This window comes from Klebsiella sp. NPDC088457 (assembly GCF_044900465.1).
In the GTDB taxonomy this organism is placed as follows: domain Bacteria; phylum Pseudomonadota; class Gammaproteobacteria; order Enterobacterales; family Enterobacteriaceae; genus Klebsiella.
This window is the reverse complement of record NZ_JBJDNH010000007.1, coordinates 1-113,525: the sequence shown is the minus strand read 5'-3', so window position 1 is coordinate 113,525 and position 113,525 is coordinate 1. Positions and strand designations below refer to the sequence as shown.

The window sequence follows — 113,525 nt, the reverse complement described above, 5'->3', positions numbered from 1 at the left end:
CACCAGGTTCTCCGGGCAGGTATCTTTCATCACCAGGGTAAAAGTATCGATATCGTAAATACCTTTGCCGACAAACGAGCCTTCGCCAAAGAGATCCTGATAGATATCGGAAGACATCATCGCGTAGGGGTTATTTCCCGCAGCCGCGCTGCAAATGGCGGCGTAGCGTCCCTGCCCGCCGGGCGGCATCTCCTCGGCAAGGCCGGGCTGAAGGATCCCGTAGCCTTTGACTACCCGCTGACGTTCGGGGTCATACAGCGGACGATTGAGCGGATGCGCCATCGTGGCAATCATCTTATGCGCCGTATCGCGCGGCAGGACCGTATCGCTGTCGAGGGTAATCACATACCGGATGGAATCTGGTCGTTCATGAGGCTCCGCCTGCGTCATGGTGGAGAACTGCAGCTCTGGCTGACGCAGCCAGCTGTTCAGCAGCGCCAGTTTACCGCGTTTACGTTCATGGCCCATCCATACCTGCTGCTGAGGATTCCATTCAGGCGTTCGATGCAGCAGATAGAAAAGGGGACGTCTGGCCGGATAGCGTCGGTTCAGGTTTTGCGTCTGTGAGACGGCCCAGGCGAGCAGGGCCTCGTTTTCCGGCGAGCTTTGGTGAGCGGCGTCAGGAAAATCGCTCAGCAGGGCAAAACAGAGGTTATCGCTCTGATTACCCAGCCAGCAAATCTCCAGGCTGGTGAGCAGCTTGTCGAGGCTTTCCCGGCCGGTGAGCAGACAGGGAATAACCACCATGGTGGCATATTCGGCCGGGATGCCCGCGGAAAAATCCATACGCGGCAGCGGCACCGGCGTGCGAAAACGGGTTGTCGCATCGCTGAGCAAATCGCTGGCGAGCTGACTGAACACGATGATCCACAGGATGGCGACCGGCAGCAAAAACCAGCTCATCCCCTGCTGGTGAGCGTCATGCACCATCAAGGCGGCCAGCGCGGTAGTCACCAGGCTCAGGCTTCCCAGCCACAGCAGCAGCGGGATACCGTTTAAATTATTTTGCAGCCGGGTAAGCCACGACATCTTCGTTGATAGCAGCAAATCGAGGCGTGGGCGACCATCGCCGACCAGAAAATAGCCAATGTGGTTGCCCGGGGCGGCGGCGGGTTCAGCCCGCGCCAGCGCCAGCACGCGGTCGGCGACTTCCGCTTCGTTGAACAGGCTGTGTCGGGCCAGGGTCTCAATAATGTGCCGGTACTGGTCCCGGGTATCGAAGTGCATCAGCGGATAGACGCCTGCGGGATCCTCACGCAATGTTTGCTCCACCACGCTCATGGCTTCAGCGAAATCGGCCCAGTTTGTTTCACTGAGCAGCCTGAGACCGGCAATGCTGTTGCTCACCGAGAGCTGGCTGGCGGCGAGCTGCTGGTTGAAGCGATGGATAAGCGCGTCGGTGGTAATGCCGTGTTCGGCAAGGCGTTGCTCCACCCAGGTCAGCGGCAGCGTCAGCATGTTGCCGCGCCCCTGCAGACGGCGGACCAGTTCGGCGACAAATGCGCTGCTCAGCGGGGGGCTGGCGCGCGCCATATCGGCGATCACCATAATTAAATCGGCGGGGGTATTTTCCGCACAGTCAAAAATGCGCGTCACCCAGAGGTCTGCCAGATTACGTTCTTCCTGCGCTTTCGCCACCTCCATACTCACCCGGCGGAGATTTTCAATCAGCGCCAGACGCAGCATGCCGGGCAGCGCCCACAGTTCGCCTAGCGTCAGCGATGTGACCTGCTGATAGGCGGTGATATAGCTGGTCATACTGGCGATGTCCCAGCGGCCGTCGCCATGGGCGATCGCCTCAGAGGCGATATCATAAATCCGCGGGCAATGATGCGGGGAGGCCAGAGGGGGAAGCCCTTTGCCAAAGTTTTTCGGCAGATGCTGACGAACGACGCGAATTTGTTCCTCAATCAGATAATAGTTATCCAGCAGCCACTCGCCGGCAGGCATGATGCTGGTTTTATTACCGCTATTGAGCATGTAGCAATTCCGGGTAATCACCGCTTCATTTTCATCAAGCCGTTTAAGCAGATAGTAGGGCAATCTGACCGGCGATAGCTTATGCGAGCGCGCCAGCTTTTGCCCATACCTCTCCATTTGCAGCGTTGAAAAGAGTTCGGTCTTGATTGTGTGGGCATTTATGGAGGGGGGGGCGACAGGATTCAGCTCAACACGATGTGCGGGATTAAACCATTTTTTAATCTGAATATTCATAGGGTTGCTCAGCCGGTGATGTTAACACGCTGAAGCAGTTGCGAAATCAGTTTATAAACATGATATCAAGAGGAAGGGATAAAATATCTAAGATTTAACAGCTGCACGAATATTAAGTATAGATGAAATTTATATATCCGTTGCGTCCGGGTTATTTGAAACAGCAATCCATAGTATCGACAAGGAAAATAGAGCCAGCGCCGCGATGGAGCCGATAATACCGAGGTAAATTAATAAGGTAATAAACATGGTGAGGACCTTTAGCGTTGCGAATGGTGGATGTTATATTTTCTTGAAATCAATCGACAAGCTCTCTTCCAGAGCATCGATTGCCAACTGTAACGGCACGTGTTTATCTGCCCAGGTTTTTTTCGCCTGCGGGCTTTTCAGGCAGCTTAATAGCGAACCGGCGCTGATCGGCACTCCGGCTCTGATGGTCTCCAGTACCGCATCCCCGATAATAGCCCTGACCGTCGGTAGCTGTGAGGGAAAGCAAAAAAAAGTGTTCGCCGCTTTCATGTTGACAACCTCAATGAAAATATCCAGAGTACAATCTCCAGTGTTCATTGACATAAAATGACATTTCCCTGGAACGAGACTCTATTGTTCGTTGCTGACCAGTTACGACAATGCGCCTTTTTATCCACTAAAGATACTCTTTAATTTTTATTCGATGAAATAACTAAAAAGGCTATTGATTTGAAGATGATAACCTCCGTGCGTGAAGGATAAACCGGCACAATGGCCGGAGTGGTTATAATTTTCCGTTTACTCTTTGATTATCCGCCAGAACATCGATCGCCGTTTGCAGAGCAATCTTATCATCGCGGCGCTTTTGGGTCCGTTGCAGTACCTGAAGATACTCACGTAACGTTCTGGCATTGATAGGGCGACCGAGCTTTCCGACTTCAAGCACGGCATTACCCAGAATTATCTTAACGGGCGGGAGCTGCGCAGGGTACCAATCAAGGGTGTCTTCCGATTTCATAGCAAAAATCTCCGGGAAAGGTAGTGTAGCATAATACAGGCCACGCGTGGGCCCCGCGGCAATGATTAAGTTATTAAATAACAGGAAAATGTGTCAGTATCAGTCAGTATATGCATAGATTTTTTTGCCAGCACCAGGGTTAAAAAAACGTGAAAAAATAAGCCTTGCCAATATATCGTTAATGTGCGTTAATGACTTTAACGGTTTGAGTCTTAAAAGTTATCTGCAACAGTTTCTGAATTTTCTCATCGCTTTTATCTTCTGATATCTCCTTTTGGGTATTTTCTCTGTGATAAATTTTCTACAGACCTGATATGCCCAAGGGCTAATAAAAAAACTAACAACATTGTAAAGGAAATCACTACCGGGAAATAATGATTAAGCAGGTGAAAAACCTCAGGTTAATCATGAAAAGAACGAACGCAGAGCGCATTTGCATCTTTGTCTTCTGTGCTACCCGGTGATTTCGACACTATCCTTGACCTTGAAAACCACAGAAAGCGTTTTCACCAGAGTATAACCTCTTGTCCCTGCGGTAGTGAATGTTGTCGCACATAAAGGCTAGCATTATGACGGAATACATTCATTTCAGGTGCCCATGTTGTCATGGGTCACAATACAGAACATCCAACTACGATGTGTCTGAAAAAAATCCATTTGGCGCAAAATGTATCTTTTGTAAAACATCCATGATTACATTTGACAATATTGCTCCTTACATCACCAGCGGCGCAGCGTCGATGGAATGTCGGAAATAACCTAAAAATGCCCCGGAGCGGGGCTTTTTTGTTTTCATTATCCAATGTGTGGCATCGCCATCATTGCTCTTGCATCCAGGCGGTCAACTCATGAAGAAAGTTATTGTTTTTTTCAATGCAGCACCAGCAGTCGTCGTGACGATAATGCTGGGCGTAACAACAATATTACGTGAGTATCCTAATGGCGAACAAACGCATCTGCAGATCATGTCCGCTGAGTTTCCTTCCTTAACCGGCGATCACCGCGTGGTACACGTCGCTTCCGATCGCGATTTAACGTCAGCCGATATTCAAAACGCGGCGGTAAAACTGTTGTAGTTGCCGGGCCAGGAACGGCCGACAGACAGCCGGGAACGCTTTTAAATCCTTATCCTTGCGGAGGATAGGGAGGCTGTGCATGTTTTAACGGATGAACCCCTGCCCGGTGCCTATAATTGAGATGAGTGTGTCCCGATTTGAGGTAAAACCATATGATTACGCACCCGGAAGTTCGACGCTGGGCATCGGTCATGCTGATGTCCGCTTTGCGTGGCGAGATGTCCCAGGAGGAGATCCTGAAGCAGGTTCATATGATTTGTGAGAACCATGGTTCGGCGTGTCTCGAGGATCTTATCGATGAAATTCTCATTGAAGCGGGCCGCATTGGGGCAGGGCATAGCGACGGCTCGTTTTATCAACATTAACGGAGAGGCTTGATGCTCTTTGCTTTTGGATAATCAGCGCTCGCCGGCTCGCTATTTGCCACTACGGCCAACTTTGTCTGGCGCCATCGCTTAGCCAGCGCTGCGGGTATTAAAACACAATCGTGAACGAACCCTTTTCATCGGAGATGGTCAGCTCTTTTCTGGCGGCTACCCACACCATTTCCTGATTTTTAGAACTAAAATAAGAGGCGTCTCTTATTTTCTCTTCACCAAAATCGAAGGTAATTTCGACAGGATGGACAGTAATGTCAATCATATAGCGACGGCCATCGACATAACCTTGTACGCTGGCGGTAATCTGTTTTCCAATCCCGATATCGGTACGACAATTTTGCGCATGGGTTGTTGATTTTTCGGTCATTTCTTTTCTCTTTTTCGTCCGTAGTCATTCGGATATGAAAGAACATTACCATATCTCATTCATCGTATTATGGCTAAATTACGACTCGTACCATTTATCTTATTTTTATCTTTTCCGTAATATTTAATATGGAAATTATATCATTATTAGTGAATGCATCCAGAAATGGCGCTTATAAACGCCTGATGCCATAGGCTTGTACCACCGCTATTTCTGTCAGCTCTGCTGATGGTTATCTGATAAGCGGGCCAGGGGCCGCGGTCACTAATGACATGAGATACCTCCTGATAGCCATAAGGAAGATGTTTGACTCCACGACGACTTTCCAGAGAGCGCGATGCCAGAGGCAGAGGGCAAAAGAGATAAGGCAACTGCTTACTTAATTATAGATGAAGATCGTGCGATCGACGGCTATATCCGCTTTGTCGGCGAACGATGACCTGAGCGACGAGCGTTTATCCGTTTTCACCTATAATGAAGGGGAAACGCGATACATTGACAGGAGGGGAATGATGACAGTTTATTTACGTAGCACCATTACCGGAAAAATCCTTACCCAGGAAGAGTGGCAGCACTCCGTAAATGAATGGGAAGATGAAGGCGGAACGCCTTCACCCGCGGATGAGTTTATCGAAGTGGTGAAGGACCGTGACGGAAACTGGGTGGAGAAAAATAACCCTAAACCGGGTTAATCTTCCTGAAAACGCCTTTCAGACTCAATTTCGCTAATGTATTCAAAGGGAAGTAAATTGATGTTTGCATTATTCATCAACCAGCCCGGCTTTTCTCTTCTGAGCACTGTGCCGGGAATAAAACAGCCGTTCGCGACGCTGCGAATCAGGGCAAATTTACCGTTGGTGAATTTAACCCGATGAATACAGACAGGATGTGACTTCTCACCGCGAAGCTGCGTTTCGATCACATACCCATCAAGAATATCTTCACTGTGTTTTTTCATGATTCGCTACTCGTCTGCAAAATAAATAATCTGGATTGATTATTTATATTTCTGACCAGCCCGCTATCCGCCGATACAAGAACAATCTGAGGGGAGAAATATCAGGCTACAATAGGCGCATTGCAATGGGTTATCTCTGCGCATATCTCTGGCTTTCTGCTCGGTGACGTGTGAACATTCCGGGCATTTAACCTCAACGGGGCGTTCTTTGAAGTGCCTAAGTCCACTGGAATATGACATGAGTCGTCTCTTCTGCAGGTGGAGGTACCACCTTACCCCATCCGCGGAACAATAGCGCTATGTTTGTGTGTTTTTTAATCAGTTGATGGTATGATAGACCACATTCATTAAGCAGGTAAAGCTTATGTCATTCTTCGACAACGCAGTGAAGCGTTTTACTTCCACCTCTGAGGCTACGGTAACCTGTCCGGAATGCGGGCATAAATCGCGGCAGCCGGTGAGAAAAATTAAAAGCGGAGCGGCGTTGCTGTGTCCGCGCTGTAAAGCATTGTTTGTCATCTCTAAATAAAGCCGACTCCCATCATCTTTCACGCTGCCCGCAGGCATCCTGAAAGATGTTGTGCTGCCGTCGTTTCGCCGCGGCGCCGGCCGGCGGCGCTGGCAATACGGGCAGGGCTGCTGCTGCGTTCAGGCATGCGAGAGCGTAGGGAACATCATCTTCCGGCCTTTAAAGATATTTTCTTTAGCCGAATAGATGAACAGAAAATCATCGCTTTCTATCTTTTCATACTCACCAGGGCGATCTTCCTTCGGCGTAAAGCCTAACATCACCTGTTGCGTATGCTCTGCCGCGAGCTCATTAACGATTTTCGTCATTGAATTCTCGCCATCACAGAAAATATCAAAGCAAATCAATGTATGATCGTTTTGCAGCGCAATCACCACGGCATTATTTTTTTCCGAATAATAGACGAAGTGCTTCATAAAGGCCGAGCAGTAAAACATCAATAAACCGAAGTTATCGTATGCCGAGAGCTGAGCAAACGGGTTAGATTTATGATAATAGTGTTTGAGCACCTCGACATCGCTCTCTTTGTCCATATTGAGCTTGCGGAAATCCCCGGGCGTCGGCATGACTGGCAGGGTATACTGGTACTCATCGGTTTGCTCAAAACCAAACTTGGGATAGAAATCGATGGTGGTGGAGTTAGCGAAGAGAAAAATGCCGTCGGCCCGATCTTGCCAGTCCACGAGGATCTGATTAATCAACTGGCTAGCCAGTCCCTTATCGCGATGATCGGTTTCGGTCATCACGGTGCCAATCTGGATATAGCGCTTACGTTGGCCCTGCCACAGCAGATCGATGATATTCGCGGAAGCATTGGCAATCACGTTATTATGATCGACAAAAGCATAAGGAATGTATGATTCAGTCCAGTAACCTTTTTTGTACCAATCCTTAAAAGAGAGGTCAAAGGTCTTAATGGCCAAATTAATGAAGCTGTTTCTTAACACATCATCATGTAAAACCTGCTTAACTAATTTGTATTTCATCGGTCTGTATTCCTTTTTATAAACTTTGCTACCCGACATCACTTCTGCCAAATTAATATTGCAAAAATATTGGCTCATTTATGCGTTGAGTATGGACTTTTCCCGATGTTTGTACAGTCTGTTGCCCGCAGTCGTGTCTCAGGACGTTGGCTCGGTCACAGTACGGCACAGTAAAGAGGGCAGGCGGCTCGGAAGCCAGAGGACTGGAAGGACGACAATGGTCAGGAATAAGCCTCCTGTCGCGCAAATTTCCCGCAGCAGGTTTCACCGGTAAAACTTATTTAAGCGGTGAATGAATGTCTATTAACTCTTACGTATGCCTGGCAATAAATGAAATGCCCTGTTGCTCATCGTTAATTCACATCTTAAACCATAAACCACGTTTAAGATGTGAAATGCATTGCCGAAGCGTTTGATGCCGGAGGCTGCTGTGCCCAACCGGCGTTTACCGCTGTGCGACCTTATGGCGCCTGCAGCCGAATATCAGCGCGCCTGTTTCACCGCTATGGCAGGGTAGTCGAGATAGCCCTCTTTACCGCCGCCGAAGAACGTCTCTTTAACCGGCTGATTAAGCGGTAGCTGATGTTGCAGGCGATAGGGCAGATCGGGGTTGGCGATAAACGGGCGGCCAAAGCCAATCAGGTCGGCCCAGCCGTTCGCCAGCGCCTCCTGCGCCCGCTCAACGGTATATTTCCCGGAGTATATCAGCGTGCCGCGGAAGATCATGCGCAGCGCTTCTTTAAACGCCGCAGGCATCACCGGCGCGTCATCCCAGTCGGCTTCAGCGATATGAATATAGGCAATACCAATCTCATTCAGCACGTTGGCAGCCGCCAGATAGGTGGCTTCCGGAGTATCATCCTTCGACCCCATCAGCGTGGTCAACGGCGCGAGACGGATCCCAACTTTTTCTTTGCCAATGGCCGCCGCGACGGCTTCTACGACTTCGCGTAAAAAACGCAGGCGATGGGATAGCGAACCGCCATATTCATCGTTGCGCTGGTTTTCGCGGGAATCAATAAACTGGTTAATGAGATACCCATTGGCGCCGTGCAGTTCCACGCCGTCAAACCCGGCTTCCATCGCATTGCGGGCCGCCTGAGCATACTGTGCAACGATGGCCGCAATCTCTTCTCTCGTCAGCGCTCTCGGCATGGAGTGCTGCACCATCTCGCCGACGCCGTTTTCCGGGCCACGGCCTTCGACATCGACAAACACCTTGACCCCTTGCGCCTGAATCGCCGATGAGGAAACCGGCGCGGCGTGGTCTGGCTGTAAAATGGTATGCGAGACGCGGCCCACATGCCACAGCTGGGCAAACATCGTCCCGCCGGCGCGATGCACCGCATCGGTCACTTTTCGCCAGCCCGCGATCTGCTGTGCGCTGTAAATGCCAGGCGTCCAGGCATAGCCCTGGCCCTGTTGGCTAATCTGCGTGCCTTCGCTGATAATCAATCCTGCGCTGGCGCGTTGTGCGTAATACTCCGCCATTTGCCCGGTGGCCACATTGCCTGCTCCGGCGCGGGAGCGGGTCATCGGGGGCATCACAATCCGGTTTTTCAGCATCACTGCCGGCAGAGAATAATGGTCAAATAACATCATGCGTCTCCATTTATAGCCTATCTGATCAGGCGTTGAACGAGGTAATGGACGCAGAATAGACCCTGGCTATCCCATAAGAAATGACACAGATGTTAATAGACTATTGCTCATTTTGTTTAGAAATAAAAACTGGTTAAGGCGTTTAAATGCAGAGCGATATAACGTGATAAAGGTAATGACCCCTATCATAAATAGGTAGGGGAAATGTGTTATCATCCCGCCCTTCCCTTTTCGTTTTGGGCTCTTTTTTATGCAACAACCTGTTGTTCGCGTGGGAGAATGGCTGGTTACACCCTCTATCAACCAAATCAGTCGGAAGGGGCGTCAGCTAACTCTTGAACCGCGTTTAATCGATCTTCTGGTTTTCTTCGCTCGCCACCCTGATGAAGTGCTCAGCAGAGACGAGCTTATCGATAATGTCTGGACGCGTAACGTGGTGACCAGCCACGTCGTGACGCAAAGCATTTCTGAGTTACGTAAGTCATTGAAAGATAGCGATGAAGGTAGCCTGGAATATATTGCGACGGTGCCAAAGCGTGGCTATAAGCTTACGGTCCCGGTGATCTGGTGTACGGAAGAGGGGGAAGAACCCGCGCCGGTTATTACGCCAGCGGCCCCTGTCGCGGAGCCCACGTCTCCGGCCTCAGCCGCTGAGGCCGCGCCGGTCCAGCCGGCGTCGGTGAAACCAGAAAAGCGCAAACGCATCGCCACGTTTTGGGTGTGGATCCTGTTCCTGCTGGCGCTCGCAAGCTGCGTGGCGCTGGTTGCGCTGTCGACGATCGAGTCGCGGCCACCGGTCAATAAGGCGCGTCTGCTGTTGAACCCGCGTGATATCGATATCCACCTGCTGAAAGGCAACTCCTGCACCAACTGGGCATCGCAGCACTCCTATGCGGTGGGGTTGGGCAGCCTGGCGACCACCTCGCTGAATACCTTCTCCACCTTTATGGTGCATGACAAAACCAACTACAACATTAATGAGCCCAGCAGTTCAGGCAAAACGCTGACGATTGAGTTCGTCAATCAGCGGCACTACCGCGCCCAGCAGTGTTTTATGTCGGTGCAGATGGTGGATAACGCCGACGGCTCAACGATGATGGACAAGCGCTATTTCATCACCAGCGATAACCAGCTGTCGATTCAAAACGATCTGCTGAGCAGCTTATCGCAGGCGCTCAAGCAGCCGTGGCCAGCGCGTATGCAGGAGATGCTGAGACAGTATCAACCCTCGCACAGTACCGCGCTTACCCACTTCTACCAGGCGCATCAGCTATTAATGAATGGTGATGTCGACTCCTTAGGCAAAGCCAGCGCGCTGCTTGATGATGTGATTAAAGACTCTCCGGACTTTACCTACGCGTATGCGGAAAAAACGCTGGTCGATGTATTACGCCATTCGCAGCAGCCGCTGGATAAAGAACAGCTCAGCGCGCTGTATGCCGAAATCACCCGGGTTGGCGATATGCCGGGGATCAAAGATATGGCGATATTTTACCAGATTAAAACGGTGGATTTATTAGGCCAGGGGAAAGTCGATGAAGCCTATACTGCGATTAATACCGGTATCGATCTGGAAATGTCGTGGATGAATTACGTCCTGTTGGGTAAAGTCTACGAAATGAAAGGGGAGAACCGCGAAGCCGCGGATGCCTATCTCACCGCATTTAATTTGCGTCCAGGAGAGAACACTTTTTACTGGATCGAAAATGCGGTATTTCAGACCTCGCTGACCCGCGTGGTCCCTTATCTCGATAACTTCCTCTCTTCAGAATAAGTAAACCCTCATCATGCTCATGGTTTTGAGTATGGTGAGGTTAAACTTATGTTTCTCATGAAGGCGCAGTTTGTTATATGTATTTGACATTTACTGGCCGCGATATAACACAATTTCAATACCGCACTCTCGCCATAACCTCATGTAAGTAAACGATGTTTATCTTTTTATGATATCAATATGTCATCCTGATATGTTAATTGAAAAAGGTCAAAATATCATTTGTCTGATGTTTTCTGTTATTTCACTTTATCTTTAGGACTTATTTTCGGTGAGTCATTAAGCTGGTTGGCAGTTGGTCGGGTCAATAAAAGGTTCACTATCATGATCTGTACCTCCAAAATAAACTTAGGAGAAAAGCAAACATGAGTTCTGCCAAGAAGATAGGGCTATTTGCCTGTACCGGCGTGGTCGCTGGTAATATGATGGGGAGCGGTATTGCATTATTACCTGCGAACCTCGCCAGCATCGGTGGTATTGCTATCTGGGGATGGGTGATTTCTATTATTGGCGCCATGTCTCTGGCTTATGTTTATGCCCGAATGGCAAAAAAGAATCCACAGCAGGGGGGGCCAATTGCCTATGCCGGGGAAATATCACCGGCGTTCGGTTTCCAGACCGGCGTGCTTTATTATCATGCCAACTGGATCGGTAACCTGGCTATCGGGATTACCGCCGTTTCTTATCTTTCTACCTTCTTCCCGATTCTGAATAACCCTATTCCGGCGGGTATCGCCTGTATTGCCATCGTCTGGATATTCACCTTCGTGAATATGCTCGGCGGGACCTGGGTAAGCCGTCTGACCACAATTGGCCTGGTACTGGTATTAATTCCGGTGGTGATGACCGCGGTCATCGGCTGGCACTGGTTTGACGCAGCGACCTATCAGGCAAACTGGAACACCTCCAGTACGCCTGACAGCCACGCGGTGATCAAAAGTATTCTGCTCTGCCTGTGGGCCTTCGTCGGCGTTGAATCCGCCGCCGTCAGCACCGGGATGGTGAAAAACCCGAAACGTACCGTTCCGCTGGCAACCATGCTGGGCACCGCGATGGCGGGCGTGGTGTATATCGCCGCGACGCAGGTTATCGCCGGGATGTACCCTGCGGCTCAGATGGCAGCCTCCGGCGCGCCGTTCGCCATCAGTGCCTCCACCATCCTTGGCGGCTGGGCCGCTCCGGTGGTTTCCGCCTTCACCGCCTTTGCCTGCCTGACTTCGTTGGGCTCGTGGATGATGCTGGTGGGCCAGGCCGGCGTCCGTGCGGCTAACGACGGCAACTTCCCGAAAGTGTATGGCGAAGTTGATAGCAACGGTATTCCGAAAAAAGGCCTGCTGCTGGCGGCGGTGAAAATGACCGCGCTGATGGTGCTGATTACTCTGATGAACTCCAGCGGGGGTAAAGCCTCCGACCTGTTCGGTGAACTGACCGGTATCGCCGTCCTGTTGACCATGCTGCCTTATTTCTACTCCTGCGTTGACCTGATTCGCTTCGAAGGCATCAACATTCGCAACCTGGTTAGCCTGATTTGTTCCGTGCTGGGCTGCGCGTTCTGCTTCATCGCCCTGATGGGGGCAAGCTCCTTCGAGCTGGCCGGCACCTTTATCGTCAGCCTGATTATCCTGATGTTCTACGGCCGCAAAATGCACCAGCTTCAGCACGAAAACGACACCACTGACAGCTCTGCCGCCAGCGCGCATTAATCCGTAACCCTTTTTCCTGGAGCTCCTTCCTGCACCTGTCACCACGTGACGGGAGGGGCTCTGCATATCTGGAGATTCGACTATGAACGTTATCGCAATCATGAATCACATGGGCGTCTACTTTAAAGAAGAGCCTATCCGTGAACTGCATCGCGCCCTTGAACGCCTGGACTTCCGTATTGTCTATCCGAACGACCGCGAAGATTTACTGAAACTTATCGAAAACAACGCTCGTCTGTGCGGGGTGATCTTCGACTGGGATAAATACAATCTCGAACTGTGCGAAGAAATCAGCAAACTGAACGAATATATGCCGCTGTACGCCTTCGCTAACACCTACTCCACGCTGGATGTGAGCCTCAACGATCTGCGGATGCAGGTCCGTTTCTTCGAATATGCGCTGGGGGCCGCCGATGATATCGCCGATAAAATCAAACAGAACACCGATGAGTACATCGACACCATTCTGCCGCCGCTGACCAAAGCGCTGTTCAAATACGTACGCGAAGGCAAATACACCTTCTGCACCCCGGGCCATATGGGCGGTACCGCCTTCCAGAAAAGCCCGGTCGGCAGCATCTTCTATGATTTCTTTGGTTCCAACACCATGAAATCAGATATCTCGATTTCGGTTTCTGAACTGGGTTCTCTGCTTGACCACAGCGGCCCGCACAAAGAAGCGGAAGAGTACATCGCCCGCGTCTTCAATGCTGAACGCAGCTACATGGTGACCAACGGTACCTCGACGGCCAACAAAATCGTCGGCATGTATTCCGCCCCGGCCGGCAGCACCGTGCTGATCGACCGTAACTGCCACAAATCGCTGACCCATCTGATGATGATGAGCGATATTACGCCGATTTACTTCCGCCCAACCCGTAACGCCTACGGGATCCTCGGCGGCATTCCGCAGAGTGAATTCCAGCGGGCGACCATCGCCAAACGGGTCAAAGAGACGCCGAATGCGACCTGGCCGGTACACGCGGTTATCACCAACTCCACCTATGATGGTCTGCTGTATAACACCGATTTCATCAAGAAAACGCTGGATGTGAAATCCATCCACTTTGACTCCGCCTGGGTGCCTTACACCAACTTCTCGCCAATCTATGCCGGTAAATGCGGGATGAGCGGCGGCCGTGTGGAAGGGAAGGTGATTTACGAAACCCAGTCCACGCACAAACTGCTGGCGGCATTCTCCCAGGCTTCGATGATCCACGTAAAAGGGGATGTCAACGAAGAGACCTTTAACGAAGCCTACATGATGCATACCACCACCTCTCCGCACTACGGCGTGGTGGCTTCCACCGAAACCGCCGCGGCGATGATGAAAGGCAACGCCGGTAAGCGTCTGATTGATGGCTCAATTGAACGTTCTATTAAGTTCCGTAAAGAGATCAAACGCCTGAAAGGTGAATCGGAAGGCTGGTTCTTCGATGTCTGGCAGCCGGAACATATCGATGGCCCGGAATGCTGGCCGCTGCGCTCCGACAGCGCATGGCACGGTTTCAAAAACATCGATAACGAACACATGTACCTCGATCCGATCAAAGTCACTCTGCTGACCCCGGGGATGAAGAAAGACGGTACCATGGATGAGTTCGGTATTCCGGCCAGCATCGTGGCGAAATACCTCGACGAACACGGCATCGTGGTCGAGAAAACCGGCCCGTACAACCTGCTGTTCCTGTTCAGCATCGGTATCGACAAAACCAAAGCGCTGAGCCTGCTGCGCGCGTTGACCGACTTTAAACGCGCTTTCGACCTGAACCTGCGCGTGAAAAACATGCTGCCGTCGCTGTACCGTGAAGATCCTGAATTCTATGAAAACATGCGCGTTCAGGAACTGGCGCAGAACATTCACAAACTGATTGAGCATCACAACCTGCCGGATCTGATGTTCCGCGCATTCGAAGTGCTGCCGACCATGATGGTGACGCCGTACGTTGCCTTCCAGAAAGAGCTGCACGGGCAAACCGAAGAGGTGTATCTCGAAGAGATGGTGGGCCGCGTCAACGCCAACATGATCCTGCCGTATCCTCCGGGAGTTCCGCTGGTGATGCCGGGTGAAATGATCACCGAAGAGAGCCGTCCGGTACTGGAGTTCCTGCAGATGCTGTGCGAAATCGGCGCCCATTACCCGGGCTTCGAAACCGATATCCACGGGGCATATCGTCAGGCCGATGGTCGTTACACCGTCAAGGTGCTGAAAGAAGAAAACAACAAGTAATTGAAGCTCCAGGGAAGTGGCTTGCCACTTCCCTTTTTCACGCTGCAAGGAGACCTCATGAAAACACCCTCACAGCCGCGCGCGATCTATTACATCGTCGCGATCCAAATCTGGGAATATTTCAGCTTTTACGGCATGCGTGCCTTACTCATTCTCTATCTCACCCATCAGCTCGGTTTTGATGACAGCCACGCCATCAGTCTGTTCAGCGCTTACGCTTCTCTGGTTTACGTTACCCCTATTCTCGGCGGCTGGCTTGCCGACCGCCTGCTTGGCAATCGCACGGCGGTGATTGCCGGCGCGCTGTTGATGACCCTCGGCCACGTAGTGCTGGGCGTTGAATCCGATGCCACCTGGAGTTTGTACCTCGCGCTGGCGATCATTATTTGCGGCTACGGTCTGTTCAAATCCAACATCAGCTGCCTGCTCGGCGAACTGTATGCCAGCGACGATCCCCGTCGCGACGGCGGCTTTTCGCTGCTTTACGCGGCGGGCAACGTCGGTTCGATCGCCGCGCCTATCGCCTGCGGCCTGGCGGCGCAGTGGTATGGCTGGCACATTGGCTTTGCGCTGGCGGGTATCGGCATGTTTATCGGGCTGCTGATCTTCCTAAGCGGTCATCGCCATTTCAGCCACACCCGCGGCGTCGACCAGCGGGCGCTGCGGACGGTGAAGTTTGTACTGCCCACCTGGGGCTGGCTGGTGGTGATGCTGGGCGTGGCGCCGGTGTTCTTCACGTTGTTGCTGGAAAATAACTGGTCTGGCTATCTGCTGGCTATCGTCTGCGTGTTTGCCGCGCAAATGGTCGCGCGAATGATGATCTCTTCCCCGCAGCACCGGCGCGCGCTGTGGCAAATCGTCCTGCTGATGCTGGCCGGTACGCTGTTCTGGGTGCTGGCGCAGCAGGGCGGGAGTTCGATCAGCCTGTTTATCGATCGCTTTGTGAACCGCCAGCTGTTCAATATCGCCGTGCCGACCGCGCTGTTTCAGTCGGTGAATGCCATTGCCGTGATGGCGGCAGGCGTGGTTCTCGCCTGGCTGCTGCGCCCGGAAGGCAACACCCGTTCCGTGGTTCACGTCTGGCTGAAATTTGCCTTTGGTCTGCTGCTGATGGGCTGCGGATTTATGCTGTTGGCCCTCAATGCCCGTCGCGGCGCCGTCGATGGTCAGGCCTCGATGGGGCTGATGGTCGGCGGTCTGGCGCTAATGGGCTTTGCCGAGCTGTTTATCGACCCGGTGGCAATGGCGCAGATTACCCGTCTGAATATGCCGGCGGTGACCGGCGTGCTGACCGGGATCTACATGCTGGCGACCGGCGCGGTCGCCAACTGGCTGGCGGGGCTGGTGGCGCAGGAAACCATCGAATCTCAGATCGGCGAAACGGCAATCAGCGCCTATCAGCACTTCTTTTCACAAATGGGCGAGTGGACGCTGGGCTGTGTGGCGGTGATGGTCATTTTGACTTTCGGGGCGGCCTGTTGCGTGGGTAAACGCCGTACTGCCACCGGCGATCTTCCCGGAGGCGGCGCGTAGCGCCTTATCCGGGCCGGTTCGAACCCGTCGTCCCGGTCAGCGCTGCGCGACCGGGGAATTTCCCGGAGCTGGCGTAAGTCTGCTCCTTGCATCGTTTAGCTGTCAGGAGGAGGATATTCTGGCGATATGGCGAGCCAGCGAATGAAAAAACTTTAGTTTTCCTGGTGCTGAGTGAGATCAGCCTGAAGTGAGGCCAGGTTAGTTAATATTCTATCGTGCGATTTTTGGCGGTGATGCCGGAGACCGACTGCGCACTGGTGTCGGGACCCGCACTCGCCAGGCCGCGCTGGATAGCTGGCCTGGTCAATTTATCGAAGCAAGTTTGTAAGCAGGGTTATGAGGAACCAACATGTCTGAACAACAAGCACAAAGTGCCGATGAGGCAATTGACCTTAATAATGAACTGAAAAGCCGTCGTGAAAAGCTGGCTGCGCTCCGCGAGCAGGGTATCCCGTTCCCGAATGATTTTCGCCGTGACCATACTTCTGACCAGTTGCACAGCGAATTCGATGACAAGGATAACGAAACGCTCACCTCCTTGAATGTTGACGTCTCTGTGGCTGGCCGCATGATGACCCGACGCATCATGGGGAAAGCCTCTTTCGTCACCTTGCAGGACGTCGGCGGCCGTATTCAGCTGTACGTTGCGCGCGACGATCTGCCGGAAGGCGTCTACAACGAGCAGTTCAAAAAATGGGACCTCGGCGACATCATTGCCGCGCGCGGTAAGCTGTTCAAAACCCAAACCGGCGAGCTGTCTATCCACTGCAGCGAACTGCGCCTGCTGACCAAAGCCCTGCGCCCGCTGCCGGACAAATTCCACGGCCTGCAGGATCAGGAAGTTCGCTATCGCCAGCGCTATCTGGATCTGATCGCCAACGACGAATCGCGCCACACCTTTAAAGTTCGCTCGCAGATCCTTGCCACGATGCGTCAGTTCATGGTGGCCCGCGGCTTTATGGAAGTGGAAACCCCGATGATGCAGGTGATCCCCGGCGGCGCGTCTGCCCGTCCGTTCATCACCCATCACAACGCGCTGGATCTGGACATGTACCTGCGTATCGCGCCGGAACTGTACCTGAAACGCCTGGTGGTGGGCGGCTTCGAACGCGTGTTCGAGATCAACCGCAACTTCCGTAACGAAGGGATCTCCGTCCGTCATAACCCCGAGTTCACCATGATGGAGCTCTACATGGCGTATGCGGACTATAAGGATCTGATCGCGCTGACTGAAGCGCTATTCCGCACCCTGGCGCAAACCGTGCTGGGTACAACACAGGTGCCGTATGGCGACCAGATTTTTGACTTCGGTAAGCCGTTTGAAAAACTGACTATGCGCGAAGCTATCAAGAAATACCGTCCGCAAACCGAGATGGCGGATCTGGATAACTTCGATGCGGCGCAAGCCATCGCTGAGTCCATCGGCATTAACGTTGAGAAGAGCTGGGGTCTGGGCCGCATCGTCACTGAAATCTTTGACGAAGTGGCGGAAGCGCATCTGATTCAGCCGACCTTTATCACCGAGTATCCGGCCGAGGTTTCACCGCTGGCGCGCCGCAATGACGTGAATCCGGAGATTACCGACCGCTTTGAGTTCTTCATTGGCGGTCGTGAAATCGGCAACGGCTTCAGCGAACTGAACGACGCCGAAGATCAGGCCCAGCGCTTCCAGGAGCAGGTCAACGCGAAAGCGGCCGGTGACGATGAAGCGATGTTCTACGACGAAGACTACGTGACGGCGCTGGAATATGGCCTGCCGCCGACGGCGGGCCTGGGTATCGGTATCGACCGTATGGTGATGCTGTTCACCAACAGCCACACCATCCGCGACGTTATTCTGTTCCCGGCAATGCGTCCGCAGAAATAGGTCTCTGTGAAAACAAAGCCCCCTTGCTCGTCAGAGCCAGGGGGCTTTTTTATCCTTACGCGCCGTATGGACGATCTCCGGATGGCGCCGGGTCGGTAGCCCCCGGGAAGCGCAGCGCGACCGGGGGAGTGTGAATCACCGCGTCTTATCGAGCGCTTCCTGGGCGCAGCTCTCATCGAGCTGGCCGCCGGGGGCGCCGCCGATACCGATAGCGCCAATCACCTTGCTGTCGACCTTAACCGGCAGGCCGCCGGCCAGCAGCAGGAAACCTGGGATATCCGACATATGCTGCGCTCCGGGATTTTTCTGCGCGCTCTCCATCACTTTGCCGCTGGCGGTTTTCGTGGATAACGCGGTCCAGGCTTTCCGGAAGCTGGCTTGCACGGTATGCGGACCAGCATTATCCATGCGCTGGGAGGCGAGGGTCACGCCGGAACGGTCAACCACGGTGACGCTCACGGGGTAGCCTCTGGCCTGGCAGGCGGCAATGGCCGCGTCGGCGAGCCTGTTGGCCTGCTCAAGAGAGAGCGTCGGCACCGTCAGTCCGGCGGCAGCGGCGCTGCCTGCCATGCAGAGGGTCAGGGCAGCCAGCAAGCGGTATTTCTTCATGTTAATCATCCTTTTTGGCAATAAAACGCGCGGCAGCAGGCGTCGGAGATTACGCGCCCACTCTACCCCAGACCATCTGGCCGTTATGGAACGTGGCGGTGCGGGGAGAAATGCGCGCCACCGCTTCGGCGGAACAGGAGGCGTCAACCAGCACAAAGCTGGCGTCGTCCTGCGCTTTCGGCCACACCCGCTCGCCTTTATCATTCAGCGGCAGCACGTCGCCGGTGGCGATCGCCAGCGAGCGGGAGAGCGTCTGTTCGTTCGGGCGAATATAGAGCTGGGCATAGAGATTGGCTTTCTCCAGCATGTCGCCGAGGCCATACGGCGACCAGTGGTCAATCACGCTGTCGGTCCCGGTCATCACAAACACCCCTTTATCGCGCAGCTGCTGCAGCGGCATATGTAAGGTGCCAATCGGCACGGTGGAGGCGATGGTAATCTGCTGGGCCGCCATGCGGCTGGCGATGGCGTCAACCTGCCGTTCGTCCAGCGTTGCCAGCGCAAAAGCGTGGCTGATGGTCAGTTTGCCTTTGAGCTCCGGGGTTTTCTCCACGGTTTCCACCATGTAGTTCAGCGCCGCAACGCCCGCCGGGCTGGTTTCATGCAGGTGGATATCGACCCCTTTGTGATAATCCACGGCTATCTGGAACATCGTATCGAGGGATTTTTCCATCGCCCCATCGACGTGAGTAGGATCGAGCCCGCCGACGTAGTGCGCGCCGGCCTGCATCGCTTCGCGTACCAGCGGTTCTGATTTTGACAGCAGTAAACCGTGCTGCGGGAAGGCGACGATTTCACAGGCGAAGCCTGCCTGGCGACGCGCCAGCACCGCCTGCAGGTTTTCGAGATTCTTCAATCCGGAGGTCGGCTCGATATTGCAGTGGCTGCGGGCGATCGTCGACCCTTTCGACTGGATCAGATCGATCAGCTTTTCGGCGTGCTGCTGGGTGTAGGGCTGCAGTTCCGGCAGCAGCTTCTGCTCAAGCTTAATCATATCCTGAATGGTGGTGCCTGCCGGGCGGTTCAGCGAACGCCACGGGCCGCCGTAAAAGGTTTTATCCAGATGAATGTGCATATCGCGCATCGCCGGGAGCATCAGCTTGCCACCGGCATCGTAGTGGGGAAGGGTGGCGTCAGGATGGCTTTTATTACTGCGCACGGCGATGATCTTACCGGCGCCGATCTCCAACGTTTGCAGCTCGGTACGGGTGTGTACGACCACGTCATGTTGATACTCAAAGCCGCTTTCCAGCAGGACGTTATCGAGATAGTAATGCTTATCCTCAGGGTTCATCATCCCTTTCGGCCCGCAGGCGGTGACGGGCGTATTACTGCTGCCGGCATAGACGGCCGGCGCCGCGGCGGCCAGCAGGGCGGCGGCAGTGACCATTTTTCCACTTTGGCTGAGAAATTCGCGACGGCTATGGTCTTTATTCATGTTTCTTCCTTTTGTCTCAGTCGTACACAATATGGGTACCGGTCTCCCCGCGCAGCGCGGCGGGTAAGCACTCCGGCGAGGTAATAATCACCCGTTTGCCGCCGTGTTTTAAAAACGCAAGGCTGGCGACAATTTTGGGCAGCATGCTTCCCGCCGGGAAATGGCCTTCCTGCATATAGCGGGTCATGTCGCGGGCGTTGACCGTGCCCAGCGCCCGTTGGTTGGGTTGAGCGAAATGGATACAGACCTGCTCAACGCCGGTGGTGATGACCAGGATGTCGGCATGGATCTCGCGGGCCAGCAGGGCGGTTGACAGGTCTTTATCAATGACCGCGTCCACGCTTTGATAATCCCCCTGCGCGTCGCGGACAACCGGGATACCGCCGCCGCCGGCGCCAATCACCACGAACCCTTGTCGGGTCAACGCTTGTATGGCCTGCGCTTCGACGATACGTTTTGGTTCCGGCGAGGCGACGACCCGGCGGTAGCCGCGCCCGGCATCTTCGACAAAGCGCCAGTCCGGGTGAGCCCGCTGTAGCTCATCCCGCTGGGCGGCGCTGAAGAAGGCGCCGATCGGTTTGCTGGGATTGGCAAAGCCGGGATCGTTGTTATCCACCTCGACCTGAGTGACCACGGTCACCGCTTTTTGCTCGCCGCGATGGGCCAGGCGGTTATTTAACGCCTGCTGAATCAGATAGCCGATGCCGCCCTGGGTGTCGGCAACGCAGTTGGCCAGCGGCGTCAACGGCAGGCCTTCATGCTCATGGGCGATTTCCGCGCGGCGTAAATCCAGCCCGACCTGCGGGCCGTTACCGTGAGTCAGGACGATATGGTAGTCCGATGCCAGCATCTCCAGCACCGTGTCCGCCACGACCTTAACCGCCTCAGACTGATGTTCAATCGACTGGCTGGCGTTATCTTTGATGATGCTGTTGCCGCCAATGGCAACGACCACGAGTTCTTTCATAGTGTTGGTATCCGCTACAGAGGGCGATGGTCTTATTGTTGTTATCGCTATGGCTCCGGTAAGCGCAGCGCGACCGGGGAAAAATCCCGGACGGCTGCTGACGCTTTATCCGGGTTATCGGCTGGGTGACACGGCGTATCGTTCACACCAGCGGAGAATCGCTTTTTCAAAACAGGCGAAGGGCGGATGGACAATCCCGGCGCCGATCATGCCGATGCCCGCGTCTTTGTGCGCGATCGCGGTGTTGATCACCGGCAGGATGCCGCTGCTGCCGACGCGGGTAATATCGATAGCGGTCGGCACACCCATAAATCCGAGCAGCGGAATGGTGACGTTCGGATTTTCACCGAGGGTGATTTCCCCCATCTGGCGGGAGAAATCAATAGCCTCTTCAACCGTGCCGCCGACCAGGGCAACGATAGCCGGCGCCGTCGCCATGGCGAAACCGCCGATGCCGTAGGTTTCGGTAATCGCGCTGTCGCCGATATCAAGACCGGAATCCTCCGGCTGATAGCCGGCAAACATCGGGCCGATAACCTGCTGCGCCGGGCCGGTGAACCACTCTCCCGGCAGGCCGCTGACCCGCAGGCCGAACTCAACGCCGTTGCGCGCCATGGTGGTGACCACGGTGCTGTATTCAATGCCGTGGGCGGCGTCCATCGCCGCTTTGCACATCGCCATCCACGTCGGGCCGGAGAAGTAGTCGCTGCTGGCGACGAATTCAAACACTTCGCGCTGCTGTTCAACCGGATAGCCGGCCTGGATGATGCCCGGCGTCAACGCCTGAATCAGCAGGGTGGTGCCGGCGTTATTGCGGTTGTGGCACTCGTCGCCCATATGCAGAGCCTGCGCCAGCATTAAGCGCAGATCGATTTCGCCGATAATTTTCATGGCGTCACGCAGCATCGGCCCCTGGACGTCGCGCATCCAGATCAGCCTGTCGATCACGCTCTGGTCGTTGGCCCCCATGCGCAGGATCTTCGCCATCTGTTCGCTCATGTTGGTAAACGCGATGTTGCCGTAGGTTTTATTCTCGACAATGTGCATGAACATCGAGGCGGAGGTGACGCCCGCCATCGAACCGACGCAGTCGTGTTCGTGGCACGGTGAGAAGGTGATCTCGCCGGAAGCGGCCAGTGCGGCGGCTTCGTCAAGATCCTGCGCCAACCCTTCAAACACCAGCGCCCCGGTGACCGCGCCCTTCATCGCCCCGCACATTTTTTCCCAGCTCACCGGCGGCCCGGCATGGAGAATGGTTTTTGCCGTCATACCGGGCACGACGTTAATCGCCTGATCAAAGCCCGTCAGCACCGGGTGCGACTGGACAATGCGCTCCAGCGCCCGTTGGTTAGCGGCGGCGATTTTCTCTGCCAGCGGCGAGTCGGCAATGCTGTCCACGGCGTTGACCACCTGCATATTGCCCTGGCCAGGAGGCGTCCAGTCGAGCTGGGTCACCGCGGTATGCTGCTTTTTCAGGTCTTCGCTGAACAGGGCGATGCCGACATTAATAACGTTCAGCGGCTGGCTAAATAGTGACTGGCTCATCAGGTATTCTCCCCTTTACGGATTAATTCGCGCGCCAGCAGGCCGGTCTCGGTACTGCTGTTTGCCAGAATTACGCCCGCGTCGCGCAGCATCTGGCGCTGTTGCTCCAGCGATGGCGTGTCGATGTCGGTTCCCAGCACATAGCCGAGGATCGGCAGATGACGCCCGTCGGCGGCGGCAATGGCTTGCGCCTCGCCGATCGCGGCGATCGTGACGCCCACCGGATCGTGATGGGATCCGAATCCGAGGACAAAATCCATCACGATCGCCGCCACTTCCGGATCGCGGGCTTCCTGCAGCAGGCGCTGGATGCGGTGAGTGGGGTCGATCATCGGGTGGGGCCTGCCGTTGGTAAAATCGTCATCGCCAAAATCGAGAAGGGTATGCTTGATACTGCGGTTGATGTCCTGCAGACGGAAGGCCGGATCGGGCTGGATATTACTGTAGACCCCGGCATGCTGTTCCAGTACCGCGAACAGGGTTTCGTCGCACAGGGTTCCGCCGCAGAACAGGCCGCGCAGGTATTTTTGCTGCGGCGTCAGGCGGGCGCGAGCGTCGGCGATCGGTGCCGGGTTGCGCGGCGGCAGATCGCGATTTTCCGGCTTGATGCCCGCGAGGAGCAGCGCTTTTCGCGCGGCTTCCAGAGTCCCTCGGGCATACTGCAGGCCGCTTTCATCCGCCGGCGGTTCAGCGCGCCCGAGGAAACAGGCGACTACCGGCTTGCGGCAGGCGCGCGCGCGCGCCAGCACGTTACGCGCCACCGCCGGAGCAGGGGGTTTGGATATCAGAGCGATGATTTCCGTTTGCGGATCCTCTTCCAGCATTCGGATGGCCTCCAGCATCATCAGACCGCCGATTTTCTCGCTCAGGTCGCGACCGCCGGTGCCGATAAGCTGTGAGATCCCGCCGCCGAATTCATGAATCCGTACGCTCAGCTCCTGGCTCCCGGTGCCGGAGGCGCCGATGATACCGATATTGCCGCGCCGTACCGCGTTAGCAAAACACAGAGCGGTACCGTTAATGATGGCGGTACCGCAGTCCGGCCCCATCATCAGCAGCCCTTTTTGCTGAGCCAGCTGTTTAAGCGCCAGCTCGTCATCGAGGGAGACGTTATCGGAAAACAGCATCACGTTGAGATCGTTTTGCAGCGCCTGACGCGCTTCGCGGGCGGCAAACAGCCCGTTGACCGAGATCACCGCCAGATTGCTGTCCGTCAGATGCTTTTTGGCGCTGGTGAGGATGGCGTAGCGGGCTTCGTACGCGCCGCCTGCGGCTTTATGGTTGAACAGAGCTTCAATGTCCGCGAGGAGCTGCCCGCCGTCGGCCCCCTCGACGCCTTTAATCACTATCATCAGATCGCCGTTTTTGGCCTCGCTGAGTTCCGGCGTCAGCAGGCCCAGATTTTTCAGCACCCCTTTGTTCATTTCGGTGGCCATCGCCACAAACGCCTGCTCAACGCCGTCGAGTTGATTGGCGCGAGTGGATATCGACATCAACGAAACAGAATCAAAATACGTATTCTTTTTAACCACTATTTTGACTGACATCATTCCCTCCATATATTTGACTCAGCGCGCAGGCATCCGCGATGCCATACAGCATGTCGCAGCCGGAACTCGAGCCAATATTTTTAATAGCGTTAATCGTCCGTCCGGGAAAACGGTCCGGGTTATTCATCAGGCCATCAATCAGTGCCGCAATATTTTCCCGATAGCGCTGATTGATGGCGGCCTCTAAGGTCATCGCGCTCAATAAGGTGGTATTTTTTCTGGCACATTGCAGCGCCGATAAAAACGCGGGTTTATATTTTTCCGCCGGGTGATGATGAATAAATAAAATAATACTGAGGCCCACCAGATAATCATCTGCCGACGGCGTCAGACCGATACCCAGCCCCACCATGCGGGCCACCGCCTCGGTAATATTGCGTCCTTGTTTTAGCGCGGCGAATAGCGCGGCGCGTCGGTGTTGTAATTGCCTGGCGATTTCCTGATAAAACGGATTATCGCCGCGGTAGAGAAATAACGTTTCATGCGCATGTAGCTGCTGATGGATAGCCTGACTCCATCGCTGCCAGGGAATGCGTTGCAAACGGTCGCCATCCAGCGCGGGTTTCGCCATCTGCCAGCGGCCGCAGGATGAGGTTGCTATCCATTTGTCATCGCCAATTGCGACTCCTGAATCCAGAAACCGCACCGTCTCACCCGGTCGAAACAGGTCATCTAAGTGTGTGAACGCTAACCGACAGCTATTGGGCGCATTATCGTAGCCCTGGCACAGCAGCGTTAGCAGACGCTGCTGTCCGGGAATCAACAGGTTTACCGCCCGGGAAAAGACCTGTTCAACCCGTCCGCTGCCGCGCTCAGAGAGAAAACTCTCATCCGCAGTTAGCGCTTGCACACACCGCCGTTGAGGGGTATCGATAGTCGCTCTCCTGTATCAGGCGCCAGCGGCGATCAGCAGCTGCGCAATCTCCTCAAAGCCTTTCTCCCGCGCCAGCTCCAGCGGGGTTCTGCCATATTTATCGGTCATCTGCGGGTTCGCGCCGTGGGCCAGCAGCAGCTTAACGATAGCCTGCTGCGTCGCCCCGCCGTCATTCAGGACGATGGCTTCCAGCAGCGGCGTCCAGCCCACAAAATTGGTGTGGTTGACGTTTATTTCGCTATCCGTCAGCAGCGCTTCCACGATCCTGAGGTGGCCTTTTTCACAGGCGGGAGTCAGGCCCACGCCGCCAAAACGGGTCAGGCGATTAAGATCGGGATTCGCCGGCAAAATTAAGCGTAATAACGTCAGATCGTTATTCAGACAGCTCAACAGAAAAGGATTTAAGCAGGTCTGATCCTGCTTATTGATATCGGCGCCCGCGGCGATAAGCTGGGTCACGCAGGAATAATGCTGAAATAAGCTGGCTAATGTAATTGCCGTTCGCCCCTGGCGATCGCTGACGTTAATATCAACGCCCTGAGCGAGGCAGGATTTTAATTCTGTTAAATGGCCGTGTTCTGCAGCGAATAGAAATTCAGCGTTCAGATTTTCCCTGGACATTATTTTCTCCTGATAGTTTGCCACGGTGATTTTGGGGCTGAATTGAGAATAGCAATGAAAAATAGATAAAAGAACCCGGTTAAAATTTATTCGCCATAAACGCCCTGATTGTTGAATAATTTTTAACAGTCGATACAGGCTGTGCGGTAGTGCAATGTTTGTTTCTTTGCCGCGATAGTCCTCAGTACAGGCGGGGTTTCTTTGTATACAGTTGCCTGACGAAATCAATATTCAGCAACGGCTAAGATGATGAGGAGGGAGAGATGAACGGACTCACCGCAACGGGGGTTACTGTCGGCATTTGTGCCGGGGTCTGGCAGCTGATCTCCTCGCTGGTTGGGCTTGATCCGAGCTGGGGTCTGCTCGGAACGATTGGCTTCGTCGCCTTTTGCAGTTTTTATGCCGCAGGCGGCGGTAAAGAAGGGTTCATCAAGAGCCTGTTTGTTAACTATTCTGGCGCGGTCTGGGCGTTTCTCGCCGCGCAGGCGGCGGCGGGGATCGCATCGGGCAGCGGGATGTCGAACTTCTGGGCGAGCGTGGTGACCACGGTACCCTTCTCCGCGGTGATTGTCTGGCAGGGACGGTTTGCGCTCACTTCTTTTATCCCCGGCGGCTTCCTCGGGATGACCTTATTTTTTGCCTCCGGGCTGAACTGGTCAGTGACCCTGGTGGGCTTTTTCGCCGGTAACTGCGTCGGACTGATTTCGGAATATAGCGGGCGTAAGCTGAGTGAAGCGACCTCTAAAAGCCAGCCCTGAGTCCTGTGCCGGCAGAGGATCTCCATTGCGCGCGTGGCGGAAAATAGTCCGTAGGGTGTTAAAAGTTATTCAAAAATGATTGCCTGACGATCGCAACGGCGCATACATTCAACGGCAGGGCCGAATGGAGGGTGGGTTAATGAGACAGGGCGCGGGCGCATGAACTCAATTTTTACTGAAGAAAATCTGCTGGCGTTTACCACGGCGGCGCGATTCGGCAGCTTTAGTAAGGCCGCGGATGAGCTGGGGCTGACGACATCGGCCATCAGCTACACCATTAAGCGCATGGAGACGGGGCTGGACGTGGTGCTGTTTACCCGCAATACCCGCAGTATTGAGTTGACCGAGTCCGGCTACTATCTTTTTCGCAAGGCCACCGATTTGCTCAATGATTTCCACGCCATTAAGCGCAGCATCGATACCATCTCCCAGGGGATTGAAGCGCGGGTACGCATCTGCATTAATCAGCTGCTGTATACCCCGCGACATACCGCACGCCTGCTGCAGGTGCTCAAAAAACAGTTTCCAACCTGCCAGATTACCGTGACGACGCAGGTGTATAACGGCGTCTGGGATGCGATAATCAACAACCAGGCCAATATTGCGATTGGCGCGCCGGATACGCTGCTTGACGGCGGCGGCATTGATTACACCGAAATTGGCGCTATCCGTTGGGTGTTTGCTATTGCCCCGGATCATCCGCTGGCCTTTATCCCGGAGCCAATATCGGAAAGCCAGCTGCGCCTCTATCCCAATATTATGGTCGAGGACACCGCCAGCACCATCAATAAGAAAGTGGGCTGGCTTTTACATGGTCAGGAGGCGATTCTGGTCCCGGACTTTAATACCAAATGCCAGTGCCAGATCCTCGGTGAAGGAATCGGCTTTTTGCCGGACTATATGGTCAATGAGGCGATGGCGGAAAACAGGCTGATTATCCGCCAGATTCATAACCCGCGTCAGGATTCGGGGATGCTGCTGGCAACCCAGCATGCGGCCACCGGGCAGGTGACCCAGTGGATCAAAAAACAGTTTCGTCCGGGCGGGATATTAAGCGCGATTTATGCTGATTTACTCCACCGCGAGGCAGAGAGTCAAAGCATCAGAGGAAAATAGTGGCAACCGGTTTCCCGGGAATATTGTCCGCATACCTGATGTGATATAACACCCTGTATTAAAACAGAAGGTGTTAATTAAATGAAAAATTTAAAGTTAATTGTTGGTGGTTTGATCTGCGCAGGTTGTTTATTCACACCGCTCTGGTCAATGGCAAATTATAAAATCAATACGCTACCGGTTCACTTCGCTAAAGGAACCGATGGGGCGACCATCAAAAACGCGGTCAGCGGTGCCGATGTGAAAGACTATACGCTGGTGGCGAAGGAGGGGCAGATGATGCACGTCAGTATGAAAAGCAAATGGCCTCATCCCTGTTTCAACGTTATCAACCCGGCAAACGAGACGATTTTTAACGGTTCGATGACCGAAGGTGCCTTTGAGCAACGTCTGGCAACCGGCGGAAAGTATACGGTGCGTGTTTACCAGATGGGGGCAGCGCGCGATGAGGGAAAAACCAGCGGCTATGAGCTGGAATTGAAAATCACCCCGTAGAATATCCTCAACTCTCTGCTTATCGCTTACCGATGAAGAACATCCCCTGCGGGCGGTGTTCTTCATCGTCAGCGTCTCCGCGCTAACCCCTGCACCCTGCTCTCATTACCCGTAATAACGGGACTAATGTTTCAAATATCCTCTTTATAACTATGGGTAATCGCTTCGCCCACAATGCCAGTGCCAGGCCGTTGGCTTGTGCGCAAACTGTCGGTGGCCTCTCATTTTTCGCTCGTTTATGCAGCAATGTTAGAGATCTGTCAAAGTTCTGTTATCGAGTGGTTTTAAAATTTTCATTTCAGTTATTTAATTATAAAAGTTTCATATGTGTTGTTAATGAAATAAAACAACTGAAATGTGACTGGCGATAAAATGCATGATTAATGAACTGCTGTTTTGATAATTCATTACAAATCAATTGAATTCAGCCGTTTTAATCCGCGTGGCTGCGTCGCTGCTGGCGGTGGAGACGACCGGTGACAGACCGCCGCTTAACGAAACGAATTTTTCATTTTATCGCAATGAACTGGCATATCACTGACCCTTAAGGATCAACTATGAACATCAAGAAAACGATTATTGCCTCTTTGTTAGTCTGTATGTTACCCGCTGCGGTCATGGCAAAAGATATTTCCATCGGGGTTTCCATGGCGCTGTTCGATGATAACTTCCTGACCATTCTGCGTACCGCCATGCAGAAAGAGATGCAAAAAGACGGTGTGAAATCGCAGGTGGAAGATGCCAAGGGGGATGTATCGCAACAGCTACAACAGGTTCAGAACTTCATCGGTCAGGGCGTCGATGCCATTATTGTCGCCCCGGTTGATACCGATGCGGTGAAACCGATTATCGATCAGGCCAGCAAAGCCGGCATCCCGTTGGTGTTTGTTAACCGCCGGCCACAGGTTCCACTGACGGACAAAATGGCCTTTGTGGGCTCAGACTCCGTGCTCGCGGGACGCCTGCAGATGGAAGCGCTGGCGAAAGCGATGAACGGCAAGGGTAACGTGGCGATTCTGCTGGGCGATCTGGCGAATGAATCCACCCGCGACCGAACTAAAGGCGTTGAAGAAGTCGTGGCGAAGTATCCGGATATTAAAATCGTCCAGAAGCAGACCGCGAAGTTTATGCGTAACGACGCCGTTGACGTGGTGAGCAACTGGATGACCAGCGGTGAAGATATCCAGGCGATTGCGTCCAACAACGATGAAATGGCTATTGGTGCCCTGCAGGCGCTGGGCAGCAACCCAAATCATATTCTGATTGCCGGTGTCGATGGCACGCCGGATGCCCTGCAGATGCTCAAAAACGGCAAGATGATCGCCACCGTTTTCCAGGATGCCAAAGGTCAGGGAGTCGGGGCGGTTGACGCCGCCATCAAACTGGCCAACGGTGAAACAGTAGCAAAAGTCATCGATGTCCCTTTCCAGCTGATTACCAAAGAGAATATGTCTGAGTTTATCAGTCGTAATCAAAAATAATCATTCCAGGACCCGCGGTACGGAGGTTGATCTATGAACGCTTTTGCACTTGAAGCCGAAGGTATCAGCAAGTTCTTTCCCGGCGTGAAGGCGCTCGATAACGTCTCATTACGCGTGCGCCCGGGAACGGTGCACGCCCTGATGGGGGAAAATGGCGCCGGCAAATCGACGCTAATGAAGTGCCTGATCGGGATTTATCGTCCCGATAAAGGTGCCATTCGGGTGAAGGGCCAACCGGTACAGTTTCAGGACACTATGGACGCGCTGCGCTCGGGGATCTCGATGATCCACCAGGAACTGAATCTGGTGCCGCACATGACGGTCGCGGAGAATATCTGGCTGGGCCGCGAGCCAATGAAGTTTGGCTTTGTCGATCATCGTCAGCTTACCCGTCAGACCCAGACGCTGCTCAATAAACTGAATATCCGTCTCTCCGCCGACCGGCTGGTGGGCGATCTGAGCATCGCCGCCCAGCAGATGGTGGAAATTGCCAAAGCGGTATCGTGGAACGCGGATATTGTGATTATGGATGAGCCCACCTCGGCGTTGACCGAAGGGGAGGTGGCGCACCTGTTCACCATCATTCGCGATTTACGCGAGCAGGGCAAAGCCATTATCTACATCAGCCACAAGATGGATGAGATTTTCACCATCACCGATGAAATCAGCGTTTTCCGCGACGGCGCCTGGGTGGGGAGTAAACAGACGACAGAGTTTACCTGTCAGTCGTTAATTACCCAGATGGTGGGCCGCGAACTCACCCAGCTATTCCCTAAATTTAATAACACCATCGGGGAGGAAGTCCTGACGGTGCGCAATCTGTCGCGGAAAGGCCATTTCGAAGACGTCAGTTTCAGCGTCCGGCGAGGGGAGATTCTCGGCGTGGCTGGATTAGTCGGGGCCGGGCGCAGCGAAGTGATGGAAACTCTGTTTGGCATGGCGCATTTCGACAGCGGTGAAGTGCTGATTGATGGCCTACCGGTCACCATCGACTCGCCCTCGGTAGCGATTGAAAAAGGGATGGCGCTGCTGACGGAGGATCGCAAAAAGTCCGGGCTGTTCCTGGTGCTGTCGGTGATGGAGAACATGAGCATCGTCAATATGCCGGAATATATTGGCAAAAGCGGGTTCGTCAAACATATGAAGATGGCGGAAGACTGCATGGAGCAGATCCGGCGCCTGAATATTAAAACGCCGACCATGGATCAGATTATTAATAACCTGAGCGGCGGTAACCAGCAAAAGGTGTTGATTGCCCGCTGGCTGTTAGCCCAGCCGAAAATATTAATTCTCGATGAACCGACCCGCGGCATCGACGTGGGAGCGAAAGCGGAAATTTATCACCTGATTAGCGAACTGGCGAACCGCGGCGTCGCGGTGATTATGGTCTCTTCCGAACTGCCGGAAATTCTTGGCATGAGCGACCGGGTGATGGTCATGCACGAAGGACGTATTACCGGCATCCTCGATAAAGACGAGGCCGATCAGGAAACCATTTTGTCGTTGGCATCCCATTGAGGCGTAGAGAATGAGCAATATGAAATTGACTGCAGCATCTGCAAATGAGCGACCTTCTTTCCTGGATAGTTTGCGACATAAGCTACCGAAAGATACCGGTATATTTATCGTTATGCTGGCGATCGCCCTGACGTTTGAAATTGCCGGCTGGTACGTCCGCGACCAGTCTTTCCTGCTGAATACCAACCGGCTGGTGCTGATTGTTCTGCAGGTCGCCATTATCGGGATTATCGCCGTTGGCGTCACCCAGGTCATTATCACCACCGGGATCGACCTTTCGTCTGGCTCGGTGATCGCCCTGGCGGCAGTGGTGGCGGCCAGTCTGGCGCAAACCTCCGATAGCCTGTCGCCGATGTTTCCGTCGCTGGTTAACCTGCCGGCGGTGATCCCGATTTTCGCCGGGATTGGCGTAGGGCTGATCTGCGGATTAACCAACGGTTTTCTGGTCACCCGTACCGGGATCCCGCCGTTTATCGCCACCCTCGGGATGATGGTCTCGGCACGCGGCCTGGCGCAGTATTACACCCAGGGCAATCCAATCAGTTTCCTGTCGGATAGTTTTACCTCTATTGGTCAGGGGGCGATGCCGGTGATCATTTTCTTCGTCATCGCCGCCCTGTTCCACGTGGCGCTCAAACATACCCGCTACGGGAAATATGTCTACGCCATCGGCGGCAATATGACCTCGGCCAAAGTGTCCGGCATCAACGTGAATAAGTATCTGGTGATCGTCTATACCATCGCCGGCGCCCTTTCTGGTCTTGCCGGGGTGGTGCTGGCGGCGCGCGTCAGCAGCGGGCAGTCCAGCATGGGGATGTCTTATGAGCTGGATGCTATCGCTGCCGCGGTTATCGGCGGCAGTAGCCTGATGGGCGGGGTGGGGCGCATCACCGGTACGCTGATCGGCGCGATGATTCTGGGCCTGATCAAAAGCGGTTTCACCTTCGTCGGCGTCGATGCTTACGTCCAGGATATTATTAAGGGCATTATTATTGTGGCGGCGGTCACTATCGATATGCGCCGCAACCGTAAAAAACACTAGGTCATATCCCAGAAATGGCCCGTCGTGTTGCCACTGCGGGCCATTTTGTTTGTCAGGCGCGCGGGATTACGGCTCTCTGGCGGCCTGCAAAACGCTGTGCAGCAGGACGTTCGCCCCTTTTGCGGCCCAGTCGGGGTGAATATTCTCCGCTTCATTATGACTAATCCCTTTCTCGCAGGGGATAAAGATCATACTGGCGGGCGCGACTTTGCTGATATAGCAGGTATCATGCCCGGCGCCGGAAACCATCCGCCTGGCGCTGTAGCCGAGCGCCCGGACGGCCTGTTCGCTGCGCGCCAGACACTGCGCGTCGAAAGCGATCGGGGCGTAGTCAAATATCCGCTCAACTTCGGCCGGGACGCCGCGCCCGGCCAGTTCGGCCGCGGCGCGATGCAACGCCTGCTCCATCGCCTCGAGGGCGCTGCTTTGCGGATGGCGGAATTCGACGCTGCATTCGACACGCCCCGGCACCACGTTGCGCGACCCCGGCGTCACCTGCACCATGCCAACGGTGGCCCGGCCGTCCGGTTGATGGGCAATGCCAATCTGTTCTACCGCCAGCGCCAGCCTGGCGAAAGCGGTCAGCGCATCGCGACGGCTGCCCATCGGCGTGGTCCCGGCGTGGGCCGCGAAGCCTTCCAGCATGATAGTGAACCAGCGCTGGCCCATGGCCGCATGCACCAGCCCGATATCAACCCCTTCTTCTTCCAGAATCGGCCCCTGTTCAATGTGGACTTCGTAGCAGGCGTGGAGCGGAAAGGCCTGCGCCGGACGTGCGCCGCGGTAGCCGATAGCCTCCAGCGCCGCGCCGACGCTGATGCCGTCGCGATCTTCACGGGCGAGAGCCCAGTCTTCGCTGAATTGCCCGGACCAGACGCCGGAGGCGAGCATCGCTGGCGCAAAACGCGCCCCTTCTTCGTTGGTCCAGTTCACCAGCACGATATCGCGCTCGGTTTCTACGCCCTGGTCGTTGAGGCTGCGCAGCGCCTCCAGCCCGGCCAGCACGCCATAAATCCCGTCATAGCGGCCGCCAAGGGGCTGCGAATCGACGTGCGAACCGGTTAAAACCGGCGCCAGCGACGGATTGCGACCCGCCCGGCGGATAAACATGTTACCCATGCTATCCACGTCGCAGCGAAAACCGGCTTCCCGCGCCCACTCGCGCAGCAGATTACGCGCCTGCCGGTCTTCTGCGCTCAGCGCCAGTCGGGTCACGCCGCCCGCCGGCGTTGCGCCGAGGAGGGCCATCTCGTTAAGCGTCGACCACAGGCGTTCGCTATTGACGGTGATCATGGTTTGTCCTTTTTTACGCGATAGCGGAAGTCGCAGCACGACCCGCCCTGCATGATGGTGGTGGTGCGGGTCAGCTCGACGTCCGGCGCGTAGCCGACGATAAATTTGTCATCGCGGGCGCACGAGAGCAGATGACCAATCTCACCCAGCCCCATTTCGTGATACATCTCGGCGTAGCGGCAGCGGTTGACGTTGTAGTTGTACTGCTGGTCGTCGGCGTCCAGTACTTTGACCTCCAGGGCGTTGTCTTTTTCCCACAGGTACTGCAGGGCGACAAAGCTGCGGATGTCCGCGCCGTTGGGCTCTTTGCTGGCAAACGCTTTTCCCGCCTCGATCGCGGCGTTCTCGATAGCTTCGCCAATCACCGCCTGCGCGCGCGCCTTGCCGATCTCGCGCACCAGGATGTCATAAATCGGCTTAATAATTTCTGCTTCAATTTTGCGGCGGGCGAGAATGCCCAGCTCATTATTATCACTCATCACATTGCCTCACTGCGTTACTGCGTTTTGGCGCCGCCGAGTATGGTTTGCGGCTGCCATTTACCTTCAACGACCTTATAAACGGTAAAGGTCGGCGACTTGAGGTTACCTTCTTTATCAAAGGCGATTGGCCCGGTGACGGCGGAATAGCTGATGGCGCGCAGCGCGGGCAGATAGTCGGCCGGATCGACGGAGTCAGCTTTTTCCATCGCCGCCACCAGAACGCGGGTGGCGTCGTAGGCAAACGGCGCGTGGAGCTCGATATGGGTGTGATAGCGATCCTGATAGGCCTGCTCGAAGGCCTTACCGCCCGGCATCTGCTCAACCGGCAGTCCCGGCTCCAGCGCCACCACGCCATCGCCCTCTTTTTGCGCCAGCTGCAGGAAGGTCTGGCTGACGAAGCCGCCGGCGCCCATCAGGGTGGCGTTCATACCCAGCTGTTTGATGCGCCGCGCCAGCGGAGCCGCCTGGCTGTCGACGCCGCCGAAGAAGATCAGATCGGCATTTTTGCTGCGGATAGCCGTCAGCACGGCGCTGAAGTCGACGGTTTTGTCATCGACATACTGACGGTCGACGATTTTTACCCCCTGGGCGGCCAGCGATTTAATGAACTCGTCGGCCAGGCCCTGGCCGAAGGCGGTACGGTCATCAATCACCGCAATGCGTTGCGCCTTGAGGGTTTGCACCGCGTACTGTCCGGCGAACTGGCCGCCGTCGTCATCGTGACCCATCACCCGGAAGCTGGTATCGAAGCCCTGTCTGGTATAGGCGTGCCCGGTGGCCACCGGCGCCACCTGGGCAATACCCGCATCATGATAGACGCGGGCGGCGGGAATACTGGTACCGGTATTCCAGTGGCCGACCACGCCGGCGACGCCGCTATCCACCAGGCGCTGGGCCACGGCTACCGCGGTGCGTGGGTCCGACTGGTCGTCTTCGGATTGCAGCTTGAAGGTCACCGCTTTGCCGCCGATCGTCGGGTGCTGCTTGTTGATATCGTCAATGGCCAGCCGCGCGCCGTTTTCCAGATCCTTGCCGATACGCGCGGAAGGGCCGGTCAGCGGGCCTGCCAGGCCGATAATGACGGTCTCGCTGGCCGCGGACCACGCGGCAGATGAGGCAAAACCACTGAGCAGAATAGCGGCGCTAAGCGCACTGATGTTTACTGTTTTCATTATTTTTCCCTGATGCTGGTTGGTGTGTTAAGCGGGCATTTCGCCCAAATAAATCTGTGCGATACGGTCGTCGGCCAGCAGCGCCTGCGATGCGCCGCGCTCAACAATGCTGCCGCTGTCCATGACCCACGCGCTGTCGGTGGCCTCAAGCGCCAGGCGCGCGTTTTGCTCAATCAGCAGCAGGGCCACGCCGCGCTGACGCAGGGTGGCGATAACGCGAAAAACGTTCTCGACCATCAGCGGCGCCAGCCCCATCGACGGTTCGTCGAGGATCAGCAGACGCGGCCGGCTGAGCAGGGCGCGGTTCAGCGCCAGCAGCTGCTGTTCGCCGCCGGAAAGCAGCCCGGCCAGCTGATGCTGACGCTCGGCAAGACGTGGAAACCGGGTGAAGATCTCGTCCATCTCCTGGCGGACCGCCGCGCGATCGCGGCGTAGCCAGGCGCCCATTTGCAGGTTTTCCAGTACGCTCATGCGGGTAAAAATGCCGCGACCTTCCGGCACCATCACCAGGCCCTCGCGCAGCAGGGATTCGGCCCGGCATTTGCGGACCGCTTTGCCGTTGAAAAGAATCTCGCCGCTGAAGGGTTCCAGCCCGGTAATGGCGCGGACGGTGGAGCTTTTCCCCGCGCCGTTGGCGCCAATCAAGGTGGCCTGTTCGCCCGCTTTAACGCTGAACGAGACATCGCGTACCGCCTGAATGCCGCCGTAGTGCACCCCGAGGCCGGTGACGGTTAACAGATCAGACATGGGCGCTTCCTCCAAGCCAGGCGGCGATCACCGCCGGATCGCGGCGTACGGTATCCGGCGTGCCGCTGGTCAGCGTTTTGCCGTAATCAAGAACCATCAGGCGATCGCAAATGCCCATCACCAGTTTGACGTCATGCTCAATCATCAGCAGGGTTTTACCGTCGTCGCGAATGCGCAACAGCAGCTCGCCAAGCGCCATCTTCTCGGCGGCGTTCATCCCGGCGGCCGGTTCATCCAGCGCCAGCAGACGCGGGTCGGTAGCCAGCGCGCGGGCAATTTCCAGCCGCCGCTGGTGGCCGTAGGCGAGGTCGCAGGCGCGGTAGTGGGCAAACTGCGCGATGCCGGTATATTCCAGCCAGTGCCACGCCAGTTCACGGGTCTGCGCCTCTTCGGCGCGCGCGCGCGGGTGGCGGCTAAGTGCGGCCCACAGTCCGTTACGGGTACGCACGTGACGGCCGACCATCACGTTTTCCAGCACCGACATCTCATTAAACAGTCGCACGTTCTGGAAGGTGCGGGCGATGCCTGCCGCGGTCACCTTCGCGATATTGTGCGGAAAATAGGGCCGACCGGCGATGGCGAACTCGCCGCTGTCCGCCGGATAAAGCCCGGTAATCAGGTTAAAGCAGGTGGTTTTCCCCGCGCCGTTGGGGCCAATCAGGCCATAAATTTCGCCTTGATTGATGCTCAGCGACACGTTATCGACCGCCGTCAGGCCGCCGAAGCGTTTCGACATATTACGTACGCTTAACAGGCTCATGCTTTCGCTCCCTGACGGCGTGCCGGCCAGATCCCCTGCGGACGCAGCAGCATCACCAGCACCAGCGCCAGGCCGTAGAACAGCTGCCGCAGAATTTCCGGGTCAATCAGCACTTCGCCAAACAGCGCCTGTTGTACCGGCGCGGCCTGACTGCGGAGCAGTTCCGGCAGCGCGGTGAGCAATACGGCGCCGAGGATCACCCCCGGGATGTGCCCCATGCCGCCGAGGACCACCATCGCCAGTACCGCAATCGACTCCTGCAGGGTAAAGGATTCCGGGGAGACGAACCCCTGGAAGGCGCCGAACAGCGCCCCGGCAACGCCGCCGAACGAGGCGCCAATGGCGAAGGCCAGTAGTTTGTAGTTACGCACGTTGATGCCCATGGCGCGGGCAACATCTTCATCTTCGCGGATGGCGTGCCAGGCGCGGCCGATACGGGAGTGCTGCAGGCGCAGGCAGACGAAAATAATCGCCACAATCACCAGCATCAGCAGGTAGTACCACAGCCACAGCGCCGGGACTTTAAAACCGAACCAGTGATAAACGCCGCTAAACTTCAGGCCGAACAGATTCAGCGTATCGACGCCAGAGATCCCTTTGGCGCCGTTGGTGATGTTGACCGGGCGGTCGAGGTTACGCATCAGGATGCGGATGATTTCACCGAAGCCGAGCGTGACAATCGCCAGATAGTCACCGCGCAGCTTCAGCGTCGGCGCGCCGAGGAGGATGCCGCAGCCCGCGGCGACCAGCGCGGCAAGCGGAATAATCAGCAGCCACGAGGTATGCAGGCCGTCGGGCAACCAGGTCTGTAGCCCCGGGAACGCCTCCAGCAGATGTGGGGAGGCGAGCAGAGCGGCGAGATAGGCCCCTACGGCGTAGAAGGCGATAAATCCCATATCCAGCAGGCCGGTGTAGCCGACCACGATATTCAGTCCCAGCGCCAGCATGATGTAGAGCAGGGCAAAATCGATAACCCGCACCCAGTAGTTGCCGCCGAGCTGGCTGGCCACTATCGGGGCGATCAGCAATGCGCAGATAAACAGGGCCATACCGGACCAGAAGCGGCGCGAGACGGCGGGAGCGTCTAATTGTATTGTGGTCATGATTGTCTCCTATGCCCGGTGCGCCACGCGCTCGCCAAGTAAACCGGCGGGACGGAAGACCAGCACCAGAATCAGCACCATAAAGGCGAAGATATCCTGATAGTTGCTGCCGAAGACGCCATGGGTCAGATCGCCGAGATAGCCGGCGCCCAGCGATTCGATAATCCCCAGCAGCAGGCCGCCGACCATCGCGCCGCGAATATTGCCGATCCCGCCGAGCACCGCGGCGGTAAAGGCTTTAATCCCGGGCAGGAAGCCCATCGAGAAACCGGCGCTGCCGTAGTTGCTGGCCATCATCACCCCGGCCAGCGCCGCGAAGATGCCGCCGATGGCAAAGGTGAGGCTGATAATGGCGTTGGGGTTGACCCCCATCAGCGTGGCGATGCGCGGGTTTTCAGCCACCGCCCGCATGCCGCGGCCCAGGCGGGTAAATTCCACCAGCAGCCACAGACCGAGCATGACCGCCAGCGCCAGCGCGACGGTAACGATACCGGTGACGGTGATAATGGCCGGCGGATGCGCCTCGCTGCCGTGAGTGATGGCGATCGGATCCATCGGCAGAATTTGCGGAAACATCAGCGGATTGCGGCTCCAGATAATCATGGCGACGGTCTGCAGCAGCACCGATACGCCGATCCCGGAGATCAGCGGGGCGAGACGAGGGGCATGACGCAGGCGACGATAGGCAAAGCGCTCTACCGCCATCGCCAGCAGCGCGCACACCGCCATGGCCAGCATCAGCGCCAGCGCCAGCTGGGCCAGCGGCGGCAGGCCGGGAAAATGGGCATGCAGCGCATTCATCCCGGAAAGGGTGGTTAATGCGCCCACCATCAGAATATCGCCGTGGGCAAAGTTAATAATGCGCAGAATGCCATACACCATGGTATAGCCGAGTGCGATCAGGGCGTAGATGCTGCCGAGCATGACCCCGTTGATAAGTTGTTGTATGAGAGTGTCCAACTGAAGTACCCGACAATGTGCTCAAATTACCGCTACCCTCTTACAAATGAATTAAATTGTAAAATACGGATATATTCTTTCTTATGATGATTGTGAATTTAACTATCATTATGATTTTTAATAATATTAAATAATGAGATGACGGGCGTTTTGCACTAAGAAAATCAACATATGAAAAAAACAGAACAATTAAGCGAGCAGGCAGCAGCTCCGCAAAGCCTGCTGAACAACGATCCGCCGCTGCGTGCGGTGCGGGCATTTGAAGCTATCGCTCGCCTGGGCAGCGTGACCCAGGCCGCACGTGAACTGGCGATCTCGCCATCGGCGGTAAGCCACCAGCTGAAGGTGCTGGAGGAGTATCTGCAAATTCCGCTGACGGAAAGAGCGGGGCGGCGGCTGACGCTCAGCCAGCAGGGGCGGGAGTACTACCGCTCGATCCGCGCGGCGTTTAATGTGCTGCGCCAGGCCACCGAGCACCTGGTCGATCAGGCCCAGACCCAGCAGGTCACCATCAGCCTGATCCCGTTGTTCGGCATGGGCTGGTTCATCCCCCGGCTGCCGTCATTTGTTCACGCTAACCCGCAGACCGAAATCAATGTGCTCTACGCCAACCACCGCAACTACCTCAGCGATGCCTCGGATATGTCTATCCGTTTTGGCGACGGGCATTGGGTGGGGTATCAGAGCGAAAAACTGATTTCCGGCAGGATGGTGCCGGTATGCAGCCGGGCGTTTCTCCGCCTGCATGGCCATATTGATACCCCGGAACAGCTACTGCAGATGCCGCTCCTGCATGATGAGGAGCGCACCACGTGGAATCAGTGGTTTGTTCAGCAAGGGGTAAAACGCCCGCCGCGCTCAACCGGGCCGCTGTTTGAAGACGGTCTGCTGACCCTTGCGGGCGTGCAGGCCGGCCTCGGCTGCGCCCTGATGCGCGAACCGTTAATCGCCCCCTATCTGAAAAGCGGCGAGCTGGTGAAAATCTTCGACGCGGCGATTGAGGATGGCCGGGATTACTACCTCTGCGTGCGTCACGACAGCGACATGACGCCCAACGGTAAGCTGCTGCAGAGCTGGCTGCGCAACGAGGCGCTAAATTAAGCGCCTTGCGCAGGTCAACGGTGGCGGATCTGCAGCGTCGCCGGCAGGTAGCGCCGCAGCGGATCCGGCGTTTTCCCGTCGATAAGCTGGCTGAGCAGGTCATAGCAGTGCCACGCCAGCTGGCGGTTGTCCTGCTGGACGGTATCGATACGCAGCGACAGCGAGTCGTAGAGATAGTGATCGTCAAAGCTCGCCAGGTGAATGTCGGAATCCAGTAAATGGTGCTGGCTCATATAGCGCAATACCCCTTCCAGCAGGCCGCAGGCGGCGGTAAACAGCGCTTTCGGCGGGCGACCGAGACGCGCGCACAGCGCGGCGAACATCTCATAGCCGGAGCTCGGATGATAGTTACCGTTAATCACCCATTCGGGACGCAGCTCGACCCCCGCGTTTGCCAGCCCCTGGGTGAAGCCCGCCAGGCGGTCGCGCGACGGCGAAAGGCGCGGCTGCCCGCCGAGGAACCAGAACTCATCGCTGTGCCCGGGGGCAATGCGCGAAATCAGATCCGCCGTCGGGCTGATGGCGTCGGTCATCACCAGCGGCAGGGGGCTTTCGCTGGGGCAGCGGTCAAACAGCACCACCGGCAGCTGTTCGCTAAGTTTGCGATAATCGGCGTCGTTGTGCAGGCAGGAGGCGACAATCAGACCGTCAACCTGACGGGCAATCATATTATTGACCACCACGTTTTCCTGGGCCGGGTTTTCATCGGTACAGGAGATAAGCAGCTGCACCCCGGCTTCGCGACAGAGCATTTCAAGCTCGTGAGAGAAGACGGCAAAACCGTAGTTGGTGATTTCAGGTACTACCAGACCGATGGTATGGCTGCGGTTATCGCGCAGCGAACGGGCGTGGATGCTGGGCTGGTAATGTTGTTCGCGGGCAATCGCCAGCACCCGCTCGCGGGTTTGCCGGGCGACACGGAGCTCTTTGCCGCGACCGTTCAGCACCAGGCTGGCGGTCGCTTTTGAGACCCCCGCCAGCCCGGCGATATCTTTAATGGTAACGCGTTTGGTTTTCATCACGGCAACATGCGCCTGAAATTAAAACGCTTATTCTACCATGCATGGACGCAGCGGCCAGTAGCAGAATGTCGTCGGGCGCTGCGCCGTTGAATACGATCTGCGCGGGATAGCGCGGGAAGCAGCGGCAGCCCATCACCCCTTTATCCCCTCAATTTTGCCGATGGCCTGCTGCCTGGCCAGCGCGCCATTCACCAGAACCAGGCGCAGCCGCGTGGCGCAGTGTGCGGCGCTGGCAATATTGTCCTTACCCCCCAGAAGCGGAAGCCGCGAGCGGGAAATCTGCTGAAAATCCATAATCCCCTCTGAATGCATGATTATTTTTGCGCAACTGACGGTGCGGATTGCGCCCGTCGCGGCGGCGTGGGTTATGTTGGCTAAACCGGTTTAATCAGTGTGGCGGAGATAACAAAGCGGGCCGCAATATCGGCCCGTGAGAATCAGAACTGACGGTTAAGATCGCGCTGGTAGGGCAGGGCGGTCATGGCGCCTTTGGCGGTGGTCGCCAGCGCTCCGCAGGTTTGCGCCAGCGTAATGGCGGGTTCCAGTGTCGCCGCATCCGTCGGCATGCCGCGGTCGGCCAGGCTGGCGAGCAGCCCGGCAACGAAGGCGTCGCCGGCACCGGTGGTATCAACGCTGACCACCGGCCTGGCCGCAAAACGCGTCACCTGCCGCTGGAAAGCGGCGAGTACGCCCGCTTTGCCCTGGGTAACCAGCAGCAGCGCGGGCCGATAGCGCTGGGTCAGGGTGGCGATCCCCTGCTCAAGATCGTGGCTGCCGCTGATGAACACCAGCTCTTCCTCGGAAAGTTTCACCACGTCGGCCAGCGCGAGGGCTCGATCGAGGCTGGCGTGCAGCAGTTCCACATCCTGCCACAGATCGGGGCGGATATTCGGGTCAAAGCTGACCCGCCCCCCGGCATGTTTGATCTGTTCCATCGCGGTGAACGTGGTGCTGCGGCTCGGTTCGGCGCTCAGCGCGATAGAGCAGACGTGCAGCCACTGGTCTGGGGCAAACGCCGGGAGATCCTCCGGCTGCAGAAACAGGTCCGCGCTGGGGCGAACCATGAAAGTAAAGGTTCTTTCGCCCTGATCGTCGAGATCGACCACCACGGTAGAGGTCCGATGCCGCGCATCGCGCTGCATATAGCGAATATCCACCTGCTCCTGGCTGAGCGTTTGCTGCATAAAGCGGCCAAAGGGATCGTCGCCGACGCGGCCAATAAACCCGCTATGGCCACCCAGGCGGGCGATACCCACCGCGACGTTGGCCGGCGCGCCGCCGGGGCACTGCAGCAGGCGTCCTCCGCTTTCCGGCAGCAGATCGACAACCGCATCCCCAAGAACCCATACTTTTGCATTCATGCTGATTTCACCTCAATGCTAAACTAAGTTAAACCGGTTTAGCTTATTAAAACATAGCTTGCTGACGATCGGAACGCGGCGATCGAGAAAGTGCGAGGCAGGGCAAAAAAATAGCTCTACTGACGCGGCGCCGGAGGCAAGCTTACGCCGCCGTCCGGGCCAGACCGTCGATAATCACCTGCATGATCCCCTGCGAACAGGGTTCGATACGCCCGCGTACGCCGTATACCGCGGCGAGTATCTCCGGGGTAATGACCTGCGAAGGGGCTCCGTCGGCCAGCAGCTGTCCCTCTTTTAGCATCAACACATGATCGGCATGACGCAGGGCGATATTAATGTCGTGGACCACCACCAGGGTGATGATATTACGGCTGCGGGTCTCCCTGCGCACCAGATCCATCACGTGAAACTGATAGTTCAAATCCAGGGCGCTGAGGGGTTCATCCAGTAGCAGCAACGCCGGCTGGCGGATAAGCGACTGGGCCAGACCGACGAGCTGTTTCTGCCCGCCGGAAAGCTGGTCAAGGTAGCTCAACGCCAGGTGCTCAATACCCAGCTGGCGCAGCAGGGACATCACCTCCGCCTGCTTATCCGGGCGCATAAAACCCCCGGCGGCGCGCTGGGCGACGATAATCGACTCCAGTACGTGCAGATGGACGCCCGCAGGCAGCGTTTGCGGCAGATAAACCACTTTTTCCGCGCGGCGGGCGAACGGCAGCGCCAGCAGATTTTCCCCGGCCAGCGACAATTCCCCCGTCGACGGACCGAGGCCCGCCATCGCCCGCATCAGGGTCGATTTTCCACTGCCGTTAGGGCCGAGAAGGGCGGTGATTTGACCGCGCGGCAGGTGAGGGACCGTCAGATCGCGGATAACCTGACGTTTCGGATAGCCGGCGCTGAAGCGGGTGAGCGCCAGCCCCGGCGGCGCAGCGGTATACTGGGTCATACGTTCCCCCGGTGGCGTAAAATAATACTCAGGAAAAAGGGGACTCCGACCAGCGAGGTGACGATACCCACCGGAATAATGGCGCCGGGGATCAGGTTCTTCGACGCCACCGACGCCAGCGAGAGTACCAGGGCGCCGATGAAGGCGCTGGCGGGCAGATAAAAGCGATGGTCTTCGCCAAAAATCAGGCGCGCGATATGCGGGGCGACGAGGCCGATAAAACCAATCGGGCCGACGAAGGCTACCGCCAGCGCCGACAGGATGCTGATGCGCAGTAGCGTGGTCAGCCGCAGGCGGCGAACGTTAATGCCGAAGCTGATGGCCCGGTCTTCGCCGAGGCGCAACGCGGTCAGTTTCCACGCGCTCATCATCGAGAGCGGCATGACCACCGCCAGTACGGCCAGTAAAATTCCCACCTTTTGCCATGAGGCGCGATCGATACTGCCCATGGTCCAGAACACCAGCCCCTGTAAGGTATCTTCGTTAGCCACAAACTGCAGCATCGACACCAGCGCGTTAAAGGTAAAGACCAGCGCGATACCAAACAGGATCACCCCGGAGGTGGCCACCTGGGTCCAGCGGGTAATTCCATCCAGCAGCAGAGCCGCCAGCAGGGCGAAGATAAAGGCATTGGCGGAGATAAACCACTGGCTGGGGATCCCCGGAATGCCAATCCCGAGGACGATGGCCAGCGCCGCGCCGAACGCCGCCGCCGAAGAGACACCAAGGGTAAAGGGGCTGGCGAGCGGGTTATTGAGGATGGTCTGCATCTCCGCGCCGGCGAGACCGAGCGCGAGCCCTACCACCACCGCCATCAGGGCGTAAGGCAGACGAATATCCCAGACGATCGCCCGCGTTCCGGCGTTCGCGCTGTCGGGGTCCGTCAGGGTTTGCCACAGCGTATGCAGCGGCATTCCGGAAGGCCCCATCATGAAGTCGAGCAGCAGCGAAGCGCCGATCAGCAGAAGTAACAGCAGCATAAAAGCGATGCGGCGGCGCAGGATCCGGCGATAGTTTAGCATCACCTCATCAGCTTCCAGCTTCAGAGCGTCGATGGCGGGTTCTGTGGTCGCACTCATGGGCGTTTACTCACCTTGTTTCCAGGAGAAGACGAACGGCAGATCGGGCAACGTGGTGAAGTGACGCACGATGTAGCGATAGGTCTCGTCCGGGTTCAGGGTGCTAAAAGAGTGCGGATAGATATCTTTCGCCAGATATTCCATGCCGACGATATTCCACGGATGATTGTAGAAATGGTGGTAAACTCCGTAGGCACGCTGCGCTTGCACCGCCGGGATCTCGCTGACGCCGGTACGCGCTAGCAGCTTCTGCCCCTGGGCGTTAACCGCCTGCTGGCTGACCTGGTAACCTAACGGCAGCACCTGACTGTTGCCGCGTTTCGAGCCGGTCATGATGTAAGCATCGGGTTTCAGACTGATAATTTTTTCCAGCGCCGCAAAACCGGAGGCGCCTGGCAGAACCTGTGAGCCAATATTATTGGCGCCTACCGCTTCCACCAGACCACCCCAGCCGCTGTGACCGTGGGTAAAGCAGCAGGCGTCGCTGTTCCCGGCCAACGCTTCGACAAACACCGTGGCTTTCGGCGACAGGGTGGCCGTTTTCTGCTGGATTGCCTGCAGGTGCTGACGATAGTAATCGGTATAGGCTTTGGCCTGGCTCTCGCGGTTGAGCACCCGGCCAAGCAGATCGATACTTGGGGCGGTATCTTTGGCAGGATTCACTTCATAATCAACAAATAACACCGGAATATTCAGCGCAGCGAGCTTACTGATAACGCCGCTTTCCGTCAGCGCGGGCTTAGCGCGCAGCTGAGCAATCATCAGATCGGGCTGGCGGGAGAGGACGCTTTCGAGGTCGACATTGCCTTTGTCGCTAAAACCCATATCAAGAATCGTCGCCGACTGCGGCCACTTGTGCTGTAGCATTTCCCAGGTAGCCACGTCCTGTTTCTTTGCCAGGTTATTCCAGGCCACGACCCGTTGAAAAGGGTTATCGCGGTCCAGCAGCGCCAGCGTCATCAGGTCTCGTCCATCCTGCAGAATGACGCGCTGCGGCTCGTGCTGGAGGGTAATACTGCGGTCGTCGAGGTCGGTTACCGTGAGGGGATACTGCGTGGCGTAGCTGAAAAAGGGGGTTGCGATCAAGGCTGTAAAAATAAATGAGCTTACTGATTTTCTTGCCATAAGGTGAGTTCCGTTTGCGAATTTATAAATATAATGATTTTGATAATTATTCGCGGCTGAAAATAAACGGCAGGTATATGAGGCCGGAATTTCATAAAATGTAACAAACTTGTTAGGGCTAACGGGCTGCCAGAGGCGCGGCGGTGGACTAGTCTGAAAAGCCGATGGGAAGCGCAAAGGATGGTTTTAAGAACTATCCCTAAAGTCATCACCAGAATCTTATGCCATGATGGTGACGACTCATAACATTAAGCACGTTAGAGAGGAAATTATGAAAAAAGCAATGATTGCGTTATCTGCGATTCTGGTAGCAGCCCCTGTTTTGGCTGCGACAACACACGCTACTGATGACACCGTCGCGGCGGCCCATGAAGGGGCTAATACCGCGAAGGAAAAACTGCACCAGGCTCAGAACGAAGGCGATGAGCTGAAGCTGAAATCGGAACACGCGGCGCAAGGTAAAAGCGACAGCGTCGGCAGCCAGGTGAGCGAAGGCGCGCAGAAAACCTGGAATAAGACCAAAGAAGGGACCGAGAAGGGTTGGGACAAGACCAAAGAAGGGACCGAAAAAGGCTGGAATAAAACCAAGGCCGCCACCGAAAAAGGGTGGGATAAAACCAAAGAAGGCGCCGCCAAAGGCTGGGATAAAACCAGGCAGGGTGCTGAAGACTTAAAAAATAAAGTCACTGAATAATCACTGCCGGTTCGTTATAAAAAGGTCGCGAAAGCGGCCTTTTTTGTTCCTCATGATCTCATCCCTCTGCTTCCTGCCTCTCTCGCCTGGTTATCCTTTTCGCGTCGGAGACGCTTCACCAGCCTGCCAGGAATCGTCCTGGTTATCCTGATATTCACTGTTTCTCCACATTGCGGCGGTACAAAAGGAGATATATCAGGAGGTGTACAATGAAAAAGATGATTTCTCTGGCTGTGATCGTATCCTGCGTATTGAGTTCGTTGGCGTATGCCGAAGGGCCGAATGACAACCGCAACCCTGGCCAGCAGCAGGAGTGGCAGAAGGGCGCTGGCCACGGTGGTCAGGACGGTAATCGTCAGCAGGGGCCGGGTAATAATGGCCCGCAGGGGTATGCCGATAACCGTGGCGCGGATCGCGGCAATCACGGCAACGGCCGGGCGCAGGGCCAGTCCCATCCGGATCGCCACGAACAAGATCGCTTTACCTGGAACGGCAACGATTTCCGTAAAGGGCAGCCGGCGCCGGAGCATTTCCGCGGCAATGACTATCGGATCAGTGACTGGAACGATCGCGGCCTGCCGCGGCCCCCTCAGGGTCAGCACTGGTCATACATTAACGGCAACTATGTCCTGATTGCGGCAGCCACCGGCATCATTACCTCTATTCTGGTGAACGGCGCGCTGAGTCGCTGATCCCCCTGCCACGACATCTGACCACCATGAGCTCCTCTCTCGTCACGGGAGAGGGGACGCCCTGCGGAGTGATGCGCTTTTTTATTCAGCCCGTCATCCGGGCAGGACTTATCACCGTTGACCACTGCCTGCACGGTAAGGCCTTTCCCGGTAAGTTCGTACGCCTTACTTTCGACGGCAGCGAAGAGATCTCGTGGGCGACGCCGTTTGCCGAGGCGGCGGCCGGTGCGAACCCGGTATCATCATATTTCGCCGCGCCGTTGGTTTCCGCACCGTTCATAAATATGCTGTTCTCAGTGTGATATTTGTAGAATAAACATGTGTTAATAATCTCTTATTTAAATGTTTATATTTTAATATAGCCCTGAGTTTAGTCTATTTCACTGTTAATGGCTTACTTAATAGCATGGCCTCTTTGGCTTATTCTCCTGCCGACACACATTGGATTTCATCTGGCGCTATGCCGGGTAACTCTCTGAATAATCATTAGTAAATGAGATGAGGCCGGTTCCAGAAATCAGAAATCTTGCTTGCATTCAACGCTTATCCAGATAAGTTATGGAGTCTGAGTATCTTCGCCATACGTTAATCTGCAGGTGTGCTGGCTTTCTCACTGACCTGGCCGCCCGTGGCCTGATGCCTGAATTATGCAGAATATTGATTCTATTTCCCGGAGACCGGCATGACCGATTTTGTGATTCCCGAAATTAAAGCAGCTGAAGAAGAAATGATTGCGATCCGTCATTATTTGCATGCCCATCCGGAATTAAGTCTGGAAGAGTTTAATACCAGTGAGCTGGTGGCGGGGAAACTGGCGGAATGGGGCTATACGGTGACCCGCGATGTGGGGAAAACCGGGGTGGTGGGGACCTTAACCAAAGGCAACTCGCCGCGGACCATCGGGCTACGCGCCGACATGGATGCGCTGCCGATCTTTGAAACCACCGAATTACCGTGGGCCAGCACCGTGCCGGGCAAAATGCATGCCTGCGGTCATGACGGCCACACCACCATTCTGCTGGCGGCGGCGAAATATATCGCCTCGCCGGCCTGCCAGTTTAACGGCACGGTACATCTGATTTTCCAGCCGGCGGAAGAGGCTATCGGCGGCGCCGACCTGATGATTAAAGACGGCCTGTTTGAACGCTTCCCGTGCGATTGCGTATTCGCCCTGCACAATATGCCGGGGCTGCCGGTCGGCAAGCTGGGCTTTTATGCCGGCAACTTTATGGCTTCGGCCGATACGGTCAAGATCACCATCCATGGCTATGGCGGCCACGGCGCTCATCCTGACCGTGCGGTCGATCCGATTCTGACCGGTTCCGCGTTGGTGATGGCGCTGCAAAGTATTGTGGCCCGCAACGTGCCGCCGGGGGAAACCGCCGTGGTGACCGTCGGGACCTTCCAGGCGGGGATCGCTTCCAACGTGATCCCGGAAAGTGCGGTGATGGAGCTGACCGTGCGGGCGATGAAGCCCGAAGTGCGCGATCTGCTGATTAGACGCATTACCGAGATCGCCGGGTTCACCGCCAAAAGCTACGGCGCAACCAGCGAGATTGAGGTCTATGACTCCTATCCGGTGCTGACCAACAGCGCGGACGAAACCGCCTTCGCCAAAGCGCTAGCCCTGGAAGTTTTTGGCAGCGAGCAGGTGCTGCCGGCGATTTCGCCGATGAACGCCAGCGAGGATTTCGCCTTTATGCTGCAGGCGCGTCCGGGCTGCTATTTCCTGCTGGGCAACGGCGAGAAGGGCGGCAAGGGGAGCTGCATGGTGCATAACCCAGGCTATGACTTTAACGATGACATTATTACCACCGGCGCGTCGTTCTTCGCCCGGTTAGTTGAAACACACTGCCGTTGATCTCTGGAGCTCGTAAATAATGAAAAAATCTCTTCTGCTGTGGGTCGCGCTGATGGCGTCAACATCGGCGCTGGCCGCAGAACAAAAGGAAATTCGTTTTGGCGTCGATCCCACTTTTGCGCCGTTTGAATGGAAAGACCCGCAGGGCAAGCTGGCGGGTTTCGATATTGATTTAGGCAACGCCATCTGCCAGCAGCTGCAGGCGAAATGCGTGTGGGTGGAAAGCAACTTCGACGGTATTATTCCGGCGCTGAAGGCGCGCAAATTCGACGCCATTCTCTCCGGTATGTACATGACCGAGAAGCGCAAAGAGCAGATCGCCTTCAGCGATAAGCTGTATAACGGCCCGGTGTTCCTCGTGGCGCGCAAAAATACGCTGACCGGTAATACGCCTGAGCAGCTCAAAGGCAAAACCATCGGTGTGGAACAAGGTTCGGCGCAGGAGACGTACGTCAATCAGCACTGGCGTCCGGCGGGGATTAACATTGTGGCCTACCAGGGCGCCGACAGCGTGGTGCGAGATCTGGAGTCCGGGCGTATCGATGGCGCGGTACTCTCCGGGATGATGGCCGACTACAGCTTCCTGCAGCAGCCGCAGGGGAAAGACTTCGCCTTTGTCGGCGGAAGTTTGCAGGATAATACACTGTTTGGCGCCGGCGCGGCGATTGGTCTGCGCAAAGATGACGAAGCCCTGCGTCAGGAAATTAACGGTGCGATTGCCAAAATTCTTGCCGACGGAACCTATAAAAAACTGTCGGGCAAATATTTTAGCTTTGACGTCTATTCCGGGACATAATGTGGTAATGCGTCCGGCGGGCATCAACCGGCCCGCCGCAAGATTCCTTTTCTGACTATCCAGTGATTGTCCTTTATCAGCCCTCGCGGTGTATCGAAGGATACAGAATATAAGCGATAAGGAGTGCACGGCATGAATACACGTCCATTGGGCAAAACCGGATTTTCCATCGCCCCGCTGGTCTTCGGCGGCAACGTTTTTGGCTGGACCTGCGATGAAAAAACCAGTTTTGCCATTCTTGATGCTTTTGTCGACCACGGCTTTGATGCCATTGATACCGCGGATGTTTACTCCCGCTGGGCGGATGGCAATCAGGGGGGAGAGTCTGAAACCATTATCGGCCGCTGGCTCCAGGCGCGGCCTGCCATGCGTGATAAGGTAAAAATCTTCACTAAGGTAGGCTCTGATCTAGGGCTTCCCGGGCAAAAAGGGCTGAAAAAAGCCTGGATCCAACAGGCGGTGGACGATTCGCTGCGCCGTCTGAATACCGATTATATCGATCTTTACTTTGCCCACTGGCCGGACCCGGAAACGCCGGTCGCCGAGACCCTGGACGCTTTTCAGGCCCTCCAGCAGGCGGGAAAAATTCGTGCGATGGGGGCATCCAACCTTGATGCGCAGCAGCTTTCCACCGCGCTGGAAGTAGCGCGTAAAGAGGGGCTGCCGGCCTGGCAGGTGCTACAGCCGGAATATAACCTTTATCACCGTTCCGCGTTCGAAGGCGCGCTTTGCGACCTGTGCATCAGCCGTGAGATTGGCGTTGTCACCTATTACAGCCTGGCTTCCGGTTTCTTAACCGGTAAATATCGCCAGCAGTCCGATCTGGCGCAGAGTCAGCGCGGTGGCGGCATCGGTAAATATCTTAATCCGCGCGGAATACGCATTATCGACACCCTGGAAGAGGTCGCCGGCCAGCACAATGCCAAACCGGCAGAAGTGGCGCTGGCCTGGCTGATGAGCCGCGAAGGGGTCACGGCGCCGATCGCCAGCGCGACCAGCGTGTCCCAGGTGGAGAGCTTTGCGCGGGCGGCGCATCTGACGCTGAATGCCGCTCAGCTCGCCCGCCTGGAGATTGCCAGCGCCTGATCGTCTCGTGCCGGAGCCTTCAGGCTCCGGCGTTTCCCCGATGATACGTGGTGTGTCATATTCAGCATTTGCGCGCTGGCTCCCTGCGGGAAATTGCTCAGCGCGGCAAAATCGCTTCCCTGATAGCCCATGATCTTACCGTCGGTGCGCGCCTGTTGCAGATCGATCGGGATCCCCCCGCGTTGGAATGATTTTTTCGCGCCAGACAAACAGCGTCAGATCGTCGGCCACCTGCAGATTGTGGCAACCCGACATCCGTCAGCCCTTTCTCCACGCCGTCCAGACACTGTCAGGCATAGACGTTGTCGTTGAGAGAAGCCGTTTGCTCCTGCGAGGCGGCGGTCAGCGGCACATTCGCGGATGCGCTTCGCAACTTAATGTCCGGAAATCAGTGGATTATCGCTTTTGCCTATCCCGGGCGCGATTAGGCTTGCGCTCAATAAGATAATGAGTATAGTTCTCATTCTTCTTTTTGTTTGCAGGCTGAGTATGGAATAACCTGCGCCAGTGAGTCGCTCACAAGGAAACAGCGAAGGCGTAGGGTGGGCTCAGCGTTACAAGGCCGGAAAATAACAATATCGGCACGGAGCTACCACCGGGTTATTGATTTTGTTAAGGATTTCTACAATGAAACACACCATCCCGGCATTAGCCCTGGCGATTTCTGCGGTCTTAAGCGGCTGCGCAGCCACCCGCTCCACTCCTGCTATCCCTGCCGCTGTCGAGAAAAGCGCAGCCACCGTCGGACAACCGTTAAAACGTGAACTGGCTGACGGGCTGTATGAAATGGCGCTCAGCCCGCAGGGCGACGCCCTGTACGTGGCAAGCGCCGAAGGTTTTAAAGATGTGCAGGGCGGGGCCGTTTACAAGCTCGACCCGAAGACCCTGAAGACCCTCGGTCTGAGCTATACCGACCTGAAAAATTTCGCCGTACAGATAACGCCGGATGGCAAAACGCTGTTTGTCACGAACTCCCTTGACGGCGGCATCAGCGCCATCGACACCGCAACTGGTAAAGTCAAAAAACGGCTGCTGTTTAGCGAGCGTAATGAAAAGGGCCTGCCTTACGGCGCGCGGCAGATCCTGCTGCTGGATAATACCCTGTACGTCGGCGCTGTCGCCGACCCGGCGCAAATCTGGGTGGTGGATGCCACCACCCTGAAGCTGAAAACGCGGATTAAAAACACCGGCAAGTGGATGACCGGGCTGCACTATTCCGCGCAAACCGGCCGCCTGTACGCCGCCAACGGCAGCGGCGAGATCCTGGTGATTAATCCGCGCAGCAACCGGATTGAACAACGCTGGAAACCGCTGGGCGACAAACCGGCGCTGCTGCTGAACATCGCGGAAGACAGCGAGACCGGGCGCCTGTTTGTGACCGATAACTCGAAGGCGAAAACCACCCTGGTGCTGGATATTCACAGCGGCAAAGTGATTAAGCAGCTGGAGGTGGGTGACTCTTTGGCGGTGCTGTTCAACCCGAAACGCAATGAAATTTATATCTCTCAGCGTGAATCCGGCAAGGTTATCAGCCTCAACGGCACCACCTATGCGCAGAAAAAGCAGTGGGATATCCCGGTTAATCCGAACAGCCTGCTGCTCTCAGCGGATGGTCAGACGCTGTTTGTCACCGTCAAACAGCCGTTCAACAAAGATCACTCGACCAAAGGTCCGGACAGCGTTGCCCGCATCGACCTGAGCGCCCAATAAAAATTCTGGCCCGGCAACGGGCCCTTGCTTTCATTTATCGTCATCACGGACTCATTATGTACACCACCTCTTATTCCTCTTTCCCGCTACGTAAAACGCTGCTGGCGTTAACGATTGGCGCCATCACCCACGCCGCGACAGCGGCGGACAGCAGCAGCGACAACAAGAAAAACGAAGAGGTCATGGTCGTGCAGGCGACCGAAGGCAGCGATTTTAAAGCCGGCGGCGATCTGGTGGTTCCGGCGTTCCTTGACGGGCAAATCGCCCACGGCGGCCGTCTCGGCATGCTTGGCGAACAAAAGGCGATGGACGTACCGTTTAACGTCATCGGCTATACCGCGAAGATGATTCAGGACCAGCAGGCGCAAACCATCGCCGATGTGGTCAACAACGACGCCGGCGTCCAGACGGTGCAGGGGTACGGCAACTTTGCGGAAACCTACCGCATTCGCGGCTTTAAGCTTGATGGCGATGATATGACCATGGGCGGCCTGGCCGGCGTGGTGCCGCGCCAGGTGATGGATACGCAGATGCTGGAACGCGTCGAGGTTTTCAAAGGGGCGAATGGTCTGCTGAACGGCGTGGCCAGTAGCGGCGTCGGTGGGATGATCAACCTCGAACCTAAACGGGCGGAAGAGATGCCGACCACCCGCGTTGGCGTGGACTACACCAGCGATTCTCAGGTCGGCGGCAGTCTCGACGTGGGCCGTCGTTTTGGCGATGATAACCAGTTTGGCGCCCGGGTGAATCTGGTGCACCGCGAAGGCGAAGGCGCGGTGGATAATGACCGGCGCCGAACCACGCTGGCCTCCCTGGGGCTGGACTATCGCGGCGATCGTTTCCGCTCCTCGCTCGATTTTGGCTATCAGAAAAAAACCTTCCACGGCGGGACGATGGGGGTCAATATCAGCGGCGTCGACGTCGTGCCTGCGCTGCCGGATAGCCGTAAGAACTATAGCCAGAAGTGGGGCTACAGCGACATTGAAAGCGAATTCGGCATGGCGAAAGGCGAATATGACCTGACCGACAGCTGGACGTTATACGGCGCCCTCGGCGGCCAGCACTCGCATGAAACCGGCATCTATAGCGCGCCGAAGCTGGTTAATGAAAACGGCGATGCCACCGTCGGTCGTCTGGATACTAACCGCATTATCGACGCCATTAGCGGGATGGGCGGCGTACGCGGCAATTTCACCACCGGCGCCATTTCGCATCAGGTCAACGTCGGATATGCCGCGCAGGTCAGAACCGACGCTACCGCCTGGCGGATGTCGGCCAACAACCCGGCCACTAACATCTATGACAATCACGATGTGGCGATGCCGGACAACGCCTACTTTGGCGGTAACTACTTCGATCCGCTGACCACTTCGCGCAGCCGTACTCAGGGCTGGCTGTTGAGCGACACCCTGGGCTTCTTTAACGACAAAGTGCTGCTCACCGCCGCCGCGCGTCATCAGAAAGTGGTGGTGCGTAACTACAGTAACAGCACCGGAGTGGAAGAGACCTCCTCGCGTTATACCCAGAGCCGCTGGACGCCGACGGTAGGGCTGGTTTACAAACCGTGGGACACGCTGTCGCTGTATGCCAACCATACCGAAGCTCTGCAGCCAGGGAGCGTGGCGCCGAACACCGCGGCAAACGCCGGGCAGAGCACCGGGATCGCCCATTCGAAACAGAATGAGGTGGGGGTGAAAATGGATTACGGCACTCTCGGCGGGTCGCTGGCGCTGTTTGAAATTACTAAGCCCAACGCGATCTCTGACGCCAATCGCCGCTACGGCCTGGATGGCGAGCAGCGTAACCGCGGCGCCGAGCTGAACGTCTTTGGCGAGCCGGTACTGGGGCTGCGCCTGAACGGCAGCGTGCAGTGGCTGGATCCGCAGCAGACCAAAACCGCCGGCGGCGTCAACGACGGTAAAGATGCCATCGGGGTGTCTAAATTCTATGCGGTGCTGGGCGCGGAATATGACATCAAGCCGGTTGAGGGGCTGACGGCGACGGCGCGGTTGAACCATACCGGTTCGCAGTATGCCGATGCGGCGAACAGCAAAAAACTCGATAGCTACACCACTCTCGATCTGGGCGTGCGCTACCGTCTGTCGCTTAATCAGAACCAAAACCAGATGGTGGTTCGTGCGGGCGTGGATAACGTCACCAATGAGAAATACTGGCAGGGTGTTGATGATACCGGCACCTATCTGTTCCAGGGGCAGCCGCGTACCGTCAAGGTCTCAATGAGCTACGATTTCTAAGCGTAAAGCGGGGCGGGCCGCAGCGGCTCGCCCTTTCTCTCCCCTGTTAACCCTCTCCGCTTGTCGCTCCCCGGCGCATCTGTAACTTGAAGTCGGGCGAGCAGAAGTGTTAAAAGGTGCCCCTTCATAAAAACTAACAGGGGATCGACGTGAAAGACGCGTCAACGCAGTCAGATGCCACAGCGGAGCGCGGCCCGACGCTTCATCGCGGTTTACAGAACCGACATATTCAGCTCATTGCCCTTGGCGGCGCTATCGGTACCGGGCTGTTTCTCGGCATCGGGCCGGCGATTCAGATGGCCGGACCGGCCGTGCTGATCGGCTATGCCGTCGCCGGGATCATCGCTTTTCTGATCATGCGCCAGCTTGGCGAAATGGTGGTGGAAGAGCCGGTATCCGGCTCCTTTGCCCACTTTGCGTATAAATACTGGGGCCCGTTTGCCGGCTTTCTCTCCGGCTGGAACTACTGGGTGATGTTCGTGCTGGTGGGGATGGCGGAGCTGACCGCCGCCGGTATCTATATGCAGTACTGGCTCCCGGAGGTACCGACCTGGGTCTGGGCGGCGGCCTTCTTCGCGATCATCAACGCCGTTAACCTCGTTAACGTTCGTCTGTACGGCGAAGCGGAGTTCTGGTTTGCGTTGATTAAAGTGCTGGCGATTATCGGCATGATCGGCTTTGGCCTGTGGATGCTGTTTGGCGGCCACGGCGGCAGCAAAGCGGGGTTCGATAATCTGTGGCGGCACGGCGGCTTCTTCGCCACCGGCTGGCATGGCCTGGTGATGTCGCTGGCGGTGATCATGTTCTCGTTCGGCGGCCTGGAGCTGATTGGCATTACCGCGGCCGAAGCGCAGGATCCGCAAAAAAGCATTCCGAAAGCGGTAAACCAGGTGGTGTACCGTATTCTGCTGTTTTATATCGGTTCGCTGGTGGTGCTGCTGGCGCTCTACCCGTGGGTGGAAATCAAATCCGACAGCAGCCCGTTTGTGATGATATTCCATAATCTGGACAGTAACGTGGTGGCTTCCGCGCTGAATTTCGTCATTCTGGTGGCTTCACTGTCGGTCTATAACAGCGGCGTTTACTCTAATAGCCGGATGCTGTTCGGTCTGTCGGTGCAGGGTAACGCGCCGAAGTTTCTCGCCCGCATCAGCAAGCGCGGCGTGCCGGTGAATTCGCTGATCCTGTCCGGGGTGATCACCTCGCTGGTGGTGCTGTTGAACTATCTGCTGCCGCAAAAAGCGCTGGGCCTGCTGATGGCGCTGGTGGTGGCGACGCTGCTACTGAACTGGATTATGATCTGCATGGCACACCTGAAGTTCCGCGCCGCGCAGCGCCGTAAAGGGCGGGAGTCGAAGTTTAAAGCGCTGCTGGCGCCGGGCGGTAACTATCTCTGCATCGCCTTTCTCGCGCTGATTCTGGTGCTGATGTGCACCATCGACGGCATGCGTCTGTCGGCAATTTTACTGCCGGTATGGATCCTGGTCCTGTTTATCGTCTTTAAGCTGCTGCGCCGCCCGGCGTGACGCCCTGTCGCCCTGACGTTCGTCGGGGCGATCTTGCCTTTTATTGTGATCTTCTTCGCGCTTAGCGTATTTCGCGGAGGAACTTCTTTTTGTAATCGATTACTTTTCATTTCGAAGCGGTTTGTAATCGATTACTTTTTGAGGGCGGTCAAAATGGTATCAACAACTGAAGGTCGTGAAAGTGCCCGCGTGCAGCAGCGGTTTCTGGTGCCGCGCCTGTCGTTAATGATGTTTATGCAGTTTTTTATCTGGGGAAGCTGGTCGGTGACCCTGGGCCTGGTGATGACGCGTTACGAGATGTCGCTGCTGATTGGCGATGCGTTTTCTGCCGGGCCCATCGCCTCGATTCTCTCGCCGTTTGTGCTGGGGATGCTGGTTGACCGCTTCTTTGCCTCACAGAAGGTGATGGCGGCGATGCACCTGGCGGGGGCGGTTATTCTGTGGTTTGTCCCGCAGGCGCTGGTCGCGCAAAATGGCGCGTTGCTCATCGGCCTGCTGTTCGGCTATACGCTGTGCTACATGCCGACGCTGGCGTTGACCAACAATATTGCTTTCCACAGTCTGAACAATGTCGATAAAACTTTCCCGGTGGTGCGTGTCTTTGGCACCATCGGCTGGATCGTCGCCGGGATCTGTATCGGCGTAACCGGGATTTCCGATACCACGGCGATCTTCAAGCTGGCGGCTTTGTGCTCGGTGGCGCTGGCTCTCTATAGTCTGACGTTGCCGCATACCCCGGCGCCGGCGAAAGGCATACCGGTGAAATTTCGCGATCTGCTGTGCGCCGATGCTTTTGCGCTGCTGAAGACCCGCCATTTCTTTATCTTTTCGCTCTGCGCCACCCTGATCTCCATTCCGCTGGGTACCTATTACGCCTTCACCGCCTCCTATCTGGCGGATGCCGGAGTGGCTGATGTCAGCACGGCGATGGCGTTCGGCCAGATGTCCGAAATTGCCTTTATGCTGGTGATCCCGCTGCTGTTTCGTCGCCTGGGGGTGAAATACATGCTGCTGGTCGGGATGGCGGCGTGGTTTGTGCGCTATGCCTTCTTTGCCCTCGGCGTCAGCGAAGAGGGACGTTTTCTGCTTTATCTCGGCATTCTGCTGCACGGCGTGTGCTATGACTTCTTCTTTGTCGTCGGTTTTATCTATACCGATCGCGTCGCGGGCGACAAGGTCAAAGGCCAGGCGCAAAGTATGATCGTTATGTTTACCTACGGCATCGGGATGCTGCTGGGCTCGCAAATTTCCGGGGCGCTGTATCACCAGCTGGTGGCCGGGCAGGCGGTACCGCAGGCGTGGGTGACCTTCTGGTGGATCCCGGCGGTAGCCGCGGCGCTTATCGCGCTGATTTTCCTTTTCTCTTTCCAGTACAACGAGAAAGAGCCGCAATAACAATCGGGAGGAAGTATGAAAACGATCAAGGGACCGGGGATTTTTCTGGCGCAGTTTATCGGCCCGCAGGCGCCGTTTAATACCCTGGAAGGGATTGCGGCCTGGGCCGCCGGCCTTGGCTATCAGGCGCTGCAGATCCCGTGTAATCATCCGGCCATATTTGATGTCGAACGGGCGGCGGCGAGCCAGACCTACTGCGATGAGATTCGCGGGCGGCTGGCGGAGTATGGCCTGACCATCAGCGAGCTCTCCAGCCATCTTGAAGGCCAGCTGGTGGCCGTACATCCGGCCTATGACGCGGCTTTTGACGCCTTTGCCCCCGCTGCGCTGCGCGGTAACCCGCAGGCGCGCCAGCGGTGGGCGGTGGAAAAAGTGCAGCAGGCGGCGGTCGCCTCCGGGCGCCTGGGATTATCGGCCCATGCCACTTTTTCCGGGGCGCTGGCGTGGCCCTATTTTTACCCCTGGCCGCCGCATAACGCGCCGTTGCTGGAGGAGGCATTTGACGAGCTGGCGCGGCGCTGGCGGCCGATCCTCGACGCTTTCGACGAGCAGGGCGTCGATCTGTGTTACGAAATCCACCCGGGGGAAGATTTACATGATGGCGTCACCTTTGAGCGTTTCCTGCGGCGAGTGGAGAACCATCCGCGCTGCAATATGCTCTACGATCCCAGCCACCTGCACCTCCAGCAGATGGACTACCTGGCGTACATCGATATCTATCATTCGCGCATCAAAGCCTTTCACGTCAAAGATGCCGAATTCCGCCGCGATGGCCGCTGCGGGGTATACGGGGGATACCAGCCCTGGCTGCAGCGGGCGGGGCGCTTTCGTTCATTGGGCGACGGGCAGATTGATTTCAAAAGTATTTTCAGCAAGCTGACCGAATACGACTTTGACGGCTGGGCGGTGCTGGAGTGGGAGTGCTGCCTGAAAGAGGCCGAGACCGGGGCGCGGGAGGGCAGCGAGTTTATCCGTCGCCATATCATTCCGGTTTCCGGGCGGGCGTTTGATGATTTTGCGGCGGGAAACGGGGGGCCGGGATGATTCAGGTCGGGATTATCGGCAGCGGGTTTATCGGCCCGGCGCATATTGAAGCCCTGCGCCGGGTGGGCGATATCGAGGTGGTAGCGCTATGCGATAGCCATCTGGCGCAGGCGCAGCAAAAGGCGCGGCAGCTGAATGTGGCCCATGCCTACGGGCGGGTTGAGGATCTACTGGCGCATCCCGGCTTGCAGGTGGTGCATAACTGCACGCCGAACCATCTGCACGCTGAGATTAATCGTCAGGTGCTGCGCGCCGGGCTGCATCTCTTCTCGGAAAAACCGCTGTGCATGCGCCCGGATGAGGCGCGTGAGCTGGTGACGCTGGCGGAAAGCGCCGGCGTGGTACATGGCGTGAGCTTTGTCTACCGCCAGTTCGCCATGGTTCAGCAGGCCGCCAGCATGATGCGCGAGGGGCAGATCGGACGGCTGTTCTCGGCGCACGGCAGCTATTTACAGGACTGGATGCTGCGGCAAAGCGATTACAACTGGCGGGTGGAATCCGCGCTGGGCGGCGCATCGCGGGCGGTGGCGGATATCGGCTCCCACTGGTGCGATACGGTTCAGTTTATAACCGGCCGCCGCATCACCGAGGTGATGGCGGATCTGGCGATCGTCTGGCCGACGCGCCATGCCCCGCCCGCTGGCCACGCCACCTTTGGCCTGCAGGATGAGAAGGCGGGTTATCAGGAACGCCCGGTGGATACGGAAGATATGGGGTCGGTGCTGTTTCGCTTTGATGATGGCAGCAAGGGCTGCTTTACCGTCTCGCAGGTTAGCGCCGGAAGAAAGAACCGTCTGGCGGTGGAAATCAACGGCAGCGTCTGCTCGCTGGCGTGGGATCAGGAGCTCCCGCAGCGGCTGTGGATTGGCCAGCGCGCGCAGCCGAACCAGATGCTCAGCGATGACCCGAGCCTGATGCAGCACGATGTTGCCGCCAGCGCGCATTTCCCCGGCGGGCATAGTGAAGGCTGGCCGGACGCCTTTAAAAATATGATGCTGTACTTCTACCAGGCGGTACGCGCCGGAAAGATGCCGCCAGAAAACCTGCGGTGTTTTGCCTCATTTTATGAAGGGGCGGATGTGATGTATATCATCGATGCGATTGTGCAAAGCCATCAGCAGCAGCGCTGGGTCCGCGTCGGGCGCTAGCCGGAGGATACTGCGCCACCGGCGGTGGCGCAGGGCGTCTTACTTCACCCCGAGATAACCATCCAGATAGGCGCCGGAAAGTTCATTCCCGAACAGGACGGCGTCTTTGTTCTCCATCTCGTTGCTCCACTTATCGCCGGCGTTGCCGGTAAATGAGTGCTGCGTTTGGGCGCCCTTGGTCACCTGCTGCTTAATCGCATCGGCGTTGCGACGGGCATCGCTTTCGCTGACCCCCGCCGTCCGGTCCTGCTTGCCGCGCTGATAGGCTTCGCTGAAGGTCGGCAGATTTAAGCGGTAGTTCTCCTGCTGATTCACCGCAAAATTGCCGCCGACAAAATCGGAACGGTGGGCGACAAAATAGTAGGCGTGACGCTCCGGTGACGATTTGGACGCGGTGCAGCCGCTGAGCGCGGCCAGCGAGCAGCCGAGGGCGAGAAACACGAGTTTACTATTCATTGATGGCATCATCCCTAACGTATTAATAAGTGAAAAGATACTGTTTTTGTCACCGCACCTGCGCGGCTGGCGGGCGGTGTCTGGTATACCTGTAAAATCATCCCTCGTAACGAGCGGGGAAAATAGCCCTGATAATTAATAGCTTCGCGGCACATTAACGAGGGCGGCAACCCGCGCGGCGGCGCTCTTCTGCCGCTGCGCATCCCGGCTTATTTATGATAGCCTGCGCACTATCACCTTCATCGCAGGAAGTGCAGTCTCTATGTCAATTCAGAAAATCGCTCGCCTGGCGGGGGTCTCGGTGGCGACGGTATCGCGGGTGTTGAATAACAGCGATACGGTCAAACCGAAGAACCGCGAACGCGTACTGCAGGCGATTAAAGAGAGCAACTATCAACCTAATCTGCTGGCTCGCCAGCTGCGCACCGCGCGGAGCTACATGATTCTGGTGATGGTATCGAATATCGCCAACCCGTTCTGCGCGGAAGTGGTGAAGGGTATCGAAGAAGAGGCGGAGAAACATGGCTACCGGATCCTGCTGTGTAACTCCGGTTCGGACCTGGCGCGTTCCACCTCCGGGCTGCAGCTGCTGTCGGGAAAAATGGTGGACGGTATTATCACCATGAATGCGCTCTCCAGTCTGCCGGAGCTGACGATGATGATCGGCGACGCGCCGTGGGTGCAGTGCGCGGAATACGCTGACGTCGGCACAATTTCCTGCGTCGGAATTAACGATATTGACGCCGCGCAGGGGGCGGTGACGCGGCTGGCGGAGAGCGGTCACCAGCGAATCGCCCTGATTAACCACGATCTCAGCTATCGCTACGCCCGCCTGCGCGAGCGCGGCTATAAAGACGTGCTCCACGTCCGGGGGCTGGGCTATCAGCATGTGGCCTATGCCAGCGATCTCAGCGCCGCCGCCGGTAAAGCGGCAATGGAAACGCTGCTGGCGTTAACCGAGAGACCGGATGCGGTATTTGCCGTCGCCGACTCTCTGGCGGCAGGCGCGCTGCGCGCGATCGCCCAGGCGGGGCTGCGGGTGCCGGAGGATATTGCGGTGATGGGCTTTGATGGCACGGAACTGGCGGAGATGGTCTCGCCGCAGCTGACCACCGTAGAACAACCTTCGCGAGATATTGGCCGCACGGCGGTGACGCTGTTGCTGAAAAAAATCGACAACCCGGATGCCGCCGCCGAGCGGGTGATGATGGACTGGCGCGTTATTGCCCGCGCCAGCGCCTGAGGATCAGCTGCTGACCGCGCCCGTCAGCGCACGAATATCGTTGCCGGTGGGGGATTGATGAATACGTAAACCGAATTCGTCGACCACCGCAAAAATGTGGTCGAAAATATCCGCCTGAATGCCCTCATATTCCGCCCACACCACCGTGTTGGTGAAGCAATAGATTTCAATCGGTAAACCGTTGGCATCCGGGGCCAGCTGGCGGACCATCATCGTCATATCTTTGCGCAGTCGCGGGTGGTTGCGTAAATACTCCTGCAAATAAGCGCGGAAGGTGCCGATATTAGTCATCTTACGCAAATTCAATACTGAACGATCCTCCGCGTGTTGCTGGTTCCATTCGCTAATTTCCTGATGGCGTGAATCCATATAAGGTTTGAGCAGCCGGGCCTGAATTAAACGCTGCTGTTCCTGTTCAGCAAGAAAATGAATACTGGTGGTATCAATATTCAGGCTGCGTTTTATACGGCGGCCGCCTGAGGCCGACATACCGCTCCAGTTTTTAAAGGAGTCGGACACCAGCGACCAGGTGGGAATGGTGGTAATGGTATTATCCCAGTTGCGGACTTTTACCGTGGTCAGGCCAATATCGATGACCGCGCCATCGGCGCCGTATTTCGGCATCTCCAGCCAGTCGCCGAGTTTCAGCATGTCGTTGGCTGAGAGCTGAATTCCGGCCACCAGGCCAAGAATCGGGTCTTTGAACACCAGCATCAGTACCGCAGCCATCGCCCCGAGGCCGCTGATCAGAATCGCCGGCGACTGGCCGATGAGTAAGGAGATCGCCAGAATGCCGACGATAATGGCGCTGACCAGCTTAACCCCCTGGAATATCCCTTTCAGCGGCAGCTGAGAGGCGCTGGCCAGCTTTTGCGATAAATTAAAGATCACATCGAGCAGCGAAAAGAACGACAGTAGGGCATATATCATGACCCACAGCTGGGCGCCGGTGGTTAATATATCCGCGGCTTCGCTACCTTTTTGTAACCACAGTACCGCCTGGACGTTAACGATAATCCCTTGCAGGGTAAAGGCCAGCCGGTGAAACAGTTTATTCTGCGTGATGATCTGCAACCACAAATGGTTGCTGGCCTGCGCGCGTTTTTCGAAGGTGCGCAATACCACTTTATGCAGAATGAAATGAATGACGATCGCCGTCAGTAAAATAATGCCGAAGATAATGATGAGTGAAGTAGTGGCGGTAATTTTGATGCCTGATGCGGCAATTTGCGATATTAATTCCTGCATAACGTCTCCTGTACATCCAGCGGTTATGATGACCGCTGGATGTATATTATGCAAATCAGACGTGACGCCAATGTGAATTACGAGGCGGTAGCCACCGGACGGATATTCAGATGATGACGCAGCCGCAGGGCAATGGCCCCTAAGAGCAGCATCATCCCTGCTTCGACGGCCAGAAAGTCGATCAGCGCCTGCGGATAGTCGCCGCCGCTGCGCTGGGCGAGGGTTAAAAACAGCGAACCCAGAATCGCCGGCCCCAGTCCTAACGTCGCCTGCTGGAGCGTGCTCAGAATGGCGCTCCCGGCTCCGGCATCGCAGGCGCTGATATCACGCATGCCGATGCGGTAGAAGCTATTGACGATCAGCGCCTGACCGTAGCCGATCAGCGCGGTAGAGGGCACCAGCGCCAGCGTAGAAGTATGGCTGGCGAAGTGATTGAAGGTCGCCATCAGCAGCAGCAAACCCGCTATCTGCACCACCAGACCCATCAGCAGAATGCGTCCCATACTGTAGCGGGCAATCAGCTTCGGCGCGTACAGCGCGGAGAGAAAATAGGCCACGCCAAGGGCGATAAAGCTGTTGCCCGACTGCCACGGCGCCATCCCCAGACCGGCCTGCATCGTCAGCGCCATGCAGAACATAAAACCCGACCAGGCGCTGAAGAACAGCAGGGCGATGGCCATCCCGAAGCGGATGCTGGTCAGCTTTAGCAGCCGTGGCGGCAGCAGCGGCTGTTCACCGCGCTGCTGTTTACGCAGGGCGCTTACCCGCATCCAGGCCAGCAGCGGCAGCACCGCCGCCAGCAGGATTTGTAACGACCATGGCCAGTGTAGCTCCGGGCCCAGCGCCATCGGAAACAGCAGACAGCAGAGGATCAGCGCCAGGCTAAAGGTGCCCTGCCAGTCGATGCGCGAATGCGCTTCGCGCCGGGTTTCCGGCACATAGCGCTGGCTAAAGCCCAGCACCAGCAGGCAGATCGGCACATTGATAAAGAAGGCGTTACGCCAGCCGAGGCCGGCGATATCCGCCGAGACCAGCCAGCCGCCGCCCATCTGCCCGACGATAAAGGCAATCCCGCCGATCCCGCCATACAGGCTGATGGCGCGCGCGTGGGCGCTCCCCTTCAGGGTGACGTGTAGGGTGGCGAGTATTTGCGGCACGATCAGCGCCGCCCCGGCCCCCTGCAGCGTACGCGCCGCCAGCAGCGCGTTGATGGAGTTCGCTATCCCGCACAGCAGGGAGGCGAGGCCAAAAAGCGCGACGCCCCACATAAACAGACGACGGCGGCCATAGTTGTCGCCAAGCTTGCTGCCCATCGCCAGACAGACGGCAAAAGAGACGCCGTAGAGGGCGACAATCAGCTCCAGTTGGGTAGCGTTGGCATTCAGCGAATGGGTGATCGAATCCAGCGCCACGTTGGTAATTGAGGTGTCGATCAGCGGTAGCATCTGGCCGGTCAACAGCAGGAGTAAACCGGCGCGGCCGGGTGAAACAGCAGACGAATTCATCGGATCTCTCCATTGCGTCATTCAGCGGATGGTCGTAGCATTACCGATAAATTAAACGGGTACCAGTTCCTGTCTATACTGGTATTGGTACTACCATGCTGGAGGGGATATGACGGGGATGCCGCAACGTGAATCGGGGCCGATCGCGCCCGATGATAGCCGCAAGCAGCTGGGAGCCTTTCTGCGCGCCCGGCGTGAAAGCCTCGATCCCCAGCGTCTGGGCCTGCCGCGGGTCGGGAGGCGGCGCACGCCCGGGCTGCGCCGCGAAGAGGTGGCGATGCTGGCGGACGTCGGCGTCACCTGGTACACCTGGCTGGAGCAGGGGCGGGAGGTCAATCCGTCAGAAGCGGTACTGGTGGGCGTGGCGAACGCGCTACAGTGCAGCCCGCTGGAGACGCGGCACCTGTTTGTGCTGGCCGGGCTGACGCCGCCGGAAACGCCCCAGATCACGGTCTGCGAGGGGATAAGCCCCGGAACCCGGCGGCTGCTCGATAGCCTGATGCCGCAGCCCGCCAGCATCCAGAAACCCAGCTTCGACATCGTGGCGTGGAACGACAGCTTTTGCCGCCTGATGGGCGTGGATTTCGCCGCGCTGGCCGAAGAAGATCGCAACTGTATTTATCTCTATCTGACTAATGATACCTGGCGCCGCCGCATCGAAAACCGCGATGTGCTGCCGACGTTTGTCTCCTACTTCCGCGCGGCGATGGCCGAGCACCGGGGCGATCCGCTGTGGGAAAATAAGCTGGCGCGCTTTTTCGCCGCCTCCGCCGAGTTTGAAGCGCTGTGGCACCAGCGGTATGAGGTGCGCGGCGTGGAAAATCAGGTCAAAAATTTCAACCATCCGCAGCTCGGGCGCTTCAGCCTGCAGCAGATGTACTGGTATTCCGCACCGCGCAACGGTTCGCGGCTGCTGGTCTATCTGCCGATGGATGAGGCCGGCGAGCGGGCGCTGGCATGGCTTGATCAGCAGGATTGAAGGGCATCGTGTTAAATCACGGAACGAGCCACTCAATCGACCACGATGACTTCCGTCAGTTTAGACAAATGGGTGAGCTCTTCTTCCGGGATGGCGCTATCGGTAATGAAGTAGTCTATTTCAGACCAATCGCAAAACTGGAATAGACCTGAGCTGGTGAATTTGGTGCTATCGCTCACCACCACCTTGAGGCGGGAGCTTTTTACCATCGCGGCCTTGATTTCCGCCTCCTCGTAAGAGGCCGTACAGGGGCCTGTACGATTTTTCAATCCATCCGTCCCCAGAAAGACAATATCCGCATTGATGGACTGATAAGCATGAATTCCCCACATGCCGACTAAGGCCAGACTATTTGGCCGTAGTTTTCCCCCGACCAGAAAAACGTCGTTATCCGTGCCGCTGAGCGGCTGGATGATATTGATCGCATTAGAAATAATGGTGAGTTTGCTTTTGCTCGTTAACGCTTTGGCAACGCACTGAACGGTGCTGCCGGTATCGAGAATCACCACGCCCCGATCGGGAATCAGTTGAATGGCGAGCTGGGCTATTTGATCCTTAAGCTGTAAATGTTCGGTATTCTTCTGCGCCAGGGGCTGTTCGATAGCCAGAATATTGCCAGAGGCAATCGCGCCACCGTGGCCTTTGGTTGCGATGCCTTTTTTATCAAGATAAATCAGATCCTTGCGAATCGTTTCCGTCGAGACACCGAACATTTCTGCGATTTTGCCAACCTTGACGCTACCTTCCGCAATCAGTATTTGCGCCAGCTTATTCCGTCTTTCAATGGTTAACGAATTTGCCATCTCTTACCCTTGTTGACCGCGTTAAAACCCAATGAATCCCAACCATGTCGCGCATAATACCATGCTTATTCGCCGTCTGCTTGCGGTCGGTTGGCAGGTAGCCTCTCCTGCCGACGGGCCTTGCAGAATGCTTTTCCGGCGGGGAAGCGCTTGCTGAGCGGATGTCCAGACCTCTCCATTTCTGTCTTTTCACAATGGATCACAATTTTATTAATTGTGATCCAGACGATACTTTGCGATCTCTGCGCTTGTTGTTGCGTTTGTTTGCGATGATATTGCGATTATATGTTGCGTTTTCTTGTGTTGTATTGCGAAAAAATAGGTGCAGGGGATAATGTGAACCGAAAAATATGGCTTTCTCCGTCAGTGATGTGTGCTGACTTAGCGGACTTAAAATCCTCAATACGTGAACTGGAATCCGTCCAGGTTGATGCGCTGCATATCGATATTATCGATGGCGCATTTAGCCCGGCAATGCCGCTGGGGCTGGATACGATTAAACGGTTAAGGGAATTGACCGACCTGGATTTTGATATTCATATCATGGCGTTAAATAATGAGTTTTTCGTCAAGAAAGTGCTGGATATTGGCGTGCAGCAAATCTCTTTTCATTATGAATCGAGTCTGCATGTTGAACGGTTACTCAATATGATCAGATCGCAGGGGGTTAAAGCCGGTATCGCGCTTAATCCGGCAACACCATTATCCGTGCTGGAGTATATTTTACCGCAGCTGGATAACGTCCTGCTGATGTTAATTAATCCGGGTTATGCCGATAATCAGAATGAGCAGCAGGTGAGTTACGCCATAGAGAAGACTCAACGCCTGGCTGAATATATCAGCAGGCTCGAACGTCGTCCTGCTATTCAGGTTGATGGCCGGGTTTCATTCTCCACCATTCCTCAACTGCTCGCCGCCGGAGCTGATAATCTGGTTCTTGGTAGCACCAGCCTGTATCGCTCTGGATATACGCTTGCGGAAAACCGAAAAGCGTTAGCCGATCTCATTTTAAATATGTAATGGAGTCTGCAATGGATTATCTTATCTCGGAACGTATTATTGTGCGGGAAATTAGTCAGACTCTTGAGAGAATCGATATTGAACAAGTCTCACAGCTTATTTTAGCTATAGAGAAAGCGGATAAGGTTTTTTTTGTCGGAGTCGGCAGGGTGCTACTTTCCTTACAGGCGATTGCTAAACGATGGTCCCATCTTGGCATCAATACTGTGGTTGTCGGGCAAATTACTGAACCGGCAATTACGGCTAATGACCTCTTGATAGTTGGTTCCGGAAGTGGCGAGACGCTTTTGCCACTGGGGGTTGCTAAAAAAGCGAAGGGTTTTGCGGCCACGGTCGTTCATATCGGGGCGAATCCGCAGAGTTCCATGCGGGAATACTGCGATCTGTTTGTGCGTATTCCCGTTCAGGGTAAGCAGCACTGCGACGATGAGATACCTTCGCAGCAGCCGATGACCAGCCTGTTTGAACAATCATTGCTGCTGCTGGGGGATACCATCGCGATGATGATGATTACAAAGAAACGGCTTGATATTCATAGTCTGTGGCAGTTTCACGCCAACCTGGAGTAATAAATCCGGAGATATTATGGCTATTTCAGTGGTGATAGTGACTCATGGTCGTAGCGCTGATGCATTATGCGAGACGGTACAAATGATTATTGGCGAACAGCATCAGCTTTTTGCCGTTGATTTTTTACCGGGTGAAAATATTGACTCCCTGGTGCAGAAGATAAAGAACTTAACACTCTCTGGCGCGGTGCTTTTTCTTGTCGTTTTTTCCGGAGGCAGCCCATTTAATGCTGCTGCTTTATATAGTAAATATATGACGCAATGTGAAGTCGTCACTGGCGTAAATATACCTATGCTGGTGAATATTTTAATCGAAAGGGATGGGGTGACAACGCTTGCGGTATTAGCTGAGCTGGCAAAGCAATCAGGCTCGGAGGGGATTATTCGGTTACGTACTGATTTTATTATTGCTGAGGCGGATGAAGAGGATTTATAACGTGAATATAGTACTGGCAAGAATTGACGATCGTTTTATTCATGGGCAAGTTGTTACCCGCTGGGTAAAATCTTTTCCCGCAGAACGTATTATCGTTGTTTCCGATATTATTGCGGCGGATGAAATGCGTAAAGCATTGTTGATTTCTGTTGCTCCTCCCGAAATGAAGGCCAGCGTCGTAACGGTAGATAAGATGATCCGCGCCTGGCATAGCGAAAAATATCGGGAGGCGACGGCGATTTTGCTTTTTGCCCGTCCCGGAGATGTGCTGCGCCTTGTTGAAGGCGGTGTGAAAATCGACAGCATCAACGTCGGCGGGATGATTTTTGAAGAAGGGCGACAGCAAATTACGCGTTCTGTCAGCGTGGCGCCGGACGATATTACCGCCTTCCGCCAGCTTAACGCGCGAGGGGTCAACCTTGAGCTTCGACAGCTGCCATCTGATAACCAGGTTAATTTAATGGACAAACTGTGAGGGGGGACTTATGGACACATGGCAAATTGTGGCGTTAGTGATCATCGCGGCCCTGGCAGGAATGGGGAGTGTACTGGATGAAGGGCAAACTCACCGCCCGCTGATCGCGTGTACGCTGGTTGGCCTCGTCCTGGGGGATATGACGACGGGAGTCATTCTTGGCGGTACGCTGGAGATGATGGCGCTCGGTTGGATGAATGTTGGCCTGGCCATGGCACCTGATACCGCGATCGCGTCGGTGATTGCCACTATTCTGGTGATTACCACCGGGCAGGGGGTCGGGGAGGGAATCGCGATCGCGGTTGCACTGGCGGCGGCCGGTCAGGTACTGACGATTTTTATTCGCACGATTACGGTCTTCTTTATTCACCGGGCGGATAAATATGCCGAGCGCGGCAGCACGCGTGGTATCGAGCTAATGCACGTCAGCGCGCTGGTGTTACAGGGCTTGCGCGTTGCGTTACCGACTCTGGCGGTGCTGATGATGAGCGTTGAAACGGTGCAGTCGATTTTAACCAATATCCCTCATGTGGTCACGCGTGGTTTGCAAATTGGTGGCGGTATCGTGGTCGTGGTGGGCTATGCGATGGTCATCAATATGATGAATGTGAAATATCTGATGCCGTTCTTTTTTGGCGGATTCCTGATTGCGGCGTTTACTTCCTTCAACCTGGTTGGTTTCGGCGGTATGGGGTTGGTGATTGCGCTGCTGTGGATGCAAATCCATCCGAAATATCAAATCAGAGTACCCGCGGTAGCCTCAGCGGCTCCGGCTACTGTCTCTGATGATGACGATCTCGATGCCTGAGGTGAATAATGCAAACTGATGAAATGAAAAAAACGCTGACCCGCGGCGATCTTCGCAGCATGTTCTGGCGATCCAATATTCTGCTTGGCTCATTTAACTTCGAACGTGCTCAGGCATTGGGGATCTGCTTTATTATGATTCCGGCGATTAAACGTCTTTATGGACCGGGGCCCGAACGTGCCGAGGCGTTGAAACGTCATCTGGAATGGTTTAATACCCAACCTTATGTCGCCTCGCCGATTCTGGGCGTCACCGCAGCGATGGAGGAAGAAAAATCGCATGGTGCCGCGATTACCGGCTCAGGGATTAGCGGGGTGAAGATTGGTCTGATGGGGCCATTTGCCGGCGTTGGCGATCCCATTTTTTGGGGAACGGTACGTCCGGTCCTCGCGGCTTTAGGGGCGTCAATCGCCCTGACCGGTAATGTTCTTGGGCCGATTTTATTCTTTGTCTTATTTAACCTGATTCGCCTGGCGCTGAAATACTATGGTCTCAATTACGGCTATCTGAAAGGGCGAGAAATCCTCAGTGAACTGGGCGGCAACCGTCTGCAAAAATTGACCGAGGGGGCATCGATTCTGGGGTTGTTTGTGATGGGGGCACTGGTGTGCAAATGGACAACGATCAATGTTCCCGTCGTGGTGTCAAAAATAACCGCGGCCGATGGACAGGTGGTCACAACCACGCTGCAAAACATTTTCGATCAGCTTTTACCTGGGGCGCTGCCGCTGATTTTGACGCTGTTTGTCGCATCACTATTACGCAGGAAAGTGAATGCCTTGCTGATGATTCTGGCGATTTTTATCCTGGGGGTTGCCGGCTATGCTGCCGGAGTTTTAGGTTAGCGTATTTTAGCGCCGCCATGGTGAATATTTGACCGGTCTGGTTCAACATGCCGCGGCGCTTTTTCCGTGTCATACTTACGCGATATTGCCGTAGGGATATGACGCCAGATGAAAGTCACTCGCCAGCAGGAAAAAGTTATTCGCCAGGCCTTGAGTCGCTGGCGGCAAGATAACGTCATTGATGAGCGGATGCTGCAGCATTTAAGCGCGCATTTAACTCGCTCTACCTTCGACTGGCAGCGCCTGAGCCGTTACGCTTTCTGGACCGCGCTGGCCTGCCTGCTGATTGCTCTGGCCAGTCTGTTCGCCGATAGCCAACTGATCGACTGGCTGGTGAGCCTGTTCAACGACTCGGCGCTGGCGCGTATCGCCCTGCCGGCGGTGATTGCTCTGGCCTGTTACCTGTGGGGGTTTCGCCGCCAGCGGCGAGAATCGTCGTGGCGCTACAGCAACGAGGCGATTTTGTTCACTGGCGTCGTGTTTACCGCGCTGGCGCTTTGGCAGCTCGGCGAGCGGCTCGATAACGGCAGCGGCCATATCGCTCCGTTATTCCTCGCGGGCTGTGCGATTTACGGCGCTATCGGCTTCGTTGCCCGTTCCGGGCTGGTGTGGCTATTTTTCCTGCTGGCGCTCGGCAACTGGTTTGGGGCGGAAACCGGCTATGTCTCGGGGTGGGGCGCTTACTGGCTGGGCATGAGCTATCCGATTCGCTTCGTGCTGTTTGGCGGCGCGCTGCTGGCACTTTGTTTTGCGCTACAAAAGCGGCTGCGGCAGCGTCGGCTGTTTACCGTCAGTAAAGCCATGGGTCTGACCTATCTGTTTATTGCGCTATGGATTCTGTCGATTTTTGGCAATTTCGATCCCGATAGCGGCTACAGCCTCTCGCAAATGTCGCTGCTGCCGTGGGCATTGTTATTTGGCGTGGCGGCGGGAATCTGTATTTATATCAGTCTGAAAACCGATGACGGAATGCTTCGCGGTTTTGGCCTGACCTTCCTCGCCCTAAACCTCTACACCCGCTTCTTCGAATATTTCTGGGGGAGCATGCATAAGGTGGTGTTCTTCCTGATTCTGGCAGTGTCGCTGGCCGTGCTTGGCCGCTACGCGGAAAGAATCTGGCACGCCGGCGAGCGGCGTGCCCAGGGAGATTAAATCTCGGTAATGGTCGTCGCCTGCGGCAGGCGTGATTTCGGCAGGGCGGCGTTGAAATCTTCAACGCTGTGATGGCCGACCGGAACGACTACCAGGCTGGTATAGCCCTGCGCGTTCAGGTCGAACTCCGCATCGAGGATCGCGAAATCGACCCCTTCGATCGGTACCGCATCCAGCCCCATCGCCGCCACGCCCAGCAGGAAGTTACCGACGTTCAGGTATACCTGCTTCGCCATCCACTGACTGTCGTCATGCAGATCTTTGCGGTGCATATCGGCAAAGAACAGGCGGCCTTTATGGTTAGCGGCTTTGGCTTCCGGGGTGGCAAAACGCCCGTCGGCCTCTTCCTGGTCTACCACACGCTCCAGCCAGGCGTCATCGAGAGCGGTTTTGGCACAGAAAACCACGACGTGAGAAGCATCAAGGATTTTACGTTCGTTGAAAACATAGGTGCCGCTGGCGGCTTTTGCGACCCGCGCTTTTCCTTCATCCGTGCTGGCGACGATAAAGTGCCATGGCTGCGAGTTGGTGCTCGACGGGCTGAACTGCAGCAGCGTTTTCAGGTTCGCCGCTTCTTCAGCCGTCAGCTTTTTGCTGGCATCAAAGGCTTTCGTGGAGTGACGTTTTAAGGCAACGGAGACGATATCCATAACTGTTCCTCACGGTTTATTCTCTGGATAATATGTGCTTACAGCCGTTACGGCTGCGTTGAGTGGGGGAAGAGTACAGCGAAGGCAGGGAAATGATAAGAGACAAAAATGCGATAACACTTATCGCGCTAACCTGAAAATCTCTCCGGGCGCAGCCGCAGCTGAACTTTTTTCGCCAGTTTGTTCACCACCTGATTCCAGGAATCATCGATCAGCTCAGCCAGCAGGTCTTCGCTGATATCGTCGCCGGGCACGACGGTAATCCAGTGCTTTTTATTCATGTGGTAGCCGGGCTCAATGCTGCGGTAAATCTCCCGATTCAGCAGCGACTTTTGCGGGTCGGCCTTCAGATTGACCAGCGCCCGGCCGCGAAGAGTCATGGTGAGCATAAAAATGCGCCCGCCGACTTTAAACACGTCGTACTCCGGGCCAAACGGCCAGCAGTGCTCGGTAAACGGATATGCCAGCGCGATGCGGTGAGCGCTGGCGTGCAGCGAGGCGCGATCCATCAGGCGACCTGCTCGTGGAGCGCCTGCCACATGCTTTCAAAACCCAGGGCGATCAGCTCGCGGGCGCGCTCGGGATCGTGGCTGGCGAATTCGATGGTGGTTTCCGCCAGCGAAAGAAACAGCGCATCGCCAAAGGCGCGGTAGGCATCGCTCTGAAAAATCTCTTTGACCGACAGCTGGCACATTTCGTTGAGCTCGGGAAACATCTCTTTGACCCGGGTACGGGTTTCGTCGGTGATCCTTTCGCTCAACGCCATCCGGCGGATCGCTTTGTGCTCCATCGGGTGGTGAATGCCCCAGTCGATATAGCTGTGCCAGATGTTACGGGCGTTCTCTTTGGGCCGCTTTTCGTTTGGCGTCAGCCGGGACACCATGGCTTGCACTAATCCGGACTTGATTGTGAGGTACAGTTCGTTGAGCAACTCATCCTTGGTGGCGAAATAACGGAACAGCGTCCCCTCGGCGACCCCGGCGCTGCGGGCAATCGCCGACGTTGAGGCGGCGATACCTGATTGGGCAAAGGCGGCGGTTGCGGCCTCCAGTAACGCTTGCTTTTTATCTTCACTCTTAGGACGAGCCACTGCATTTTACCTCACGCGAAATGAAACCCCGATCTAACCATGCCTGGGGACGGCACTGCAACGGTGGATGTCAAAATTTGAAAATCGTCTTGACGACTTTCATATTCATCTTAATAATGAGTGCTTACTCACTCATAATCAAGTTTTATCACCAAACGTTCAGGATCGAGCGTTTCATCTGGTCAGGTTATGAACCGTGTCATTTTCAGCGTGGTCGCCATCATGTTATTAGCCTCAGCAACAGCTTTGCCGTTTGTGTTAAATGCCGGGTTTGGTCGGGCGCCGCAGGGCGCGCAGCTCAGTCTGGTGGAACAGTCGCCGCACTATCATGACGGCCAGTTTCATAATCAGCTGCCAACGCCGGGCTTCACCGGGCAGAAAAACATGCTGGCCGCGTGGTGGGAGTTTCTGGTCGCTAAGCGCGAGAATGCCCGTCCTGCGCAGCCGCTGCCGCTGCCGCTGGTGAAGACCGATCTTGCCAGCCTGCCGTCCGGGCAGGATGCGATGGTGTGGCTTGGCCACTCCTCCTGGTATCTGCAGCTGGCGGGCAAACGTATCCTGATTGACCCGGTATTCAGCGACTATGCCGCGCCGTTCTCCTTCATCAATAAAGCCTTCCCGGGAGAGTATCCGTGGAGTGCGGAGCGTATGCCGGAGATCGACCTGCTGATTATCTCGCACGATCACTATGACCACCTCGATTACGCGACCATCAAAGCGCTGATGCCGAAAATCAAACGCGTGGTGACGCCGCTCGGCGTGGGTTCCCACCTGCGCTATTGGGGAATGGATGGCGCCATCATCAGCGAGGCTGACTGGAATCAGGCGCTGCCGGTCAGCGACGAACTGACCGTACATGTGCTGCCCGCCCGTCATTTCTCCGGGCGCGGGCTCAAGCGTAATCAGACGCTGTGGGCGAGCTTCATGTTCGTGACCCCGCAGCAGAAGATTTACTACAGCGGCGATAGCGGCTACGGCCCGCACTTCAAAGCCATCGGCGAGCAGTTCGGAACGGTGGATCTGGCGATTATGGAGAACGGCCAGTACGACCAGGACTGGAAGTACATTCACATGATGCCGGATGAGACCGCGCAGGCCGCCGACGATCTGCGCGCTCGTGCGGTGTTGCCTGGGCATGCGGGGCGCTTCGTACTGGCGAAACATAGCTGGGACGACCCCTACAAACGGCTGGCGGCGGCCAGCGAACAACGACCGTGGCGTCTGTTAACGCCGATGCTGGGCGAGCCGGTTTGGGTCGCCGATAAGAGACAATCGTTTAATGCCTGGTGGCGCTAATCGCCAGTTTGGTTCAAGAGGAGAGAGGACTTATGACTATTTCCGCTCAGGTGATTGAGACTATCGTCGGATGGATTGATGATAATTTGCATCAACCGCTGCGTATTGATGATATTGCTCGCCACTCCGGTTATTCAAAATGGCATCTGCAACGACTCTTTTTACAGTATAAAGGGGAGAGTCTGGGGCGCTATATTCGCGAGCGCAAACTGCGCCTGGCGGCGCGTGACCTGCGCGATACCGATCAGCGGGTCTATGATATCTGCCTGAAATACGGCTTTGATTCCCAGCAAACCTTTACCCGCATTTTCACCCGCACCTTTCATCAGCCGCCGGGCGCCTACCGGAAAGAAAATCACAATCGCGCCCACTGAGGCGCGTCCGCCGGAGGAGACCGGCGGACCGCTTGGTTACCAGGCGTAGTTCACCGTGGCGGTTACCGTGCGACCAATGCCGTAGAAACAGGCGCTATCGCTGGCGCATGAAGCGACGTATTTGGTATCGGCGATATTGTTGACGTTGAACTGGACTTTGGCTCCTTGCAGCGCCGAATTCAGTTCCCCCAGCTCATAGCTGACCATGGCGTCATACAGATCCACCGCCGGCACTTTGAAGGTGTTTTTGGCGTCGCCGTAGCTGGTGCCGATATAGCGCATCCCCACGCCGGCGGTCAGGCTTTTCAGCGCCCCGTTCGGTAGGGTATAGCTGGCGAAGGCCGAGGCCATATGCGTCGGGATACGCGCCGGCGTTTTGCCTTCGGTCCCGGCGACGGTGGTACTGACGGTTTCGGCATCGGTCCAGGTGTAAGAGGCGATCAGATTCAGGTTATCAAAGACCGTGGCGTGGGCCTCGGCTTCAATGCCTTTCGAACGCACTTTACCGCTATTTTCAAACCACCCGGCCGCGCTGTTATACGTCGCCACGTTGCTCTGGGTCAGGTCATACATCGCCAGCGTCATCAGCGCCGATGGGGTCGGCTGATACTTCACGCCGGCTTCCACCTGCTTCCCTTCACTCGGCGCAAACGGCCCCACGCCCGGCGCCCGGTTGGTTTGCAGGTTGGGCTCGAACGAGGTGCTGTAGCTGATATAGGGCGAGAGGCCGAAATCAAACGCGTACAGCAGGCCGGTACGCCAGGTGAACTTGCTGTCGTTTTTCTGCGTGCGGCTGTTATCGGTAAAGTCGCTGGTGCGAACTTCCGCCCAGTCGTAGCGGCCGGAAAGCAGTAGCTCCCAGTTTTCCCAGCTCAGCTGATCCTGAAGATAGAGACCCAGCTGATCGAGATTCTGCTGTTCATCGCTGGCGGTGCTGAAGGTGCTTTCATCGACCTTCACGCCATAGACCGGATGACGCCAGTCGAGATCGTACTGCGACCCACCGGCGCGGCCGAGATATTGCTTATCCTTACTGGTTTTGTAATCCAGCCCGCCAATGGCGGTATGCGTCAACTCGCCGGTGGCGAACTGCGCCTCAAGCTGGTTATCGATGGCAAACTCGTCGGTTTGCCGCTCTTCATGCTGGGCGCGACGCGAGAGCACTGAACTGCTGGCGGCGCTGTTGGTATACACCAGATAGCGATATTTCTGTTTGATCGTCGCATAGCGCGCGTTCTGGCGCAGAGTGAGCGTATCGTTGAGCTGGTGCTCAAATTCGTAGCCGACCAGGGTCTGCTCGCGCCAGGATTGATCGTAGCTGGGGTCGCTGACGTTAAAGTCGCGCGGAATATAGCTGCCATCGACGCTGCTGACGGTGCCGTAGCGCGGCAGGAAGTTGCGATAGCCGGCATCGGGATCTTTTTGATAGCTGGTCAGCAGGGTGAAACGGGTGGCGTCGTTGGGGTACCAGGTCAGCGCCGGGGCGATCGCCATCCGGGTCTCTTTATAGTCGTCGACCTGATTGTTCTGAGTGCGGGCGATGCCGTTCAGGCGGTAGAGCAGGCGTCCGTCATCGCTCAGCGGGCCGCCGAAATCAAAAGCGCCTTCCGCCAGCTGGTGATTACCGGTGCGGAACTGCACTTCATGCACCGGCTGGCTGGTGGGGCGTTTGCTGGTCATGCTGATAAGCCCGCCGGGGTTGACCTGACCAAAAAGCACCGAGGCCGGGCCGCGCACCAGCTCGACGCGCTCCAGCAGCCACGGATCCATCGTGCCGGTTTGTGACGAGGCGGTGGCACCATAGCTCAGGCCGTCGAGAAACTTCGGCACGTAGCTGAAGCCGCGAACAAAGACTTCATCGTTGCGGTTGGACGATCCGCGATACTCGGTGAACACCCCGGCGCTATAGCGCAGCGCCTGGGAGACCGATGTGACGTCCAGCGCTGCCATCTGGTCACGGGTGATCACGGAAACCGACTGCGGGGTTTTCACCAGCTCGGCGGCGGTTTTAGTGGCTGAAAGGGTTTTCGTCGCCACGATGCCCTTGACCGGGGCGGTGGGGTCTTCATTACTGCCCGCGCTGACAACGAGAGTCTCCTCCGCCGCCAGCGCCTGTCCTGCGAGTGTCGCCACGGCAAGACCTGTTAACCAGAGTTTTGTTATCTTATTATATTTAAACATGTTTTTCGCTGTATCCTTGGTTTAAATTGCCATAATCATCCATTTTCCCCATCAGAAAAATCTAATGGCTGTCACGAGCGAAACTGATGTTATTGCAAATCATTACCATTTGCATTAGCGTTATTAACAAATTTTTACACGGGTAAATCAGGCAATGAAGACGGCATGGAGTGGTCTGCTGATGGGCATGAGTACGCTACCGGCAGCAGCAATGAACTGCGAGTCTCCCTCGCTGCAGGGGGAGCTACAGGGACGATTCGATGCCAGCGGAGAGGTCTGTTTTGACCTGCCGACATTGGGCGAGAACTACGTCACGGCGACGATTTCCGGCGTCACGGATGCCCGGCTGCTGGATGAAAACAACCGTCGCCTGCGTACCCTGCTGGCGGGTGGGCCGCCGGACGGGGAACAGACGCTGCTGTTTTCTCTGCCGGTAAACCGGTCATCGGCGCTGGTGCTGCACGGTGAGGAGGGGGCGAGCTGGCGTTTCCGCTGGCGGATGAAAGAGACCACCGCGCTGGCCAAAAACCAGGCGCTGGATCCGGTCAGTCCCCGCCTGCAGCAGCTGACGCAAGAGCTGGCGGCGGGCGGTTCGACGGCGAGCTTCTGGCGGGAGCGTGAACAGGAGGGGACGCCGATGGTCGAAGCGGTGGATGCGGGCCACAAGCGGGTCACCTTCCTGTGGCGCGGCGCGAGTCAGAATGTCTTTATTCTTGGTTCACCGGCGGGCGATCACGACCCACTGTTTCGCCTCGCTCATTCTGATGTCTGGTTTCGCAGCTATGTGGTGCCGGCAGATACCCTGATGCAGTACAAACTGGCGCCGGACGTGCCGTTGATCGAGGGAAACGGCCGTGAACAGCGGCGGGCGATTCTGGTCAGCGCCCAGGCCGATCCGCTGAATCCGCAGAGCGTTAACCGCGCCAGCGATCGCTGGAACCGCTATTCGCTGCTGGCGCTCAATCCTGCGCGGTACTGCACGCCGCAGCGCATGGCGCAGCCGCTGCGTTATGGCACTTTGACCCGGCATCAGCTGCACAGCGACTTTTTGCACAATACCCGGGAAGTGATGATCTATCGCCCGCGTTTGCCGCAGCCCGCGCGCTGGACCTTAATGCTGTTCGATGGCAAAACCTATCAGGATGAATACCACTTCGCCAACGTGCTGGACGGCCTGATCGCCAATCATCTCCTGCCGCCGGTTAACGTGGTGTTTATCGATAGCCTCGATCACCCGCGACGGGCGAAAGAGCTGCCGCCAAATCCCTTCTTTGCCGACTTTATGGCGCATGAACTGCTGCCGTGGCTGCGCCAGCAGGGGCTGAATTTAACCCGGCAAAAAACCGTCGTCGCGGGCTCCAGCTATGGCGGGTTGGCCGCATCGTGGGTGGCGCTGCGCTATCCGCGTCAGTTTGCCAACGTCCTTAGCCTGTCGGGGTCCTACTGGTGGGCTCCCCAGGGCGAAGAGGCCAACTGGCTGACGCGGCAGTATCAGCAGTCGCCGCGCTATCCGCTGCGTTTCTGGCTGCAGGCGGGCAGGTTCGAGACCTCGGGGCCCGACGGCGGAATTTATCGTAATACCCTTGAGTTTGAACGGGTGCTACGCGATAAAGGCTATCGCGTCAGCTTCCACCCCTCCTCCAGCGGCCACGACTACGCCGCCTGGTGCGAGGCGCTGGTCGCAGGGATGCGCGATTTTACCGGCTTAACGCTCAAGGGAAAACCAACGACGCCAGACCCAGCGCAGCAGCACATATTCAATCGCACCTAGCGCCAGGAACCACAGGCAGAAGAGCAGGGTATAAAACTGGTTGAGATCCATCAGATGGAAGGTATCAACCAGTTTTTGCGCCAGCGTCAGCCCAAGGGAAGGCGCTGGCAGCAGCAAACAAGAGATCAGGGCCAGCAATAAAATGCCGGCGGCAGAGATCAGCGTTTCGAGCGGATGTTTCATTACTTGTTAATCATCAGTTAAAAAACATATTGTCCGGGAAAAGGACATTTAACGCAATATACTTTCCTGCGTTATTGTTTTCCGTCATTAGTCATTACCCTGATATTATATATTCCCATTCCCTTGTTAATCTTTTTGGTATTATTTGTGATTAAGTTAATGACAATATAACGTCAGTTAATGTCATAATTAAATCATGAACTTTACAAAACTATAAGTACTATATCCTACTAAAGTGGCAATACCGATAGCGAGCAGTATGTACAGCGCCAGCCGGCGTCCGCGATAGATTCCAAACATAATCAGCCTCGTTTAATTTATGTTTATTAATATTCTGCAATAGTTGTTCTCAGAATTAACTTATCACAGATTTTAAATATTGCGAGAGGTTGAAAATTGTTTTAGATCAATTTTTATCGCGCTAAATAAAATCATATTCATTCATTGGCCAGAAATGATTTCAGGCTTTCCGACTCACGGAATTTAAAAGGAAACTTTATTTTGACCAAAATGATAAACCCACATAATACCCCTCCAGCCGTCGCCGCCGCGTCGTCGCCGGCCTATCGACAGACCGTTGAAGCGGTGCTGGCGCAGAAACAGAGCCGCGTCGACGGGCTGAGCTCCGCCGAGGCCGCTGAACGCCTGAAATCCTGTGGGCCTAACGCTCTGCCGGAAAAGAAAAGTCGGCCGGCCTGGCTGCGTTTTCTGGCCCATTTTAATGATGTCCTGATTTTTGTCCTGCTGGCAGCGGCGGCGCTGACCGCGGTGATGGGCCACTGGGTGGATACCCTGGTCATTCTTGGCGTGACGGTAATTAACGCTCTGATCGGCCACGTCCAGGAAAGTAACGCCGAAAAATCCCTGCAGGGCATCCGCAACATGCTTTCCAGCAACGCGCGAGTACAGCGCAACGGCAAACACGAGACCCTCCCCACCCGCGATCTGGTACCGGGAGATATCGTCATTCTGCGCGCCGGCGACCGCGTACCGGCGGATATGCGCCTGATTGAAACGCACAACCTGCGGGTGGAAGAGGCGATCCTGACGGGGGAGTCGACGGTCGTCGATAAAATGACCGCCGCGCTGCAGGGGGAACTGCCGCTGGGCGACCGCACTAACATGGTCTTTTCCGGCACCACCATTAGCGCCGGCGGCGGCGTTGGCGTGGTGACGGAGACCGGGCAGGATACCGAGCTCGGGCACATCAACCAGATGATGTCGGGGATTGAGAAGCATCGCACCCCGCTGCTGGTGCAGATGGATAAGCTGGGGAAGGCGATTTTCGCCATTATCCTCGCCATGATGGCCGCGCTGTTCGCCTTCAGCCTGGCGTTGCGCGATATTCCAATGGGGGAGCTGCTGCTGTCGCTGATTAGCCTCGCGGTCGCCGCGGTCCCGGAAGGTCTGCCGGCGATTATCTCCATTATTCTCTCCTTCGGGGTGCAGGCGATGGCGCGTAAACGAGCCATCATCCGCAAGCTGCCGACGGTAGAGACGCTGGGGGCAATGACCGTGGTGTGCTCGGATAAAACCGGTACCCTGACGATGAACGAAATGACGGTCAAAGCGATTATTACCGCCGACTGCTGCTACCGCGTCGAAGGGGACAGCTACGAGCCGCAGGGCAACATTTGTCTGGAAGGCAGCGATGAGCCGGTACAGATTAAAGCGGGAAGCGTGCTGGAAAGCTGGCTGCGGACCATCGACCTGTGTAACGACAGCCAGCTGGTGCAGGACGAGCGCGGCCTGTGGGGGATCACCGGCGGCCCGACCGAAGGGGCATTAAAAGTGCTGGCGGCGAAAGCCAAACTGCCGCCGGTGGCGACCCGGCTGGTAGCCAAAATTCCGTTCGACTCACAGTACAAGTATATGGCGACGCACCAGGACATCGCCGGCGAAGAGCGCGTGCTGATTACCGGGGCGCCGGACGTCATTTTCACGATGTGCCGCCAGCAGATGACGAAAAAGGGGGCGGCGCCGTTCGAGCGCCAGTACTGGGAGGAGCAGATATCGCGCTTCGCCAGCCAGGGGCTGCGAATGGTCGCCGCCGCCAGTAAACCGGCCGACGCCGGACGTACCGAGCTGACCCATGACGATCTGCGTGAGGGCCTGGTATTCCTTGGCATCGCCGGGATGATGGATCCGCCGCGCCCTGAAGCCATTGACGCTATCCACGCCTGCCAGACCGCGGGGATCCGCGTGAAGATGATCACCGGCGATCACCCGCAGACGGCGATGAGCATCGGCCAGATGCTGGGGATCACCAACAGCAGCCAGGCGATGACCGGCTATCAGCTGGAGCACATGGATGATGCTGAGCTGGCGAAAGCGGCGGTTGCATACGATATTTTTGCTCGCACCAGCCCGGAGCATAAGCTGCGTCTGGTCAAAGCGCTGCAGGAGAGCGGCGAAATCGTCGGGATGACCGGCGACGGCGTTAACGACGCCCCGGCGCTCCGTCAGGCTGACGTGGGCATCGCCATGGGGATCAAAGGCACCGAAGTGACCAAAGAGGCGGCCGATATGGTGCTGACGGATGACAACTTCGCCACCATCGCCAGCTCGGTGAAAGAGGGGCGTCGCGTATACGACAACCTGAAGAAAACGATCCTGTTTATTATGCCCACCAACCTGGCGCAGGGGCTGCTGATTATCATTGCCCTGCTGGCGGGGAATATCATCCCGCTGACGCCGGTGTTGATTCTGTGGATGAACATGGCAACCTCCGCCACGCTCTCCTTCGGTCTGGCTTTTGAAGCCGCTGAGCGCAATGTGATGCACCGGCCGCCGCGTAAAACCGGCCAGCACGTGATGGATGCCTTCGCCGTCTGGCGCGTGGCGTTCGTCGGGACCATGATTGCCGTCGCCGCCTTTATGCTTGAGGCCTGGCTGGCGCCGCGCGGCCACAGCGCCGAGTTTATCCGCACCGTGCTGCTGCAGATGCTGGTGACCGCCCAGTGGGTGTACATGATTAACTGCCGCAGCAGCGAGAGCTTCTCTTTGAATCGCGGCCTGCTGCGTAACAAAGGTATCTGGCTGGTCAGCGGCGTGCTCCTGCTTCTGCAACTGGCGATTATCTACCTGCCGTTTATGCAGACCATGTTCGGCACCGCATCCCTGCCGCTGCGCTACTGGTTTATTACCCTGGCGATTGGCGTCGTGATGTTCCTGGTGGTGGAAGTTGAGAAACGTCTGACCCGTCCGTTGCGTAAAGCCGTCTGACCCTTCCTGCATCCCTCTCCGTCGGGGAGGGATGCAGCCATCCCAGCAAGGAATCCCGATGAGAAACATTCTGCGTCTGGTCTTTCTGACCGTTGGCCTGGCAGGCTGCGCCCTGACGGCCGCCGCCGCTCCCGCCGTTGCGGTACGCGCCGCTGCGGTCCAGCTGCTGCCGCACGCTGAGGAGCATCGCCTCCCCGGCCGCATTGAAGCCATTCATGAAGTGGAGATCCGCGCCCGTACCGAAGGTACGATCCTGCAGCGCCATTTCCACGACGGGCAATACGTCAGGAAGGGTGAACGGCTGTTTACCCTTGATGACGCCCAGCCCCGCGCCGCGCTGGCGCTGGCGAAGGCCGAACTCAAAAGCGCGCAGGCGTCGCTGCGTCAGGCTCAACAACTGCTGAACCGCTACCAGCAGCTGAAAAATAACCACTCCATCAGCCGCAACGATGTCGATACCGCGCAGATGCAGCGCGATGTCGCCGCCGCCGCCGTTGAGCAGGCGAAGGCGCGCGTTACGGCGCAGCAAATCACCCTCGATTACACCGGTATCGATTCGCCGGTGAGCGGGCGCATCGGCCACAGCCGTTTTCACGTCGGCAGCCTGGTGGGGCCGGGTAGCGGCACGCTGGTGGATATTGTGCAGCTTGATCCCATACGCGTCTCTTTCGCATTAGATGAGGCCGCTTTTTACAGCAAAGCCGGGCAGCATGCCGATATCAGCGCGCTGAAGCAGGCGTGGCTGGCGCAGATTGCGCCCAACGGCCAGCGGGAAGAGGGGCGGCTGACTTCGGTAGATAACCGGATTGACGCCCGCACCGCCAGCGTGGTGCTGCGCGCCGAATTCGCCAACCCGCAGCATCGCCTGCTGCCGGGCGGTAGCGTACCGGTGATCTTCCGCCCGCGGCAGCGGCAGGAGAGCCTGATGATCCCGGCCGCCGCCGTCCAGCAGGATGCGCAGGGGTTCTATAGCTGGGTGGTGTCGCAGGACAATACCGCCGCGCTGCGCCGCGTTACCCTCAACGGGCAGCAGGGGCAGCAGTTTGTCGTGGCGGATGGTTTGCAAGCGGGCGAGCGCGTGGTGACGGAAGGCGCCCAGCGCCTGCGTGACGGCGTAGCCGTTCAGCTGCTGAAATAAGGAAGGAGAGGGGATGCTGACGTTTTTTATTCGTCGCCCGCGTTTTGCGATGGTGATTGCCCTGCTGATAACCTTTATCGGCGCGCTGGCGCTGAAGCTGATTCCGGTCGAGCAATATCCGCAAATTACGCCGCCGGTGGTCAATGTCAGCGCCAGCTGGCCGGGCGCCAGCGCGGCGGACGTCGCGGAGGCCATCGCCGCGCCGCTGGAAACCCAGCTCAACGGCGTTGATCATATGCTGTATATGGAGTCCACCAGTTCCGATGAGGGGGCCTACAGCCTGAGCCTGACCTTTGCGGCAGGTACCGATGCCGATCTGGCGGCGATTGACGTGCAAAACCGCATCTCCCAGGCGGTGGCGCAGCTTCCGGCCGAGGCACAGCAGAACGGCGTGCAGGTGCGCAAGCGGGCGAGCAACCTGCTGATGGGCGTCAGCCTTTATTCGCCGCTGGAGACGCTCTCGCCGCTGTTCGTCAGCAACTACGCCAGCACCCAGGTCCGCGAGGCGCTGGCCCGTCTGCCTGGCGTGGGCGAGGTGCAGATGTTCGGCGCCCGCGATTACAGCATGCGGATCTGGCTGCGGCCGGATCGCATGAATGCGCTGAACATCACCACCGATGATATATCCCAGGCGCTGCGCGAGCAGAACGTGCAGGGGGCGGCCGGGCAGGTGGGGACGCCGCCGGTGTTCAATGGCCAGCAGCAGACGCTGACCATAAACGGTTTGGGCCGCCTGAGCGATGCGGAGAGCTTCGCTCAGGTTGTTATCCGCAGCGGCGAACGCGGCCAGTTAGTCCGTCTCTCTGAAGTGGCGACCATCGAGCTCGGTGCGCGCAGCTACAGCTCCGGCGCCCAGCTGAACGGTAGAGACTCCGCTTATCTCGGCATCTATCCGACGCCCACCGCCAACGCCCTGCAGGTCGCCAGTGCGGTACGCGCCGAACTGACGCGTTTGCATAGCCGCTTCCCGGCGGATCTGACCTGGGAGGTAAAATTCGATACCACCCGCTTTGTGGCGGCGACGATCAAAGAAATTGGCGTTTCGCTGGTGTTGACCCTGCTGGCGGTGGTGGTGGTGGTCTCGCTATTCCTCCAGAGCTGGCGGGCGACGCTGATTGTCGCCCTGGCGATCCCGGTGTCGCTGATCGGCAGCTTTGCCGTGCTTTATCTGCTGGGCTATAGCGCCAATACCTTGAGTCTGTTTGCCATTATTCTCGCCCTGACCATGGTGGTGGATGACGCCATCGTGGTGGTCGAGAGCGTTGAAACCCATCTGGCGGAAGGTCTGGACCGCGTGGCGGCCACCGGCCAGGCGTTACGGCAGATCGCCGGGCCGGTTATCGCCACCACGCTGGTGCTGCTGGCGGTATTTGTGCCGGTGGCGCTGCTGCCGGGGATTGTCGGCGAACTGTATCGTCAGTTTGCCGTGACCTTGTCAACCGCCGTGACCCTGTCGAGCATTGTGGCGTTAACGTTGACCCCGGCGCTGTGCGCGCTATTGCTGCGCCCGCGACCGGCGCAGCCGGCCGCTATCTGGCGGGTGTTTAATCAGGGTCTGGATCGCCTGCGCAACGGCTATGGCGCGCTCGTCGGGCGGATGAATCGCCGTCCGTGGCTGGCGCTGCTGGCGACGGTCGCCGCTGCCGGGCTGGTGGCGTTCAGCTTTAGTACCATGCCGCGGGGCTTTTTGCCGCAGGAAGATCAGGGCTATTTCTTTGCCAGCGTGCAGCTGCCGGAGGCGGCGTCGCTGGAGCGCACCGAAGCGGTTATGGCCCAGGCGCGTACATTGCTGCTGGCTAACCCGGCGGTGGAGGATGTGATTCAGGTATCGGGCTTTAATATCCTCAACGGCACCAGCGCCGCCAACGGCGGCTTTATTTCGGTGATGCTGAAGGACTGGCATCTGCGGCCGCCGCTGGATGAGGTGATGGGTAAACTGCAGGGCCAGCTGTTGGGGCTGCCGGAAGCGAACATTATGGCCTTTGCGCCGCCGACGCTGCCCGGGCTGGGCAACGCCTCGGGCTTTAACCTGCGCATCCTGGCGCAGGCCGGGCAATCTTCAGCGGAGCTGGAACAGGTGACGCGGCAGGTGCTGCAGAGGGCCAACCAGCATCCGCAGCTGAGCCAGGTATTCACCACCTGGAGCAGCAACGTCCCGCAGCTGACGCTTAGCGTCGACCGTGACCAGGCGGCGCGGCTGGACGTGCCGGTATCGCGGATTTTCAGCAGCCTGCAAACGGCGTTTGGCGGCACCCGCGCCGGCGATTTTAGCATCAATAACCGGGTCTACCATGTGGTAATGCAAAACGAGATGCAGTGGCGCGAGCGGGCGGCGCAGATTGGCGAGCTGTATGTGCGCAGCAATCACGGCGAGCGGGTGCGCCTGAGTAATCTGGTGACCATCACCCCCACCGTCGGGGCGCCGTTTATCCAGCAGTACAACCAGTTTCCGTCGGTGTCGGTAAGCGGCTCCGCGGCGCAAGGCGTCAGCAGCCGTACGGCAATGGCCGCGATGGAGCACATTCTGCTGGCGAATTTGCCTGCCGGGTATGACTATGCGTGGAGCGGGATCTCATGGCAGGAGCAGCAGACCGGCAACCAGGCGATGTGGATTGTGCTGGCGGCGGTGGCGATGGCGTGGCTGTTCCTCGTCGCGCAGTATGAAAGCTGGACGCTGCCGGCCAGCGTGATGCTGTCGGTGCTGTTCGCGATCGGCGGCTCGCTGCTGTGGCTCTGGTGGAGCGGTTACGCCAACGATGTGTACGTGCAGATTGGCCTGGTGTTGCTGATCGCCCTGGCGGCGAAGAATGCGATTTTGATCGTCGAGTTCGCCAGAACCAGGCGCGAAGAGGGGCTGTCGATTGCGGATGCCGCTCGCGAAGGGGCGACCCGACGTTTTCGCGCGGTGCTGATGACCGCGGTCTCCTTTATCATCGGCATTCTGCCGATGATGCTCGCCACCGGCGCCGGGGCGCAGAGCCGGCGGATTATCGGCACCACGGTGTTCAGCGGCATGCTGGTGGCGACGGTGATTGGTATTGTGTTTATTCCGTCGCTGTTCGTGCTGTTCCAGCGTTTACGCGAGTGGGGCCATCGCCGGATATAGGTTCTCCGTGGCTGACGTTGTGCCGCCCGGAGTCAGGCGTTGACGCCGCGGCCCGGGTGTTCTGACCGGGGCGGGTTCATTTACTGTTTCGTCTCCACCGCAATCATGGTGACGAACGGGTGATACTGCCACGGTACGCCGCCGCCTTTGTGGTACATCTTTGAAAGGGTGCCGTCGAGATAGAGCATCTGCCGGACGTTAAGCTTCGCCTGCGCGTAGCAGGCGAAGTCGTAGAAGTTGGTTTCGCGCGCGCTGAGCATAAATATCACCTGGCCCTGGCGGGTGATGCCGACGGCATTGCGCAGCTTGCGCGAACTGGCCGAGGGTTTCAGCCGCCAGTTGATGGCGCCATTTTCAATGAGCATCGGCCCGGACTGCACGGCGTAATCCATCTCCGGCGTGCGCTTGAATTTGTCGATACGGACGATCCCCGCCCGCTGGCCCTGAAGATAAAACACTCCGCCGGGGCGAATAAAAAAGTTGCCGCCGCCGGAGGCGCGGTTAAGCGCCACCTTTTGCTCGCCCTTTTCGATATACAGCCCCAGCGGCTCGTAGGCCTTATCGTAAATCCCGCCGTTCATTGCCATCTGTACGCGCCCCTGCTGATTGATATCACCCAGCAGCGCGCGCAGCGAACCCCAGGCCTTGCCGTCTTCCTTTTGCCAGTACATCACGATGCGCTCGCGCTGCGGATTGACGGTATAGCTTTGTAGCGTCAGCGACGGGTCGGTGAGGGTACATTTCCCGCCGGCCAGTGCGGACAGGGGGAGCAGCAGCGCGGGCAGCAGCGGCGAAAGGCGCAAGGTCATGAGAACGTTCCTGATGGGCCGCAAACAGAAGCGGGGCGGCGAAATCAATATTGCCCGCAGTATACCTTTTTGCCCGACTACGCTGCCCAGATTTCGCAGTGTTTCCGCACCAGGCCGATCAGCGAGCCGCCGCCGGCGACAAACTCGCGCATCTGTCGGGCTTCGCTCTTCTCCTGCTGCAGCTGGCGCGCGATCGCCTCAAGGGCGCTGGCGGCATTGAGCGTGTCGGCGTAGGGCATGATGCGGGGGATTAGCTGCAAAATCTCCTCGCGAAGCTGACGCTGCTCGCCGCTGTGCACATCCGTATTAATGCCCTCCAGCCCGTAGCGACAGGCCTGGTAGCGGTTGAAAGGATAAAGCAGGTAGTCATCGGGGTGAGGTTTAAACGGCCTCTCCGTCAGCAGCCAGCAGGCAAGCGTCTGGATGAAGCCGGCGATATTGACCGCCTGAGCGAGAGTGAGCGGAGTATCCATCACCCGTACTTCCACGGTGCCAAAGCGCGGGCTGGGGCGAATATCCCAGTGCAGATCCTTCATACTGTCGATCATGCTGGTATAGCTGAGGCGGCGAAACAGGCGGGTAAACTCCTGCCAGCTGTTGACCCACGGCATCGGCCCGTTGTCAGGATAAGCGGCAAACAGATTCAGGCGTGAACAGGCAAAACCGCTGTCGGCGCCGTCGAGCCACGGTGATGCCGCATTGAGCGCAATACAGTGCGGGACGAAGCGCGACAGGCCATGCAAAAGATAGATCGCCTCATCGCCATTCTGGCAGCCGACGTGGACGTGCTGGCCGAATATCGTGGCCTGTTGCGCCAGGTAGCCGAAGTGCTCCACGGTTTTCAGATAGCGCGGATTATCGCTGATCTGCTGGCGCTGCCAGGTCTGGAAGGGGTGGGTTCCGCCGCCGCAGATTTGCAGATGGTGCCGGGCGGCAGCGTGTAAAACCGCCTGCTGGAGGGTGCCCAGCTGCGCCGCGGCCTGGTGGATATCGCGACAAACCCCGGTGGCGATTTCCAGCATGCTTTCGGTGATGTCATGTTTAGCCTCACCGACGCTGAGCCCGGCCTTCACGTCGTCGATAAGCAGCGAAGAGTCCTGGCTCAGGTCGTATCCCGGCGGGTTGACCACCTGCAGCTCCAGTTCAATCCCCAGGGTGAAGGGATCGGAACGGTGAAAGTCGGGTAATGGCATGGTAACTCCCGGATGATTATCGCGATATCCCCGTCATACCTTAAGTGGTATGCGGGTTGGCTTTGTTACCCGGCTCATCCATGAGCCTCGCCCTTACGGACCGCCGCGACGCGGCGTTCAAATCTGTTGCGGACAGATTTGCCGCAGACTCCCGTCGCTTACTGGAGCCCGCTCCTGCGGACTCCCTGCGTCGCCGCCTTCCCGCAACTCGAATGATTTAGGGTATAAACGAAGTATAGTTGGGATCGCCCGGGGCGGATAATGGTACGAAAATGAGCAGTTTAATTTATATAAAGTGACGCTACGTTATTATTATCGGGCTTTGCGGTGCGCCAATAAATAGCCTGGTGCAATTCTGCAACCTGTTTCACCCTGGTGGTGCGCTAAGATAAGGTTTGTTTATTTTTTCAATTAAAATCATTTGGATATAATAGGCTGTGCTTATTTTATAAGCGCTTTCACACTTATTTTTAGCGTTGATAAACTGGTATGCATCTTGCCTGTTAAATAACGACTTTTATTTAACAGGGACAATGTGATGCTAAATAACACCGTACTTTTACGCAAACGTCATCTCGCCGTTGCTGTGAGCGGCGCGTTGGCGCTATTTGCCTCCCTACAGGCCAATGCCTCCACCCTGCGGATCGCGATGACCGCCGCCGATATTCCCCTGACGCTTGGGCAGCCCGATCAGGGGTATGAAGGCAACCGCTTTACCGGTATCCCGCTGTACGATGCGCTGGTCGAGTGGGATCTTTCACAGGGCGAAAAGCCCAGTGGCCTGGTTCCGGGCCTGGCGACGGAGTGGCACGTTGACCCGCAGAATCAAAGTCGCTGGATTTTTACCCTCCGTCCCGGAGTGAAGTTTCATGATGGCAGCGAGGTGAACGCCGAGGCCATCGTCTGGAACGTCGACAAGGTGCTCAATAAAAATGCGCCGCAATACGCGCCAGGGCAAATTGGCAACACCCTCTCGCGGATGCCCACCCTGACCGGCGCGGAAAAGATCGACGATCGTACGGTGGCGCTCACCACCTCCGAGCCGGACGCGCTGCTGCCGTACAACATCACCAACCTGTTTATCGTCTCGCCGACGGCGTGGCAGAAGCTGTATGACGCGGTACCGGCCGCCACCGGCGACGCGGCGGCACGCGGTAAGCAGGCGTGGACGGAGTTCGCCGCGCATGCGGTGGGCAGCGGCCCGTTCAAAATGGAAAAGCTGGTCCCACGTCAGCAGCTTATTCTCGATAAAAACCCCGATTACTGGAATAAAGAGCGTATTCCACGCGTCGATAAAGTGGTGCTGATCCCGCTGCCGGAAGCGAACGCCCGCACCGCCGCGCTGCTTTCAAAACAGGTGGACTGGATTGAGGCCCCGGCGCCGGACTCGGTCGATCAGATTAAAGCCCAGGGCTTTAAAATTTACGCCAATACCCAGCCGCATCTGTGGCCGTGGCAATTCTCCTTTGAAGAGGGCTCGCCGTGGAAAGATATTCGCGTGCGCCAGGCCGCCAACCTGTGTCTTAACCGCGCCGAGCTCAAAAGCTATCTCGGCGGCTATATGACCGAGGCGACCGGCGTGTATGAAGCCGACAGCCCGTGGCGCGGCAAACCCACTTTCCAGATCAAATATGACCCGGATACCGCCCGCAAGCTGATGAGCGAAGCCGGATTTAGCGCCGCACAACCGCTGCACGTGACGGTCGCGACCTCCGCCTCCGGCTCCGGGCAGATGCAGCCGCTGCCGATGAACGAATATATCCCGCAGAGCCTGAAAAGCTGCTTCTTTAATGTCGATATCAAAGTGACGGAATGGAACACCCTGTTCACCAACTGGCGTCTTGGGGCAAAAGATCCCTCGGCGAAGGGGATCGATGCGATCAACGTCAGCGCCGCGGTCAACGATCCTTACTTTGGCATGATCCGCTTCTCGACGGCCAAAGCCTTCCCGCCGGTCGCCACCAACTGGGGCTACTTCTCGACGCCGGAGACGGAAAAGCTGGCGACGGCGGTGAAGCACGCCTTTACCCCGGCGGAGATGGATAAAGCCGCCGGGGAACTGCACGCGGCGCTGGTGGATCAGGTCCCGTTCCTGTTTGTCGCTCATGATGTCGGGCCGCGCGCCATCTCGCCTGCGGTGACCGGCGTGGTGCAGCCGCAGAGCTGGTTTATCGATCTCAGTCTGGTGAGCAAGAAAGAGTAATCACCCAGGGGAAAAAGATGATCAATACGCTGCTATACCGCATTCTGCTGGCCATTCCCACGATGCTCGGGGTGGCGCTGATCTGTTTTATGCTGGTGCAGATTGCGCCGGGCGATCCGCTGGTCTCGGTGATGCCGCCGGACGCCTCCGAAGCGCTGCGTCAGACGTTAATGCAGGCCTATGGCTTCGATAAACCGCTGCCGCTGCAGTTTGTACACTGGCTGTGGCGGGCGCTGCACGGCGATCTGGGGATGTCGGTGGCGACCGGACGGCCGGTGATCGACGAGGTGATGACCGCCGTCAGCTACTCGCTGCGCCTGGCGCTGCTGGCAACCATCATCGGCTTTGTACTGGGCAGCCTGTTTGGCTTCGTCGCCGGCTACTTTCGCAACAGCATCATTGACCGTCTGGCTTCGCTACTGTCGGTCTTTGGCGTCAGCGTGCCGCACTATTGGCTGGGTATGCTGTTGGTCATCGTCTTCAGCGTCAAATTTGCTCTGTTGCCGGCCACCGGCGGCGGGCCGATTGGCGGCGGCGGCTGGCAATGGGACCAGCAGCATCTGCAGTTTATGCTGCTGCCGGCGATTACGCTGTCGGTGATCCCGACCGGGATTATTGCCCGCACGGTGCGGTCGCAGGTGGCCGATATTCTCAGCCAGGAGTTTATTGTCGGCCTGCGCGCCCGCGGGCTCAACGAGTCGTGCATCTTCCTGCACGTGGTGAAAAACGCCGCGCCGACCGCGCTGGCGGTGATGGGGCTACAGGTGGGGTATTTGATGGGGGGCTCGATCCTCGTCGAAACGGTCTTTTCCTGGCCTGGCACCGGCCTGCTGCTGAATACCGCCATCTTCCAGCGCGACCTGCCGCTGCTGCAGGGCACCATCTGGGTGCTGGCGCTGTTCTTTGTGCTGCTCAATCTGCTGGTGGATATTCTGCAAACCACCCTCGATCCGCGAATTAAGAGGAGCTGACCATGGTGGATACCGCGACGACGAAAATGGCACCGGCTTCCCCGACCCGACCCCCTCGGCAGGGCTACTGGCGCGGGGTGTTTTACCGCTTAGTGCGCGATCCCGGCGGTCTGATCGTCGGAACCCTCATTCTGTTTTTGCTGGCGCTGGCGCTGTTCGGCCCCTGGCTGATAGTGAAAGATCCTTATCAGACATCGATGTTTTTACGCCTCAAGCCCGTGGGGAGCGAGGGCTTCCCGCTGGGGTCCGATGAGCTGGGGCGCGACATGCTTTCGCGTTTGATTCTCGGCGCCCGGCTGTCGCTGTTTATGGGGATTGTCCCGGTGGTGTTCGCCTTTTTTATCGGCGGCGCCATCGGCATTATTGCCGGCTATGCGGGCGGTAAAACCAATACCCTGATTATGCGTACCGTCGACGTCTTCTATGCCTTCCCTTCGGTGCTGCTGGCGATTGCGCTTTCCGGCGCGTTGGGGGCGGGGATCGGTAACGCACTGCTGTCGCTGACGCTGGTGTTTGTGCCGCAGGTGGCGCGAATTGCTGAAAGCGTCACCGCCCAGGTCCGCCATATGGACTATATCGAGGCCGCCCGGGCGACCGGCGCCGGCGCTTTTACCATTATTCGCGTGCAGGTTCTCGGCAACGTGCTGGGGCCGATTTTTGTCTTCTCTACCGGGCTGATTTCCGTGTGCATGATCCTCGCCTCGGGCCTCTCTTTTCTCGGCCTCGGCGTGCGCCCGCCGGAGCCGGAATGGGGGTTGATGCTCAACACCTTACGCACGGCCATCTACACCCAGCCGTGGGTGGCGGCCTTACCCGGTCTGATGATTTTTATCACCTCCATTTCGTTCAATATCCTCGCCGACCGCCTGCGCACGGCCATGGCGATTAAGGAGTAAGCGATGCAACCTTTTCTCAATGTCGATCTCGGAGGGCCGGCCCAGCCGCTGCTGAAGGTCAATAACCTGTTGAAATATTTTCGCGCCGGCGGCGCAAAAAGCCGTGAAGTGGTGCAGGCGGTGGATAACGTCAGCTTTACGGTGCTGAAAGGGGAAACGCTGGGCGTGGTGGGGGAGTCGGGGTGCGGCAAATCGACGACGGCGCGGCTGCTGATGCAGCTGCTGCATCAGGATAGCGGCGAGCTGATCTTTGACGGTCTGGCGGTGGGGTCAACGCGCCTGCCGATGAAAGCGTATCGCCGCCAGGTGCAGATGGTGTTCCAGGATAGCTACGCTTCGCTTAACCCGCGTATGACGATGGAGGAGAGCATCGCCTTCGGCCAGCGCGTGCACGGGGTGAGCGCTCAAGAGGCCAGCGAATACGCGCGCTACCTGCTCGCCCACGTCGGCCTGGAACCTGAACGCTTTGCCCACCGCTATCCGCATGCGCTCTCCGGCGGCCAGCGCCAGCGCGTGAATATCGCCCGCGCCCTGGCGATGAAGCCGCGGCTGGTGATCCTTGATGAAGCCGTATCGGCGCTGGATAAATCGGTGGAGGCGCAGGTGCTGCAGCTGCTGCAGGAGCTCAAGCGCACCCTTGAGCTGACCTACGTGTTTATCAGCCATGACCTGCACGTGGTGCGCTGGCTGTCGGATCGCATTCTGGTGATGTATCTCGGCGAAGTGGTGGAAATTGGCCCCGCGGAGCAGCTGTTCACCGCCTCGGCTCACCCCTATACCCGCGCCCTGCTGAGCTCGATGCCGTCGATGGATCCCGAGAATCGGACCCTGATCTCCCCGCTGAACGGCGACCCGCCGAGCCCTATTTCTCCGCCAGCCGGCTGCCGGTTTCACACCCGCTGCCCGCATGCCAAAGCGGTCTGCTCGCAGGTGAAACCCCGGCTGGAGAGCGTGGGCGACGGCCACCACAGCGCCTGCCTGATGGCGCAACCGACCTCGCCCTGGCACCGCGTCATTGCCGTACAGGAGGTGAGCCATGTCGCATGACGCTTTTGTACATATCCGCGATCTGCGGGTGGAATTTCGCCGCGATGGACAGACGGTGAATGCGGTTAACGGCGTCTCTTTTGATGTCCGCAAAGGGGAGGTGATGGCGCTGATCGGCGAGTCGGGATCCGGCAAAAGCGTCACCCTGAGGGCGCTGATGCGTCTGCATCCGCCAAAAAGCAGCGTCCTTTCCGGGACGCTGCGGGTCGGGGAGGAGGAGGTGCTGAGCATGAACGCCTCGCAGCTGCGGCGCTATCGCGGCGCGCGCTGTGCGATGATTTTTCAGGAGCCGCTGCTGGCCTTTGACCCGGTGTACACCGTCGGCCAGCAGATCGTCGAGGGGCTGCGCCGCCATGAAGGCCTGTCGCGTCAGGCGGCAAAAGAACGGGCGCTGGAAGCGCTGCGCCAGGTGCGGATCCCCAGTCCGGAACGGCGGCTGGACGCCTATCCGCATGAGATGTCCGGCGGGATGCGCCAGCGTGCAATGATTGCCCTGGCGCTGTCGTGTAATCCACAGCTGCTGCTGGCGGATGAGCCGACGACCGCCCTCGACGCCACGGTGCAAATCCAGATTTTGATCCTGCTGCGCGAGCAGCAAAAGCAGCGCGGCCTGGCGATTATCTTTGTCACCCATGATATCGGCGCGGCGGTGGAGATTGCCGACCGGGTGGCGGTGATGTACGCCGGGCGGATCGTTGAAGAGGCCGCGATGGCGGATATTTTGTCCGGTCCCCGTCATCCCTATACCCAGGTGCTGCTGGGCAGCCGTCCCAAAGAGGGGCTGAAAAAAGGCGATGCCTTGCACTGCATTCCCGGTTCGCCGCCGGACCTGTCCCGTCTGCCCGCCGGCTGCGCTTTCGCTGAACGTTGCCCGCACGCGAGACCGGTCTGTACGCAAACCCTGCCGCAGACCGAAGCGGCGGGTCCGCGTCATGTGGTGAGCTGCCATCGCTGGCGCGAGCTGACGTCGGCCGTCGCCGCCCCGGCGCTTTACGCCTGAAGAATAAAGGAGGAGATACGCATGCAGGATGAGAATCACGCATTTATGCCCTATCCGGCGCATCCGGTAGTGCACGCGTTGAGCGGGCCGCTGAGCGGGATGACCTTTGCCGTGAAAGACCTGTTTGACGTCGCCGGCTACCCGACCGGCGGCGGCAACCCGCATATTCTGGCGCGCTCCGGCATTAAACAACGTACTGCCCCGGTGGTGCAGACGCTGCTGGATAACGGGGCGCGCTTTATCGGCAAAACCCATACCAGCGAGCTGGCCTACTCGATGAGCGGCCACAATGTTCACTACGGTACCCCGCGCAATGGCGCCGCGCCGAATCACATTCCCGGCGGCTCCTCTTCGGGCTCTGCGTCGGCGGTGTCGAACGCGGTGTGTGATTTTGCGCTCGGTACCGATACCGGCGGCTCGGTGCGCACGCCGGCCAGCTACTGTGGTTTGTTCGGCCTGCGTCCCACGCACGGACGCCTGTCTCTCGACGGCTGTCAGCCGCTGTGCGCAACGATGGATACCTGCGGCTTCTTCGCCCGCACGCCGGAGGTTTTTCGCGCGGTCGCCGATTGCCTGCTGGACAGTTCCCCCCCGGCGGTGACCGCCGTGAAGCTGGTGAGTCATGATGCGCTCTTTGCCCGCCAGCCGCTGCGTAGCCAGCAGGCATGGCTGCCGGTTTGCCAGCGACTCGGGCGCTTTTTTGGCGCCATCGCCCCGCTGAACGCGCCGCTCCCGGACAGTGAGGCGATTTATCTCGCCTTTCGTCAGATTCAAGGATATGAGGCCTGGCAGGCGCAGGGCGAGATCATTGAGCGCGATGGCTTACAGCTGGGGCCGGATGTGCGTGAGCGGTTCCTGTGGGGGAAAGCGGTGACCCCCGCGCAATATGACGCCGCCTGCCAGCAGCGAGAGGCCTTTAGCGCCTGGTGGCAGGCGCAGTTGGGCGACGCGGTACTGGTGCTGCCGACCGTGCCCGACGGCGCGCCGCTGCTGACGGCGCAGGCCGATGAGATTGAGTCCACGCGCCGGCTTGCCCACGATCTGCTGTTGATTTCGGTGATGACCCGGCGGCCGCAGGTGACGCTGCCGGTCGCCCAGGTCGGCGGCCTGCCGCTGGGGCTTTCATTTTTAGGGCCGCGCGGCAGCGATCGTCTGCTGGTAGAGATGGCCGTTGCGTTCGCACAAGGAGACAAAGATGAGCAGTGAGGTCCTTTTTACCCCGGTTGCAGAAACCGCCGGCTGGCGTATTAACGGCGAGCGGTTATGGGATTCGTTGATGACGCTGGCGGAAATCGGCGCCACGCCGAAGGGCGGCTGCTGTCGCCTGACCTTTACCGATCTCGACAGGCAGGGACGGGATTTAGTGATTGGCTGGGCGCAGGCGGCCGGGCTCAGCGTCGCCATCGATAAAATCGGCAATGTGTTTATGCGCCGTGAAGGGCGTAATCCGCTGCTGCCGCCGATCGTTGCCGGTAGCCACATCGATACCCAGCCCACCGGCGGCAAATTTGACGGCAACTACGGCGTGCTGGCGGCGCTGGAGGTGATGCGCACGCTTAACGATCTGCATATTGAGACCGAGGCGCCGATGGAAGTGGTGTTCTGGACCAACGAAGAGGGGTCGCGTTTTGTCCCGGTGATGATGGGCTCTGGCGTATTTGCCGGCGTCTTCCCGCTGGAAACGATCTATGCCGCGCAGGATGCCGCGGGCAAAACGGTGGGGGACGAGCTGGCGCGGATTGGCTATATCGGCAGCCAGACCCCGGGCGACCACCCGATCGGCGCCTACTTTGAGGCCCATATTGAACAGGGGCCGATCCTGGAAAATGAACAACAAATCATCGGCGTGGTGCAGGGCGTTTTAGGCATCCGCTGGTACGACTGCGTGGTCACGGGCCAGGAGTCTCACGCCGGGCCGACGCCGATGCGCCTGCGCCAGGACGCTTTGCAGGTCGCGACCCGTATTATGCAGGAGGTGGTGGCGATTGCCGGGGGCAGCGAAGAGGGGCGCGGCACCGTCGGGATGGTGCAGGTCTATCCGAACAGCCGCAACGTGGTGCCGGGCGAAGTGACGTTCTCTATTGATATGCGTAATATCAGCGATACGGCAGTGGATGACATGGACCGCCAGCTGCGCGCCTTTATCGCCCGCGTGCAGCAGGAGAGCGGGCTGACGGTGCAGTTGAACGAGGTCAGCCACTATCCCGCGGCGCCGTTTCATCCCGATTGCCGGCAGGCCATTGCCGACGCGGCGGCACTGCTTGGCTATCCATCGCGGGAGATTGTCTCCGGCGCCGGGCATGATGCGGTGTATATGAGCTATCTGGCTCCCACGGGAATGATCTTTATTCCCTGCAAAGATGGGATCAGCCACAACGAAATCGAATATGCCTCGCCGGAACACGTTACCGCCGGCGCGAACGTGCTGCTGCAGGTCATGCTGCAATACGCGCGGGTGGCGTAACCTGGAGAAAGGATCCCCCGGCTGGCGTTGCGCCTGGCCGGGCTACGGAGTGTGCTTCCAGGGGCCACGGGGCGGGTCGTCCGGATAAGGCGCAACGCGCCGCTATCCCATCTGCGCCAGCTGGTGGCACAGGACCTCCACCCCGGGCTCTATCGCATCGGGATTGATGGCGTGAAAACCCATGCGGAAAAAATTATCCGGCGGGGTGGCGTTGAGAAAATGGCGTGCGCCGGGCTCAATCAGCACCCCGGCGTGGGCGGCGCGCCAGGTCAGCTGCTGGGTATTGATCTGCTCCGGCGTCGCCAGCCAGAAGGCGTTGGCGTGCTCGCTGCCGGGAATAATCCGGCACTCCGGCAGGTAATTTTGTAGCGCGCTATTCAGGCGCTCCCAGCGCTGCGCGGAGTCGTAATGATAGCGCCGCAGATGGGTTTCGTAATGGCCCTGGGCGAGGAAGTGCGCCATCTGGTACTGGATATTGGTCGGCGGATGGCGATAAACCAGCCGCCGCAGCGCCCGCGCCTCATCAATCAGGTCCGGGTCGGCCACCATAAAGCCCAGCCGCAGCCCTGGCGACAGGGCTTTCGACAGGCTGCTGACGTAAATGACCCGCCCGCAGCGGTCGCTTGCTTTCAGCGCCGGCAGCGGGTTGAGCGTAAAGTTACTTTCCGAGTCGTAATCATCTTCAATAATCACCGCATCGTGGCGGGCCGCATGCTCCAGCAGCTGGCCGCGCCGCGCCTGGCTCATCGCTACGCCGGTCGGCACCTGGTGGCCGGGCGTCACGTAATAGTAATCGCAGGGCGTATCGTTGAGCACCATTCCTTCCGCGTCCACCGGATGCGGCACGATATCGGCGTCCGCCAGCAGGAAGGTGTTGATCGCCTCGCGAAAGCAGGGGTTCTCCACCCCGACCCGGGTGGCGGGCGACATCAGCAGGCGAGTAAGCAGATACAGCGCATTCTGCGAGCCGAGGGTAATCAGAATTTCATCCGCCGCGGCGACGATACCGCGTTTCGGCAGCACCCGGGTGCGGATCTGTTCAATCAGCATCGGCACGTCCTGGTCGATATGATCGACCACCCAGGCCGGATCGCGTACGCCGCCGTGGAGCCAGTTGGCCGCGGAACGCCAGGTGGTCAACGGGAACTGGCGGGTATCCGGCTGACCATAGATAAACGGATAGCGGTAGTTCATCCAGCCGGCGGGTTTCAGAATCGACTCCTGCTGACTGGGGGTCATTTGCAGCCGGGTGCCCCAGCGTGGTGCAGCGCTCGGGTCATCGGGTGCACTTTGAACCGCGACGGCGGTCGTGGAATGTTGAAAATCCGGGTGCAGATAGTAGCCGCTGCGCGGCCGGCTGATCAGATAGCCTTCGCTGACCAGACCCTCAAACACCAGCGCCGTGGTATTGCGCGACACCCGCAGCTGGCTGGCCAGCTGGCGGCAGGAGGGGAGCGGCGTATCGGCGGCGAAAATACCGCTCAGAATGGCGTTAACCAACGTCTCCCGCACCTGTTCCTGCAAACCGCGACGTTGGTCGAACTCGACGTGCAAAAGGTGACGAATCATGCGGGGCTCCTTACGTGAACACACACTCCCTACACTGCAGCAAATTCCATACCATCCTGAGGGAGACTGACACACTGGCGTGGTGAAACTGGCTCTATCCGGAAAACAAAAACGCTCCCTACAGTAAAAACGCATTCATCAGTCGCGGACCGGAACTTCCGTCGGCACATATTTTGCAAAACCTTTTCATGTTCGGGAATGAACACGTCTGGCGAATTAATTAGGGTGGATTGATGAACAAATCATTGGCTTCAATGTGTCTGGGCGCCGTTATGGCGATGGCCTTTACCTATCACGCCGCGGCAGCGGATCTTCCGGCAATCGAAAAATCCGGCACCCTGAAGGTCGCGACTGAAGACGACTACGCGCCGTTTAACTTTATGAGTAACGGCCAGGCCGACGGCTTCAACAAAGATATGCTGGAGGAGTTGCGCAAGTATGCGAAATTCCACGTCGAACAGAGCATTCTGCCGTGGACCGGACTGTTAGCGGCGGTCTCAACCGGCCAGTACGATATGGCGTTAACCGGCGCGGTGATCACCGATGACCGCCTGAAGGTCTTTGACTTCACGCCGCCATGGGCTTCGGCGCAGCACTACTTCGTGAAACGCGCCGGGGATAATTCACTCGATACCATCGCCGACCTGAGCGGCAAAAAAGTGGGCGTACAGGCGGGCAGCGCGCTGCTGGCGCGGCTGCCTGAGCTGAAGGCGATGCTGGAGAAAACCGGCGGCAAGCTGGGGCCGGTGGTGGAGTATCCCTCCTATCCGGAAGCCTACGCCGATCTCGCCAATAAACGTCTCGACTATGTGATTAACGTGGTGATTTCGGTTAACGATCTGGCGAAAGCCAAACCGAAGGTCTTCGCCAAAGGGCTGGCGGTTTCCGGTCCGGGCTATATGGCGTGGCCCATTCCGAAAAACTCCCCGCAGCTTTTGGCCTATATGACCAAGTTTATCAATCATATGCGTGAAACCGGCAAGCTTGCGGAGCTGCAGAAAAAATGGTTCGGCGAAACCTACGACACTCTCCCGACGGAGGCGATTACCAGCCCGGAACAGTTCCATAAGCTGGCGGGTCTGTAACATTTCGCGGCGGGTCACCGCCGCCTGTTAATGCGAAGGAGGGCCACATGGATGCAATTTCCTGGCAGTTACTGATTGAAGGCGCATGGACGACCCTCTGGATTTCAGCCATCGCCATCGCCTTTGGGGTGGTGATTGGCCTGCTGATCGCCCTGGTACGGATGCTGCGGATCCCGGTTATCGATCAGCTGCTGGTGGTGTATATCAGCCTTGCCCGCGCCACGCCGCTGGTCACCTTGGTGCTGTTTTTATTTCTCTCGTTGCCGACGGTGGGCATTAATCTCGACAAAAACGTGGCGGCGATTGTGGCGCTGACCCTCAACACTTCCGCTTTTAACGCCGAAATCTGGCGCAACGCGTTCCGCACGTTTCCGCGCGAACAGCGCGAAGCGGCCGAGTCCGTAGGGATGCGGCGCTGGACCTATTTTCGCTACATCATGCTGCCGCAGATGTGGATCGAGAGCCTGCCGGCGCTGGTCAACGAAATGTCGTTCCTGATTAAAGGCAGCCCGGCGATCGCGGTGATCGGCGTGGTTGATTTGACCCGCGTGACCAACCGCATCTCATCCGTGACCTATGAACCCCTGTCGCCGATCCTTGCGGCGGGTCTGCTGTACGTGGTGATTATCGGCCTGCTGCTGAAGCTGCAGGGGATGGCGGAGCGGAAAGCGAAACGCCTGGCACGATAACAACAGGAGGAGCTATGAATCAGTGGGCCATTATCTGGTCAGCGCGCGACAGCTTTATCGCCGGGTTATTCGCCACCCTTGAGCTCTTTATTCTCGCCGCCGTGGCGGGGCTGGCGCTGGGAATTGTGCTGTGTTACCTGACCGAATATCAGAAGAAGCTGCTTAACCGCCTGATTATTGGTTTTGTCAGCCTGATGCGCGCGATCCCTTTTTTAATTCTTGCCTATCTGCTCTATTACGGCCTGCCGGAAGTGGGGATCAGTATGGAGGCCTGGACCGCGGGTCTGCTGGCGCTGATTATCTACCACGGCGCCTATTTCTTTGAAATATTGCGCAGCCAGCGGCGGGTCTTTTCCGCCGGCTATATTGAGGCGGCGGTGGCGCAGGGCTTTTCACGTTACCAGATATTCCGCCGGATTATTTTGCCTAATATCGTCTCGTCGGCGCTGCCGCTGATGGGCAACCAGCTGATTATTTGCCTGAAAGATACCGCGTTTCTCAGCATTATCACCGTTCAGGAAATTACCGCTGCGGCCAACAGCGTCCAGGCGACCTGGTTCATCCCGTTTAACGCTTTTATCGTCGCCATTGCGCTTTACTGGGCGATCAGCATTTTGCTGGAGTTGCTGATTAAGCGACTGAGCGCCTGGGGAATCAAAAGAGGAATGAGTCATGCCTGATACGACTGCAGTTAGCATCAAAAACGTCTCCAAGCAGTTTGATAATGTTGAAGTGTTACGTGACATCAATCTGACGGTTGAAAAGGGCTCGGTGGTGAGTATTCTGGGCTCGTCGGGCTCGGGGAAATCCACCCTGCTGCGCTGTATGAACTGGCTGGAACAGCCGGATCGCGGCGAAATTCATATCGGCGGCCAGCGCCTGGGTTTTGATGAACACAATGGCAAAGCGATGTCCCATCGCCAGCTGTCGAAGATTCGCGAACGGGTGGGGATGGTGTTTCAGAGCTTTAACCTGTGGCCGCACCTGACCGTGCAGCAGAACGTCAGCGAAGCGCTGCTGCATGTGAAAGGGATGAAGCGCGATGAGGCCCACGCCATCGCCCTGCGGCAGCTGGAGAAGGTCGGCATGGCGCACAAAGCGGACGCCTGGCCGATTACCCTCTCCGGCGGGCAAAAGCAGCGGGTGGCGATTGCCCGTTCGCTGGCGATGTCGCCGGAGGTGATTCTGTTTGATGAGCCGACGTCGGCGCTGGACCCGGAACTGGTGAATGAAGTGCTGGGGGTGATGAAAGCGCTGGCGGCAGAGGGCTACACCATGGTGGTGGTGACCCATGAGATGGAGTTCGCCCGTCAGGTCTCGGATGAGGTGGTGTTTCTCGAAAAAGGCCTGCTGATTGAGAAAGCGCCGCCGGAGAAGTTCTTCAACAACCCCGATTCAGAACGAGTACGTCAGTTTTTGCAGAGCAGCCGTTAGCCGCTAAAAAGCCCGGGCGGGTCGCCGCCCGGGCTGGTGGTGCGTTAGTCCCGGTCAATGGCGAACGGCTGCCAGGCCTGACGCACCGGCATGACCTCCACGCGGTTGATATTCATGTGGTCCGGCAGGGTGGCGATATAGTACATCTGCTGCGCGATATCCTGGGCGCTCAGCGGCGTGGTGCCGCGGTAGAGATTATCGGAGGCCGCCTGGTCGCCTTTGGTGCGTACCAGGGTGAATTCGGTCTCCGCAATCCCCGGGGCGAGATCGGTCACCCGCACGCCGGTGCCGAGCAAATCGCAGCGCAGGTTGTAGCTGAACTGTTTGACGAATGCTTTGCTGGCGCCGTAGACGTGACTGCCCGGATAGGGCCACTGGCCGGCGATAGAGCCGATGTTGATAATGCTGGCGCCGGCGCCGTGCTGAATTAACGTCGGCAGCAGCGCGTGGGTGACGTTGACCAGGCCGGTAACGTTGGTATCGATCATCGTTTTCCAGTCCTGCAGATCCACCTTTTGCGCCGGCTGCGGCGCCAGCGCCAGTCCGGCGTTATTAATCAGCGTCTTGATATCGGCAAACCCGGCGGGAAGCGCCGCCACCGCCGCCGCGACGGCATCGCTGTCGCGCACGTCAAGCTCGATAATATGCACCGGCACCTGCTGGCCGAGGCGGTCCTGCAGTTTCTCCAGGCGCGCCAGGCGACGCCCGCTGAGCACCAGCGACCAGCCCGCGTCGGCAAACACCTGTGCCGCCGCTTCCCCAAAACCGGAGGTCGCCCCGGTAATAAACACCACGTTCTTGGTCGTCATTTCATTCTCCTGTGCTCGTTATCCTCCCCACTATAAAAACGCCGGACGCACCGGCACAGGGACAGTCGCGACATGACGTTGTGACACGGTGTCACAACGTTTTCAACGCACTGGCTCTATCCCTTTTGGCGCCATGGGACCAATGATGGTGACAACAACAACGACATCAGAGGGCAGGGTATGAAGCTGGCAATAGACAACGACGTAACGGTAAGCAACGACGAAGTACGCCAACTGGATCGCGCTTATGTCTTTCACTCATGGTCGACGCAGGGCAACCTGAGCCCGCTGGTGATTGCCGGGGCCAAAGGCTGCGAGCTATGGGATTATGCAGGGAAAACCTACCTTGATTTCAGCAGTCAGCTGGTTAACGTCAATATCGGCTATCAGCATCCTTGCGTGCTGGCGGCGATGAAGGCGCAGCTGGAAACGCTGGTGACGATTGCCCCCGCCACCGCCAACCTTGCCCGCGGCGAGGCGGCGAAGCGCATCGTGGCGCTGGCGCCGGAAGGCTTCAGCAAAGTGTTCTTCACCAATGCCGGGGCCGATGCCAACGAGAACGCCATCCGCATGGCGCGGTTGTATACCGGGCGCGATAAAGTGCTGTCGGCCTATCGTTCCTATCACGGCAACACCGGCAGCGCGATTGCCGCCACCGGCGACTGGCGGCGGGTGCCGAACGAATATTCGCGCGGCCACGTGCACTTTTTTAACCCCTACCTCTATCGCAGCGAATTTAATGCGACGAACGAAGCAGAGGAGTGCCAGCGCGCGCTGGCGCACCTGCGGCGCATCATTGAGTGCGAAGGCCCCACGGCGATAGCCGCGATCCTGCTGGAGTCCATTCCCGGTACCGCCGGGATCCTGGTGCCGCCCGATGGCTATATGCAGGGCGTTCGGGCGCTGGCCGATGAGTTTGGCATCGTGCTGATCCTCGACGAGGTGATGGCCGGGTTTGGGCGTACCGGCAGCTGGTTCGCCTTTGAACAGGATGGCGTGGTGCCGGATCTGGTCACCTTCGCCAAAGGGGTCAACGCCGGGTATGTTCCGGCGGGCGGGGTGCTGATTAGCGAACCGATCGCCCGTTACTTTGACGACCATTTCTTTGCCGGGGGCTTAACCTATTCCGGCCATCCGCTGGCGATGGCGGCGATTGTCGCCACCATCGATGCGATGAAAGAAGAGCAGGTGGTGGAAAACGCCGCGCAGGTAGGTAATGAAGTCCTGCGCCCGGGGCTGGAAGCGCTGGCGGCGAAATACGCCATCATCGGCGATGTGCGCGGGCGGGGTCTGTTCCAGGCGCTGGAGCTGGTGAGCGACAAGACGCAAAAAACGCCGTTAACCGCGGCGGATATGGCGGCGATGAAGGGGGCGTTAACCGACGCGGGGCTGCTGGCATTTGTGGTGGAAAACCGCATTCACGTGGTGCCGCCATGCACCATCAGCGCCGCGCAGGTACAGAAAGGGCTGGCGATTTTTGACCACGTCTTCGCACGCTTTACCCACCTGGCGAAATAAGCCGCCGGTTATTCCCGGATGGCTGGCTTATCATGCCATCCGGTGTTCGCCCTGTATCAGCGCTTCGCGGTCGAAGAAGCGCTGAATCACCCCTTCGGCCATCAGCGCCGCCCGATCCGACATATGCGCAATCACATCGGCATCATGGCTGACCAGCAGATAGGTCATCCCGTGCTCCTGCTTCAGCCGGTTCAGGAGGTTGAGGATCTCCGCCTGCACCGACATATCCAGCGCCGAGGTCGGCTCATCCAATAGCAGAATCCGCGGACGGAGCAGCAGCGCCCGGGCGATAGCCACGCGCTGGCGCTGGCCGCCGGAGAGCTGATGCGGGTAGCGGCGCGCGGCGTCGGCGGGGAGCCCCACCTGCTCCAGCGCGGTATTCACCCGCTGCGAAATGTCGCCGATGCCGTGGATTTTCAGCGGCTCGGCCAGGGTTCGCCACAGGGTATGATTCGGGTGCAGCGACGCGTACGGGTCCTGAAATACCATCTGCACATTACGCCGCAGCTCGCCCTGAAAGCGCACCCCGGGCGTCATCGCTTTGCCGAACAGCTCAACCTTGCCGCGCCAGTCGCGCTGCAGACCGGCGAGAACCCGTAGAATGGTCGATTTCCCGCAGCCCGAGGCGCCGATCAGGCTGAAGGTTTCTCCGGCCTCCACGCGGAAACTGGCGGCGGAGACCGCCGTTTTTGCTGCGAAAATCACCTGGAGTGAGTCGAGATTAACCAGCGCCATGGGTCGCCTCCGTAAGATCCTGATTCCTGTCGAGAGTGGGCAACATCTGGCCGTAAGTGCTGGCAGCGGGGCGGCAGGTCCACAGCGTACGGGTATAGGGATGCGTCGCCAGCGGCAGCTCGCGCGCCGCCATCTCATCCACCTGTGAGCCTCGATACATCACCAGCACCCGGTGGCAGTGTTCCGCCACCAGCGGCAGATCGTGGCTAATGAGCAGCATCGCCATCTGCCGCTGTTCGCACTGCTCAACCAGCAGCTCGAGGATCTGATTGCGCAGGCGGGAGTCGAGCGCCGAGGTGGGTTCGTCAGCGATCAGCACCCTCGGGTTATTCAGCAGGACAATGGCGATCATCACCCGCTGCCCCATGCCGCCGGAGAGCTCGCCGGGATAGCGGCTGAGCACCGGTAAATCGAGGCCGACGGCGGCAATGGCGGCTTTCACCGCCTCCAGCCGCGCGCGACGGTTCAGACGTTGATGCAGGGTCAGCGCCTCTTCCAGCTGCGCCTGAATACTCTGCACCGGGTTCAGCGCATAGCGCGGATCCTGCAACACCATGGCGATATCGTTACCGCGAAGCGCGCGCCAGCCGCGATCGTTAAGGGTCAGGAGATCGCGCCCCAGCGCATTCAGCGTCGTGGCGCTGACCGCGCCCGGCTTGCGCACCAGCCCCATCAGGGCGCGGGCGGTCATCGATTTCCCCGAGCCGGATTCGCCCACCAGCGCCAGACGTTCGTTGCCGAGAGTAAAGCTGACGTTATTCACTACCCGGGCGGAGGGGTAGTCGATAGATAATCCTTGTACGTCAAGGCGGGTATCAGTCATGTTGCGGCTCCAGAATATCGCGCAGGCCGTCGCCCAGCAGGTTAAACGCCAGGCTGGCGATCAGGATCGCCGCGCCGGGTGCGGCGGCAATCCACCACTGATCGAAAATGACCTGCATACCATCGGCGATCATTGCCCCCCATTCCGCCATCGGCGGACGGGCACCGAGGCCAAGGAAGCCCAGACCGGCGGCGGCGAGAATAATCCCGGCGAGATCCAGCGCCAGGCGCACGATGGCGGAAGGCAGGCACAGCGGCAGAATGTGGCCGATCAGCAGCCGCCAGCCGCGAATGCCCATCATCTCCGCCGCGGCGAGGTAATCGCTATGGCGCAGGCGCTGAATTTCGCTACGCGCCTGGCGGGCATAGGCGGGCCAGGTGGTCAGCGCCAGCGCCAGCGCGCCGTTGACCAGCCCCGGCCCCAGCATGGCAACAAACGCAAAGGCCAGAATCAGCCGCGGCATCGACATCACCACGTCGGTAAAACGCATCAGGATGCGCTCCAGCCAGCCGCCGTAGTAGCCGGAAAGAATGCCTACCAGCAGACCGGCAGGCAGGGTGATGAGGGTGACCAGCGCCACCAGCCCCAGCGCCGGACGCGCGCCGTAAATCAGGCGCGAGAGCTGGTCGCGGCCGTAGCTGTCGGTACCGAGCCAGTGCCGGGCGCCGGGGCCTTGCAGACGGGCCGCGGCATCCTGCCAGTTGGGATCGAGCGGCGCCAGCCACGGGGCGAACAGCGCCACCAGCAGGAACAGCGTAATCATCGCCAGCCCGCAAAAGGCGGCGGGGGAGCGGCGCAGGTGACGCCAGAACAGATAAGTCGGCATCAGCGCACCCTCGGGTCGGTTAACCGCACCAGCAGATCGGTGAGGTTATTGATCAGGACAAAACTCGCGCCAATCAGCAGCGTGCCGCCCATGATCGCCGTGGTATCCCCGGCAAACAGCGCGGTGGTCAGGTAGCGGCCAATTCCCGGCCACGAGAAGACGGTCTCGGTCAACACCGCGCCTTCCAGCATCGAGGTCCAGGCCAGAGCGATAACCGTCAGCAGGGTGCCGCGAATATTCGGCAACACGTGGTGAATCAGGATCGTCATCTCGCTGGCGCCTTTGGCGCGCGCCAGCAGGATGTACTCTTTATTCATCTCGCTGAGGCAGGCGGAGCGGGTCAGACGGGTGATGCTGGCCAGAGAATAGTATCCCAGCAGCAGCACCGGCAGCACCAGGTGGCCGACGGCGTTTTTGAAGGCCTCTTTATCGCCGGAGAGCCAGGTATCAATCAGCACGAAGCCGGTACGCGGCTCGACGGTATATTGATAGATATCGTCCAGTCGCCCCGGTCCGGGGGTCCATTGCAATCGGGCATAGAACAGCGCCAGCATCAGCAGGCCGAGCCAGAAAATGGGTACCGAGTTGCCGAGCAGGGTAAAGGTACGGACGGCCAGATCCCCCGGGGAACCAACGTAGCGGGCGCACAGCACGCCGGCAATGACTCCCAGCAGGGCGCCCACGATCAGCGCCAGCGTCGCCAGCTCGAGGGTGGCGGGGAAGGTGGCGAGCAGATCGTGCAGCACCGGCTGGCCGGTGGAACTGGCGATGCCCAGATCGCCGTGGGCAAGATTGACCAGATAGTGCCAGAACTGGACCGGCAGCGGCCGATCGAGGCCGAGCTGGTGGCGAACCTGATCGTAGGTGGACTGGCTGGCATGGTCGCCGACGATTTGCAGCACCCGGTCGACCGGCGACAGCGCCGAAAGCGCAAACGTCGCCAGCAGCAGGCCGAGCAGGGTCAGCGCCAGCGTGAGCAGCCCCTGAAACAGCGCGAGCAGAGGACGCCTGCTGCGCCGCTCTGCTCTGGTGGGTAAAACAACTGACATGTGAATTCCGTTGGTTAAGCCGGTCGGTTTGTGCCGGTAGCCGGCGAAGCGCAGCGCCAGCCGGGGCTTGCCCCGGCTGGCGGCGAAAAGCCTTCTCCGGACGACAAAAAGCGCGTTACTTGGTTACCCGATCATACCAGACCATATCGGCGTTCAGGCCCTGCTGATAACCCTTCACGTTATCGCGTACCACGATCTGGGTTTTGCCCTGGTCAACGAACACATACGGCGAACTGCGCTGCAGCTCTTCCTGCATTTTTTTATACCGATCAAGGCGTTTTGCCGGGTCCGGCTCGGCGAGCGCCGCCTGCGTTTCCTGATTCAGCTGCGGGATCTGCCAGCCGTTCAGACCGGCGACGGTGCTGGATTTACCATCATTCCAGGCGAAGGCGCTGGCGTTGGAGTGGGCATCGAAATAGTCCGGGATCCACAGACGGATCGCCGCCTGATGCTGTTTCGCCCGCACGCGGGCATACACCTGACTGCCGGCCGCCGGCAGCAGATCAATCTTCACGCCGCCCTGGGCAAAACTGGCTTGCATCGACTGGGCGATGGTGATAAACGGCGGTTTGTTCTCCACATCAAGGGTGAAGTGCGCATCTTTAATCCCGGCTTTGGCGAGGATCGCTTTGGCTTTCGCCGGATCGAATTTAAACGGGTTATTCTCCAGCGCGCCCGGCAGGCCGACCGGCAGGAAACTTTGATGAACGAAATACTGCCCTTTGAGCAGATCTTTGGTGATGCCGTCGTAGTCCACCAGCCAGCGCGCGGCTTCCCAGAGGGCCGGGTTTTTCAGCAGCGGGTTGGCGCTGTTGCCGGTGTTAAAGGCCAGGTAATTCTGCTCGGCTGACGGGATACTCAGCACCTTGACGCCGGGTTTATCCTGCAGGGCGGCGATCTGATCGGCGCCGAGATCGCGCGCCACGTCGGCATCGCCCTGTTGAATCAGCAGGCGGCGGGAGGCCGGATCGGGAACGTTTTTAATAATGATGCTTTTCAGCTTCGGCGCGCCGGTGGGCGAGCTGTCGTTGGCCTCCAGCACGATGGCCTGGTGCGGCTGATAGACGCGCATTTTAAACGCGCCGCTGCCTGCGGAGTGCATCTTCAGCCAGCCGTTACCGAAATCATTGTCTTTCACGTTCGGGGCGACCAGCTTCTCATCGACGATCGAGGCGATCGGCGTCGAGAGGATATTCAGCGCCACCGCCGGGCTGACGTCGGCGCTCCAGCGCAGCTGCAGCGTGTGGTCATCCACTTTTTTCAGCTGGCTGGCAATATTATCCGGCTGCCAGCCGAGGACGTTGAGAATAAAAGCGGGGGACTTATTCAGGGTTACCGCGCGGGTGTAGGAGAAAATAATATCTTCCGGGCGCAGCGGGTTACCGGAGGCGAACCTGGCGTCCGCTTTCAGCTTGATGGTCAGCGTTTTCGCTGCCGCGTCCGCCTGCCAGCTTTCCGCCAGAATCGGGGTGATTTTTTCAGGGTTATCGCGATCCGGCTGAACCAGGCGCTGATAGAGACTCGGTACCGTCTGAATGCTGGAAAGCTCGTTGGCTTCCGCCGGGTCGAGGCTGACGATATCGTCGAGGCCCTGGGCGACAACCAGAGTGGTCGGCGGCGTAGCGGCATGGACGGCGGCGGAGAGCGCGGTCAGCACCAGGAATGAGAGCAGTTTTTTGGTCATGAGCAATCCCTGAAAAATGTTGTTTTGATTATTTATGCTTCGCTACGTTAGGCCGCTTCCTCGCAGCCGTAAAGTCAAAATACGGATAACCTTATGCATAAAAAGAATAATTCATATCTTCGGGTTATGAATAAAAAAAGCGCCGCGCGCTTTTTGTCCATACCGCTTCTTGCCATAACAAATTTATTACAATTCAATGCGGTGTCGGTATGGCGGAAATCAATCCAATCAGTACGGGCAGACGGTGAATGATATTGTCGCGGGCTGGCAGGGCGCGAGGCTCCTGAAGCGTGCGCCGCTCTGCGGGCGGTTTTGCCGGCTTGAGCCGCTGGATGTGACGCGCCACGCCGCTGATTTGTTTGCGGCCTACGCGCTCGGCGATGAGGGCGACTGGACATGGCTTGCCAGCAGCTGTCCGGCAAACGTGGCGGCCACCGCTCACTGGGCGGCGGGAAAAGTGAACGATTGAGGCGCTGGTGCCGTTCGCGGTGATTGGCCTGCGCGTGGCTGGCGACGGAGAATTTCGATACTCAGGGGAGGCAGCGGCTGGAGGTCTTCAGCGCGTCGTTTGCCGAGGTAACCTGACCTCTCCCCGCGGGGAGAGGAGGTGAGCGTGTTACCGGCGTATCGGCGCATCGCCCGCGACATAATAGCTCGCCGTGCTGCGCGGCAGCGGCTGGCGGCCGCGGATGGCATCCGCCATCTTCTCGCCAATCATGATGGTGGTGGCGTTCAGGTTGCCGGTGATAATCTGCGGCATAATTGACGCATCCACCACCCGCAGGCCTTCCAGACCGTGCACGCGGCCTTCGCCATCCACTACCGCCATCTCGTCGTAGCCCATTTTACAGGTACCGCACGGGTGGAAAGCGGTCTCGGCGTGATTGCGCACGAACTCATCCAGCTCGGCATCGCTCTGGCAGTCGAGGCCGGGGCTGATTTCGCGTCCGCGATATTTATCCAGCGCCGGCTGGTGCATGATTTCGCGGGTGATGCGTATCGCATCGCGAAACTCCTGCCAGTCCTGCTCGCTGGACATATAGTTGAACAGAATCGCCGGGTGCTCGTGCGGGTCGCGCGATTTCAGGCGCACGTGGCCGCGGCTTGGCGAACGCATAGAGCCGACGTGGCACTGGAAACCGTGCTCCTTCACCGCGTTCGAACCGTTGTAGTTAATCGCCACCGGCAGGAAGTGGTACTGAATGTTCGGCCAGGCGAACGTTTCCCGGCTGCGGATAAACCCGCCGGCTTCAAACTGGTTGCTGGCGCCGATACCGGTACCGCCGAACAGCCATTCGGCACCGATTTTCGGCTGGTTCCACCACTGCAGCGCCGGATAGAGCGACACCGGCTCTTTGCATTCATACTGCAGATACATCTCGAGATGGTCCTGCAGGTTTTCGCCGACGCCGGGCAGGTCGTGAACCAGCGGGATATCAAACTGGCGCAGCAGATCCGGGTTGCCGACGCCGGAGCGCTGCAGGATCTGCGGCGAGGCGATAGCGCCCGCGCAGAGCAGCACTTCTTTACTGGCCGTCGCTTTTGTCGGCGCGGTGCTGTCGCCCTCCAGCCATTCGACCCCGACGGCGCGTTTGCCGGCAAAAATAATATGATCGGTCATGGCGTGGGTACGAATGGTCAGGTTCGGGCGCCCGCGGGCCTGGTCGAGGTAGCCGCGGGCGGTGCTGGCGCGGCGGCCCTGGGGAGTGACGGTACGATCCATCGGCCCGAACCCTTCCTGCTGATAGCCATTCAGGTCGTCGGTGCGCGGATAGCCCGCCTGCACACCCGCTTCCACCATCGCGTGGAACAGCGGGTTATTATTCTGCTTCGGCGTGGCAACGCTCACCGGGCCGTCGCCGCCGTGATAATCATTCGCGCCGATGTCGCGGGTTTCCGCTTTACGGTAGTAGGGCAGGCAGTCGAGATAGCTCCAGCTCTCCAGGCCCGGCGCGGCGGCCCAATTGTCGAGATCCATCGCGTTGCCGCGGATGTAGCACATGCCGTTAATCAGCGAGGATCCGCCGAGACCTTTGCCGCGTCCGCACTCCATGCGGCGGTGGTTCATATACGGCTCAGGTTCGGTTTCATAGGCCCAGTTGTAGCGTTTGCCCTGCAGCGGGTAGGCCAGCGCGGCCGGCATCTGGGTGCGAAAATCAAAGCGATAATCCGGACCGCCGGCTTCCAGCAGCAGAACGGTGGTGTGCGGATCTTCCGTCAGCCGTGTCGCCAGTACGTTGCCGGCGGAGCCGGCGCCAATAATAATGTAGTCAAACTGCAAAAATGACCTCCTGGTTAAAATATGGAGTGAAACTGAGCCATCTCAACCTGGATGGATTTTACCTGGGTGTAGCTCTGGAGCGTCATGACGCCGTTTTCGCGGCCGATACCGGAGTGCTTATAGCCGCCGACCGGCATCTCCGCCGGGGATTCGCCCCAGCTGTTGATCCAGCAGATCCCGGCTTCAAGCTGATGAATCACGCGGTGGGCGCGATTTAAGTCCGGGGTGACCACTCCTGCCGCCAGACCGTATTCGGTGGCGTTGGCGCGGCGAATCACTTCCGCCTCGTCTTCATAGGTCAGAATCGACATCACCGGGCCAAAGATCTCTTCGCGGACGATGGTCATCTCGTCATGGCAGTCGCTAAAGACGGTCGGGGCAACCCACGCGCCGCTGGCGAAGGCGTCGCCTTGCAGCACGCCGCCGCCGCACAGCAGACGCGCGCCTTCCCGCTTACCGCTCTCGATATAGCGCAGGACGTTGTCGCGGTGCGGGAAGCTGACCAGCGGACCAAAGTTGGTGTGCTCATCGAACAGATCGCCGGGACGAATCCGCGCCACGCGGGCGAGGATTTTCTCTTCGAACGCCGCTTTCGCGCGCGCCGGGATAAACACCCGGGTGCCGTTGGTGCAGACCTGGCCGGAACTGTAGAAGTTGGCCATCATCGCGATATCGGCGGCGAGGTCGAGGTCGGCATCGTCGCAGACGATCAGCGGCGACTTGCCGCCCAGCTCCATGGTGACTTCCTTCAGCGACGAAGCGGCAGAGTTTGCCATCACTTTTTTGCCGCTGGCGACGCCGCCGGTGAACGAGACTTTGGCGATATCCGGGTGTTCAGTCAGATACCGCCCGGTTTCGGCGCCGATCCCCGGCAGGACGTTAAAGACGCCGTCCGGCAGGCCGGCTTCGCGGTAGATCTCCGCCAGTTTGAGGGCGGTCAGCGGGGTCACTTCACTTGGCTTAAAAATCATCGCGTTTCCGGCGGCCAGCGCCGGCGCCGATTTCCACAGCGCGATCTGGATCGGGTAGTTCCACGCGCCGATGCCGGCAACCACGCCCAGCGGCTCGCGGCGGGTATAGATAAATGAACTGTCGCGCAGCGGGATCTGGCTGCCTTCCAGCGCCGGGATCAGGCCGGCGTAATACTCCAGCACGTCGGCGCCGGTAACGATATCGACCGCGGCGGTTTCGCTCAGCGGTTTACCGGTATCCAGCGTCTCCAGACGCGCCAGCTCGTCGTTACGCTGGCGCAAAATATCCACCGCTTTACGCAGGATACGCGAACGCGCCATGGCGCTCATCGCCGCCCACACCTTTTGCCCCTGTTGGGCGCTTTTTACCGCCCGGTCGACGTCTTCGCGACCCGCAGCCTGGACCGTCGCCAGCACTTCCCCGGTGGCAGGGTTGATGGTCTCGAAGGTTTTCCCGGTGGTGGCAGGGACGTAACCACCGTGGATATAAAGCTGCTGTTCGGCCATTCGGGACATGGTTTCCTCCATTATTGAGAAGTCGGTGGCAGATACTGGCTGATGAAATGGTCGGCGAGCGTTTCGGCGCGGGCTTTATCGAGCGGTTTACCGCTCAGCGCCGCGCGTAGCCACAGCCCGTCGATTAAGGCGGAGAGGCCATATCCGGCCTCCTGCGCCCGTTCGCGCGGCAGTTCGCGCTGAAATTCATACACGATATTCGACAGCAGGCGCTTGCTGCTCACCTGCTGCAGACGATAGAGCATCGGCTGATGCATGCTGCTGGCCCAGAAGGCGAGCCAGGCTTTCATCGCCGCACCGCTGATCTGGCTGTCGTCGAAGTTGCCGGCCACGATGGCCCGCAGCCGTTTGCCGGCGCTGGCGCCGGGCAGGGCCTGCAAACGGCTCAGCACCGCCAGCCGGAGCTGGCCGGTGATATCCCGCATCGTCGCTTCCAGCAGCCCGTTCTTATCCTTAAAGTAGTGACTAATGATGCCGGTCGATACGCCTGCCCGTCGGGCAATCTGCGCGACAGTCGCATCATGCATCCCCACCTCGTTTATCGCCTCCAGGGTAGCGTCAATGAGCTGCCGCTGGCGTATCGGTTGCATCCCCAGTTTGGGCATTTCGTTGGTTCCATTCATCAGCTTTGTTTATCTATTAAAGCGGTTTTTGATTGGACGTTCAATATAAAATGTGTCTTAATTGTTACCGTTTTGGATTTCAATAGTTGCAAAAACAGTGAGGATACTGGATGACAGACCTTTCGCCGAGCAGAGAAAAGGACAAAATCAATCCGGTGGTTTTTTACACTTCCGCCGGACTGATTTTGTTGTTTTCCC

At 57.8% G+C, this 113,525-nt stretch carries 106 protein-coding genes and 3 pseudogenes (1 of these 109 running past the window's edge); 58 read left to right on the top strand and 51 right to left on the bottom strand.

The genetic code is table 11. The features are described from left to right. The 4 genes from ACI2JR_RS06630 to ACI2JR_RS06615 all read right to left on the bottom strand — a co-directional run. Window positions 1–2,214 carry the beginning of a GH36-type glycosyl hydrolase domain-containing protein gene (locus ACI2JR_RS06630; protein WP_462478158.1) on the bottom strand. The gene continues 6,351 nt to the left of window position 1, outside the view, so the window shows 2,214 of its 8,565 coding nt (coding positions 1–2,214); it begins with the start codon at window positions 2,212–2,214; the stop codon falls past the left edge of the window. Window positions 2,215–2,343: 129 nt separating this feature from the next. Then, window positions 2,344–2,463 carry a YnaM/YnfT family protein gene (locus ACI2JR_RS06625; RefSeq protein WP_462478157.1) on the bottom strand — a complete coding sequence of 40 codons (120 nt, stop codon included), beginning with the start codon at window positions 2,461–2,463 and terminating at the stop codon, window positions 2,344–2,346. Between the two features lie 33 nt (window positions 2,464–2,496). Further along, window positions 2,497–2,787, bottom strand: a complete 291-nt coding sequence (locus tag ACI2JR_RS06620; RefSeq protein ID WP_462478156.1) for an acetyltransferase — start codon at window positions 2,785–2,787, stop codon at window positions 2,497–2,499. A 181-nt stretch (window positions 2,788–2,968) separates the two neighbouring features. Beyond that, a complete protein-coding gene (locus ACI2JR_RS06615; RefSeq protein ID WP_132728614.1) occupies window positions 2,969–3,202 on the bottom strand; it encodes a hypothetical protein in 234 nt (77 codons plus the stop codon). Between the two features lie 569 nt (window positions 3,203–3,771). Between ACI2JR_RS06615 and ACI2JR_RS06610 the strand changes: the two genes are divergently transcribed. From ACI2JR_RS06610 to ACI2JR_RS06600, 3 genes are all read left to right on the top strand, one after another. Continuing rightward, window positions 3,772–3,960: a cold shock small protein YmcF gene (locus ACI2JR_RS06610; protein WP_132728616.1), complete on the top strand. Its 189-nt coding sequence runs from the start codon at window positions 3,772–3,774 to the stop codon at window positions 3,958–3,960. 90 nt (window positions 3,961–4,050) lie between these two features. Beyond that, window positions 4,051–4,278, top strand: a complete 228-nt coding sequence (locus ACI2JR_RS06605; protein WP_132728618.1) for a hypothetical protein — start codon at window positions 4,051–4,053, stop codon at window positions 4,276–4,278. 152 nt (window positions 4,279–4,430) lie between these two features. Next, on the top strand, window positions 4,431–4,643 hold the full coding sequence (locus tag ACI2JR_RS06600; protein ID WP_132728620.1) for a hypothetical protein: 213 nt from the start codon (window positions 4,431–4,433) through the stop codon (window positions 4,641–4,643). A 109-nt stretch (window positions 4,644–4,752) separates the two neighbouring features. On the opposite strand, the gene ACI2JR_RS06595 is transcribed toward ACI2JR_RS06600, so the two are convergent. After that, window positions 4,753–5,025, bottom strand: coding sequence for a hypothetical protein (locus tag ACI2JR_RS06595; RefSeq protein WP_462478155.1), 273 nt, complete (start codon window positions 5,023–5,025; stop codon window positions 4,753–4,755). A gap of 509 nt (window positions 5,026–5,534) precedes the next feature. On the opposite strand from ACI2JR_RS06595, the gene ACI2JR_RS06590 reads away from it, so the two are divergent. Beyond that, window positions 5,535–5,717 (top strand): hypothetical protein, encoded by a 183-nt coding sequence (locus ACI2JR_RS06590; RefSeq protein WP_132728624.1) that lies wholly within the window; start codon window positions 5,535–5,537, stop codon window positions 5,715–5,717. Here the strand turns inward: ACI2JR_RS06590 and ACI2JR_RS06585 are convergent. Beyond that, window positions 5,714–5,983: a hypothetical protein gene (locus ACI2JR_RS06585; protein WP_462478154.1), complete on the bottom strand. Its 270-nt coding sequence runs from the start codon at window positions 5,981–5,983 to the stop codon at window positions 5,714–5,716. The two genes, ACI2JR_RS06590 and ACI2JR_RS06585, sit on opposite strands and share 4 nt — an antisense overlap. Before the next feature lie 63 nt (window positions 5,984–6,046). Further along, entirely contained in the window at window positions 6,047–6,223 is a 177-nt protein-coding gene (locus ACI2JR_RS06580) for a YnfU family zinc-binding protein (protein ID WP_462478153.1), read from the bottom strand. A 124-nt stretch (window positions 6,224–6,347) separates the two neighbouring features. On the opposite strand from ACI2JR_RS06580, the gene ACI2JR_RS06575 reads away from it, so the two are divergent. Next, window positions 6,348–6,512, top strand: a complete 165-nt coding sequence (locus ACI2JR_RS06575) for a YnfU family zinc-binding protein (protein WP_243655211.1) — start codon at window positions 6,348–6,350, stop codon at window positions 6,510–6,512. A 119-nt stretch (window positions 6,513–6,631) separates the two neighbouring features. On the opposite strand, the gene ACI2JR_RS06570 is transcribed toward ACI2JR_RS06575, so the two are convergent. Next, complete coding sequence (locus tag ACI2JR_RS06570) at window positions 6,632–7,498, bottom strand: GNAT family N-acetyltransferase (RefSeq protein WP_462478152.1); 867 nt, start codon at window positions 7,496–7,498, stop codon at window positions 6,632–6,634. 483 nt (window positions 7,499–7,981) lie between these two features. Beyond that, window positions 7,982–9,097, bottom strand: a complete 1,116-nt coding sequence (locus ACI2JR_RS06565) for an alkene reductase (RefSeq protein WP_462478190.1) — start codon at window positions 9,095–9,097, stop codon at window positions 7,982–7,984. Window positions 9,098–9,350: 253 nt separating this feature from the next. Here ACI2JR_RS06565 and cadC point away from each other — a divergent pair, with 253 nt between their 5' ends. The 5 genes from cadC (at window position 9,351) to lysS (ending at window position 18,207) form a co-directional block, all read left to right on the top strand. Continuing rightward, on the top strand, window positions 9,351–10,874 hold the full coding sequence (cadC, locus tag ACI2JR_RS06560; RefSeq protein WP_462478151.1) for a lysine decarboxylation/transport transcriptional activator CadC: 1,524 nt from the start codon (window positions 9,351–9,353) through the stop codon (window positions 10,872–10,874). A 365-nt stretch (window positions 10,875–11,239) separates the two neighbouring features. After that, window positions 11,240–12,577, top strand: coding sequence for a cadaverine/lysine antiporter (gene cadB / locus ACI2JR_RS06555; RefSeq protein ID WP_462478150.1), 1,338 nt, complete (start codon window positions 11,240–11,242; stop codon window positions 12,575–12,577). Between the two features lie 82 nt (window positions 12,578–12,659). Beyond that, on the top strand, window positions 12,660–14,807 hold the full coding sequence (cadA, locus tag ACI2JR_RS06550; protein ID WP_132728634.1) for a lysine decarboxylase CadA: 2,148 nt from the start codon (window positions 12,660–12,662) through the stop codon (window positions 14,805–14,807). A 57-nt stretch (window positions 14,808–14,864) separates the two neighbouring features. Then, window positions 14,865–16,340 carry a dipeptide permease DtpD gene (gene dtpD, locus ACI2JR_RS06545; RefSeq protein ID WP_462478149.1) on the top strand — a complete coding sequence of 492 codons (1,476 nt, stop codon included), beginning with the start codon at window positions 14,865–14,867 and terminating at the stop codon, window positions 16,338–16,340. 349 nt (window positions 16,341–16,689) lie between these two features. After that, complete coding sequence (gene lysS / locus ACI2JR_RS06540; RefSeq protein WP_132728638.1) at window positions 16,690–18,207, top strand: lysine--tRNA ligase; 1,518 nt, start codon at window positions 16,690–16,692, stop codon at window positions 18,205–18,207. Window positions 18,208–18,342: 135 nt separating this feature from the next. Here lysS and ACI2JR_RS06535 read toward each other — a convergent pair whose 3' ends face one another. The 7 genes from ACI2JR_RS06535 to ACI2JR_RS06505 all read right to left on the bottom strand — a co-directional run bounded on the left by ACI2JR_RS06535 (window position 18,343) and on the right by ACI2JR_RS06505 (window position 25,811). After that, window positions 18,343–18,816 carry a GlcG/HbpS family heme-binding protein gene (locus ACI2JR_RS06535; RefSeq protein WP_132728640.1) on the bottom strand — a complete coding sequence of 158 codons (474 nt, stop codon included), beginning with the start codon at window positions 18,814–18,816 and terminating at the stop codon, window positions 18,343–18,345. A 49-nt stretch (window positions 18,817–18,865) separates the two neighbouring features. Then, window positions 18,866–20,254: an amidohydrolase family protein gene (locus ACI2JR_RS06530; protein ID WP_462478148.1), complete on the bottom strand. Its 1,389-nt coding sequence runs from the start codon at window positions 20,252–20,254 to the stop codon at window positions 18,866–18,868. Window positions 20,255–20,270: 16 nt separating this feature from the next. Further along, the gene (locus ACI2JR_RS06525) at window positions 20,271–21,221 is read right to left on the bottom strand and encodes a carbamate kinase family protein (RefSeq protein ID WP_462478147.1); all 951 of its coding nucleotides are present in this window, start codon (window positions 21,219–21,221) and stop codon (window positions 20,271–20,273) included. A gap of 114 nt (window positions 21,222–21,335) precedes the next feature. Continuing rightward, window positions 21,336–22,766, bottom strand: coding sequence for a DUF1116 domain-containing protein (locus tag ACI2JR_RS06520; protein WP_462478146.1), 1,431 nt, complete (start codon window positions 22,764–22,766; stop codon window positions 21,336–21,338). Beyond that, window positions 22,766–24,313: an acyl-CoA synthetase FdrA gene (fdrA, locus tag ACI2JR_RS06515; RefSeq protein ID WP_462478189.1), complete on the bottom strand. Its 1,548-nt coding sequence runs from the start codon at window positions 24,311–24,313 to the stop codon at window positions 22,766–22,768. Before fdrA ends, ACI2JR_RS06520 begins: the two co-directional genes overlap by 1 nt. Further along, complete coding sequence (locus tag ACI2JR_RS06510) at window positions 24,291–25,166, bottom strand: oxamate carbamoyltransferase subunit AllH family protein (RefSeq protein WP_132728647.1); 876 nt, start codon at window positions 25,164–25,166, stop codon at window positions 24,291–24,293. Before ACI2JR_RS06510 ends, fdrA begins: the two co-directional genes overlap by 23 nt. A 39-nt stretch (window positions 25,167–25,205) precedes the next feature. After that, complete coding sequence (locus ACI2JR_RS06505; protein ID WP_132728648.1) at window positions 25,206–25,811, bottom strand: ankyrin repeat domain-containing protein; 606 nt, start codon at window positions 25,809–25,811, stop codon at window positions 25,206–25,208. Between the two features lie 263 nt (window positions 25,812–26,074). Between ACI2JR_RS06505 and ACI2JR_RS06500 the strand changes: the two genes are divergently transcribed. The 6 genes from ACI2JR_RS06500 to ACI2JR_RS06475 all read left to right on the top strand — a co-directional run bounded on the left by ACI2JR_RS06500 (window position 26,075) and on the right by ACI2JR_RS06475 (window position 32,221). Continuing rightward, entirely contained in the window at window positions 26,075–26,569 is a 495-nt protein-coding gene (locus ACI2JR_RS06500) for a DUF1097 domain-containing protein (protein WP_132728650.1), read from the top strand. 159 nt (window positions 26,570–26,728) lie between these two features. Beyond that, complete coding sequence (locus ACI2JR_RS06495; protein WP_132728652.1) at window positions 26,729–27,685, top strand: LysR substrate-binding domain-containing protein; 957 nt, start codon at window positions 26,729–26,731, stop codon at window positions 27,683–27,685. An 81-nt stretch (window positions 27,686–27,766) separates the two neighbouring features. Beyond that, window positions 27,767–28,180: a DNA breaking-rejoining protein gene (locus tag ACI2JR_RS06490; RefSeq protein WP_462478145.1), complete on the top strand. Its 414-nt coding sequence runs from the start codon at window positions 27,767–27,769 to the stop codon at window positions 28,178–28,180. Between the two features lie 557 nt (window positions 28,181–28,737). After that, a complete protein-coding gene (locus ACI2JR_RS06485) occupies window positions 28,738–29,661 on the top strand; it encodes a sugar ABC transporter substrate-binding protein (protein WP_132728655.1) in 924 nt (307 codons plus the stop codon). 33 nt (window positions 29,662–29,694) lie between these two features. Continuing rightward, window positions 29,695–31,179, top strand: coding sequence for a sugar ABC transporter ATP-binding protein (locus ACI2JR_RS06480; protein WP_462478144.1), 1,485 nt, complete (start codon window positions 29,695–29,697; stop codon window positions 31,177–31,179). Between the two features lie 19 nt (window positions 31,180–31,198). Continuing rightward, window positions 31,199–32,221: an ABC transporter permease gene (locus ACI2JR_RS06475; protein WP_207896633.1), complete on the top strand. Its 1,023-nt coding sequence runs from the start codon at window positions 31,199–31,201 to the stop codon at window positions 32,219–32,221. Between the two features lie 66 nt (window positions 32,222–32,287). On the opposite strand, the gene ACI2JR_RS06470 is transcribed toward ACI2JR_RS06475, so the two are convergent. Genes ACI2JR_RS06470 through ACI2JR_RS06440 form a run of 7 tightly spaced genes read right to left on the bottom strand, consistent with a single transcriptional unit; the run spans window position 32,288 to window position 38,738 of the window. After that, on the bottom strand, window positions 32,288–33,514 hold the full coding sequence (locus ACI2JR_RS06470) for a Zn-dependent hydrolase (RefSeq protein WP_462478143.1): 1,227 nt from the start codon (window positions 33,512–33,514) through the stop codon (window positions 32,288–32,290). Further along, on the bottom strand, window positions 33,511–33,993 hold the full coding sequence (locus ACI2JR_RS06465; RefSeq protein ID WP_132728661.1) for an L-2-amino-thiazoline-4-carboxylic acid hydrolase: 483 nt from the start codon (window positions 33,991–33,993) through the stop codon (window positions 33,511–33,513). Before ACI2JR_RS06465 ends, ACI2JR_RS06470 begins: the two co-directional genes overlap by 4 nt. A gap of 17 nt (window positions 33,994–34,010) precedes the next feature. Beyond that, complete coding sequence (locus ACI2JR_RS06460) at window positions 34,011–35,168, bottom strand: branched-chain amino acid ABC transporter substrate-binding protein (RefSeq protein ID WP_462478142.1); 1,158 nt, start codon at window positions 35,166–35,168, stop codon at window positions 34,011–34,013. Window positions 35,169–35,195: 27 nt separating this feature from the next. Then, window positions 35,196–35,915, bottom strand: coding sequence for an ABC transporter ATP-binding protein (locus ACI2JR_RS06455; RefSeq protein ID WP_132728664.1), 720 nt, complete (start codon window positions 35,913–35,915; stop codon window positions 35,196–35,198). Beyond that, window positions 35,908–36,675 (bottom strand): ABC transporter ATP-binding protein, encoded by a 768-nt coding sequence (locus ACI2JR_RS06450; RefSeq protein ID WP_132728666.1) that lies wholly within the window; start codon window positions 36,673–36,675, stop codon window positions 35,908–35,910. Before ACI2JR_RS06450 ends, ACI2JR_RS06455 begins: the two co-directional genes overlap by 8 nt. Further along, window positions 36,672–37,778, bottom strand: a complete 1,107-nt coding sequence (locus ACI2JR_RS06445; protein WP_462478141.1) for a branched-chain amino acid ABC transporter permease — start codon at window positions 37,776–37,778, stop codon at window positions 36,672–36,674. Before ACI2JR_RS06445 ends, ACI2JR_RS06450 begins: the two co-directional genes overlap by 4 nt. A 9-nt stretch (window positions 37,779–37,787) precedes the next feature. Next, window positions 37,788–38,738, bottom strand: a complete 951-nt coding sequence (locus ACI2JR_RS06440) for a branched-chain amino acid ABC transporter permease (RefSeq protein ID WP_132728669.1) — start codon at window positions 38,736–38,738, stop codon at window positions 37,788–37,790. A 171-nt stretch (window positions 38,739–38,909) separates the two neighbouring features. Here ACI2JR_RS06440 and ACI2JR_RS06435 point away from each other — a divergent pair, with 171 nt between their 5' ends. Further along, window positions 38,910–39,839 (top strand): LysR substrate-binding domain-containing protein, encoded by a 930-nt coding sequence (locus tag ACI2JR_RS06435; protein WP_132728671.1) that lies wholly within the window; start codon window positions 38,910–38,912, stop codon window positions 39,837–39,839. A gap of 14 nt (window positions 39,840–39,853) precedes the next feature. Here ACI2JR_RS06435 and ACI2JR_RS06430 read toward each other — a convergent pair whose 3' ends face one another. The 6 genes and pseudogenes from ACI2JR_RS06430 to ACI2JR_RS06405 all read right to left on the bottom strand — a co-directional run bounded on the left by ACI2JR_RS06430 (window position 39,854) and on the right by ACI2JR_RS06405 (window position 45,372). Next, window positions 39,854–40,858 carry a LacI family DNA-binding transcriptional regulator gene (locus ACI2JR_RS06430; protein WP_462478188.1) on the bottom strand — a complete coding sequence of 335 codons (1,005 nt, stop codon included), beginning with the start codon at window positions 40,856–40,858 and terminating at the stop codon, window positions 39,854–39,856. 138 nt (window positions 40,859–40,996) lie between these two features. Continuing rightward, a pseudogene (locus tag ACI2JR_RS06425) lies at window positions 40,997–41,155 on the bottom strand (PTS transporter subunit EIIB); the annotation flags it as partial. Window positions 41,156–41,298: 143 nt separating this feature from the next. Beyond that, window positions 41,299–42,222, bottom strand: a complete 924-nt coding sequence (locus tag ACI2JR_RS06420; protein ID WP_462478140.1) for an aminoimidazole riboside kinase — start codon at window positions 42,220–42,222, stop codon at window positions 41,299–41,301. A 142-nt stretch (window positions 42,223–42,364) separates the two neighbouring features. Then, the gene (locus tag ACI2JR_RS06415; protein ID WP_462478139.1) at window positions 42,365–43,168 is read right to left on the bottom strand and encodes an ABC transporter ATP-binding protein; all 804 of its coding nucleotides are present in this window, start codon (window positions 43,166–43,168) and stop codon (window positions 42,365–42,367) included. Further along, the gene (locus ACI2JR_RS06410) at window positions 43,165–44,193 is read right to left on the bottom strand and encodes a FecCD family ABC transporter permease (protein ID WP_165905692.1); all 1,029 of its coding nucleotides are present in this window, start codon (window positions 44,191–44,193) and stop codon (window positions 43,165–43,167) included. The genes ACI2JR_RS06415 and ACI2JR_RS06410 overlap by 4 nt, the downstream gene beginning before the upstream one ends. A gap of 60 nt (window positions 44,194–44,253) precedes the next feature. Beyond that, a complete protein-coding gene (locus ACI2JR_RS06405; protein WP_462478138.1) occupies window positions 44,254–45,372 on the bottom strand; it encodes an ABC transporter substrate-binding protein in 1,119 nt (372 codons plus the stop codon). 271 nt (window positions 45,373–45,643) lie between these two features. On the opposite strand from ACI2JR_RS06405, the gene ACI2JR_RS06400 reads away from it, so the two are divergent. The 6 genes from ACI2JR_RS06400 (at window position 45,644) to ACI2JR_RS06375 (ending at window position 50,501) form a co-directional block, all read left to right on the top strand. Further along, window positions 45,644–46,066 carry a hypothetical protein gene (locus ACI2JR_RS06400; protein ID WP_132728680.1) on the top strand — a complete coding sequence of 141 codons (423 nt, stop codon included), beginning with the start codon at window positions 45,644–45,646 and terminating at the stop codon, window positions 46,064–46,066. A gap of 209 nt (window positions 46,067–46,275) precedes the next feature. Further along, entirely contained in the window at window positions 46,276–46,758 is a 483-nt protein-coding gene (locus ACI2JR_RS06395; RefSeq protein WP_132728682.1) for an RcnB family protein, read from the top strand. Window positions 46,759–46,784: 26 nt separating this feature from the next. Beyond that, window positions 46,785–47,060, top strand: a complete 276-nt coding sequence (locus tag ACI2JR_RS06390; RefSeq protein ID WP_462478137.1) for a hypothetical protein — start codon at window positions 46,785–46,787, stop codon at window positions 47,058–47,060. Window positions 47,061–47,440: 380 nt separating this feature from the next. Then, window positions 47,441–48,619 (top strand): M20 aminoacylase family protein, encoded by a 1,179-nt coding sequence (locus ACI2JR_RS06385; protein ID WP_132728686.1) that lies wholly within the window; start codon window positions 47,441–47,443, stop codon window positions 48,617–48,619. 19 nt (window positions 48,620–48,638) lie between these two features. Continuing rightward, entirely contained in the window at window positions 48,639–49,415 is a 777-nt protein-coding gene (locus ACI2JR_RS06380) for an ABC transporter substrate-binding protein (RefSeq protein ID WP_132728688.1), read from the top strand. Between the two features lie 132 nt (window positions 49,416–49,547). Continuing rightward, on the top strand, window positions 49,548–50,501 hold the full coding sequence (locus tag ACI2JR_RS06375; RefSeq protein ID WP_132728690.1) for an aldo/keto reductase: 954 nt from the start codon (window positions 49,548–49,550) through the stop codon (window positions 50,499–50,501). A gap of 47 nt (window positions 50,502–50,548) precedes the next feature. Here ACI2JR_RS06375 and ACI2JR_RS06370 read toward each other — a convergent pair. Further along, window positions 50,549–50,814: pseudogene (locus tag ACI2JR_RS06370) on the bottom strand (MoaF C-terminal domain-containing protein); the annotation flags it as partial. A gap of 314 nt (window positions 50,815–51,128) precedes the next feature. Here ACI2JR_RS06370 and ACI2JR_RS06365 point away from each other — a divergent pair. The 6 genes from ACI2JR_RS06365 to ACI2JR_RS06340 all read left to right on the top strand — a co-directional run bounded on the left by ACI2JR_RS06365 (window position 51,129) and on the right by ACI2JR_RS06340 (window position 59,579). After that, window positions 51,129–52,211 (top strand): YncE family protein, encoded by a 1,083-nt coding sequence (locus tag ACI2JR_RS06365; protein WP_462478136.1) that lies wholly within the window; start codon window positions 51,129–51,131, stop codon window positions 52,209–52,211. Between the two features lie 56 nt (window positions 52,212–52,267). Beyond that, a complete protein-coding gene (locus ACI2JR_RS06360) occupies window positions 52,268–54,466 on the top strand; it encodes a TonB-dependent receptor (RefSeq protein ID WP_462478135.1) in 2,199 nt (732 codons plus the stop codon). Window positions 54,467–54,615: 149 nt separating this feature from the next. Further along, a complete protein-coding gene (gene pheP, locus ACI2JR_RS06355) occupies window positions 54,616–55,992 on the top strand; it encodes a phenylalanine transporter (RefSeq protein ID WP_462478134.1) in 1,377 nt (458 codons plus the stop codon). Between the two features lie 189 nt (window positions 55,993–56,181). Beyond that, window positions 56,182–57,387 carry an MFS transporter gene (locus ACI2JR_RS06350; protein ID WP_165905693.1) on the top strand — a complete coding sequence of 402 codons (1,206 nt, stop codon included), beginning with the start codon at window positions 56,182–56,184 and terminating at the stop codon, window positions 57,385–57,387. A gap of 15 nt (window positions 57,388–57,402) precedes the next feature. Continuing rightward, window positions 57,403–58,431, top strand: a complete 1,029-nt coding sequence (locus ACI2JR_RS06345) for a sugar phosphate isomerase/epimerase family protein (protein WP_462478133.1) — start codon at window positions 57,403–57,405, stop codon at window positions 58,429–58,431. After that, the gene (locus ACI2JR_RS06340; RefSeq protein ID WP_462478132.1) at window positions 58,428–59,579 is read left to right on the top strand and encodes a Gfo/Idh/MocA family protein; all 1,152 of its coding nucleotides are present in this window, start codon (window positions 58,428–58,430) and stop codon (window positions 59,577–59,579) included. The genes ACI2JR_RS06345 and ACI2JR_RS06340 overlap by 4 nt, the downstream gene beginning before the upstream one ends. 39 nt (window positions 59,580–59,618) lie before the next feature. On the opposite strand, the gene ACI2JR_RS06335 is transcribed toward ACI2JR_RS06340, so the two are convergent. Further along, complete coding sequence (locus tag ACI2JR_RS06335) at window positions 59,619–60,035, bottom strand: Exc2 family lipoprotein (RefSeq protein WP_462478131.1); 417 nt, start codon at window positions 60,033–60,035, stop codon at window positions 59,619–59,621. Window positions 60,036–60,297: 262 nt separating this feature from the next. On the opposite strand from ACI2JR_RS06335, the gene ACI2JR_RS06330 reads away from it, so the two are divergent. Beyond that, complete coding sequence (locus tag ACI2JR_RS06330; protein WP_462478130.1) at window positions 60,298–61,278, top strand: LacI family DNA-binding transcriptional regulator; 981 nt, start codon at window positions 60,298–60,300, stop codon at window positions 61,276–61,278. Between the two features lie 3 nt (window positions 61,279–61,281). On the opposite strand, the gene ACI2JR_RS06325 is transcribed toward ACI2JR_RS06330, so the two are convergent. Further along, on the bottom strand, window positions 61,282–62,526 hold the full coding sequence (locus ACI2JR_RS06325; RefSeq protein ID WP_132728708.1) for a mechanosensitive ion channel family protein: 1,245 nt from the start codon (window positions 62,524–62,526) through the stop codon (window positions 61,282–61,284). 77 nt (window positions 62,527–62,603) lie between these two features. Then, the gene (locus ACI2JR_RS06320; RefSeq protein ID WP_132728710.1) at window positions 62,604–64,031 is read right to left on the bottom strand and encodes an MFS transporter; all 1,428 of its coding nucleotides are present in this window, start codon (window positions 64,029–64,031) and stop codon (window positions 62,604–62,606) included. A gap of 109 nt (window positions 64,032–64,140) precedes the next feature. Between ACI2JR_RS06320 and ACI2JR_RS06315 the strand changes: the two genes are divergently transcribed. Beyond that, window positions 64,141–65,010: a helix-turn-helix transcriptional regulator gene (locus ACI2JR_RS06315; protein ID WP_462478129.1), complete on the top strand. Its 870-nt coding sequence runs from the start codon at window positions 64,141–64,143 to the stop codon at window positions 65,008–65,010. 32 nt (window positions 65,011–65,042) lie between these two features. On the opposite strand, the gene ACI2JR_RS06310 is transcribed toward ACI2JR_RS06315, so the two are convergent. Next, window positions 65,043–65,813, bottom strand: a complete 771-nt coding sequence (locus ACI2JR_RS06310) for a DeoR/GlpR family DNA-binding transcription regulator (protein WP_462478128.1) — start codon at window positions 65,811–65,813, stop codon at window positions 65,043–65,045. A gap of 285 nt (window positions 65,814–66,098) precedes the next feature. Between ACI2JR_RS06310 and ACI2JR_RS06305 the strand changes: the two genes are divergently transcribed. The 7 genes from ACI2JR_RS06305 (at window position 66,099) to ACI2JR_RS06275 (ending at window position 71,118) form a co-directional block, all read left to right on the top strand. Then, window positions 66,099–66,833: a ribulose-phosphate 3-epimerase gene (locus tag ACI2JR_RS06305; protein ID WP_462478127.1), complete on the top strand. Its 735-nt coding sequence runs from the start codon at window positions 66,099–66,101 to the stop codon at window positions 66,831–66,833. Window positions 66,834–66,844: 11 nt separating this feature from the next. Continuing rightward, window positions 66,845–67,402: a 6-phospho-3-hexuloisomerase gene (gene hxlB / locus ACI2JR_RS06300; RefSeq protein WP_132728716.1), complete on the top strand. Its 558-nt coding sequence runs from the start codon at window positions 66,845–66,847 to the stop codon at window positions 67,400–67,402. A gap of 16 nt (window positions 67,403–67,418) precedes the next feature. Next, entirely contained in the window at window positions 67,419–67,838 is a 420-nt protein-coding gene (locus tag ACI2JR_RS06295; RefSeq protein ID WP_462478126.1) for a PTS N'-diacetylchitobiose transporter subunit IIB, read from the top strand. 1 nt (window position 67,839) lies between these two features. Beyond that, window positions 67,840–68,313 (top strand): PTS system mannose/fructose/N-acetylgalactosamine-transporter subunit IIB, encoded by a 474-nt coding sequence (locus ACI2JR_RS06290; RefSeq protein WP_132728719.1) that lies wholly within the window; start codon window positions 67,840–67,842, stop codon window positions 68,311–68,313. Between the two features lie 10 nt (window positions 68,314–68,323). Then, window positions 68,324–69,121, top strand: coding sequence for a PTS mannose/fructose/sorbose transporter subunit IIC (locus ACI2JR_RS06285; RefSeq protein WP_462478125.1), 798 nt, complete (start codon window positions 68,324–68,326; stop codon window positions 69,119–69,121). Window positions 69,122–69,129: 8 nt separating this feature from the next. Continuing rightward, window positions 69,130–69,966, top strand: coding sequence for a PTS mannose transporter subunit IID (manZ, locus tag ACI2JR_RS06280; RefSeq protein WP_462478124.1), 837 nt, complete (start codon window positions 69,130–69,132; stop codon window positions 69,964–69,966). A gap of 189 nt (window positions 69,967–70,155) precedes the next feature. Further along, window positions 70,156–71,118: a DUF2157 domain-containing protein gene (locus ACI2JR_RS06275; protein ID WP_462478187.1), complete on the top strand. Its 963-nt coding sequence runs from the start codon at window positions 70,156–70,158 to the stop codon at window positions 71,116–71,118. Here the strand turns inward: ACI2JR_RS06275 and nfsB are convergent. From nfsB to ACI2JR_RS06260, 3 genes are all read right to left on the bottom strand, one after another. Next, entirely contained in the window at window positions 71,115–71,768 is a 654-nt protein-coding gene (gene nfsB, locus ACI2JR_RS06270) for an oxygen-insensitive NAD(P)H nitroreductase (protein WP_132728727.1), read from the bottom strand. The two genes, ACI2JR_RS06275 and nfsB, sit on opposite strands and share 4 nt — an antisense overlap. Before the next feature lie 128 nt (window positions 71,769–71,896). Then, window positions 71,897–72,277 (bottom strand): MmcQ/YjbR family DNA-binding protein, encoded by a 381-nt coding sequence (locus ACI2JR_RS06265; protein ID WP_132728729.1) that lies wholly within the window; start codon window positions 72,275–72,277, stop codon window positions 71,897–71,899. Beyond that, window positions 72,277–72,858: a TetR/AcrR family transcriptional regulator gene (locus ACI2JR_RS06260; protein ID WP_132728731.1), complete on the bottom strand. Its 582-nt coding sequence runs from the start codon at window positions 72,856–72,858 to the stop codon at window positions 72,277–72,279. Before ACI2JR_RS06260 ends, ACI2JR_RS06265 begins: the two co-directional genes overlap by 1 nt. Before the next feature lie 189 nt (window positions 72,859–73,047). On the opposite strand from ACI2JR_RS06260, the gene ACI2JR_RS06255 reads away from it, so the two are divergent. Both ACI2JR_RS06255 and ACI2JR_RS06250 read left to right on the top strand, forming a co-directional pair. Then, window positions 73,048–74,154: an MBL fold metallo-hydrolase gene (locus tag ACI2JR_RS06255; protein WP_462478123.1), complete on the top strand. Its 1,107-nt coding sequence runs from the start codon at window positions 73,048–73,050 to the stop codon at window positions 74,152–74,154. A gap of 32 nt (window positions 74,155–74,186) precedes the next feature. Continuing rightward, on the top strand, window positions 74,187–74,528 hold the full coding sequence (locus tag ACI2JR_RS06250) for a RamA family antibiotic efflux transcriptional regulator (protein ID WP_004859189.1): 342 nt from the start codon (window positions 74,187–74,189) through the stop codon (window positions 74,526–74,528). A gap of 36 nt (window positions 74,529–74,564) precedes the next feature. On the opposite strand, the gene ACI2JR_RS06245 is transcribed toward ACI2JR_RS06250, so the two are convergent. Continuing rightward, window positions 74,565–76,709, bottom strand: coding sequence for a TonB-dependent siderophore receptor (locus ACI2JR_RS06245; RefSeq protein ID WP_462478122.1), 2,145 nt, complete (start codon window positions 76,707–76,709; stop codon window positions 74,565–74,567). Window positions 76,710–76,863: 154 nt separating this feature from the next. Between ACI2JR_RS06245 and ACI2JR_RS06240 the strand changes: the two genes are divergently transcribed. Next, window positions 76,864–78,480 (top strand): alpha/beta hydrolase-fold protein, encoded by a 1,617-nt coding sequence (locus tag ACI2JR_RS06240; protein WP_462478121.1) that lies wholly within the window; start codon window positions 76,864–76,866, stop codon window positions 78,478–78,480. Here the strand turns inward: ACI2JR_RS06240 and ACI2JR_RS06235 are convergent. After that, a complete protein-coding gene (locus ACI2JR_RS06235) occupies window positions 78,415–78,663 on the bottom strand; it encodes a DUF1158 domain-containing protein (protein WP_132728739.1) in 249 nt (82 codons plus the stop codon). The two genes, ACI2JR_RS06240 and ACI2JR_RS06235, sit on opposite strands and share 66 nt — an antisense overlap. Window positions 78,664–79,164: 501 nt before the next feature. Here ACI2JR_RS06235 and ACI2JR_RS06230 point away from each other — a divergent pair. From ACI2JR_RS06230 to ACI2JR_RS06220, 3 genes are read left to right on the top strand one after another with little or no spacing between them, the layout of a single operon-like run. Then, a complete protein-coding gene (locus tag ACI2JR_RS06230; RefSeq protein ID WP_462478120.1) occupies window positions 79,165–81,888 on the top strand; it encodes a cation-transporting P-type ATPase in 2,724 nt (907 codons plus the stop codon). A gap of 58 nt (window positions 81,889–81,946) precedes the next feature. Continuing rightward, the gene (locus ACI2JR_RS06225; RefSeq protein WP_462478119.1) at window positions 81,947–83,026 is read left to right on the top strand and encodes an efflux RND transporter periplasmic adaptor subunit; all 1,080 of its coding nucleotides are present in this window, start codon (window positions 81,947–81,949) and stop codon (window positions 83,024–83,026) included. 13 nt (window positions 83,027–83,039) lie between these two features. Further along, window positions 83,040–86,132, top strand: coding sequence for an efflux RND transporter permease subunit (locus tag ACI2JR_RS06220; RefSeq protein ID WP_462478118.1), 3,093 nt, complete (start codon window positions 83,040–83,042; stop codon window positions 86,130–86,132). Window positions 86,133–86,212: 80 nt separating this feature from the next. On the opposite strand, the gene ACI2JR_RS06215 is transcribed toward ACI2JR_RS06220, so the two are convergent. Both ACI2JR_RS06215 and ACI2JR_RS06210 read right to left on the bottom strand, forming a co-directional pair. Continuing rightward, entirely contained in the window at window positions 86,213–86,935 is a 723-nt protein-coding gene (locus ACI2JR_RS06215) for a phosphodiester glycosidase family protein (RefSeq protein ID WP_462478186.1), read from the bottom strand. 83 nt (window positions 86,936–87,018) lie between these two features. Then, window positions 87,019–88,134 (bottom strand): YbdK family carboxylate-amine ligase, encoded by a 1,116-nt coding sequence (locus ACI2JR_RS06210; RefSeq protein WP_132728747.1) that lies wholly within the window; start codon window positions 88,132–88,134, stop codon window positions 87,019–87,021. 538 nt (window positions 88,135–88,672) lie between these two features. Between ACI2JR_RS06210 and ACI2JR_RS06205 the strand changes: the two genes are divergently transcribed. The 7 genes from ACI2JR_RS06205 to ACI2JR_RS06175 are packed head-to-tail and all read left to right on the top strand — an operon-like array spanning window position 88,673 to window position 96,715. Further along, the gene (locus ACI2JR_RS06205; protein WP_462478117.1) at window positions 88,673–90,337 is read left to right on the top strand and encodes an ABC transporter substrate-binding protein; all 1,665 of its coding nucleotides are present in this window, start codon (window positions 88,673–88,675) and stop codon (window positions 90,335–90,337) included. Window positions 90,338–90,354: 17 nt separating this feature from the next. Continuing rightward, window positions 90,355–91,308, top strand: a complete 954-nt coding sequence (locus ACI2JR_RS06200; RefSeq protein ID WP_462478116.1) for an ABC transporter permease — start codon at window positions 90,355–90,357, stop codon at window positions 91,306–91,308. 2 nt (window positions 91,309–91,310) lie between these two features. Continuing rightward, window positions 91,311–92,204, top strand: coding sequence for an ABC transporter permease (locus ACI2JR_RS06195; RefSeq protein ID WP_132728753.1), 894 nt, complete (start codon window positions 91,311–91,313; stop codon window positions 92,202–92,204). Window positions 92,205–92,207: 3 nt separating this feature from the next. Then, complete coding sequence (locus tag ACI2JR_RS06190) at window positions 92,208–93,251, top strand: ABC transporter ATP-binding protein (protein ID WP_132728755.1); 1,044 nt, start codon at window positions 92,208–92,210, stop codon at window positions 93,249–93,251. Next, window positions 93,241–94,251 (top strand): ABC transporter ATP-binding protein, encoded by a 1,011-nt coding sequence (locus ACI2JR_RS06185; protein ID WP_132728757.1) that lies wholly within the window; start codon window positions 93,241–93,243, stop codon window positions 94,249–94,251. Before ACI2JR_RS06190 ends, ACI2JR_RS06185 begins: the two co-directional genes overlap by 11 nt. A gap of 21 nt (window positions 94,252–94,272) precedes the next feature. Then, window positions 94,273–95,457 (top strand): amidase, encoded by a 1,185-nt coding sequence (locus tag ACI2JR_RS06180; protein WP_462478115.1) that lies wholly within the window; start codon window positions 94,273–94,275, stop codon window positions 95,455–95,457. Then, the gene (locus ACI2JR_RS06175; RefSeq protein WP_462478114.1) at window positions 95,447–96,715 is read left to right on the top strand and encodes a Zn-dependent hydrolase; all 1,269 of its coding nucleotides are present in this window, start codon (window positions 95,447–95,449) and stop codon (window positions 96,713–96,715) included. The genes ACI2JR_RS06180 and ACI2JR_RS06175 overlap by 11 nt, the downstream gene beginning before the upstream one ends. Before the next feature lie 102 nt (window positions 96,716–96,817). Here the strand turns inward: ACI2JR_RS06175 and ACI2JR_RS06170 are convergent, their stop codons facing one another. Then, window positions 96,818–98,284: a MocR-like pyridoxine biosynthesis transcription factor PdxR gene (locus tag ACI2JR_RS06170; protein WP_132728763.1), complete on the bottom strand. Its 1,467-nt coding sequence runs from the start codon at window positions 98,282–98,284 to the stop codon at window positions 96,818–96,820. 233 nt (window positions 98,285–98,517) lie between these two features. Here ACI2JR_RS06170 and ACI2JR_RS06165 point away from each other — a divergent pair, with 233 nt between their 5' ends. The 4 genes from ACI2JR_RS06165 to ACI2JR_RS06150 are packed head-to-tail and all read left to right on the top strand — an operon-like array spanning window position 98,518 to window position 101,492. Next, on the top strand, window positions 98,518–99,369 hold the full coding sequence (locus tag ACI2JR_RS06165; protein ID WP_462478113.1) for a transporter substrate-binding domain-containing protein: 852 nt from the start codon (window positions 98,518–98,520) through the stop codon (window positions 99,367–99,369). Between the two features lie 47 nt (window positions 99,370–99,416). Further along, on the top strand, window positions 99,417–100,058 hold the full coding sequence (locus ACI2JR_RS06160) for an amino acid ABC transporter permease (protein ID WP_132728767.1): 642 nt from the start codon (window positions 99,417–99,419) through the stop codon (window positions 100,056–100,058). A 14-nt stretch (window positions 100,059–100,072) separates the two neighbouring features. Next, window positions 100,073–100,738, top strand: a complete 666-nt coding sequence (locus ACI2JR_RS06155; RefSeq protein WP_132728769.1) for an amino acid ABC transporter permease — start codon at window positions 100,073–100,075, stop codon at window positions 100,736–100,738. Then, window positions 100,731–101,492 carry an amino acid ABC transporter ATP-binding protein gene (locus ACI2JR_RS06150; RefSeq protein ID WP_462478112.1) on the top strand — a complete coding sequence of 254 codons (762 nt, stop codon included), beginning with the start codon at window positions 100,731–100,733 and terminating at the stop codon, window positions 101,490–101,492. The genes ACI2JR_RS06155 and ACI2JR_RS06150 overlap by 8 nt, the downstream gene beginning before the upstream one ends. Before the next feature lie 44 nt (window positions 101,493–101,536). Here ACI2JR_RS06150 and ACI2JR_RS06145 read toward each other — a convergent pair whose 3' ends face one another. Beyond that, complete coding sequence (locus ACI2JR_RS06145) at window positions 101,537–102,301, bottom strand: SDR family NAD(P)-dependent oxidoreductase (protein WP_132728772.1); 765 nt, start codon at window positions 102,299–102,301, stop codon at window positions 101,537–101,539. 180 nt (window positions 102,302–102,481) lie between these two features. Between ACI2JR_RS06145 and ACI2JR_RS06140 the strand changes: the two genes are divergently transcribed. Continuing rightward, window positions 102,482–103,819, top strand: coding sequence for an aspartate aminotransferase family protein (locus ACI2JR_RS06140; RefSeq protein WP_462478111.1), 1,338 nt, complete (start codon window positions 102,482–102,484; stop codon window positions 103,817–103,819). 30 nt (window positions 103,820–103,849) lie between these two features. Here ACI2JR_RS06140 and ACI2JR_RS06135 read toward each other — a convergent pair whose 3' ends face one another. From ACI2JR_RS06135 to ACI2JR_RS06115, 5 genes are all read right to left on the bottom strand, one after another. After that, window positions 103,850–104,554 (bottom strand): ABC transporter ATP-binding protein, encoded by a 705-nt coding sequence (locus ACI2JR_RS06135; protein ID WP_132728776.1) that lies wholly within the window; start codon window positions 104,552–104,554, stop codon window positions 103,850–103,852. Continuing rightward, window positions 104,541–105,377 carry an ABC transporter ATP-binding protein gene (locus ACI2JR_RS06130; protein WP_462478110.1) on the bottom strand — a complete coding sequence of 279 codons (837 nt, stop codon included), beginning with the start codon at window positions 105,375–105,377 and terminating at the stop codon, window positions 104,541–104,543. The genes ACI2JR_RS06135 and ACI2JR_RS06130 overlap by 14 nt, the downstream gene beginning before the upstream one ends. Beyond that, window positions 105,370–106,203 carry an ABC transporter permease gene (locus tag ACI2JR_RS06125; protein ID WP_462478109.1) on the bottom strand — a complete coding sequence of 278 codons (834 nt, stop codon included), beginning with the start codon at window positions 106,201–106,203 and terminating at the stop codon, window positions 105,370–105,372. The genes ACI2JR_RS06130 and ACI2JR_RS06125 overlap by 8 nt, the downstream gene beginning before the upstream one ends. Beyond that, on the bottom strand, window positions 106,203–107,252 hold the full coding sequence (locus ACI2JR_RS06120) for an ABC transporter permease (protein ID WP_462478108.1): 1,050 nt from the start codon (window positions 107,250–107,252) through the stop codon (window positions 106,203–106,205). Before ACI2JR_RS06120 ends, ACI2JR_RS06125 begins: the two co-directional genes overlap by 1 nt. A 115-nt stretch (window positions 107,253–107,367) precedes the next feature. After that, window positions 107,368–108,936, bottom strand: a complete 1,569-nt coding sequence (locus tag ACI2JR_RS06115; RefSeq protein WP_462478107.1) for an ABC transporter substrate-binding protein — start codon at window positions 108,934–108,936, stop codon at window positions 107,368–107,370. A 196-nt stretch (window positions 108,937–109,132) separates the two neighbouring features. Here ACI2JR_RS06115 and ACI2JR_RS06110 point away from each other — a divergent pair. Beyond that, window positions 109,133–109,439: pseudogene (locus ACI2JR_RS06110) on the top strand (GNAT family N-acetyltransferase); the annotation flags it as partial. 113 nt (window positions 109,440–109,552) lie between these two features. Here ACI2JR_RS06110 and betA read toward each other — a convergent pair. Genes betA through betI form a run of 3 tightly spaced genes read right to left on the bottom strand, consistent with a single transcriptional unit; the run spans window position 109,553 to window position 113,309 of the window. Further along, window positions 109,553–111,217, bottom strand: a complete 1,665-nt coding sequence (gene betA / locus ACI2JR_RS06105; RefSeq protein WP_462478106.1) for a choline dehydrogenase — start codon at window positions 111,215–111,217, stop codon at window positions 109,553–109,555. A 14-nt stretch (window positions 111,218–111,231) separates the two neighbouring features. Further along, on the bottom strand, window positions 111,232–112,704 hold the full coding sequence (gene betB / locus ACI2JR_RS06100; RefSeq protein WP_462478105.1) for a betaine-aldehyde dehydrogenase: 1,473 nt from the start codon (window positions 112,702–112,704) through the stop codon (window positions 111,232–111,234). A gap of 11 nt (window positions 112,705–112,715) precedes the next feature. Next, window positions 112,716–113,309 carry a transcriptional regulator BetI gene (gene betI, locus ACI2JR_RS06095; protein ID WP_132728790.1) on the bottom strand — a complete coding sequence of 198 codons (594 nt, stop codon included), beginning with the start codon at window positions 113,307–113,309 and terminating at the stop codon, window positions 112,716–112,718. Window positions 113,310–113,437: 128 nt separating this feature from the next. Here betI and ACI2JR_RS06090 point away from each other — a divergent pair. After that, window positions 113,438–113,525: hypothetical protein (locus ACI2JR_RS06090; protein ID WP_462478185.1), on the top strand; the 88-nt coding region annotated here is incomplete at its 3' end.

Bases quoted from the DNA above. Each gene is read 5' to 3' on its own strand.
- ACI2JR_RS06625 (WP_462478157.1), bottom strand. From the start codon at position 2,463: ATGTTTATTACCTTATTAATTTACCTCGGTATTATCGGCTCCATCGCG.
- ACI2JR_RS06620 (WP_462478156.1), bottom strand. From the start codon at position 2,787: ATGTCAATGAACACTGGAGATTGTACTCTGGATATTTTCATTGAGGTT.
- ACI2JR_RS06615 (WP_132728614.1), bottom strand. From the start codon at position 3,202: ATGAAATCGGAAGACACCCTTGATTGGTACCCTGCGCAGCTCCCGCCC.
- ACI2JR_RS06610 (WP_132728616.1), top strand. From the start codon at position 3,772: ATGACGGAATACATTCATTTCAGGTGCCCATGTTGTCATGGGTCACAA.
- ACI2JR_RS06605 (WP_132728618.1), top strand. From the start codon at position 4,051: ATGAAGAAAGTTATTGTTTTTTTCAATGCAGCACCAGCAGTCGTCGTG.
- ACI2JR_RS06600 (WP_132728620.1), top strand. From the start codon at position 4,431: ATGATTACGCACCCGGAAGTTCGACGCTGGGCATCGGTCATGCTGATG.
- ACI2JR_RS06595 (WP_462478155.1), bottom strand. From the start codon at position 5,025: ATGACCGAAAAATCAACAACCCATGCGCAAAATTGTCGTACCGATATC.
- ACI2JR_RS06590 (WP_132728624.1), top strand. From the start codon at position 5,535: ATGATGACAGTTTATTTACGTAGCACCATTACCGGAAAAATCCTTACC.
- ACI2JR_RS06585 (WP_462478154.1), bottom strand. From the start codon at position 5,983: ATGAAAAAACACAGTGAAGATATTCTTGATGGGTATGTGATCGAAACG.
- ACI2JR_RS06580 (WP_462478153.1), bottom strand. From the start codon at position 6,223: ATGTCATATTCCAGTGGACTTAGGCACTTCAAAGAACGCCCCGTTGAG.
- ACI2JR_RS06575 (WP_243655211.1), top strand. From the start codon at position 6,348: ATGTCATTCTTCGACAACGCAGTGAAGCGTTTTACTTCCACCTCTGAG.
- ACI2JR_RS06570 (WP_462478152.1), bottom strand. From the start codon at position 7,498: ATGAAATACAAATTAGTTAAGCAGGTTTTACATGATGATGTGTTAAGA.
- ACI2JR_RS06565 (WP_462478190.1), bottom strand. From the start codon at position 9,097: ATGTTATTTGACCATTATTCTCTGCCGGCAGTGATGCTGAAAAACCGG.
- cadC (WP_462478151.1), top strand. From the start codon at position 9,351: ATGCAACAACCTGTTGTTCGCGTGGGAGAATGGCTGGTTACACCCTCT.
- cadB (WP_462478150.1), top strand. From the start codon at position 11,240: ATGAGTTCTGCCAAGAAGATAGGGCTATTTGCCTGTACCGGCGTGGTC.
- cadA (WP_132728634.1), top strand. From the start codon at position 12,660: ATGAACGTTATCGCAATCATGAATCACATGGGCGTCTACTTTAAAGAA.
- dtpD (WP_462478149.1), top strand. From the start codon at position 14,865: ATGAAAACACCCTCACAGCCGCGCGCGATCTATTACATCGTCGCGATC.
- lysS (WP_132728638.1), top strand. From the start codon at position 16,690: ATGTCTGAACAACAAGCACAAAGTGCCGATGAGGCAATTGACCTTAAT.
- ACI2JR_RS06535 (WP_132728640.1), bottom strand. From the start codon at position 18,816: ATGAAGAAATACCGCTTGCTGGCTGCCCTGACCCTCTGCATGGCAGGC.
- ACI2JR_RS06530 (WP_462478148.1), bottom strand. From the start codon at position 20,254: ATGAATAAAGACCATAGCCGTCGCGAATTTCTCAGCCAAAGTGGAAAA.
- ACI2JR_RS06525 (WP_462478147.1), bottom strand. From the start codon at position 21,221: ATGAAAGAACTCGTGGTCGTTGCCATTGGCGGCAACAGCATCATCAAA.
- ACI2JR_RS06520 (WP_462478146.1), bottom strand. From the start codon at position 22,766: ATGAGCCAGTCACTATTTAGCCAGCCGCTGAACGTTATTAATGTCGGC.
- fdrA (WP_462478189.1), bottom strand. From the start codon at position 24,313: ATGTCAGTCAAAATAGTGGTTAAAAAGAATACGTATTTTGATTCTGTT.
- ACI2JR_RS06505 (WP_132728648.1), bottom strand. From the start codon at position 25,811: ATGTCCAGGGAAAATCTGAACGCTGAATTTCTATTCGCTGCAGAACAC.
- ACI2JR_RS06500 (WP_132728650.1), top strand. From the start codon at position 26,075: ATGAACGGACTCACCGCAACGGGGGTTACTGTCGGCATTTGTGCCGGG.
- ACI2JR_RS06495 (WP_132728652.1), top strand. From the start codon at position 26,729: ATGAACTCAATTTTTACTGAAGAAAATCTGCTGGCGTTTACCACGGCG.
- ACI2JR_RS06490 (WP_462478145.1), top strand. From the start codon at position 27,767: ATGAAAAATTTAAAGTTAATTGTTGGTGGTTTGATCTGCGCAGGTTGT.
- ACI2JR_RS06485 (WP_132728655.1), top strand. From the start codon at position 28,738: ATGAACATCAAGAAAACGATTATTGCCTCTTTGTTAGTCTGTATGTTA.
- ACI2JR_RS06480 (WP_462478144.1), top strand. From the start codon at position 29,695: ATGAACGCTTTTGCACTTGAAGCCGAAGGTATCAGCAAGTTCTTTCCC.
- ACI2JR_RS06475 (WP_207896633.1), top strand. From the start codon at position 31,199: ATGAAATTGACTGCAGCATCTGCAAATGAGCGACCTTCTTTCCTGGAT.
- ACI2JR_RS06470 (WP_462478143.1), bottom strand. From the start codon at position 33,514: ATGATCACCGTCAATAGCGAACGCCTGTGGTCGACGCTTAACGAGATG.
- ACI2JR_RS06465 (WP_132728661.1), bottom strand. From the start codon at position 33,993: ATGAGTGATAATAATGAGCTGGGCATTCTCGCCCGCCGCAAAATTGAA.
- ACI2JR_RS06460 (WP_462478142.1), bottom strand. From the start codon at position 35,168: ATGAAAACAGTAAACATCAGTGCGCTTAGCGCCGCTATTCTGCTCAGT.
- ACI2JR_RS06455 (WP_132728664.1), bottom strand. From the start codon at position 35,915: ATGTCTGATCTGTTAACCGTCACCGGCCTCGGGGTGCACTACGGCGGC.
- ACI2JR_RS06450 (WP_132728666.1), bottom strand. From the start codon at position 36,675: ATGAGCCTGTTAAGCGTACGTAATATGTCGAAACGCTTCGGCGGCCTG.
- ACI2JR_RS06445 (WP_462478141.1), bottom strand. From the start codon at position 37,778: ATGACCACAATACAATTAGACGCTCCCGCCGTCTCGCGCCGCTTCTGG.
- ACI2JR_RS06435 (WP_132728671.1), top strand. From the start codon at position 38,910: ATGAAAAAAACAGAACAATTAAGCGAGCAGGCAGCAGCTCCGCAAAGC.
- ACI2JR_RS06430 (WP_462478188.1), bottom strand. From the start codon at position 40,858: ATGAAAACCAAACGCGTTACCATTAAAGATATCGCCGGGCTGGCGGGG.
- ACI2JR_RS06420 (WP_462478140.1), bottom strand. From the start codon at position 42,222: ATGAATGCAAAAGTATGGGTTCTTGGGGATGCGGTTGTCGATCTGCTG.
- ACI2JR_RS06415 (WP_462478139.1), bottom strand. From the start codon at position 43,168: ATGACCCAGTATACCGCTGCGCCGCCGGGGCTGGCGCTCACCCGCTTC.
- ACI2JR_RS06405 (WP_462478138.1), bottom strand. From the start codon at position 45,372: ATGGCAAGAAAATCAGTAAGCTCATTTATTTTTACAGCCTTGATCGCA.
- ACI2JR_RS06400 (WP_132728680.1), top strand. From the start codon at position 45,644: ATGAAAAAAGCAATGATTGCGTTATCTGCGATTCTGGTAGCAGCCCCT.
- ACI2JR_RS06395 (WP_132728682.1), top strand. From the start codon at position 46,276: ATGAAAAAGATGATTTCTCTGGCTGTGATCGTATCCTGCGTATTGAGT.
- ACI2JR_RS06390 (WP_462478137.1), top strand. From the start codon at position 46,785: ATGAGCTCCTCTCTCGTCACGGGAGAGGGGACGCCCTGCGGAGTGATG.
- ACI2JR_RS06385 (WP_132728686.1), top strand. From the start codon at position 47,441: ATGACCGATTTTGTGATTCCCGAAATTAAAGCAGCTGAAGAAGAAATG.
- ACI2JR_RS06380 (WP_132728688.1), top strand. From the start codon at position 48,639: ATGAAAAAATCTCTTCTGCTGTGGGTCGCGCTGATGGCGTCAACATCG.
- ACI2JR_RS06375 (WP_132728690.1), top strand. From the start codon at position 49,548: ATGAATACACGTCCATTGGGCAAAACCGGATTTTCCATCGCCCCGCTG.
- ACI2JR_RS06365 (WP_462478136.1), top strand. From the start codon at position 51,129: ATGAAACACACCATCCCGGCATTAGCCCTGGCGATTTCTGCGGTCTTA.
- ACI2JR_RS06360 (WP_462478135.1), top strand. From the start codon at position 52,268: ATGTACACCACCTCTTATTCCTCTTTCCCGCTACGTAAAACGCTGCTG.
- ACI2JR_RS06345 (WP_462478133.1), top strand. From the start codon at position 57,403: ATGAAAACGATCAAGGGACCGGGGATTTTTCTGGCGCAGTTTATCGGC.
- ACI2JR_RS06340 (WP_462478132.1), top strand. From the start codon at position 58,428: ATGATTCAGGTCGGGATTATCGGCAGCGGGTTTATCGGCCCGGCGCAT.
- ACI2JR_RS06335 (WP_462478131.1), bottom strand. From the start codon at position 60,035: ATGAATAGTAAACTCGTGTTTCTCGCCCTCGGCTGCTCGCTGGCCGCG.
- ACI2JR_RS06330 (WP_462478130.1), top strand. From the start codon at position 60,298: ATGTCAATTCAGAAAATCGCTCGCCTGGCGGGGGTCTCGGTGGCGACG.
- ACI2JR_RS06325 (WP_132728708.1), bottom strand. From the start codon at position 62,526: ATGCAGGAATTAATATCGCAAATTGCCGCATCAGGCATCAAAATTACC.
- ACI2JR_RS06320 (WP_132728710.1), bottom strand. From the start codon at position 64,031: ATGAATTCGTCTGCTGTTTCACCCGGCCGCGCCGGTTTACTCCTGCTG.
- ACI2JR_RS06315 (WP_462478129.1), top strand. From the start codon at position 64,141: ATGACGGGGATGCCGCAACGTGAATCGGGGCCGATCGCGCCCGATGAT.
- ACI2JR_RS06310 (WP_462478128.1), bottom strand. From the start codon at position 65,813: ATGGCAAATTCGTTAACCATTGAAAGACGGAATAAGCTGGCGCAAATA.
- ACI2JR_RS06305 (WP_462478127.1), top strand. From the start codon at position 66,099: ATGTTGCGTTTTCTTGTGTTGTATTGCGAAAAAATAGGTGCAGGGGAT.
- hxlB (WP_132728716.1), top strand. From the start codon at position 66,845: ATGGATTATCTTATCTCGGAACGTATTATTGTGCGGGAAATTAGTCAG.
- ACI2JR_RS06295 (WP_462478126.1), top strand. From the start codon at position 67,419: ATGGCTATTTCAGTGGTGATAGTGACTCATGGTCGTAGCGCTGATGCA.
- ACI2JR_RS06285 (WP_462478125.1), top strand. From the start codon at position 68,324: ATGGACACATGGCAAATTGTGGCGTTAGTGATCATCGCGGCCCTGGCA.
- manZ (WP_462478124.1), top strand. From the start codon at position 69,130: ATGCAAACTGATGAAATGAAAAAAACGCTGACCCGCGGCGATCTTCGC.
- ACI2JR_RS06275 (WP_462478187.1), top strand. From the start codon at position 70,156: ATGCTGCAGCATTTAAGCGCGCATTTAACTCGCTCTACCTTCGACTGG.
- nfsB (WP_132728727.1), bottom strand. From the start codon at position 71,768: ATGGATATCGTCTCCGTTGCCTTAAAACGTCACTCCACGAAAGCCTTT.
- ACI2JR_RS06265 (WP_132728729.1), bottom strand. From the start codon at position 72,277: ATGGATCGCGCCTCGCTGCACGCCAGCGCTCACCGCATCGCGCTGGCA.
- ACI2JR_RS06255 (WP_462478123.1), top strand. From the start codon at position 73,048: ATGAACCGTGTCATTTTCAGCGTGGTCGCCATCATGTTATTAGCCTCA.
- ACI2JR_RS06250 (WP_004859189.1), top strand. From the start codon at position 74,187: ATGACTATTTCCGCTCAGGTGATTGAGACTATCGTCGGATGGATTGAT.
- ACI2JR_RS06245 (WP_462478122.1), bottom strand. From the start codon at position 76,709: ATGTTTAAATATAATAAGATAACAAAACTCTGGTTAACAGGTCTTGCC.
- ACI2JR_RS06240 (WP_462478121.1), top strand. From the start codon at position 76,864: ATGAAGACGGCATGGAGTGGTCTGCTGATGGGCATGAGTACGCTACCG.
- ACI2JR_RS06235 (WP_132728739.1), bottom strand. From the start codon at position 78,663: ATGAAACATCCGCTCGAAACGCTGATCTCTGCCGCCGGCATTTTATTG.
- ACI2JR_RS06225 (WP_462478119.1), top strand. From the start codon at position 81,947: ATGAGAAACATTCTGCGTCTGGTCTTTCTGACCGTTGGCCTGGCAGGC.
- ACI2JR_RS06220 (WP_462478118.1), top strand. From the start codon at position 83,040: ATGCTGACGTTTTTTATTCGTCGCCCGCGTTTTGCGATGGTGATTGCC.
- ACI2JR_RS06210 (WP_132728747.1), bottom strand. From the start codon at position 88,134: ATGCCATTACCCGACTTTCACCGTTCCGATCCCTTCACCCTGGGGATT.
- ACI2JR_RS06205 (WP_462478117.1), top strand. From the start codon at position 88,673: ATGCTAAATAACACCGTACTTTTACGCAAACGTCATCTCGCCGTTGCT.
- ACI2JR_RS06200 (WP_462478116.1), top strand. From the start codon at position 90,355: ATGATCAATACGCTGCTATACCGCATTCTGCTGGCCATTCCCACGATG.
- ACI2JR_RS06195 (WP_132728753.1), top strand. From the start codon at position 91,311: ATGGTGGATACCGCGACGACGAAAATGGCACCGGCTTCCCCGACCCGA.
- ACI2JR_RS06190 (WP_132728755.1), top strand. From the start codon at position 92,208: ATGCAACCTTTTCTCAATGTCGATCTCGGAGGGCCGGCCCAGCCGCTG.
- ACI2JR_RS06185 (WP_132728757.1), top strand. From the start codon at position 93,241: ATGTCGCATGACGCTTTTGTACATATCCGCGATCTGCGGGTGGAATTT.
- ACI2JR_RS06180 (WP_462478115.1), top strand. From the start codon at position 94,273: ATGCAGGATGAGAATCACGCATTTATGCCCTATCCGGCGCATCCGGTA.
- ACI2JR_RS06175 (WP_462478114.1), top strand. From the start codon at position 95,447: ATGAGCAGTGAGGTCCTTTTTACCCCGGTTGCAGAAACCGCCGGCTGG.
- ACI2JR_RS06170 (WP_132728763.1), bottom strand. From the start codon at position 98,284: ATGATTCGTCACCTTTTGCACGTCGAGTTCGACCAACGTCGCGGTTTG.
- ACI2JR_RS06165 (WP_462478113.1), top strand. From the start codon at position 98,518: ATGAACAAATCATTGGCTTCAATGTGTCTGGGCGCCGTTATGGCGATG.
- ACI2JR_RS06160 (WP_132728767.1), top strand. From the start codon at position 99,417: ATGGATGCAATTTCCTGGCAGTTACTGATTGAAGGCGCATGGACGACC.
- ACI2JR_RS06155 (WP_132728769.1), top strand. From the start codon at position 100,073: ATGAATCAGTGGGCCATTATCTGGTCAGCGCGCGACAGCTTTATCGCC.
- ACI2JR_RS06150 (WP_462478112.1), top strand. From the start codon at position 100,731: ATGCCTGATACGACTGCAGTTAGCATCAAAAACGTCTCCAAGCAGTTT.
- ACI2JR_RS06145 (WP_132728772.1), bottom strand. From the start codon at position 102,301: ATGACGACCAAGAACGTGGTGTTTATTACCGGGGCGACCTCCGGTTTT.
- ACI2JR_RS06140 (WP_462478111.1), top strand. From the start codon at position 102,482: ATGAAGCTGGCAATAGACAACGACGTAACGGTAAGCAACGACGAAGTA.
- ACI2JR_RS06135 (WP_132728776.1), bottom strand. From the start codon at position 104,554: ATGGCGCTGGTTAATCTCGACTCACTCCAGGTGATTTTCGCAGCAAAA.
- ACI2JR_RS06130 (WP_462478110.1), bottom strand. From the start codon at position 105,377: ATGACTGATACCCGCCTTGACGTACAAGGATTATCTATCGACTACCCC.
- ACI2JR_RS06125 (WP_462478109.1), bottom strand. From the start codon at position 106,203: ATGCCGACTTATCTGTTCTGGCGTCACCTGCGCCGCTCCCCCGCCGCC.
- ACI2JR_RS06120 (WP_462478108.1), bottom strand. From the start codon at position 107,252: ATGTCAGTTGTTTTACCCACCAGAGCAGAGCGGCGCAGCAGGCGTCCT.
- ACI2JR_RS06115 (WP_462478107.1), bottom strand. From the start codon at position 108,936: ATGACCAAAAAACTGCTCTCATTCCTGGTGCTGACCGCGCTCTCCGCC.
- betB (WP_462478105.1), bottom strand. From the start codon at position 112,704: ATGTCCCGAATGGCCGAACAGCAGCTTTATATCCACGGTGGTTACGTC.
- betI (WP_132728790.1), bottom strand. From the start codon at position 113,309: ATGCCCAAACTGGGGATGCAACCGATACGCCAGCGGCAGCTCATTGAC.